Below are 112,113 nucleotides of genomic sequence, written 5' to 3'. Positions count from 1 at the left end.
GTGTGGTTGTCGAGATCGACGACATGCACCGACACCTGGGCCCCCGCGTCCGCGAGCTGCTCGAGCGCGCGCAGGGTCGAGGTGAACGACCGACGCCCCGTGGCGGCACGCCGCGGCAAGCGTCGGCTGGGCCGCTGAGAGCGGCGCAGCGAGGCCAGTGGCGGGCCGTCGGCAGGCTCAGAAGCACCCACGCGTGATCCTTAATAGGGGGGTTGGATTGGCGGGATGCTGCGGTGTCCATCCTCCGCAGCACGGATATCGTAACCCCGTGAAGTGAGGATGCCCTACATACTCCGGTATACGGTCATCAGATCGTCATGCAGGAGACAGCAGGGCACCCTCGGGGCCTGATCGGCTAGGCGGGACGACTCACCAGATCGTCACTCGCGAGTCCTGCGGCAGCCACAGCGCGTCGGATTCGGAGACGTCGAACGCCTCGTAGAAGGCGTCGATGTTGCGGACGATCTGGTTGCAGCGGAACTCGTTCGGCGAGTGCGGGTCGATCGTGAGCAGTCGCAGCGTCTCGGCGTCGCGGCTCTTCTGCTGCCAGACCTGCGCCCACGACAGCAGCAGGCGCTGCACGCCCGTGTAGCCGTCGATCACCGGGGCCTCTGCGCCGTCGAGCGAGATCTCGTAGGCCTTGAGCGCGATGCCGAGGCCGCCCAGGTCTCCGATGTTCTCGCCGATCGTCAGCGCGCCGTTGACGTGGTGCTCTGCGTCAAGACCCTCCGGCACGAGTTCGTCGTACTGCGCGATCAGGGCCTTGGTGCGCTGCTCGAACGCGGTGCGATCCGCGTCCGTCCACCAGTCCTCGAGCTTGCCGTCGCCGTCGTAGCGGCTGCCCTGGTCGTCGAAGCCGTGACCGATCTCATGGCCGATGACCGCGCCGATCCCGCCGTAGTTGGCGGCCGAGTCACGCGATGCATCGAAGAACGGGTACTGCAGGATCGCCGCCGGGAACACGATCTCGTTCATCGAGGGGTTGTAGTAGGCGTTGACCATCTGCGGCGGCATGTGCCACTCGTCCCGGTCGATCGGCTTGCCGACCTTCGCGACGTTGCGGTCGTGCTCGAAGATCGCGGCGCGCCGCACGTTGCCGAACAGGTCGGAGCGGTCGATCTCGAGGCTCGAGTAGTCGCGCCAGACGGTGGGGTGACCGATCTTCGGAGTGAACGAGTCGAGCTTCGCGAGCGCGCGCTCACGGGTCTCGGCGGTCATCCACTCGAGGTCGGTGATGCTCTGCCGGTAGGCCTCGATGAGGTTCGCGACGAGCTCGTCCATCGCCGCCTTCGCCGTCGGCGGGTAGTGCCGCTCGACGTACACCTTGCCGATCGCCTCGCTCAGCGCACCCTCGGTCACAGATACGCCGCGCTTCCAGCGCTCGCGGATCGAGGGCACGCCGGTGAGCTCGGTGCCGTAGAACGAGAAGTTCTCCTGCACGAAGTCGTCGGTCAGGTACGGAGCCGCCGCGTGCGCGACCTGCGCACGCAGCCACGCCTTCCAGTCGTCGAGGCGCTCGGCGGTGAGCAGCGAGCCGAGCCCTTCGAGGAAGCTCGGCTGCGAGACGACGACCTCGGCGAAGGCTTCGGGGCGGGCCGGCGCGACGGCATCGCGCCACGGCTCGAGATCGACACCCGCGAGCTCCTGGATCTCGGCCCACGACTTGAGGTTGTAGGTGGCGACGGCGTCGCGGCTGCGCACGTTGTCCCAGTGGTGGCCGGCGAGCTCGGTCTCGAGGGCGATGGAGCGGTCGGCGGTGCCCGCGGCATCCGCGATCCCGGCGAGCGCGAGCAGCCGCTCGAGGTGCGCGCGGTAGGCCGCCCGCGTCTCGGTGAAGGTGTCGAGTCTGAAGTAGCTCTCGTCGGGCAGCGACAGACCGGACTGCACGATCACGGGCAGGTACCGCTCGGGATTTCCGGGGTCGCCGTCGACGTAGAACCCGATCAGGTGCGCCCGACCGTCGCGGTCGTAGGTGCCGACCGTGCGCAGGAACGCGGGGATGTCGTCGATCGCCTCGATCTCGGCGAGCGTCTCGGCGAGCGGCGTGACGCCGGCCGCGGCGATGCGCTCGGTGTCCATGAAGCTCGCGAACAGGTCGCCGATCTTGCGGGCGAGAGTGCCCGGCTCGGCATCCTGCGACTCCTCGATGATCGCCCTGACGTCTTTTTCCGCCTGCTCCGCGAGCAGATGGAACGAGCCCCAGCGCGCCTTGTCGCCGGGGATCTCGGTGCGGGCGAGCCACGCACCGTTGACATGGCGGTACAGGTCGTCCTGCGGGCGGATGTCGGAGCTGAACTCGGAGGTCTCAAGGCCAGAAGAAAGCACGTCGGTCATGCCGACCAGCCTAGGCGTCGCTCCGACATTCGGGCGGGAGTGCGAGAGACGGCGTCCGGACGCTCAGTCCCTGCGGCGGATGCCGAAGCGGCGTCGTCGCGGCTGCTCGGGGGACTCCGGCGCCCGTGCCGCGAACCGGGCTGCACGGCGTTGCGCCCACGCGGCGACCTCGGCGTCGATGTCGCGAGGACTCGTCACGACGGGAGGGCCGCCCTGCAGCTGACGTCGGGCCTCGAGCACACGCCGGTTGAAGTCCTCGAGCACCGAGCGCACGTCGGCCTCTCGTCCGAGCAGGTCGAGCTGGTCGTCGAGCTCTCGGTCCTCGGTCCGCAGCAGGATCGCGGGTGGGCCGAGACCCGTCAGGTTCTCCTGCTCGATCTTGCGGCGGATCCACCAGTCGGGATCATGATGCGTGCCGAGGCCCTCGAGGGGCTTGCCCGCACCGGGAAGATCGTCGAAGTCGCCGCGGCGGATCGCGACCTGGATCGCCGTCTCGATGAAGGCCGCTCGATCTGTGGCCGCCGCGATGCCGGGCGCCGTGCCGGATTCGGCGTCATCCTCGCCCTCGCCGCCGTTCCGCTGCCGCGCGCGGTACCTCGCCGCAGCTTCTCGTGGATCCGTCATGGGCGCCTCCGTCGCATCCGATGCTTCCAGGGTACGACCGGAGGGGCGTCGGAGGCCCTGTCGGCCCCAGCCCATAGGCTCGGAGGATGACCGAGCGCACTCTCAACCGCGAGATCCTGCGCCTCGCCGTTCCCGCTCTCGGCGCCCTGATCGCAGAGCCGGCGTTCCTCATCGTCGATGCAGCTCTGGTCGGCCACCTCGGCACGACGCCGCTCGCGGGCCTCGGCATCGCGGGTGCGGTGCTGCAGACGATCGTCGGGCTCATGGTCTTCCTCGCCTACTCGACCACTCCGGCCGTCGCCAGACTGTTCGGCGCCGGCAGGCCCGGAGAGGCCATCTCGGTCGGCATCAACGGCATGTGGCTGGCGCTGGCGATCGGGGCCGTGCTCGCCGCGGCCGGGGCCGTGGCGTCTCCGTGGCTCGTGTCGCTGTTCGGCGCGAGCGACGCCGTGTCCGCCGACGCCAACGCCTATCTGGTCGTCTCGATGTGGGGGCTCCCGGCGATGCTCATCGTGTTCGCCGCGACCGGACTGCTGCGCGGGATGCAGGACACCATGACGCCCCTGTGGATCGCCGGAATCGGCTTCGCCTCCAACGCGCTGCTCAATGTGGTGTTCATCTACGGCCTGGGCTGGGGCATCGCCGGATCCGCAGCCGGCACGGTCGTCGCCCAGTGGGGCATGGTCGGCGCCTACGTGCTGGTGATCCGGCGCCTCGCGGCGAAGCACGACGCGTCGCTGACGGTGCAGCGAGCCGGCATGGGCAGCACTGCCCGTTCGAGTGGCTGGCTGTTCCTGCGCACCGTGAGCCTGCGAGCCGCGCTGCTGGCGACCGTCGCCGTCGCCACGGGCATCGGCACCGAGGAGCTCGCCGGGTGGCAGATCGTGTTCACCATCTTCTCGGCGGCCGCATTCGCTCTCGATGCCCTCGCGATCGCAGCCCAGGCGCTGATCGGCAAGGAGCTCGGCGCGGGCGACGAACGGCAGGTGCATCGCGTGCTCAGACGCACGGTCGCCTGGGGAGTGTGGTTCGGCGTCCTGGTCGGCGCTCTCATCGCGGCGCTCTCGGGTGTGCTCGGCATCGTGTTCACGGGCGATCCGTCGATCGCCGCACTCGTGCAGCCGGCGCTCCTCATCCTCGCTGTCGCGCAGCCGATCGCGGGTGTCGTCTTCGTGCTCGACGGGGTGCTGATGGGGGCGAACGACGCGCGCTATCTCGCGATCGCGGGTGGGCTGAACCTCGTGCCGTTCCTGCCGGCGCTCTGGATCATCGCCGCGACGGGCGTCGACGCGTCGGCCGGTCTCATCTGGCTCTCCGTCGCGTTCTTCGGGGTCTACCTGCTCGCACGGCTCGGCACCCTCGGGTGGCGAGTGCGCTCCGGGCGCTGGGTCACGGCGGGCGCCTGACGCCACGAGCCCTCCTGCACCGATACCGGGCAGCAGGAGTTGTCAACGCATGCCGGAATCTCGCGAATCGAGGCATCCCAGCCATGGCATTCTCATCCGAGTCGGTCGAGAATCGGAGGATGCTGACCATGAAAGAGCCTCAGGTGTGGGTGCTGATCGGCGTCTTCGCCGCCTCGATGTTCGGCATGATCACGGTCGTGTCGACGCTTTTCGTCCACGTCGTCAAGGCGGAGATCGGCGGTCTCGGCAACGAGGTGCTCGGCGAGATCCGCGCTCTCGACCGCGACGTCACCGCCCTCTACCGGAACACGTTCGGTATCGACAGGGACTGACCTCGGCCCGGAGGACCGGAGTCGTCAGTCGGCGTATCTCCGGCACCACTCGTACATGATCACGGCGGCGGCCGCACTGGCGTTGATCGATCGCGTCGAGCCGTACTGCGTGATCTCGATGTGGGCGGATGCTGCGGCGAGCGCGGCGTCCGACAGGCCCGGCCCCTCCTGACCGAACAGCAGCACGCAACTCTGCGGCAGGTCGGCGCGGTCGACGGGCACCGCACCCTCGACGTTGTCGACCGCGATGATCGGCAGCCCCTCTGCCGCGGCCCAGGCGGCGAAGGTCTCGACGTCTTCGTGGTGCACGACGTGCTGGTAGCGGTCGGTGACCATCGCACCCCGCTTGTTCCAGCGGCGACGCCCGATGATGTGCACGGTGTCGGCGAGGAACGCGTTCGCGCTGCGCACGATCGAGCCGATGTTCATGTCGTGCTGCCAGTTCTCGATGGCCACGTGGAACGGATGCCGCTGGGTGTCGAGGTCGGCGACGATCGCATCCATCCGCCAGTAGCGGTAGCGATCGATCACGTTGCGCGTGTCGCCGACGGCCAACAGCTCCGAGTCGTACTGCTCACCCTGCGGCCATTCCGCTTCGCCGCCGGGCCAAGGCCCTACCCCGTAGCCGGGCTGCGTCGACGATCCGCCTGTCTCCGCCGCATCCGCGGGCGCCTGCTCTTCCATTCCGCCAGGCTATCCGCCGCACACCTCACCACATATTTCGGCATGCCTAAAAATCCGCTACGATTTCGGCATGCCTAAAAATTCCGCGCTCGAGGCGTCGGCGCCGACCGCTCGCGCAACTGCGCCCCGCAGCCTGTGGCTTCTCGGACCCGCGCTCGTCGCCGGAGTCGCCTACCTCGATCCGGGCAACGTCGCGAGCAACATGACCGCGGGCGCCCAGTACGGATACCTGCTGGTATGGGTCGTGGTCGCCGGCAACATCATGGCCTGGCTGATCCAATACCTGTCGGCCAAGCTCGGAGTCGTCACCGGGCAGAGCCTCCCCGAAGTGCTGGGAACACGACTGAAGAACCCGTGGGCCCGACGCGCGTACTGGCTGCAGGCCGAGCTCGTCGCGATGGCGACCGATCTGGCCGAGGTCATCGGCGGTGCAGTGGCGCTCTACCTGCTGTTCGACATCCCGCTGCTGCTCGGCGGGGTCATCACGGGGGCAGTGTCGATGATCCTGCTGGCGGTGCAGAGCCGCCGAGGGCCCCGCCCCTTCGAGTTCGTGATCATCGCGCTCATGGTGATCATCACCGTGGGTTTCATCGCGGGCCTCTTCGTCGCCCCGCCCGACGCCTCGAGCATCGTCGGCGGCCTCATGCCCCGCTTCGAGGACACCGGATCGGTGCTCCTCGCCGCATCCATCCTCGGGGCCACGATCATGCCCCATGCGATCTACGCGCACTCGTCGCTCACTCGGGACCGCTTCGGCTCGACGACGACCGATGCGTCGACGGAGGCCGTCCGCACCGACACCTCGCGCATCCGGCGTCTGCTCACGGCGACCCGCTGGGACGTATCGATCGCCATGGTGATCGCGGGAACGGTCAACCTCGGCATCCTGCTGCTCGCCGCCGCGAACCTCGCCGGCGTCGAGGGCACCGACTCCCTCGAAGGCGCGCACGCTGCGCTGGCCGCCGGGCTCGGCCCTGTCGTCGCAACGTTCTTCGCGGTCGGGCTCCTGGCCTCCGGGCTCGCCTCGACGTCGGTGGGCGCCTACGCGGGAGCCGAGATCATGCACGGACTGCTGCACGTGCGCATCCCGCTGCTCGCGCGTCGGCTCGTGACTCTGATCCCCGCTCTCGTGATCCTCGGCATCGGCTTCGATCCGACGCTCGCCCTCGTGCTCAGCCAGGTCGTGCTCTCGTTCGGCATCCCCTTCGCCCTGATCCCGCTCATCGCGCTCACGGCTCAGCGCCGCACGCTCGGCGTCTGGGCGAACCGCGCGTGGACGACGGCGGCCGGCATCATCGCATCCGTCCTGCTCATCGCCCTCAACGGCGCCCTGCTCTGGCTGGTGCTGACCGGAGCCTGAGACCGCAGGCCCTCGGGCAGACAGAAACCAGAAGACACAGAACCGCCCCGAGTCGGCACGGGAAGAGTCGACTCGGGGCGGCGTCCTGTCACCGCGGTCTTCACCGCAGTATTCGCCGCGGCGTTCAGCGCGAGCGGAGGTCCTCCGTCCACTGCGACGTCGCACCGTCGGCGATGCGGTAGCCGGGTTCCGGCACCGCCACCACGGTCACCTCACCGGTGACCCGCACTTTGCCGTTCCGAGACTCGACCTTCTCGCCGTTCACGAAGTAGCTGACGCCCTTCACGTTCGTCGGCACCTTGACCTCATCGCGAGAGGTGCCCGGCTTGTCGGTGAACTTCGGTGCCTTCGGCTCCGTCGGGGCGGTCAGCACCGGAACCTGCGACCAGTCGAGGTCACTCGCGAGGTAGAACGAGGTGTACGCCGGCTGATTGTAGGTCGTCTGCTGACGCGCGGTCTCGGCCCGGTACTGCACGTCGTGCATGAGGGTCGTGAGCTTGTGCGTCGTCGGCTCCGTGGTCGTGAAGAACCGCAGCGCGCTCGAGTCCGTCGTGCGCACCAGCAGCTCCTCGCGCCAGTCGCCCAGCACATCGGCGACGAGCGAGGGATTGCCCTTCGTGCCGTTGTTGTTGAGCGTGCCCGTCGCGGTGAGCACCGTGCCACGGGTCCAGTCGTCGATCGTCGGCGTCTGGTCGCCGCTGCCGTTGACGAGCTGGGTCGTGAGGTCGCCCGCCCAGCGGATCGACATGTTCGTACCGGGCGTCTGCGCCTGCAGCACCTCGCCCGCAGCGCTCAGCAGACCGCTGCCCTCGGTGCCGCCCGGCATGCTCGACCACACCTCGATGCCCGGCACATCCGGACGCACGTCGCCGATCATCGCCCGACCCGTATCGCGGCCCGAGTAGGCGCCGAACAACGATTCCCCTGTGGCGGCATCACGCATCACGGACCCGTAGGGCGCATAGGTGCCACCCTCGTGGGCTGTCCAGATCTCGAGCCCGGGGCGGCTGGGGTCGATGTCGGTCACGTGCATCGCGTCTCCGTGTCCGAGGCGCACCGATGCACCGGGGTCCGCGCTGCCCTCGGGCAGCACGTCGAACGAGCTGTACAACAGGCTGCCGTCGTCGTCGATCGTCGCAGCGCCGTAGACCAGCTCCTGCCTGCCGTCGGCATCCACGTCGGCGAAGCTCAGCGAATGATCGCCCTGGGTCGTGATCGTGCCGAACTCGGGGTCGGTGCCGTCCCTGCCGTGCGGGGAGTCGTTGAACGGGTTCGTCATCGGGGCGTGACCGCTGTCGACATCCCACCGCTGCGTCAGCCGCTTGCCGTCCCAGTCGAAGGCGGCGACGGTCGTGCGGGTGTAGTACCCGCGGGCGAAGACGGCAGAGGGATGCTGCCCGTCGAGGTAGCCGACGCCCGCGAGGAAGCGATCGACGCGGTTGCCCGGTTCGATGCGCGACATCGCGTAGTCGCCCCAGAGCAGGCCGTCGTCGCCGCGCTCGGTCGGGTACGGGATTGTCTGCAGCTCCTCGCCCGTGGCGCTGTCGAACACCGTCAGGTACTCGGGTCCGTCGATGATGAAGCCCTCGAACTCGCGCAGCAGGTTGCGCGCGCTGCGACTGGGTGCGTACACGTCGATGAAGGTCGTGGCGAGCTCCTGCGCCGACTCCTGCGAGAGCGGGTACTCGTGCGTGACGGGCATGCCCCACGCCTCTTCGAGCGTGGCCGGCCACTGACCCGACACGACCTCCTCCCGTTCACTCCATCCGAGGAACATCTCGACGAGGTGCTGCTCGTAGTCCGCGGCACTGAGCCGGTAGTCGTCGTCGTTCGAGTACCCCGCCTTGCGGTCGGCCTTGGGAAGCGTGATGTATGACTCGCTCGCGACGGTGCCGTCGGCGGCGTACTGCACGGACTTGGTGCCCGGGGCCGTCTTCAGCATCGTCTCGGAGCGTCCGTCGCCGTCGAAGTCGTAGACGAGGAACTGCGTGTAGTGCGCTCCGGCACGGATGTTCACCCCGAGATCGAGCCGATTCAGCAGTGTGCCGTCGAGCTCGTAGGTGTCGAGGTAGACGGGGCCCGTGTAGCCGCGCTGAGAGACGTCCTTCGAGTTCGAGGGATCCCACTTCACGACGTACTCGTACTGCCCGTCACCGTCGACATCGCCGACCGACACGTCGTTCGCCGAGTACGTGTACGCCTCGCCCTTCGGCGTCACACCGTCAGCCGGCTTCTGCAGCGGAAGGTCGTAGTGCCCCTCCGCCCATGCGGTGACGGATGCCGAGGCGGATGCCGTCAGCTCGACGCCGTTCACCACCGGCACGACGGAGTACTGCGACGTGGCCGCGCCGTCGGCATCCGCGTAGTTCGTGCTGTCGGTGACCGTGGCGATCTTCGTGCCGTCGCGGTAGACGGCGAAGTCGGGGCCGGCGAGGCCGGTGTCGGTGGCTCCGCTCGCCTCGGTGGCGAGCAGTCGCCAGCTGAGGAAGATGCTGTCGGACGTCGACACGGCGACGAGACCGCGGTCGAGTTCCTCGAGCTGGGGCGTCTTCGGCCCGGAGTCATGGCGACCGGCCGTCGGCGCCGCAGGCGAGGCTGCGGTCGCACTCTGCGCACCTCCCACGAGGAGGCAGCCGGCTGCGGCCACCGCCACGACGGCGCGGAACGATTGGTGTCGGATATTCATCGTCGAAATCCTTCTCTGGGCGCGAAGCCCGCTCGGATAGCGTTTTCCCGTGCCCGGTCGAAGCTACCCGCAGAGCTCGTCCCCCGTCAAGGAATCCGGCCCGATTGACACGATTCACAGTGTGCGTCGCGGTGGCCGCAGACGATTAGGCTCGAAGGATGTCTGCCGAAACCTCGCGCCGCAACGTCCGCATCCTCACCTGGATCAGCATCGCGACCGGCGTGATCGGCGGGCTCCTCGTCGCCTTCCCCACCGTGCTCCCCTTCGGCGGCCCCTGGGTGCAGCTCGCTCTGGGCATCGCGACCCTCGTGCTGGCCTTCCGCGCGCGCAAGATCGGCATCGCCGAGATCGAAGGGTTCGACGGTCGCCTCTCGCTCTTCGCCGCACTGCTCGGATTCCTCATCGTGTTCTTCGCGGGGCAGGTCGCGTTCGGCATCCTCGTCGACGTGGCGACCCCCTGAGCACAGCAGAACTCTGAGCACCGCAGAACTCTGAGCACCGCAAGCCCCCTGATCTAGGCTGGACCCGTGGCATCCCCCGCAGCAGACGACTACCTGAAGACCGTCTACGCCCACACCGAGTGGCAGGACGCGCCGATCACCCCCTCGGTGCTCGCGGCGAAGCTCGGCATCGCCCCGTCGTCAGTGACCGAGATGGTCAAGAAGCTCGCCGCCGCCGGGCTCGTCTCGCACGTCCCCTACGGCGCGGTGCGTCTGACGGATGCCGGCACGCAGCGTGCCCTGGCGATGGTGCGTCGCCACCGTCTGATCGAGACCTGGCTGGTGCAGGAGTTCGACTACGGGTGGCACGAGGTGCACGACGAGGCCGAGGTGCTCGAGCACACGATCAGCGACCGTCTGCTCGAGGGCATCGACGCACGCCTCGGCCGGCCGCGGTTCGACCCGCACGGCGATGCGATCCCTGACGCCTCGGGTGTCGTCGAACGCGAGCCCTTCGTGCTTCTCGCCGATGCACCGGTGGGGCACACAGGACGCGTGCTGCGCGTCGACGACCGAGACCCCGAGCTGCTGCGCGCCCTCGAGGCGGCGGGCGTCACCGTCGCGGCGAACATCACGACGACCCCCTCGGGCATCGAGCTCGACGGCACCGAGACCGAGCTCCCTGACGGCGCCCCGCAGGTGGTCTGGCTCAGCGCCTGAGAACCTCGTCAGAACCTGACACCTGCCCGTAACCGCCGCCCCATAGGCTGGGCACATGGCACACCGCGACAACATCGAATGCTGGTTGACCGACATGGACGGCGTGCTCGTTCATGAGAACGACGCCATCCCCGGGGCATCCGAGCTGCTCGCAGGGTGGGAGCAGAACGAGATCCCCTACCTGGTGCTGACGAACAACTCGATCTTCACTGCTCGTGACCTGTCGGCCCGCCTTCGCGCGAGCGGTCTCATTGTGCCCGAGGAGCGGATCTGGACCTCGGCACTCGCGACGGCCGACTTCCTCGCGCAGCAGCTGCCCGGCGGCTCGGCCTTCGTGATCGGCGAGGCGGGCATCCTCACGGCGTTGCACGAGGCCGGCTTCATCATGACCGAGACGAATCCCGATTTCGTGGTCGTCGGCGAGACCCGCAACTACTCGTTCGAGGCGATCACCAAGGCGATCCGGCTCATCATCAAGGGCGCGCGCTTCATCGTCACGAACCCCGATGCCACCGGGCCCTCGGCCGACGGCGTCATGCCCGCGACGGGCGCGATCGCCGCCCTGATCACCAAGGCCACGGGCAAGGAGCCGTATGTCGTCGGCAAGCCGAACCCGATGATGTTCCGCTCGGCCCTCAACAAGATCGGCGCGCACTCGAAGAAGACCGGCATGATCGGCGACCGCATGGACACCGACATCATCGCCGGCATCGAGGCGGGGCTGCACACCGTGCTCGTCATGACGGGCATCAGCGACGAGGCCGAGGTCGAGAAGTACCCGTTCCGCCCCGACGAGATCGTCGACTCGGTCGCCGATCTGCTGCCGACGGTCACCGAGTCGATCCCGACGCTCGACGAGGACTGACGTGGGCGCGCTCGACGAAGGAGAGCGGGTCGTCGCGGCGGATGCGGCCGCCTGGCGCGCCTGGCTTGAGGAGCATCACGAGCGCACTTCGGGCGTCTGGCTGTTGAGCGTGCGCGGCCAGAACGTCGGCAGGGTCGGATACGACGACGCCGTGCGTCAGGCCCTCTGCTTCGGTTGGATCGACGGCCCCGTGCGCACGTTCGACGACGAGACGGTGGGCCAGTGGTTCTCGCCGCGACGTCGCGGCAGCGGGTGGGCGGCGACCAACAAGGCGCGGCTGGTCGACCTCGAGGCCGCCGGGCTGCTCGCGCCCGCCGGCATCCGCGTGCTCGAGGCCGCCAAGGCCGACGGGTCGTGGACGCTGCTCGACGGCCCCGAGGCGGGCATCGAACCGCCGGAGCTGACCGAGGCGCTGGATGCCGTGCCCGCCGCACGAGCCAACTGGGACGCCTTCCCGAAGTCGGTCAAGAAGTTCGGCCTGACCCAGATCGCGATGGCCAAGCGAGCAGAGACGCGATCCGCCCGGATCGCGAAGATCGTGGCGGATGCCGCCGAAGGGAAGCGCCCATGAACCAGTCCGACCTGCTGTTCCTGGTGATCTTCGTGATCCTCCTCAGCTCGCTCACCGTGTTCATCGTGCAGTTCGTCCGCTCACGTCGCCGCGGCGGGAGCGAGGGAGACGGCCGCGCCGGCTGGTGGGAAGGCCCCTGGGACGACGACGACCGCAAGCGCTGAGCCCCGTCGATCTCCGGATCAGTCCAGGGTCAGGCTGCGTACGCGTGCGACCGGTTCCGGCATCCGCAGCGGCCCGGCCCCCGGCGTGATCGTGCCGAGGATGCGCGACTCGCGAGCTCCCGTGCCGCCGGGCGTCACGGCCGCGACTCCGTGCATGGTGCACCACCCGATCAGGGCGAACAGGATCGCCTCCTTGCTGTCGACGGGAGCACCGAGCTCGTCGGCGAGCACCACCTCGACGCCGGGGAGCGCATCGCGCAGCCCCTGCATGATCAGCGGGTTGTGGCATCCGCCGCCCGAGACGGCCAGGAACCGGATGCCGGCGGCGCGCACGTCCTGCGCCACCGTGCGAACGGTGAGCTCGGTGAGGGTGCGGATCAGGTCTGCCGGCGCGATACTGGACCGCACCCCGTCGACGTGCGCCCGCACGTAGTCGAGGTGGAAGTGCTCCTTGCCGGTGCTCTTGGGCGCCGAGAGCGAGTAGTACGGGTCGGCGAGGAGCGCGGTCAGCAGCGCATCGTCGACCGTTCCGGTGCGCGCGATGGCCGCATCCGCGTCGTAACCGCGCTCGTTCAACCCCTCCGCCACGACGACGGCATCGACCAGCGCATTCGCCGGACCGATGTCGTAGGCCGACAGGCCGTCAGGGCCGACCACGGTCATGTTCGCGATGCCGCCGAGGTTCACGGCCGCCGAGACTCCCGCGCGCCCGCGCAGCAGCAGTTCGTCGAGGAACGAGACCAGCGGAGCCCCGTGGCCGCCGACTGTGATGTCGCGGATGCGCACATCCGACACGACGGGCACGCCCACCCGCTCGGCGATCCAGGCAGGCTGACCGACCTGCAGGGTGCCGAGAGCGTGGCCGTCGGCGACCCAGTGGAAGACGGTCTGCCCGTGCGTGCACACAGCATCCACTCCCCCGACCGCGTCGGATGCGGTGGCGGCGACCTCGGCGAAGGCCTGCCCGATCAGAGTGTCGAGTTCGCAGACCTCGGCGAGCGTCGTGGGCGCCGGGGGCAGCGCCGCGACGAGACGCGCTCTGAGCTCTGGCCCGTAGGGGATGCTGTCCTCGTGCAGCAGGGTGCCGTGCAGCGCGCCCTCGCTCTCCTCGAAATCCACGACCGTGACGTCGATGCCGTCGTGTGAGGTGCCCGAGAGCAGTCCGAGTACGCGCATGCGTGTTCCTTCCGTCGCCTGCTACGAGCGTAGAGCGGTTTTGTTAGGGAGGCGAACGGAAAGCTGATGCTCTTCTGCACGATCACCTTCTCGACCGAGTTCTTCACACCGTTCGATGAGTGACCCGTCCTTCCGGCAGTCTCCGCTCGACGAGTGCGTAGCATTCTGCGAGACCCCGCCCACCACCCCCAGAATGGGAGCATGTTCGTGTCCGCAGAGATCCTCGCGATCGTCCTCAGCGCAGTCGGCCTGCTGCTGGCTATGGGCGGCACCATGTTCGCGGGCTTCGCCTGGTGCATCCGCAGATCCGACGCTCTCCGCACCGACCTCGTCGGCGTCGAGACGTCGCTCGGTGCGCGTGTCGACGGGTTGGAGCAAAGGCTCACCGCACGCATCGACGGAGTAGAAGAGAAACTCACCGCACGCATCGACGGAGTGGAAGAGAAACTCACCGCACGCATCGACGCGGTCGCCGCCGACGTCACCGAACTCAAGGTCGCGGTGGCCCGACTCGAAGGTCCGCAGCGTCACCTGATCGTCGCGGGCCGCTGACTCTGCGTCGAATCGCGGGTCAGCGCAGCACGAGTGCGGCGGCGCCGATGAGCGGCCCCTCGTCGCCGAGGCCCGAGCGCACGACGCGCGTGCGGCGGGAGTACTCGTGCGCGGCGCTCGCGGTGAGGGCCTGCTGCACGAGGTCGATGTAGTCGGCCGAGACCCGCGAGAACCCGCCGCCGATCGCGACCATATCGAGGTCGACGAGGGTCGCGGCATCCGCCAGCGCTTCGCCGACCGCCTTCGCCGATCGCTCGATGGCCGCACGGGCGATGGAGTCTCCGGCGGCGGCATCCCGTGCCAGGTCTTCGCCGGTGGCTCCCGTCCAGCCCTGCTGCTGTGCCCAGGCGGCGCTCGCCGGGCCCGAGGCGATCTCCTCGAGAGTGAGTCCGCCCTCGCGGCGCACCTGGCCCAGGTGACCGGCGTTGCCAGTGGCGCCGGGGATGTACGCGCCGTTCACGACGAATCCGCCGCCCACGCCCGTCGAGACGACGATCGACAGCGAGGCACCGGCATCCTGCGTGGCACCGAGCCACGACTCGGCCAGTGCCAGCGCACCGCCGTCGTGGCCGAGAATGGTCGGCACTTCGCGGCCGAGCGCAGCGGATGCCGCTGAGCGCACCGACTCCGCGAGTCCGAAGCCGCGAGCGAGCGGCATGTTCACCGGGACGATGGATCCTGTGCCGCGGTCGATGGGGCCAGCACTTCCGGCTCCCGCGCCGACGAGCTCGGCATCCGCCGGCAACGCGGCCAGGGCGTGCGACACGATCGCGATGACGGCGAGGTTCAGCGACTCGAGCGTCGCTTCGCGGCCTGTCGCCTGGCGCGAACGGCTGCCGTCGACCAGCACGCCGTGCTCGTCCACGAGCGCGGCCTCCATCTTCGTGCCGCCCACGTCGACGGCGAGTGCATAGCGGGTCACTGGGGGTCGAGTCCGAGGTCGTCGAGGTCGAAGGCGGCGCGCCATTCGAGGCCCTCGGCTTCAATCGCGGCCTGAGCGCCGGTCTTGCGGTCGACGATCACGGCGACGGCGACGATCTCGGCGCCCTCCTTGCGCAGCGCCTCGACGGCCTTGAGCGCGGACTGGCCGGTGGTCGAGGTGTCTTCGAGCACCACGACGCGCTTGCCCTTGACGTCGGCGCCCTCGATCTGGCGGCCGCGGCCGTGGTCCTTCGGCTCCTTGCGCACCACGAACGCGTCGAGCGGCTTGTCGGTCGCGACTGACGCGTGCAGCACCGAGTTGGCGATCGGGTCGGCGCCGAGCGTCAGGCCACCGACCGCCACGACGTCGAGGTCGCCGATCAGGTCGAGCATGATGCGGCCGATCGCGGGGGCCGCACGGTGGTCGAGGGTGAGCTTGCGCATGTCGACGTAGTACGTCGCCTTCTTGCCGCTCGAAAGGGTGAAGTCTCCGTGGAACACGGCCTCGTCCTTGATCAGGTCGAGGAGGGTCTGGCGGTCTGCGTCGAGTGCGGTCACGGCATCCAGTGTAGGAGGTGGGCCCTAGGCTTGACGCATGCGCTTGGCCACCTGGAACGTCAACTCCATCCGCACCCGTGTCACCCGCACCGTCGAGTTCGCCGTTCGAGAAGACATCGACGTGCTGGCGATGCAGGAGATCAAGTGCAAGCCCGAGCAGTTCCCGTACGGACCGTTCGAAGACGCCGGCTATCACGTCGAGGTGCACGGCCTGAATCAGTGGAACGGGGTCGCGATCGCGAGCCGCCTGCCGATCACCGACGTCCGCACGTCATTCGACGGCATGCCGGGCTTCGCCAAGGGGCATGAGGGGCCGGATGCTCCGCTCGAGGCACGCGCGCTGGGCGTGCTCGTCGACGGCGTGCGCGTGTGGAGCCTGTACGTGCCGAACGGCCGCTCGCTCGAGGACCCGCACTACGCCTACAAGCTTCACTGGCTCGAGGCTCTCAAGCAGTCCACGGCAGCCGAGCTCGCGGCGAACCCGGATCTGCCGCTCGCCCTGGTGGGCGATTTCAACATCATCCCGTTCGACGCCGACAACGGCGACCCCGACATCGTCGAGGGCGTCTCGACGCATGTCTCGCCAGAAGAACGCCAGGCCTTCTTCGCGTTCGGCGATGCGGGCGTCACCGACGTCGTGCGCCCACTGCTGCCGGAGGGCTACACGTACTGGGACTACCAGCGTCTGAAGTTCCCGCGCAACGAGGGCATCCGCATCGACTTCATCCTCGGCTCGAAGACGCTCGCGGATGCGGTGACGGGCGCGTCCATCCACCGCGATGAGCGCAAGGGCGAGCAGCCCAGCGACCACGTCCCGGTGGTCGTCGAGTTCGACCTCGGCGGCGCCGATGAAGACGACGACGACCTGCCGATGATCTTCTCCTGACCCTTCGACAAGCGCAGGGACCCGACGACGTGACGCTCCGCCTGATCGCGACCGATCTCGACGGGACCCTGCTCGACTCCTCGTCGTCGGTCACCCGGCGCACCCGCGCGGCGCTCGACGCGGCGCGGGCCCGCGGCATCCACGTCGTCCCTGTGACGGCCCGTCAACCGATCGGGCTGCGCGCGCTCGCGGGTGATGCGGGGTTCGACGGCTGGGCGCTGTGCAGCAACGGCGCGTACGCGACGCACCTCGTCGACGGACGGATGCTGTTCGCCGAGGAGCTTCCGGCAGAGACGATCCGCACCCTGGCCGAGGCGCTGCGCGCCAGCATCCCCGGGCTGCTGTTCGCGAGCGTGCGCGAGGGCGGAGAGACGTTCGTCGCCCAGCACGGCTACGCCGAGATCGCCGACCTCGCCGACCACAAGCGCGATCCGCGCACGATGGGCGGCGTCGCCCTCGACCACGTGCTCGCCGCCCCCAGCCTCAAGCTGGTGATCCGGCATCCCGAGCTCTCCCCGACGGCACTGTTCGACGCGCTATGCGCGCTCGGACTGACCGGTTTCGAGGCGACGCTCTCGGGTGCCCCGTTCCTCGAGGTCATGGCCGAGGGCGTCACCAAGGCCACGGGACTGGCTCGCCTCTGCGAGCACCTCGAGATCGAACGCAACGACGTCATCGCCTTCGGCGACGCCCTCAACGACGTCGAGATGCTGCGCTGGGCCGGCCACGGCGTCGCGATGGCCGGTGCAGACGATGTCGTGCAGGATGCCGCAGACGAGACCGCCGCATCGAACGACGACGACGGGGTGGCGAGGGTGATCGAGCGGATGCTCGGCTGACCCCGACCGCGACCGCGACTGCGACCGCGACCGACCAGGTAGTCAGTCGCGGGGCATGTCACAGGGGCGGTCGCTGACCGCCCCCGAGTGATCGACGAATCGCCCGTCCTGACGACGTGCCGCAATGTACACGAACACGGAAAATATCCGCCTTACCACCGCACCAGGTGATCACTGGTTGGCCATCCCGGATCGTCAGAGAGATCGGCCAATCGGGCGCTACCGCTGCAGAAACAGCGCAGGAGGAAAGAAAGCACGTGGCTCCGGCGACGGCCGGCACGCTGAAAGATAGACGCCGCAGTTCTCTCAACATTCAACTCCTCCCCTCCGCCCCGAGTAGGTCGGACAGCGCGATGTAGCGCTGGGGATCGGCCCCGTGTCCGCTTACGTCAACGCGAAAGCTCCACGAGGCGACTCGCAGAATCATCTTCTGGATCCGTGCCCAGCCAATCCTGGATTACCAGGTCATCTGCGACCAGCCAAACCTCGAACGAGAGCGACCCGGGGCATTCACCACCGTCCGAGAACAAGCTCAGACTGTACTCGTAACCGTCCGGGCCGAGTTGCCACTCGCCGCTGAAGTCTCGACCGTCACCCCAAGCGACATCCTCAACATATTCAGCCTTCGGCGCAGCACATCCTAGATTCGAAGGCCAGTTATACATATCGAACGTCTGGTCGCCATGCATCTCGAGTGTCACCTCTTCTGCTCGGCCCGGAATACGCCACTCGCCTCCCAACTCTTCAGCAGTTACGTCGCTTGCGGGAACGCTCTCACTCGAAGCACACCCGGCAAGCATTGCTGTCATGGACAATAGAACGGCCAGCCCCCCGCGCCGGCAGCGCTTCATGGGATCGACTCCGTCCATTGATATGTCTGCGAAGCGTTCGACATAGGGCCTGATTCTCCAGGAATACTATTTAACAGCTCTCGCCATTGTTCACTCGGACCTATGGCGGACCCTAGATTCATCTCGTTTGTGATTGTGAATTGAACGACGACGGATCCGTCGTTGTTGCTAGTTATGGCCTTGGCTTGCATGTAAAACGACCCTACGGTCGCAAGAGATCGATCCACATTGGAGGCATTGGACCAGTCGGCAATTGCCGCCATGTCGCGAATGAAGTTCGAATTTCCCGGGCCCGGCCTCCCTGCCCGGTACTGACCACCTTCAATATCTCCACCGGCGCGAAGCGCAGCGAGGACGCCATTGCGATATACGCCAACCTGAGGGCTATGCTTCAGCCCTTGCGTAATCATTGATCGCGGACCAAATGTGATGCGGTTCGGAGACGTTCCGTTCATCCACGCCCAAATAAAGGCGCCCTGTTGGCTCTTGAGGATCTCCCCCAGATTTTTCTGAGCGTACCCCCTCCCCCAGGTCTCGAGGTCGGATTGCACCTGGCGCGGAGTTACCGTGAACGGATTCCGCATCGGTACGCTATTCATCGTCCTCTGACCCTTATCAATCAGGGCGGTTCCAAGCTTACTAGTGTTGGCATAGGACGGAGGCGCCGCATATGTCTTGGTGCAGTTGACGCCCCACCCACACCCCTGGTCGAGTCGCAGCCCTGTCGGGTCCATATACGTGGTCGGGTTGTTGCCCGAGTACGTGTAGCCCGTGTTCTGCTGCCACAGGCTCATTCATGTACCCCGTCCCGCTCGACCACACGCCCCCCGACCCGATCGGCCCTTGGCTCATGTGGAGATGATCATCAAAGCGCCGAATACAACGAAGCCGACACCAACTATCAGCACGTGAATCGAGGAAGAGCCTGGCCTCACCGCGTCGTCAGCCACCGGCTCACCGAGGAAGATTCGTAAACCAGAATGAATCATTCTTGGGACTAGTCGATGGAGGCAGATCAGTGCGAGGCCGATCAGGATAACAATAATTCCTACAACATCTTGAACCGAAATGGTGGGCTCCTTCCTAAAGGCTTCCTGCTAACGTGATCCCGCAACCGCCTCCGAAGCCGTACTTGATTCCCGCGCCGGAGGTTCCGGCAATCCGCAAACCTCCCGGCGAGTCCTGCTTATCCGCGATGCCAAGTCCAAGATGTGCGGTCGCTCCGACAAGGGCTGTCGCGGAACATTCTCCGACGACGTATAGCGGTGCACTCTCCTGTATGGACACTCCTGTACTGACAGTGAACTCTGCTTTGAGGCCCACACCAGCTGACCAACTCCACCCGCTGCGCGCGCCATAAGTCACTCCGCCACAAACGCCAAAGCATGCACTCACCCCAATGTCGTTTTCGGGGACTGGCATCTGATAATTCGGGGTGAGTCCGATCAGCGGCCCCCAGGCGGGTTGCGTCTTCGGGACCCAGCTCTTGGCCGGCGGCTTCGGGGTGAGCGTGCTTATCAAGCTCGGCGGGTTGCCTGATCCCTGCGGCTTGAGCGTTGCCTGCGGCTTGTTGGTTGAGTTTGTCTTCTTGTCAGTGAAGGGCCCAACGCCCGTCCACGGGTTCGGTTTGTTCACATTCTTCTTTCCCCCGCGAGTGCAGTTGACGCCCCATCCGCACCCTTGGTCGAGTCGCAGCCCTGTCGGGTCCATATACGTCGTCGGGTTGTTGCCGGAGTACGTGTAGCCCGTGTTCTGCTGCGGCAGGTTCGTGTCGATCACCGGATCCACCGACAAGAACTTCCCGATGACAGGGTCATACGTGCGTGCGCCGAACGTCGTCAGCCCGGTCGAGGCAGTGACCGGCTTGTTCATATACCCGGTACCACTCGACCACACACCACTCGACCCGATCGGGGCACCATACGGATCACGCAACGTTCGGGTCGTCGTCCCCACGGCGTTCGCGACAGTCTGCACGTCCACCGTCCCCTCCAAGTTCGAGAACAACCACGTCAACGTCGTCCCCGTGGTCCCGGTCTTCGCCGACTTCTCCGCAATCGGCTTACCCTCCGCACCAGAATACGTCCGCACACCGGACACCACCGAAGAACCCGGCGCCTGCGACAACACCGTGTCACCGACGAACAACGACGCCCCCTCCACGGTGCTCTTGGACTTGCCATAGGGTTTCATGAACCTGGCCAAATGTGATTCCTGCCCCGACCGTGGACGGCGACGCCGCCACCTACGCTGACGTGCTTGTTATTCTGCCAAGACGCCGAGGGCGGCCCCGACCACCTCCAGCTGAGCCTTTGATGACTCACTCAGCTCGACTTCCGCAACCAGAAGATCTGATCGTTGGAGGCGCTGTCCGGGTCGTTGACGGACGTCAGGAACACCTTGATCTCCAGGGTGTCGCCCGAGGACCACACGTACGACGACCAGCCGGTCTGATCGCACGGGCCCTGCTGGATCGAGAAAACCAGCGCGTACGACAAGTCCGAACTGACGCTGTGCCACGTCCCGGAGAAGTCGCTTCTGCCTTCCCAGTCGAGGTCGTCCACGGTCGAAGCCCCAGGAGACGTACAGACGAGATTCTCGGGCCACGCAGCTGCGTTGAACGTTCCATCATCGTTCAGGGTCAATCGGGCTGCGCCGCCGTCGTGCATCGCTCGCCACTCCCCCGGGAGTTCACCCGGGTCGAGACCATAGGCGATATCGGTCGGAGAGCATCCTGCGATCATGAACGACAGTGCTACCAATGCGGGCAGGAATCGACTTCGACTTCGACTTGTCGTCACCAGGTAATCTCCTCTTCCCATGTGAAGGTTGTTGCGATCGGAGACACCGGCCCCGTGGATCCGGGCAAGGTGTTGGCCAACTCGCGGATCGGGCCGAGAGCCGATCCGAGAGTCATTTCATTCCACGCAGTTATCTGCACGACTGCCGAATTGGTGCCCGTGTACTCAAGCACTTTCGCGAAATAGTCGTGGGAACCGAGCGTAACCAGGGAGCGGCTCGCATTCGACGCAGTATCCCACCCTGTGACGGTGTCCGCATCATTCACCCATTTTGGGTTCTTATGAGTGAAGAGGCCCGCGTCATAGTGATATTTGTCGAGCGGCGCGGAGGGTGCGGTCGCGGTCCTTGAGCTTGTTGTCCGCGGTCCTGAGCAGCCAGATCAACCCCAGAGGCCTCAGTACGTCGAGCTTCACCCAAGCGAGCGAGAACACCTCCGACACAAGGTCCGAGACCTCGTCATCGTCATCCAGCACGCACTCCACATGGTGTCGAACCGCCCCCCAGTGTGCGACGAAGATCTCATTGAACACGCCCACGCGCTCGGCGTGAGCGACTTCCCCCCCGGCTGCGCACATGGAGGATCGTACTGCGACCGCGCCGGCTCGGACAGTAGCCAAAAGTCGCTATCTCAGATCATCCCGGGGAATGGTCTCTCCCGGATTGCGCGCCTCAGCCTTCGAACGTCCCGACCTCCGGCACCCGATCCGTTCGTCCGTAGCGCAGCAGCATCAGGCCGCTGTCGTCGACAACCGGCGGCTCGTGCAGGCGCAGCACCGACGGCATGGCACCGTCGTCGAACACCTTCTTGCCCATGCCGAGCAGGATCGGATACACCCACAGGTTGAGCTCGTCGAACAGCCCTCCGGCGAGCAGCGAGTGCACGAAGTCGATGCTGCCGATCACGTGCACCTCGTCGTGCTGCGCTCTCAGTTCGGCGATCTCGGCGGCGAGATCGTCCCCGACGCGGTGACTGTTCTGCCACGCGAGTGCGATGTCGTGGTTCCGCGACGCGACATACTTCGGCACCCGGTCGAAGAGCCTGCCGATCTCCCCCGACGGGCCTTCCGTGTGATGCGGCCAGTACGACGCGAAGATGTCGTAGGTGCGGCGGCCGAGCAGCAGGGCGTCGAGCCGCTGCATCCCCTGCGAGACGGTCTCTCCCATGCCCGACGACGGATACCCCGCCTGCCAGCCGCTGAACTCGAACCCTCCGGACGGATCCTCGTCGGTGCCGCCCGGGCCCTGAGCGACGCCGTCGAGGGTCATGAAGAGGTCGATCAGGATGCGTCCGGTCATCAGAGTGCTCCTTTGCACAAGAGGGCGGCGATGTTTCCAGTATGCGCTCGTGTGATGCCGTCGCGCCGTCTACCCTTCCGCGCCCCAGCGCCCGAGCTGCTCGATGGCCTCGCGCAGCGCGAGACCACGATCAGTGAGCGCGTAGGCACGCGTGTTATGCCGCAGCGGCAGTCGACTCAAGACCCCGGCCGCTTCGAGCTCGCGCAGACGGGTCGCGAGGATGTTGGTCGGCACCCCGAGCTCACGCTGCAGGTCGCCGTATCTCTGCGGCCCAGCGAGCAGCTGCTCGACGATGAGCAGCGCCCACCGGGCGCCGACGATGTCGAGGGCGGCAGCGAGGTCGCTCACGCGTTCTGATCGGAATCCGACTTCATCCAGAACGGCGAGTAGTGATACCCGTCGGGGTCGTCGAACTGGCGCTGATACATGAACGAGTAGTCGTCGGTGTCGCCGATCCTGCCACCGGCGGCAGCGGCACGCTCGACGAGCTCATCGACGGCCTCGCGGCTGCCGAGATCGAACGAGACCGTCACCTTCGACGGCGTATCGGGTCCACCGATCACGTCCTCGGTGCCGCCGACGCTCGCATACATCTCGCGGCTGCCGAGCATGACGTACTGCTCGGGCGCGATCGCGAAGCACGACACGTTGTGATCTGACATCTCGGCATTGAGGGTCCAGCCGAGAGCGGTGTAGAAGGCGGTGGCCCGGTCGACGCTCTCGACGGGGCAGGTGATGAAGATGCTCATGCGCCCACACTTGCAAAATACAAGTAACACGTCAAGAGGTCTTCGCGGCGAGCACACGATCCCCCGTGCGGGGGATGCCACCGCGTCCGCCCCGGCTCTACGGTGGGGGGATGCCTGCAGCGCCGTTCACTCGCATCCCCAGCGTCCGCGAGCAGCGCGGCGATATCGTGCTCGCTGCGGTCATGTTCGTCGGCGCCGTTCTGAGCGCCGCACTCTCGACGGTGGCCGAGATCTACGGCGACACCAGGGCAGAACCGTGGACCGCATTGGTCTACGCGGTGGCCGTCACGGCACCCCTCGCGGTGCGTCGGCGCTGGCCCGCCCCGGTCGCCATCGCCATCTCCGTGGCGTACTTCCTCGCGATCTCTTTCCAGGTGCCCGAGATCTACGTCGGCAACATCGCCATGTTCGTGTCGCTGTACACGGTCGGCGCGTGGATGAATAACCGCAGGGCAGCGATGATCGTGCGCGTCTCGATCATCGTCGGCATGTTCGTGTGGCTGATCATCACGATGTACCGGCAGGCGATCGAAGAGGCCGACAAGGCTGAGGTCGCGGCGGGCCTCCTCTCGCCCTACCTTGCCTTCATGCTCATCCAGCTGCTGCTGAACGTGCTGTACTTCGGCGGCGCCTACTACTTCGGCGAGCGCTCGTGGCACGCCGCACAGGAGCGAGCGGTGCTGGAGCAGCGCACGGCCGAGCTCGAGAAGGAGCGCGAGGTCACCGCTGCCCAGGCCGTCGCGCTCGACCGCGTGCGCATCGCCCGAGAGCTGCACGACGTCGTCGCCCACCATGTGTCGGTGATGGGCGTGCAGGCGGGAGCCGCCCGGCTCGTGATCGATCAGGATCCGGAGAAGTCGAAGAGCATCCTCACGGGGATCGAGGCATCGGCGCGTGATGCGATCCACGAGCTGCGGCAGCTGCTCGAGACGCTCCGCACCCCTGGTGGCGAGACGACGGATGTCGCATTGACGGTGACGCTCGACGACATCCGCTCGTTGGTCGAGGCGTCGACGGAAGCGGGCCTGCCCACGCACTACGTCGTGATCGGCGAGCCGGTGCCCGTGCCCTCGATCGTCGCCGTGAATCTGTATCGCATCGCCCAGGAGTCGCTCACGAACGCCCGCCGCCACGCAGGCGTCGGCGCCACCGCCGATGTGCGCGTGCGCTACGACGACGACGGCGTCGAGGTCGAGATCGTCAACACCGGCCGCGCAGTGGCGGTGCTGCGCCCCGGGCTCGGCCAACTCGGCATGCGCGAGCGCGCCGCCGCATCCGGGGGCACGCTCGACATCGCGCCGCGTCCGGCCGGAGGGCTGCGCGTACGGGCTCGCGTTCCGCTGACCGGCAAGGGCGTCGACCAGACCGAGCCAGCCGAGCCAGCCGAGCCGCTGATCGAGACGAGCACCACCTCATGAGCCAGACCGACGCGCCGATCCGAGTCCTGCTCGTCGACGATCACGCGATGCTGCGTGCCGGATTCCGGACGATCCTCGACACCCAGCCCGACATCACGGTGGTCGGCGAGGCCGCGACCGGTGCCGAGGCGGTGGCGCAGGCATCGGCTCTTCGCCCGGACGTCATCACGATGGACGTGCAGATGCCCGACATGGACGGCATCGAAGCCACCCGGCGGATCGTCGCAGACCCGCAGATCGGCGCGGCCATCGCGATAGTGACGACGTTCGATCGCGACGACTACCTCTATCAGGCGCTGGACGCCGGAGCGAGCGGGTTCCTGCTCAAGAACGCCGGCGCGGAGGACCTCATCGCGGCGGTCCGCGCTCTCGCAGCGGGCGACGGGATGCTGGCGCCCGAGGTCACGCGTCGGGTGCTGGCTCGATTCACGACAGCATCCTCTCGGGCACCCGGCCCGGCATCCGCCGGGGAATCGACACCAACCGCCGCGCCGTCACAGGTCGCCCCGACCGTGCTCCTCGACCCGCTCACCGAGCGCGAGGCCGAGGTGCTGGTGCTGCTGGCCGACGCCCGCAGCAACGCCGAGATCGCCGGCGCCCTGTTCATCGGAGAGGCCACCGTGAAGACCCACGTCTCGCGGATACTGCAGAAGCTCGGTGCGCGTGATCGCGTGCAGGCCGTGGTGCTCGCGCACCGGATGGGACTCACGTAACGCCGACCCCGATACCCTCGGATCCATGACCACCGCCGCACCTCTGTCTCGACCGATCCTGGCCGGGGTGGTCACCGCACTGGTCGGATTCACGAGTTCGTTCGCCGTCGTGCTCACGGGCCTCGGTGCCGTGGGGGCCACGCCTGCGCAGGCGGCCAGCGGGCTGCTCGCCGTCAGCCTCACGATGGGGCTCGCCTGCATCGTGCTCGCCTGGCGGTATCGGATGCCGATCACCGTCGCCTGGTCGACCCCCGGCGCCGCGCTCCTCGCCGCGACCGGCGTGGTCGACGGCGGATGGTCAGCCGCCGTCGGCGCTTTCCTGGTCGCGGCCGCGCTGATCCTGCTCACCGCACTCTGGCCGGCGCTCGGTGCGCTGATCGCCCGCATCCCCCCGTCGATCGCACAGGCGATGCTCGCCGGAGTGCTTCTGCCTCTGTGTCTCGCGCCGATCACCGGACTCGTGGCGAACCCGTGGGGCGTGGTTCCCGTCGTGCTGACGTGGCTGGTCTTCGCACGCCTCGCGCCGCGGTGGGCCGTGCCGCTCGCCTTCGTCGCGGCAGCGGTCGTGGTGGCGGTCTCGCTGCTGCAGGAGCGCTCTGCCGTCGACGCCGGTCTCCTCGTGCCCCGGATCGAGCTCACCGCCCCGACCTTCACGGTCGGAGCTCTCGTCGGTCTCGCGCTGCCCCTGTTCATCGTCACTATGGCCTCGCAGAACGTGCCGGGCATCGCCATCATGCGCAGCTTCGGCTACGAGGTGCCATGGCGCCCTGCGATGCTCGTGACGGGTGTCGGAACAGCGCTCGGCGCGACGGCCGGCGGTCATGCCATCAACCTGGCGGCGATCAGCGCAGCCCTCGCCGCCTCACCCGACGCCGACCCTGATCCGAAGCGACGCTGGGTCGCCGGCGTCTCGACCGGCTTCTCGTACCTGGTGCTCGGCGGCTTCTCGGCGGCCTTCGCCACGCTGGTGCTGCTGGCTCCCGAGGCGGTGATCCCGGCGGTGGCAGGGCTCGCGCTGTTCGCCGCCTTCGGGTCTTCCGTGCAGCAGGCGATCGACGACCCGGGCGAGCGCATCCCCGCGGTCGTGACCTTCCTGGTCGCGGCATCCGGCATCGCGGTGCTGGGAGTCAGCGCCGCCTTCTGGGCTCTCGTCGCTGGACTCGTCGTGCGCACGGTGCTGCATGCCGGCCGTCGCTGACACCGGTCACGCGTCGTCATCGACGGCGCTGGCACCGCACGGAGCACCCTCGGCTACCGTGGACGCGTGACAGTTCCCTCACCCGCCCCTGCGCCGTCCGCCGGCGCGCCAGCCGGATACTTCGACGCACGCGCGCTGCTCGACCCGGTGAACCCCGCCGAGGTCGATGCCTTCGCTCGAGCGCAGCGCGCGGCCAACCCCACTACGGCCGGCCGGATCGTCGCGTGGGTGGTCGCGGGGTTCGCCCTGCTGTGCGTCGTGCCGGTGATCGGGATCATGATCCTGGGTCTGGGCTACGCGATCGGGCGCGAGACGGGGGTCGCAGTCGCCGCTCTGCTCGGACTGATGCTGCTCGCCGGCGTCGTCATCGGCATCGTGATGCTCGTGCGCCGCAGCATCCGCCTGCGCAATCTCACCCGGTTCCGCCTCGCGCGCTTCGCCGGGGCGAACGCGATGAACTACATCGAGCGGATCGACGACCCGCCGCTGCCCGGCATGATCTTCTCATCGGGGTCGAGCCGCATGTCGACCGACGTGCTGCGCGGCTCCGAACCGCGCTTCGTCGAGTTCGGCAACTACCAGTACACGACCAGCAACGGCAAGCAGTCGACGACCCACCGCTGGGGATATGTCGCCGTCAAGCTCGACGTGCCGCTGCCGAACATCGTGCTCGACGCGCTCGGCAACAACACCCTCGGCAGCACGCTCGCAGCCGCGTTCAGAAGCGACCAGCGGCTCTCGCTCGAGGGCGACTTCGACAGGTACTTCTCGCTGTACTGCCCGACCGGATACGAGGTCGACGCACTGTATCTGTTCACCCCCGACGTCATGGCGCGCTTCATCGACCACGCGGCGCAGCTCGACGTCGAGATCGTCGACGACTGGCTCTTCCTCTACGCACGCCGCAACCTGTCGACGCTCGACCCCGCGACCTGGGCATGGCTCTTCGGCGCGGTCGGGGCGCTGCTGACCAAGCTCGACCAGTGGGCGCGCTGGCGCGACGATCGGCTGCGTCTCGCCGCCCAGCATCCGCCCCTCCCGGCCTACGGCGGCCCGGCTCCGGCTCCGATGCCGGCCCCGGCCGGAGCACCCGCACTGCCGTTCGCGGCTCCGACGGGGATGCTGACTCCTCCGCCCATCGGCGTCGCCCCGCCCGGCCAACGCCTCAAGCGCCGCAGCCCTTGGCTGATCGTCGGGATCATCCTCGGAGTCACTTTCGTCGTGACCATGGCTCCGTTCGCGCTCGGGATCTTCTCGGTGCTGTTCCTGCGCTGAGCGCCTCGCTCTCCCCCGCGCGCTTCCCCGCTCTCCCCCGTTCGGCTGACGACCGGCCGCGCGGGGCACTCGCAGATCCCCCTCGCAGATCCGCCACAGGGGGGATGCCGAGCCCGAGCACCGCGCCATAGCGTGAGGTCATGACCACAGGAAAGCTCGTACTCACCGGCATCACCAAGAGCTACGGCTCTCGGCGCGTGCTCGACGACGTCTCGTTCGAGGTGTCCCCCGGGCGCCTCACCGGGTTCGTCGGCGGCAACGGCGCCGGCAAGACCACGACCATGCGCATCGTCCTCGGGCTGCTCGGCTCCGACGGCGGACGCGTCGAGCTCGACGGCGTCGCCCTGACCAGCGCAGACCGCCGCCTCTTCGGGTACATGCCCGAAGAGCGTGGCCTGTACCCGAAGATGAAGGTGCTCGAGCAGATCGTGTACCTCGCCCGGCTGCACGGGATGAGCAAGACGGATGCCGCGGCACGCGCGACCGCCCTGCTCACCGAACTCGGACTCGAGGAGCGTCTGAACGACACGATCGAGTCGTTGTCGCTCGGCAACCAGCAGCGCGCGCAGATCGCGGCAGCCCTCGTGCACGACCCCGAGGTGCTGATCCTCGACGAGCCGTTCTCGGGTCTCGACCCGCTCGCGGTCGATGTGGTCGCTTCGGTGCTGCAGTCATCGGCCGCCAAGGGCGCGTCGATCCTGTTCTCATCGCACCAGCTCGATGTGGTCGAGCGACTCTGCGACGACCTCGTGATCCTCGCCGGTGGCACGATCCGCGCATCCGGCTCGCGTGACGGTCTCCGGGCACAGCACGCCGGCAACAGATACGAGCTGATCTCCGCAGGGGATGCCGGGTGGCTGCGAGCCGAGCCCGGCGTCACCGTGGTCGACTTCGAGGGGGGCTACGCCCTGTTCGACGCCGAAGACGCCGACACCGCGCAGCGCGTGCTGCGCACCGCCGTCGAACGCGGCGATGTCGCCAGCTTCGCGCCCAAGCATCCGTCCCTCGCCCAGATCTTCAAGGAGGTCATCCAGTGAGCACCTCGAACACCACCGGCTCGCCGTCGCAGGCATCGCTGATCTGGCTCGTCGCCGAGCGCGAGATCGGATCGAAGCTCCGCAGCAAGGCCTTCCTGATCTCCACCGGCATCCTGCTGATCCTCGCCCTCGCCGCCATCGTGATCGGCGGCTTCGCGAGCAAGAACACCGATGCGCTGCCCGTGGCCGTGACCTCGGAGACGGCATCCGCAGTGTCTGCCCTGCCCGGTATCGAAATCACCGAGGTGGCGGATGAGGCCGCAGCCGAAGAGCTCGTGCGCTCGGAGAAGGTCGATGCCGCGGTCGTCCCCGGCGAGGGCCCGACCGGGGTCACGATCGTCGCTCTCAAGGACGCGCCGACCAGTCTCGTGTCTGCGCTCTCGCAGGCGCCGGACGTCGAGATCCTCGAACCGGCGACGACGAACCCGCTGCTGCGGTACTTCATCGCGATCGCGTTCGGCGCCGTCTTCATGGGCGCTGCTGCGACCTTCGGCGGCACGATCGCGCAGAGCGTGGTCGAAGAGAAGCAGACCCGCGTCGTCGAGATCCTGCTGTCGACCATCTCGGCGCGCACACTGCTCGCCGGCAAGGTGATCGGCAACACGATCCTCGCGATGGGGCAGATCCTGGCGCTGGCGGCGGTCGCGACGATAGGACTCATAGCGACCGGTCAACGCGAGGTGCTGTCGACTCTCGGCGCCCCCATCATCTGGTTCGCCGTGTTCTTCCTGTTCGGGTTCATCCTGCTCGCGGCGCTGTTCGCCGCCGCCGCTTCGATGGTCTCTCGCCAGGAGGACATCGGCTCGACCACGACCCCGATCACGATGCTGATCATGGCGCCGTACATCCTGGTCATCTTCTTCAACGACAACCCGCTGGTGCTGACGATCATGTCGTACGTGCCGTTCTCGGCTCCGGTCGGCATGCCGATGCGACTGTTCGTGGGCGAGGCGCAGTGGTGGGAGCCGCTGCTCAGCCTCGTGATCCTGCTCGCCAGCTGCGTCGCGGCGATCATGATCGGCGCGAAGATCTACGAGAACTCACTGCTGCGCATGGGCAGCCGGGTCAAGCTGGGCGAGGCGCTGCGGGGCTGATCACAACCCCGCGTCCCTGACGCCCACTCCGACGACGAGGCCCCACCCGGCAGACATCTGCAGGGTGGGGCCTCGTCGTTCAGATGATCACGCCCAGGGTCAGATCAGGCCCTCCGACAGGGTGGTGGGGTTGCCGAACCGGTGGTTGGTGATCGACACGGCCTGCTCGTGCAGGAACGGCAGCATCTCGACGCGACCGGCACCCGTGACGGCGTGCGACCAGACGGCGACGTCCGGAGTCCCGCCGAGCGCCTCGAACAGCGCAGACGCATCGCCGCCGACGAGGCGCACGCGCTGCCAGCTGTGCTCGGCCTTCGCCGCTGCCTTCGCGTAGCGCTCGACCCAGGCGGCGTCATTCTCGATCTTCGGAGTCACGCCCTGGGCGCGCAGCGCCTTCTCGACCCGCGAGGGCAGAGCGGATGCCGACACCGTGAACGGGCTGCCGCTGCGCACGGCCGCGGCGATCACGCGGATGCCGTCGGCGAGCGGTGCGTCCTCGGCGATGCGCACGTCGACGGCGACCGGGCGGTAGCGGAACACGTTGCGCTCGACGCCGAGACCCGACTTGTCGCTCACGGCGCCGAACTCGTCGACCCAGGCGCGCTCGTCGGAGGCGGCGGCGCGGTGCAGCCACTCGATCTCGACGGCGCCGAGGTCGGAGCCGGCCGCGTTGAGCACCGCCTCGACCGAGGGGTTCACCGCAGCCCCGGGCGCCGCGGCGGGGAGCTCGGCAGGAGTCCACTCGCCGAGACCGAACAGGTAGTTCGGGCCACCGGCCTTGGCACCGGCGCCGACTGCCGACCGCTTCCAGCCGCCGAACGGCTGGCGCTGCACGATCGCGCCGGTGATTCCGCGGTTGACGTAGAGGTTGCCGGCCTCGACGCGGTCGAGCCAGGTGGCGACCTCGTCGGAGTCGAGTGAGTGGATGCCGGCGGTGAGGCCGTAGTCCACCGCGTTCTGCAGACGGATCGCCTCGTCGAGGTCCTTGGCGTGCATGATGCCGAGCACCGGTCCGAAGAACTCGGTCAGGTGCGTCGTCGACCCGGGGGCGACGCCGATCTTGACACCCGGCGTCCACTGCCTGCCCTCGTCGTCGAGCTTCTTCGGCTCGACGAGCCAGCGCTCGCCCTTCTCGAGGGTCGTGAGTGCGGTGAGCAGCTTGCCGTTCGCCGGCTCGATGATCGGTCCCATCTGCGTCGACGGGTCTTCGGGCAGACCGACGCGCATCGAGGTGACCGCGTCGACGAGCTGACGCTCGAACCGCTGCGAGTCGGCGACCGAGCCGACGAGGATCGCGAGGGATGCCGCCGAGCACTTCTGCCCCGCGTGCCCGAAGGCGCTGCGGGCGACGTCAGCGGCCGCGAGGTCGAGGTCGGCCGACGGCGTGACGATGATCGCGTTCTTGCCGCTCGTCTCGGCGAGCAGCGGCAGGTCGGAGCGGAACGAGCGGAACAGCTGCGCCGTCTCATACGCACCGGTGAGGATCACGCGGTCGACCTCGGGGCTGGCGACGAGGCGGGTGCCGAGGTCGCGGTTCGCGAGATCGACGAGTGCGAGCAGGTCGCGCGGAACGCCCGCGGCCCACAGCGCCTCGACCATGACCGCACCGCAGCGCTGCGTCAGCTTGGCCGGCTTGATGATCACGCCGGAGCCCGAGGCGAGACCCGCGAGCACGCCACCGGCGGGGATCGCGACCGGGAAGTTCCACGGCGGGGTGACGACGGTCACCTTCGAGGGCACGAACTCGGCGCCCGAGATGCTCTCGAGGTCGAGGGCACGCTCGGCGTAGTAGTGCGCGAAGTCGATCGCCTCCGAGACCTCGGGGTCGGCCTCGGCGATGGTCTTGCCCGCCTCGTGCGCCATGATCTCGATGAGCTGTCCACGTCGGGCCGCGAGCTCGTCGCCTGCGCGGTGCAGCACGGCGGCGCGCTCAGCGGCCGGAAGCGCTGCCCATCGAGCGGCGGCGGCGGATGCGGCGGCGAAGATCCCGTCGAGCTCGTCGGTCGTCTCGACCTTGGCCAGAGCGATCGAGTCGAGACCCAGCGTCGAATCGACCGAGCGCTGCAGGATCTCACGACCCCAGGTGCGGTTCACGGCGATCGCCGGGTCGCTGTCGGGCTGGTTCTCGAAGCCGGTGGTGACGGCCGCGCCCGCACCGACGGCTGCCTCGGCTGCACGGTCCTGCACGCGGTTCGACGAGGGCACCGCGCGGTCGGCTTCGAGGCCGGCAAGCGAACGCTCGAAGCGCTCGCGCTCACGGCTGAGCAGCGCGGGGTCGGAGGCCAGCTCGAACACGGCCGACATGAAGTTCTCGGGGCTCGCGTTCTCTTCGAGGCGACGCACGAGGTAGGCGATGGCCACGTCGAACTCGGCCGGGTTCACCACGGGCGTGTAGAGCAGCAGCTGGCCGACGTCCTTGCGGACGGCCTCCGCCTGGCCGGTCGCCATGCCGAGGAGCATCTCGTATTCGACGGCATCCGTCACTCCGCGCGCCTGCGCGAGCAGCCACGTGTAGGCGATGTCGAAGAGGTTGTGCCCGGCAACGCCGATGCGCACGGCATCCAGTCGCTCCGGCGTCATCGACCAGTCGAGCACGCGCTTGTAGTTCGTGTCGGAGTCCTGCTTGGTGCCGTAGGTGGCCAGCGGCCAGCCGTGCACCTTCGAGTCGACCTCTTCCATCGCCAGGTTCGCGCCCTTGACGACGCGGACCTTGATCGGCGCTCCGCCCTTCGCACGCCGAGCGGCGGCCCACTCCTGCAGCTGCTGCATCGCGCCGAGCGCGTCGGGCAGATAGGCCTGCAGCACGATGCCTGCCTCGAGGTTCTCCAGCCCCGGCTGGTCGAGGATGCTGGTGAACGCCGCGATCGTCAGGTCGAGGTCGCGGAACTCCTCCATGTCGAGGTTGATGAACTTGGTCTTGCCTGCGGCCTCCGACGTCGCGGCGAGCTCGTAGAGCGGGGTGAGCTTCTCGACCACGTCGGCGACGGCCTCGTCGAACGACCACATCGACAGCTGGCTGACGACGCTCGAGACCTTGATCGACACGTAGTCGACGTCCTTGCGGGCGAGGAAGTCGTAGGTGCCCTGCAGGCGGCGGCCGGCCTCGCGCTCGCCGAGCACGGCCTCGCCGAGCAGGTTGAGGTTGAGGCGGTTTCCGGTCTTGCGCAGCTTCGCGATCGCGGGGCCGAGCTTCGACGGGGTCGCGTCGAGCACGAGGTGTCCGACCATGGCACGCAGCACGCGGCGCGAGATCGGCACCACGACGCCGGGGAGCTTCGGCGCCCAGAACCCGCCGGTCTTGATCGCGGCCCGCAGGTATCCGGGCAGCAGCGAGGGGGTGATCGCCGAGAGGTCGGCGAGCGCACGGCCGGCGACGCTGAGGTCTTCCGGACGCATCACGCCGTCGACGAAACCGACCGTGAACGCGAGCCCGTTCGGGTCCTTGAGCACCTCCGACAGGCGCTGGGCGGCGGGCTCGACGGGGTGGGTCTCGCTCTCGGCGAGCCAGCGCTGCACGAGAGCTGCGACCTCTTCGGTGCGGGGTGCGGCGCCGAGGGGTGTGGCGTCGGGGGTGGTGGTGTCGGCGGCGACAGTCATCGGGGTACCTTCCAGGGGATCGCACACCCGGGTTCGTGTGCGGCTCGATCATTGTCAGGCGCGCGAGTAGGCTACGTCTATCAACCGATTCGTGCGCATTCTGTTCAGCCAGGGTGAACGATGGTGACCACCCGGAAAGGGAGCGGATGCTCGACGTCAACCGACTGCGGATGCTGGTCGAACTGTCACGTCGAGGAACCCTCTCGGCCGTGGCCGACGCCCTCTCGTACAGCAAGGCCTCGGTGTCTCAGCAGCTCAGCGCGCTCGAACGAGACGTCGGAGTCCCGCTGCTCCGCCGCGTCGGGCGCGGGGTGCAGTTCACCCCGCAGGGCAACGTGCTCGTGGCGGAGGCCATCGGCATCCTCGATCAGCTCGAGCACGCCGAGGTCGCTGTCGCCGAATCGCTGACCGAGGTGACCGGAACGGTGCACATCGCCGTCTTCCAGTCCACGGCGCACTCCCTGCTTCCCGGAGCGCTCAACGCACTGCGCGAGCAGCATCCGGCCCTCCGCGTCGAGGTCACCGAGAGCGACCCCGAGACCGGGCTCGTGGGCGTCTCGAGCCGCGACTTCGACCTGATCCTCGCCGAGCAGTATCCCGGGCGCACCCGCCCGATCCATGCCGACCTCGACCGGGTGGTGCTCGTGCACGACTCGATCGCGCTGGCCCGGCGCCCTGGAACACCCGAGACCGCGGATGCCGCAGCTGCCGATGCCACTGCCGCGCTGTGGTCGACCAGGGACGAGCCGTGGGTGCTCGAGCCCGCGGGCACGGCGTCGCGCGCCTGGGCCGAACAGCTGTGCCGCACCGCCGGCTTCGAACCCGATGTGCGCTTCGAGGTCGCCGACCTCACGGCGCACGTGCGTCTCATCCGCGCAGGACTCGCGGTCGGCCTGCTGCCCGAGCTCGTGTGGGCAGGCGAGACCCCCACCGTGGCGCTCACGCCGTTGCCCCATGAGCCCCGTCGGGAGATCTTCTCGTCGGCGCGGCGGGTGTCGGCCGCAGCCCCGTCGATCCGCGCGGTGCGCCGTGCACTGGCATCTGCCGCGTCCCGCAACCTGCTGGATTGAGCCGTCCGCCCCGTCTCCGGCGTTGTGCCTGTGTCACGAAACGTCATCGGGAATATGCATTCACATGCATCTGTTGAGATCCTCGTACCCGGACGAAGGAGTCCGATCGACTCCTTTCTGAAAGGCACTTCCGTGAGCACTCCCGTGATCGACCGCACCGCCCCCACCGAGCACCCCGTGCTCGACGTTCTCGCCGGACGCTGGAGCCCCCGCGCCTACGACGCGGAGAACGCGATCGACGACGCCAAGCTGAACGCCGCCCTCGAGGCCGCGCGCTGGTCGCCGTCGGCCTACAACCTGCAGCCGTGGCGGTTCATCGTCGCTCGGCGCGGCACCGCGCTGTTCGACCAGGTCGTCGACTCCCTGGTCGAGTTCAACCAGCTCTGGGCCTCCAGGGCCTCGGCTCTCGTCGTCGCGATCGCCGAGACCGAGTCCGAAGACGGCAAGGCCATCAGCCACGCGGTCTACGACCTCGGCCAGGCCGTGGCGCACTTCTCGGTGCAGGCCCACCACGAGGGTCTCCTCGTTCACCAGATGAGCGGCTTCGACCCCGAGGCCGTCCGCGAATTCGCCGACCTGTCGCCGCGGTTCTCCGCCATCACCGTGATCGCCGTCGGCGAGCTCGGCGACGCCTCCGGTCTTCCCGAGGGTCTCCAGCAGGGCGAGACCGCACCGCGCGTCCGCCGCCCGATCGGCGAGACCGTCATCCTCAGCGCCTGACACAGCGCCTGACGCTGCAGTCGCTCCCGTCAGGGAGCACACAAGAGGGGCGGATGCCATGGCATCCGCCCCTCTTGTCGTATCCGGCTCTAGTCGTCGAGCAGCTCGGCCTCGATCACCTCGTCGTCGTCACCGGACCCGAGGTCGGGCTCGGGCTCGGGCGACGTGGACGTGAGCACGAGCCCCGCGCCGTCGACCGCGACATCGACCCTGACCAGGTCACCGTCGTGCACGCCGCCCGAGAGCAGCGCGGTGGCGAGCTTGTTCTGCACCTCGGTCTGGATGAGACGTCGCAGCGGGCGAGCACCGAACATCGGGTCGTATCCGCGTTCCGCGAGCCACGATCGGGCATCCGGCGTGACCGCCAGGGTGAGCCGACGATCGCGCAGCCGGTCGTGCAGCTGATCGATCGACAGCTCGACGATCTGGGCCAGGTCGTCTTGACTGAGTGCCGAGAACATCACGATGTCGTCGAGACGGTTGAGGAACTCGGGCCGGAACGCCTGGTGCACGAGAGCCATCACCTGCTCGCGCTTCTCATCGGGCGACAGCGTCGGGTCGATGAGGATCGGCGAACCGAGGTTCGAGGTCAGGATCAGGATGACGTTCGTGAAGTCGACCGTTCGACCCTGGCCGTCAGTCAGACGACCGTCGTCGAGAACCTGCAGCAGCACGTCGAACACCTCGGGGTGCGCTTTCTCGACCTCGTCCAGCAGCACGACGCTGTACGGACGCCGCCGCACGGCCTCGGTGAGCTGACCCCCCTGCTCGTAGCCGACGTATCCGGGAGGGGCGCCGACGAGCCGCGAGACCGAGTGCTTCTCGCCGTACTCCGACATGTCGATGCGCACCATGGCGCGCTCGTCGTCGAAGAGGAAGTCGGCCAGGGCCTTCGCGAGCTCGGTCTTTCCGACACCGGTCGGGCCGAGGAACAGGAACGATCCGGTCGGACGACCGGGGTCGCTGATGCCCGCGCGCGAACGACGGACTGCGTCGGACACCGCCTTGACGGCATCCTTCTGCCCGATGAGGCGCTTGCCGAGCTCGGATTCGAGGTGCAGCAGACGCTCGCTCTCGCCCTGCAGCAGGCGCCCGACGGGGATGCCGGTCCACGCGGCGATCACAGCGGCGATGTCTTCATCCGTGACCTGCTCGTTGACCATGCGACCCTCGGTCGAGACCGTCGCCTCGGCCTGCTCGGCTTCGGCGATGTCGCGTTCGAGGCGCTTGATCGTCTCGTATTCGAGCTTCGAGGCACGGGTGTAGTCGGCCTCTCGCATCGCGAGGTCGCGCTGCGTGATCGCATCGTCGAGCTGCTTCTTCAGTTCGCCGACCCGATTCAGGCCCTGGCGCTCGCGCGCCCAGCGGGCCTCGAGCTCGGCGAGCTGCGCCTCCATGCCCACGAGCTGCTCACGGAGAGCCGCGAGTCGTTCCTTCGATGCGGCATCCTTCTCGCGCTTGAGAGCGAGCTCCTCGAGCTTCATGCGGTCGACCTGGCGCTTGAGCTGGTCGATCTCGACGGGAGACGAATCGATCTCCATCTTGAGCCGCGACATCGACTCGTCGATCAGGTCGATCGCCTTGTCGGGCAGCTGCCGCGCGGGCAGGTAGCGGTTCGACAGAGCGGCGGCGGCGACCAGCGCGCTGTCGGCGATCGTCACCCCGTGGTGCGCCTCGTAGCGACCCTTGAGTCCGCGCAGGATCGCGATCGTGTCTTCGACCGTGGGCTCGCCGACGTAGACCTGCTGGAAGCGACGTTCGAGAGCGGCATCCTTCTCGATGAACTCGCGGTACTCGTTGAGGGTAGTCGCGCCGATCAGACGCAGCTCACCCCTGGCGAGCATGGGCTTGAGCATGTTCGAGGCGGCCACCGAGCCTTCGCCGCCACCCGCGCCCATCAGCACGTGCAGCTCGTCGATGAAGGTGATGATCTGCCCGTCGGACTCGGTGATCTCCTTGAGCACGCTCTTCAGCCGCTCCTCGAACTGCCCGCGGTACATCGCACCCGCGACGAGGGCCGAGATGTCGAGCGACACCAGCTCTTTGTCCTTGAGGGACTCGGCGACGTCGCCGGCGACGATGCGCTGCGCCAGACCTTCGACGACCGCCGTCTTGCCGACGCCGGGCTCGCCGATCAGCACGGGGTTGTTCTTCGTGCGACGGGTGAGCACCTGGCTGACGCGCCGGATCTCGCTGTCGCGCCCGATCACCGGGTCGAGTTTTCCCTGGCGGGCGCGGTCGGTGAGGTTGATCCCGAACTGCTCGAGGGCGGACTGCTGGTCGTCGTTCTGCGCGCTCTGTGGGCTGGGCATGGGTTCCTCCTGGGGAGACTCCTTCTGATCACTGTCTTGTTGTCATGGTCCGCAAAGTTGAGTGGACTTGACTCAAGTTTAGCGCATACTGCGCACGGCATCCAGGATCGCTCGTGCGACCGCGTGCTTAGAGCCTGACGCGGATGACACGACCGCGCCACCCCCTCCTACGATCTCGACCGCGTTGTCTCGCTTCTCGAACCCGTGCTCGGCGTTCGCGAGGTTGACGGCGAGCAGGTCGACGCCCTTGCGCTCACGCTTGCGGCGAGCGCGTTCCCGACGCTCCGCAGGATCTTCCGACGTCTCGGCGGCGAAGGCGACGATCGTCTGGCCCTCCGGGGCGCGGCCATCGGCGCGGGATGCGGCGAGCGCAGCGACCACGTCTTCGTTCTCGACCAGATCGACATGCGTCAGCACGCCCTGCTCCTTCGTGAGCTTGTGCTCCGACACCGTCGCGGGGCGGTAGTCGGCGACGGCTGCGGCCATGATCACGATGTCGGCCGCCGGCGCTGCCTGCTTCATCGCGTCGGCGAGCTCTGCCGCGGTTCCGACCGGGACGACCCGGATGGACGGATGCCGCGCATCGGCGAGCACATCGGTCGAGATGTTCGCGGCGACCACCGTCACGTCCGCCCCGCGCGCGGCGGCATCCGCGGCGAGCGCGATGCCCTGCCGACCACTCGACCGGTTGCCGAGGAACCGCACCGGGTCGATGGGTTCGCGCGTGCCACCCGCCGAGACGACCACCTGAAGCCCCTCGAGATCGCGCGGCGCCGGCAAGGCGAGGGCGGCCTCGAAGATCTGCTCCGGTTCCGACATGCGGCCGGGACCACTGTCGCCACCGGCGAGCTCCCCGTCGGCCGGGCCGACGAGGTGCACCCCACGCGATCTCAGCGTCGCGATGTTCGCCTGCGTGGCGGCGTTGCGCCACATCTCGGCGTGCATGGCGGGCGCGAGCAGCACCGGCGCCTCGGTGGCGAGCAACGTTGTGCCGAGCAGATCGTCGGCGATGCCCGCCGTGATCTTCGCGATCGAGTTGGCCGTCGCGGGGGCGACCACCACGAGGTCGGCGTTCTGCCCGAGCGCGACGTGGCGCACGCGCGCGACGTCGTCGTGCACGCTGGTCGTGACCGGATGCCGGCTGAGCGCCTCCCAGGTCGGGGTGCCGACGAATCGCAGTGCGTCCTCGGTCGGGACGACGGTCACATCGTGTCCCGCCTTGGTCAGCAGACGCACCAGGTGCACTGTCTTGTATGCGGCGATGCCACCCGTAACCCCGACGACGATGTTCACGGTTCGATTCTGCCCCAGCATCCGTCGCCTCGGGCCCGAGACTGCTCGGCCGCTTCTAGACTGAAGCCCGTGTGCACCGTGGTGATCGATGTGGCCGGACCCGAGACCGCGCGGTTGCTCGCGGTGCGAGACGAAGACCCGCAGCGCGAGTGGGATGCCCTCGGCGAGTGGTGGCCTGAGGCGTATCCCGAAGTCTCCGGCATCCGCGACCGGCGAGCAGGCGGCGCCTGGCTCGCGGTGAACCCCGCCGAGCGACGACTCGCAGTGCTGCTCAACCGCGCCGACGTCGTCGACCTCGCAGCCGACGTGGCAGTGTCGCGCGGTTCGCTCGCCCTGGAATCGGTCATGGGACGCTCCCCGGTCGCCCCGCTGCCCATGCACGGGTTCAACCTGCTCGAGGTGCGCCCCGAGGGTGCGCGCGTGCTGAGTTGGGACGGCGCGGACCTGCGGGAGACGTCGCTCACAGACGGCATCCACATGATCGCGCACGATGACCTCGACGACCTCGGCACTCCGCGCATCGCTGCATGGCTGCCCGAGTTCCGCGCTCTGGGCGCGACCGGCGACAGCCTCGACTGGTCAGGCGAGTGGACGACGCTGCTCGCCTCTTCCGCTCGGCTCGACCCCGAGGACGATCGGGCGATCATCCGCGACAACCATCCGCACGGCTATCCGACCCAGTCACTGCTGTACTGCACCGCCTCGGTCACCCCCGACGGGGTCGACGTCGACTATCGCGCACTCCCGAGCCCCGGGCACTGGGACCACTGAGCGCATCGCGCCTCGCCGGGCTTCTCGCCGAGCCCCTCGCCGAGCGGCCGAGCCGTCGAGTCGCAGGGCGGCCGAGCCGATCAGCGCTAAGCGGTCAGGCCGCCGACGACTCCGCATCCTCCGCACACGAGAAGCGCGCGCGGTAGGCCGTCGGGGTGGTGCCGAGCACCCGCGAGAAGTTCTGCCGCAGCACGGCCGCCGATCCGAAGCCGCACTCGTCGGCGATCTGTTCGAGTGACAGATCGCTGCGCTCGAGCATCCGCTGGGCGTGCAGCACGCGCTGTCTCGCGAGCCAGGCCGCGGGAGTCGCGCCGTATTCGGCCTTGAATCGGCGTGCGAAGGTGCGGGGAGACATGAGAGCGCAGGCCGCGAGCTGATCGACGCCCAGATCGTCGCGCAGGTGCTCGACCGCCCAATCGGCGACGGCAGCGAGCGAGTCGTTCTGGGCGACCGGAATGGGGCGATCGATGAACTGCGCCTGGCCACCGTCGCGCTGCGGCGGAACGACCATGCGGCGGGCGATGCGATTGGTGAGTTCGGCACCGAGCTCGATGCGCAGCAGGTGCAGGCAGGCGTCGATGCCGGCTGCGGTGCCGGCGCTCGTGATGATCCGATCGTCCTGCACGAAGAGCACGTCGGGGTCGATGTCGATCTCGGGATACATCTCGGCCATCACCTCGGAGTACATCCAGTGAGTGGTCGCGCGACGCCCGTCGAGCACACCCGCGGCGCCGAGGATGAACGAGGCGCTGCAGATCGTGAGCACCCAGGCGCCTCTCGCCACCGCGTCTCGGGCGACATCGAGGAGCAGCGGATCAATCTGGCCCCAGTACTCACGAGGCACGGGGCAGAACACGACGAGGTCGGCCTCGTAGGCGAACGACAGGTCGTGCTCGACATTGATCGAGAAGCCCAGTTTCGACGTCACCACGCCAGGGTGCGGCGCGATGACCCGGAAGTCGAAGTTCGGCACACCGTCGTTCGACCGGTCGAGGCCGAAGGCCTCGCACGCGAGACCGAACTCGAACGGCGCGAATCCGTCTTGGACGATGCAGGCGACCGTCTTCATCATGGCTCTCTCCTGGTTTGGCAGTTTTCCTACGAGCAGAGTCTATTCTGCCACTCGTGGCAGATCAAGAGTGATCGTAGCGTTTCTGCCATGATCATCATCATCGCACTCATCGCCCTCGCCGTGTGGGCCGTCGTCGCCACCGTCATCGAGCTCCGCCGCGACGGACACCGACGCATTCCCACCGACTGGACACGCGTCGCCGAAAGAGACGCCCTCGACCGCGCGGAAGCCGGGCATGCCTACCGCTGACCCGGAGTGAGCGATCTCCCCCATCCGACGACGCACGCGGCTACGCTCGTGAGCATGAGCGAGCCTCAGCAGCCTCCCGCGCAACCGTCCGGAACTCCCCCGCACTACGCGGGCTCGCACTATCCGTCGCAGCCGGCCCAGCCGTCGCAGCCGTCGCAGCCGTCGCAGCCGTCGCAGCCCTACACCGGCCAGCCCTACGGCGGGCAGGCGTACGCGGGTCAGCCGTATGCGGCGCAGCCGTACCCCGAGCAACAGCGTCCGGCCTCCTCGGGCAGTTCAGGACTCGGTCGTATCGCCTTCCTCCTCGCCGTGATCTCGCTCGGGCTCGGACTCCTCGTCACGCTGTCGTATCCGCTGATGTACCGGATGATGGGCGACCCCTCGGCCATCGGTGTGTTCGGAGCGGTCAGCAACGGGCTCATGCTGATCATCGCCGTCGCGGGACTCGTCCTCGGCCTGATGTCGGTGCGGCGACCAGGGCCGCAGGTCCTCGCGGGCATCGCGATCGGCGTCACCGCGTCGCAGCTCGTCGGAATCGTCGTCTCGTGGGCGTCGAATCTCTTCTACGCGCTTTCCTTCTGATCGTCCGGAGAATCGATGAGCGAGCAGCAGCAGCATCCAGACCGGCCGCAGCACGACGGGCAGATCCCGTATCCGCCGCAGCAACCGGGCCAGCCCTACGCTCAGCCGGGCCAGCCGTACGCGCAGCCAGGCCAGCCCTACGCGCAACCCGGCCAGCCCTACGCGCAACCCGGCCAGCCCTATGGAGTCGCGGCACCCCCGCATGCACCGGGACAGGGCGCACCGCGCTCCGGAGGCCTCGGCCGCACGGCATTGATCGTCGCTGCGAGCGCAGTGGCGATCGGGCTGCTCTGGCAGCTCGTCACCCCGTTCCTGTACGCGAGCCTAGGCTTCGGCGTCGTCGAGCTGCTGTCGAACCTCATGAACCTGGTCGTGCTGGCAGGCGCAGGCGCTGGCCTGCTGCTCGGAATCATCGCGCTTCGACGCCCGGCACCTCATCTGCTCGCGGCGATCGCCATCGGCGTGGGCGGCAGCACGGTCATCGGCACCCTCGTCGCGTGGGTGTCGAACGTGTTCTACTACCTCGGGTTCTGAGCCAGAGGGTCAGCCCGCGAGCACGCGCTCGTAGACCTCGATCATCGCCGCGGTGCGCGACGACTGCCGGAACGACTCCGAGACTTCGCGCATCGGCTGTGGCGCGATTGAGGCGGAGATGTCGGATGCCGCGCGGCGCAGCGTCTCGACAAGGCCGGCCTTTCGCTGATCCTCGGTGCCGGCGGCTCCGGGCACGGCCCAGAGTCCGCCGCCGAGCTCTGCAGCGATGTCGGGATCGCTGATCACCGACGGCGTGCCGAGGGTGGCCGCCTCGAACGGCGTCATGCCCTGCGTCTCGAAGCCGATCGATGTCTGCACGAGTGCGTCGGCGGCGGCTATGCGGGCGAGGGTGTCGGCGTAGCTGAGCGTGCCGGCGAAGTGCACGTTCGACTGCCCCGAGACGATCTTCTCCGCGGCGGCGCGCTGGGCGCCGCCGCCGATGATCTCGAGGTCGGCCTCGACTCCCGACTCGACGAAGGCCTCGAGGAACGGCAGCAGACGCTTCTCAGGACTCATGCGTCCGAGCCAGACGAAGCGGGGGCGCCCGGGCTCGCGCTCAGTCGGTGCGGCGGCGAGTGTCGCCTCGCGTACGTCGTCGTCGATGCCGTTCCATACGACGTCGACCGGGCTGAAGACTCCGTGCTCTTCGAGGCGGCGTGCGAAATGCGTCGACGGGGCGGTCACCGCCGATGAACCACTCGCGATGCCACGGAGAAAGGCCCATCCGTCACTCCCCCGCACCTGGTCCGCCACGCCCCGCAGCGCGCGCCGGCGCCAGAGGTTCAGCGCTCGGAGCACCGCGCCGTGCAGCGGCGTGACCGCGGCTATTCCGACGTCGACGCGGTTGTGCATGGTGTGGACCACGGGGATGCCGTGGCGAGCCGCATACCGGTGACCGATGAAGGCGCCCCAGAAATCGGCCTGCACGTGCACCAGGTCGACTGGCGGGCGGTGCGTCATAGCGTGGTCGAGCGCACGGTCGGTGGCGCGTCCGGGCCAGCTCATCGAGTACTCGCGGTCGGTGGTGATCGGCACGGACGGCAGGTCGATGTTCGACGGGTCGGCGATGCGCGAGGCGCGCGCCCCGTGCATCTTCGGCGCGACGACGGTCACCGTGTGGCCGGCGCGCTCGAGGAACTCCCGCTGCAACCGCATCGACACCTGAGCGCCACCGAGCGAGTCCAGGTGCTGATCCCCGAAGAAGACGATGTGCATGACGCGCGTCGTCACTCGGGAAGCGGCTCGTCGCGGTACAGCGCCTCGAACGTGTCGAGCGTGCGGTTGATGTCGTGGATCGCGACGCCGTCGAGCGATGCCTGCTGCATCCGCGCGTACTCGCCCGGCGATGCAGTGAGCACGTCGGTCAGTCGCGCGGCGAGGGCATCCGCGTTGCCCGGCTCGAACAGGTGGCCGTTCTCGCCGTCGTGCACGAGGTGCGGCAGGGCGACGGCATCCGCTGCGACGATCGGCAGCGCCGAGGCCATGGCCTCCATGGTCGCGATCGACTGAAGCTCGGCGATCGACGCGATCGTGAACACCGAGGCGCGCGACAGCAGCGCACGCAGCTGCTCATCCGTCGTGCGGCCGTGGAAGGTGACGCGGTCTGCGAGGCCCAGCTGACCTGCCAGGTTCTCGAGCTGCTTGCGCTGGTCGCCGCCGCCGACGATGTCGAAGGTCGCGTCGAGCGCCGGATCGAGCTTCGTCATCGCCTCGAGGATCACCTCGACCTGCTTCTCGGCGGTCAGGCGTCCGACGAAGATGATGCGGTTCTTGTCGCGAGGAGCGATCACCGGGGTGTACTGCGTGCGGTCGATGCCGCAGCTGACCGGGATGACGCCCTGAACCTCGACCGTGCGCTCGAGGAAGTCGGCAGCGCGACGCGTCGGCGTGGTGATCGCGCGGGTCAGGGCAAAGGTGCGCTTCGCGTCTCCCCAGGCCCAGCGCAGCACGAGGTCATCGACGAACTTCGGCATGGTCGTGTGATCGAGGATGTTCTCGGCCATCACGTGGTTGGTGGCGATCACCGGGATGCCGCGCTCGTGCGCGATGCGCGAGAGACCACGACCGATCACGATGTGCGACTGGATGTGCACGACGTCGGGCTGCACGGTGTCGAAGATCTTGCGGGCGTAGTGCTTCACGCGCCACGGCCAGACGAAGCGCAGCCAGTCGTGGGGCGCCCAGCGCACCGACGGCAGCCGGTGCAGGGTCATCGGCTCGCCCTCGATCACCTCGGTGCGCGGTGCGGCCCGCCGGTAGGCCTGGTTCGGTGCGACGACGTGCACGTCATGACCGCGCTGCACGAGTCCCGCTGCGAGGCGCTCGGCGAAGCGGGCGGCGCCGTTGATGTCGGGCCAGAAGGTGTCGCATCCGATCAGAATGCGAAGCGGACGCTGCCCGGAGTCGGGGGCGACGTCGGGAGCACTCGTCGGATCGGAGGTAGAGGAGGACATTCTGCCTTACGGTACGGCGGTCAAAGAGCCCGATCGGGCGCTGGCCACTCTACCCGAGGGGCCTGATCCGGCCGCCGAGGCATACCGGCATCCCTCAGCCTCACCCCCTAGCGTGGAGCCATGCGACTGACTGCCGACGCCGACCCCCGACTGTGGATCCCCGTCACCGATTCGCTCGGCTGGAAGGGGCGCCGGCATCGCAAGGCAGCGATAAGGATGCTGCTGGGGCAGGTGAACACGGCGATCGGCGTCACCGAACGCCCGGGTTCGCGAATCGGAGCGTGGGCGATGAGCCAGGCGGCGCCGATGCTGATGCGCCGGGCGGACGGTCGCGTGCTCGTGTGGACCTGGAAGGCGGATCCGGAGCTTGTCGTCGCGATGGCCACCGTGCAGGATCTGACCCCTCAGGTGCGGGTCGCTCGGGCGTCGATGCCGATGGACTACGACGACACCCAGTCGTTCTCGAGCCGCTGGCTGGGCACGGGAGAGAAGCTCGTGGTGGCGATGCCGCCGTCACCGGCGTCGCCGCCTTTCGCCACCTACACCTGGGACACCGGCACGCATCTGGTGACACTGACCGCGATGTGCAGCGACCGCGAACGCTTCGGCACGCTCGACGGCGCGCTCGACGACCTGGCCCGCAGCATCCGCGTGGTCGACGAAGTCGCGGGAGGCGAGTCGCCTGAGGTGCTGAGGCTCGACCCGGCGTGACGATCCGAGCGTCGCAGCCGGACGGCTGAGCCGCCACGGGCGGGTATGATCGGCGCCATATCCACGACCGAGGGGGCAACGAGATGTGGAACAGCCAGCCGATAGCGCCGACCGGAGGCACGATCGTGCCGCCGGTGCTCTACCTTCCGGTGATCGATCTTCCCGAAGACCAGGGAAGGCAGTTTGCCGTCCGCCCGACGCGGGTATCGCCACGTCGATCATCGCTCTGATCGCGTCGGCTGGAGCCGAGGCGGCCGGCGTCGCGAACGACGCCACGAGGGGGCTGTCGGCGATCACGAACGACGTCCTCGACGACATGACGGTGAAGAACGAAGAGATAGCCGACCACATCCGCGACATCGAAGAGGAGCTGGACGGGCGATGAGCATCAGTCTCCGCATCCCCGGCGATCCGACAGCCGTCCGGGCGCTCGGTGATTGGATGTCCCGCATGAGCTCCTCGCTCGTCGAGGTCGACCTCGAGCTCGCCTACGTCGCGGGCCAGAGCGAGAACTACCTGCGAGGGGAGGCGGGCAGCGCGTTCCAGCGCACCGCCACCGCGGTGCGGAACCGCTGCAGTCCCGCCATGAAGTACCTGGGTGATGCCTCACCCGTGATCCACGCCTATGCGAATCGGCTCGACCGTGGCCGCGAGGACTTCGACTCCTACCTGACTCAGGCGGCCGACCGCGGGCTCACCGTCCACGGCAAGGTCGTGATGGAGCCGACAACCGATCTCTCCGCGTGCCCGGCGCCTGACGCCGACCCTCAGCTGACCGCCGAATGGGATGCCTTCATCTCGAAGGTGACCACGTACAACGACCTCGCCACGCGCGTCGGTACGTGGTGGGGTGAGCTCGAGACGTGGTGCTCGGAGAACTTCGCCCCGCTGATCGCGTGCCTCGGGGATCTGTCGCCGCTCGACGGACTCCTCGGCGAACTCAGCGCCACGGATCCGAACAAGACAGTCGTCGACGCCGCGCTCGAAACCGCCGACGCTCGCACCGAGCGCGACCTGGCGGAGTGGCGGACCCTGGCTCAGCAGATGCAGACCGACGCCGACACGTTCACGGACCAGCTCCGATCCGGCAATCCCGCTACGCATGCAGCGGCCGAGGCCGCCAATCCGCGAGCCATCCGCGAGGGCATGGAAGAGCTGCTCGACCACGTCGAACAGGTGAGTCGGATCGGCAAGATCATCCCCATCGTCGGACCGGCCATCGAGATCGTCACGATCGGCGCCGCGATCGCGTGGGTGCCGGTCGATGCCCGCGAGTCGATCGACGAGTGGCTCGAGGACGGCACGCGCTTCTGGCAGCCGCCTCAGCTGGCAGGCTGAACGGATGCTGATGAAGACGATCGCCCGATCACCTCGCATCGTCGACGGTTCCCGGTCCGTGCATCCGAAGGGGCACTTCCCCGTTGCAGCACTGATGCTCGTCGGCGTACTCCCGCTTCTGCCCCTGCTACTCGCCATGGTCGACGGGCGGTCGGGATTCCGACTCGTCATGCTGTCACTCGCCGTCTACGCCGGCACGCTGGCCGTCGCGCTCGTCATCCGCGCGAGGTCGCTGCGGGAACGCCTCGTCCGGATCTCGACAGTCGGTCCCCTGCGTTTCACGCCGTCCGGCGGCGCGCGCGCGGTGCTCTGGCTCGTCCCGACCGTCGGCGTGCTCCCCGCCGTGGTGAATCTCCTCGTCCAGACACTCGAGCTTCCGACGATGGGCGGACGGCTCCTCGAGTGGGGTCCGTACGTGCTCGGACTCGTCTCGCTCGTCGGACTCGGACGGGAGCTCCTGTCCCTCCGCACGCCGCTCGGTCTCGTCCTCGACCGCCGCGGATTGCACGGTGTGCGCGGAGCCTCGTCGTTCGACGTCCCTTGGGAGGAGATCGGCGCCGTCGACCTCGTCGGACCGCATGGCCCGAAGCTGACGGTCTCGATCGCCGGTCGCACGCCCGCGATCATCGACGCCTATCATCTGGGGTCGGACCCGGCGGCGGTCGCAGCCGTGATCACGCTCTTCCGCGACGCCCCCGACCGTCGCCAGGCGCTGACGGACGGCATCACGGCGATGCGGGCGGTCGAGCAGAGCCTCGCACCCGGCTCAGCGACAACCTAGTGAATATAGGTAACTATGTAGTACCATCACGATCATGGAACCGCTCTTCGTCGACCGCCTGCTGCTGATCGCAGACCTCTTCCAGAGGGACATGGCCCGTGCCTTCGACGGCACCGGCCTCACGACAGCCCGCGTGCACCTGCTCTGGGTGCTCCAGCACGCGGGGCCGTCGACGCAGCAGGCGCTGGCGCAGCTCTGCGAGGTCACCCCTCGCAACATCACCGGGCTCGTCGATGCGCTCGAGAAGTCGGGGCATGTCCGCCGCACCCCGCACCCGACCGATCGACGCGCGGTTCTGGTCGAGCTGACCGACACCGCCACCGAGACGATGGCGCGGATGCAGGAGGAGCACGCTCAGCTCAACGAGACCCTGCTGTCGGCGATCGCCCCTGCAGACCGCGCGGCCGTCGAGCGAGGCCTGTCGGCGGTCGCCGCACACCTCGAGCACCTCGTGACCACCGCTGCCACACCCGCGCCCGAAAGCACGGGCGAGCCCTCCACACCCAGAGGCACGCCATGACCGAGCAGCTGCAGACGACCGCTCCGAGCCCGACCCCGATCGCGCGCATCCTCAACTTCCTGCATCGCGCATGGAGCGCCGAGCTTCGCGTCTACTCGAGCATCGCCCGTGCGATCGCCCGTCGTCCCGCAGTGCCGAAAGGCGGCACGGGGATCGGCTACCACCGCCCCGTGCTCACGGTGCTGTTCATCTTCATCGGCCTCTCGGCTGTCGAGATCCCGATCCTCGACCTCATCGTGCACCAGTGGCCAGCCGTGCGCATCACACTGCTGGTGCTCGGCATCTGGGGTGTCACCTGGATGGTCGGCCTGCTGTGCGCGATGCTCATGCGGCCGCACGCGGTGGGGCCTGACGGCGTCCGCGTGCGCAGCGGACTCGAGCTCGACGTGCCGATCGGCTGGGACGACATCGCGTCGGTCGCGATCAGCCGCCGGGTCGACGAACCCAAGCAGCCGCGCATCGTCGGATCGGAGTATGCCGAGCGGATGCAGGATGAGACCAATGTCGAGATCGAGCTCGAGCGCCCAGTCGCGATCCGGCTCCCGGGTCTCGCGCCGAAGGACGGAGTGCACCATGTCGACCGCATCCGGCTGTGGGCCGATGATCCTCGCGCCTTTCTCGACGCCGCTCGGCCGTTCCTGACAGCGGCCTGATCAGTCCAACCCGCGATCGGCGAGCCACTGCTTCGCGACGAGCACCGGGGCCCGCACGAGCCATGCATCCGCGATGATCTCAGCCAGCCGCTCGCGGTCCATCGCGTCGAGCTGCACCAACACCCCGGGGTACCCGTCGAAGTGCGGAATCGAGAACAGACCCTCGGGCTCTGCCGCCAGCAGCGCCGCCTTCTCTTCGAGACTTGCGACTCGCACTCCCAGAACGGGGCCGTCAGGCCACACGAGTCCGAGATCTGCGAGCTGCCGCAGATCGACCTTGCTGGGCCCGCGCACCCAGGCGATCTGACCGCTCGGCAGCCGCCAGGAGGGCTCGCCGGTGTGACCGCCGACGCGCTCTGTCACACCGGGCAGCGCGAGAGCGATCTCTCGGACATCGTCGACGGTCGCCATCCGCCCATCGTCCTCCCCTGACGCGACCCGCCACAATGGCCTCGTCAGGTCACACGGATTCCGTGGCCTCAGCGCACGATGCGCAGCGTCCGCACCTCGAACGGCCGCAGACGCAGCTCTCCACCGTGGCGCCCGCCGTCCAGCGCGTCCTCGATCAGAGAGACCTCGCGGATCTCCTGGTGTTCGAAGTCGGCGGCGAGCGACCCGACCGCACGGCGCCCGAGAGCCTCGTAGAGTCGCACGATCACGTCGCCAGAACCGTCATCGGCGAGCTTCACACCCGAGACCACGATGCCCTCACCCTCGACGGTCACGAGTGGCGCGACCTCACGAGCGCCGCGCACCAGCGTCGGCAGCGAGTTGAGTCGGATGCCCTCGGCGGTCGCGATCGCGGCATCCGCGCCGACGACGAAGCCGATCTCGATCTGGTGGTGGCCGTGATCGGTGTCGGGGTCGGGGAACCGAGGCGCGCGCAGCAGCGAGAGTCGCACCGTGGTCGTGACGGCATCGTCCGACACCTCGCGCGAGGTGTCATAGCCGTAGATCGAGTCGTTCACGAGCGCGACGCCGAAGTCCTGCTCGCGCACCAGCACGAACCGGTGCATCGAGGTCTCGAACTTCGCCGCCTCCCAGCTGGTGTTCGTGTGCGTCACGCGCGACTGGTATCCGAACTGCGTCTCGGCCTCGGTGTGCGTGGCCTGCACGTCGAGCGGGAACGCGAGCTTGAGCAGCTTCTCGGTCTCATGCCAGTCGACGTCGTTGCGGAGCAGCACGGTGCGCTGACCGGGCGCGAGGGTGATGGTCTGCTCGATCGTCGACTCGGAGAACGACCGCGTCACGACGACGGATGCCGTGCCATCGACGACGGATGCCGAGATCGAGTCGACCGCGGTGAGGTCGTCGACGCTGTTGCGGTAATACTTGTCGATGTCCCACGCGTCCCACATGTTCGGGAAGTCCTGGTGCAGTTGGAACAGGTTCGCCGCGCGCCCTTCGGCCACCGCCTCGCGACCCGAGGACTTGTCGATCGCCGAGACGATGAGCCCGTCGGCGGAGATCACCACGGAGACGAGCTCGTTCTCGAGGCGCCACCCGCCGTCCTCTCCCGAGAGCATGACGGATGCCGGGGCAGGCGCCTCGACGAAGCCCGCTCCGAGCGAGCGGCCACCGCCGCCGACCGACGTCGGCACGAACCGCAGCTCGCGATCGCCCTCGCCCGCGAGCGAGCGCCGAGCGGCTACCGAGATGTCCTCCGCATCAGACAGCACGTTCGTGAGCACCTCGACGGCCTCGCGGTGCACCCAGGCGATCGACGTGCCCGGCAGGATGTCGTGGAACTCGTGCAGCAGCACGGTCTCCCACAGTCGGTCGAACTCTGCCTGCGGGTAAGCGGCGCCGGTGCGCACGGCATCCGTCGCCGCCCACAGCTCGGCCTCGACGAGCGCGTGCTCGGCCCAGCGGTGCAGCGCCTTCGTGGCGTGCTGGCTGGTGAGGGTTCCGCGGTGCAGCTCGAGATAGAGCTCGCCGACCCACACGGCAGGGTTGGGCAGCTCGGCGCGGGCGGCGTCGAAGAAGGTGTCCGGGTGCTCCCACACGACCCGCGCGCTGCCCTCGAGGTTCTCGAGGCGCTTCGCCTTGCCGGTCATCTCACGCGTGGTGCCGCCGCCGCCGTCGCCCCAGCCGACCGGGGCGATCGACCGAGAGGTCACGCGGTTCTCCTTGAACTGACGCGAGGCCTTGGCGACCTCCATGCCGCTCAGCTGCGAGTTGTAGGTGTCCATCGACGGGAAGTGCGTGAACACCTGCGACCCGTCGATGCCCTCCCAGAGGAAGGAGTGGTGCGGGAACACGTTCTGCTGGTTCCACGAGATCTTCTGCGTGAAGAACCACTCGAAGCCGGCCCGGCGCATCAGCTGCGGCAGCGCCGGCGAGTAGCCGAAGCTGTCGGGCAGCCAGACACCCTTCGAGCGGATGCCGAACTCGCGCTCGAAGAATCGCTGCCCATACGAGAACTGGCGAACGAGCGACTCGCCCGTAGGCATCACGGTGTCGGATTCGACCCACATGCCGCCGAGCGGCAGGAAGCGTCCCTCGGCGACAGCGGCCTTGACCCTGGCGTAGACCTCGGGTCGGTGCTCTTTGAGCCACGCGTACTGCTGTGCACTCGACATGCCGTAGAGGAAGTCGGGCTGCTCGTCGATCAGCGTCGCCATCGACGAGGTGGTGCGGGCCACCTTGCGGATCGTCTCGCGCACCGGCCACAGCCAGGCGGAGTCGATGTGCGCGTGGCCGATCGCTGAGATGCGGTGAGCGCTGGCCTCGGCGGGGGCTGCGAGCACGCCCGCCAGGCGAGCGCGGGCATCGGATGCCGTCTGCACGATGCGCTGCAGATCGAGCACGTCGAGGGCGTCGTCCATGGCCTGCAGGATCTGCATGCGGCGAGGCGAGGTCGCCGGCAGCTCGGCCTGCAGCTCGAACAGCACCTCGAGGTCGAGCGACAGCTCGAACACCTCCTGCTCGAAGACGGCGAGGTCGATGCGGCGGGTGCGATAGAGCGGCTCACGTGAAGACGTCTGGATGTCGCCCTCCTGCGTCGGCAGGAAGGGGTGGTAGTCGAGCAGCACCGGGTTGGCCGCCGCCTCGAGGTACAGCTCGACGGGCTCGTTGCCGTGCGCGTCCTCGGTGATGGGCAGCCACTGGTTGCGCGGGTTGATGCTCTTGACCGGGCTGCCGTCGGGCCGGTAGACGAGCGCCTCGCACTGGAATCCGGGCATGTTGATGTCGAATCCGAGATCGATGACGGCCTCGACCCGGCGGCCGGCCCATTCGGCGGGCACTCGTCCGGTGATCTTGAACCAGGTCGTCGACCAGGCAGGACCCCACATGCTCGGCACGGATGCCGGAGTGAATTCGAGAGCGAGGCCGTCTGCGGGGCTGATCGGCTCGCCCGGGAGCTGGTTCACCTCGATCGTGAGGGGCACGGATGCGGAGTGGACGGCCGGGCGGATGCGCTCGTCGAGCACCCGCTTGACGCGGCCGACGGTGAGCGAGGTGTCGTCATGCATGGTGTGATTCTCCGGGCTCGGCGGTGAGTGGGGCGTGACTCGCGCCCGGGAGTGGGGCGGTTGCCGACAATGCTATCGGATTTACTAAAGCGATCTAGTAGATCTGTCGCAACCGCGTTCGGCGGCTTTCTCGCGGCTAAACCGATCAAGTAGGGTGAGGCGCATGACTTCGGGCAAACGCGTCACCATCGCGGACATCGCGCGCATGGCCGGCGTCTCGCCCGGAGCCGTGTCGTTCGCACTCAACGGGCGCCCCGGCGTGAGCGACGAGACCCGCCAGCGGATCCTCTCGATCGTCGAAGAGAACCACTGGCAGCCGAGCTCCGCGGCGCGCGCCCTGGTCGGCGCCCGAGCCAACACGGTCGGCTTCGCGCTCGCGCGCCCCGCCCGCTCACTCGGATCCGAGGCCTTCTTCACCGACCTCATCGCCGGCATCGAGTCGCGGCTCTCCGAGAGCAAGGTCAGCCTGCAGCTGCGCCTGGTCACCGACATCGCCGAGGAGATGGAGGTGCATCGCCAGTGGCGGTCGTCCAACCAGGTCGACGGCATCATCCTCATCGACCCCCGCGACGACGACCCCCGCAGCGACCGGATCGCGGCGCTCGATGCTCGCGCGGTGCTGATCGGCTCGAAGCCCTCCCCCGAGGGAGCCGTGCCGAGCGTCTGGATCGCCGACGACGAGGTGGCCGAGACGCTCTTCTCCTACCTCGCTGCCCTGGGGCACACGCGCATCGCCTACGTCGCCGGCCCGGCCGAGCTCGAGCACACCCGACTGCGCGCCGAGGTGCTCGACCGCATGGCGTCCGACGGCGTCTCGGGCGACGTGATCACCACCGACTTCTCCCCCGCACGAGCATCCGCAGTCACCCGGTCACTGCTCTCGGGACGCCTTCGCCCGACGGCGATCGTCTACGACAACGACGTGATGGCCGTGGCGGGACTCCGCGTCGCGCAGGAGATGGGCCGCGCCGTTCCCCGTGACGTCTCGATCGCATCGTTCGACGACTCGGTGATCGCCGGCCTGATCAACCCGTCGATCACCGCGATGACCCGCGATACGTTCGAGCTCGGCGAGCAGGCCGCGACACTGCTGCTGCAGCAGATCGTCGCCGGGATCAACCTGCCCAGCACTCAGGGCCCGACGCCGACCCTCACCGCCCGCGAGAGCACGGCTCCGCCGGCGGCAGCATCCTGACGACAACCCGCCGGCGTCTCGCGACTCCGTCGTCAGGCGTCGACGACGGTGTTGACGGAGCCGTAGGGGTCGACGCCGTTCGTCGACAGATCAGGACGGATGAGGCGACGGATGCCGCGCGCGGCGAGTGCCGCGTCGTCGAGGGCCGTCTGCGAGGTCACGAACGCGGGGTCGACGCCGGCCGCGCAGGCATCCACCCAGGCCTGGAACACCGCGCCGCCGGGGCTGAGCGCCGCCCGGCTCACCGGCACCTCGCGCTCGTCGACATCGACCACGATCGCGGTCTCGCGCTCGGGCGCCGTGGTGCGTTCGCGCAGTTCGGGGATCAGCTCGGCGAATCGCCGGCCGAGGGGCTTGGCCGCGCCGCTCTGATCGATCAGGCCGAGCGAGTACTCCAGTTCGGGGAAGTCACCGAGATCGCGGCTCACGTCGTGCGAGCACCACCAGGTCACGCCCCAGAGGTTCTCGGTGCGCGCCGCCGACCGCAGGGTCGCCTCGAGGAAGCCGGGCATCTCGCTCTCGTCGAGGCAGTTCGACGGGGCCCCCACCTCCTGCAGCCAGACGGGGCGCTCGAGGTCGGTGGCGAAGGCGCGGGACAGCTCGATGAGGTACTCGGCGTGGCGGTCTGCGGCGACCGAGCGGCCTCCGTAGCGCTGCGCCGTGCCGTTGAAGATCCAGGAGTGGATCGTGGTCATCTCACCCAGACGCGATGCGTGCGCGGGGGTGAAGCCGTGCCCGTCCATGTACCAGACCGCGTCGTACTCACTGTGGACATGAGAGAGACCGGGTGCCGCCTGCTCGGCGGCGGTGAGCAGCGACTCGATCCAGTGCCCCGCCTCGTCGATCGTGACCGGCCAGGGCGACGGATGCGTGTGCGCCGAGAACTGGTTCGTCTCGTTGCCGAGGGTCAGCCCGAGGAAGTTCGGGGCGTCGCGCAGCGCGCCGGCGAGCGTCTGCACGAGGTCGACCTGCCCGCTGAGCGCGGTCGGGTCGGTGAACATGTTGCGGTCGTGCCAGGTGTACAGCCAGGACGGCACGAAGTCGAAGCTCGACAGGTGCCCCTGGATCACGTCGACGCTGGTGTCGAGCTCGAACTCGGCCGCGATGTCGACCATGGCGCGGACATCGTCGATCGCCTTCGTGCGGATGAGCGTGCGGTTCGGCTGCAGCACCGTCCACAGCGGAAAGACCCTCACGTGGTCGAGTCCGAGCTCGGCGAGAGCCGCGAAGTCGCGCCGCACGTCGTCTGGCGTGAAGTCGAGCCAGGAGTGCATCCAGTCCTTCGACGGCGTGTAGTTCGCCCCGAATCTCAGGCGAGCATCGAGAGCGCGGCGCTGCGTCATGTGTCCGGACCTTTCCGACAGAGCCCTCCGACGAGGACATGTCGCACCACTATAACGCTTGAGCACCGAGCCGCCACCCGGAATTCCAGTACTCGTCTACCGGCGGAGTGTCGAGACCTTGACAGACACCGCAGCGGGTGGTTTCATCTGCTAAAGCGTTGTAGTCCGGCTGACGGACACCGCCAATCGCCCGCCTCGAGGAAGAAGCACGATGAAAGTTCCCGCACGCATTGTCGCTCTGGCAACATTCACGATCGGCGCCATGGCGCTCGCCGGCTGCACCGGAGGCGGTGCGACATCGGGGGCCGCAGGTCCGATCGACACCTCCGGTGAGCTGAGCGGAACCATCCAGTTCCAGACCTGGTCACTGAAGAACGAGAAGTTCACCCCCTACTTCGAAGACCTGATCGACGCGTTCGAGAAGGAGCACCCCGATGTCACGGTCGAGTGGCTCGACCAGCCGGGTGACGGCTACCAGGAGAAGATCCTGAGCCAGGCGAACGCCGACACCCTCCCCGACGTGCTGAACCTGCCGCCGGACATCGCCTACCCCCTCGTCGCCGCAGGCAAGCTCGTCGACATCGAGACGGCGGATCCCGAGCTGAAGTCCGGGTACAACGCCGGCGCGTGGGACGCGTACAGCCAGTACCCCGACGCCGAGGGCACGTACGGTCTGCCCTGGTACCTGTCGAGCGACGCCTCGTGGTGGAACCTCGCCCAGCTCGCCCCCTACGGCGTCACCGAGGAGAACCTCCCCACGACGGTCGACGAGCTGCTCACCCTCGCGAAGGACGTGGCCACCGAGTCCGGCGGCAAGGTGCAGCTGCTGTCGTCGATCCCCGCTCTCGACACCTTCACCTCCGCCGGCATGGAGGTCATCAACGACGAGGGCGAGTTCGACTTCAACACCGAAGAGGCCGCAGCGATCATCGAGAAGTATGCCGACGCGTACGCGGCCGGAGCCATGCCCGCCGAGGCCCTGACCGGCGACTACGGCGGAAACGCCGAGGCGTACATCCAGGAGAAGGTCGCCTTCACGACCGGCGGCACCGGCTTCACGACCGACCTCGCCAAGGACGCACCCGCGCTGCTGGAGAACACCGTCGCCACGCAGCGACTGGGCATCCCGCCGCTCTACGTGCAGGGACTCAACATCTCGGCCGACTCCGACAACAAGGAGGTCGCTCTCGCCTTCGCCGAGTTCGCGACGAACGAGGAGAACCAGGTCGCCTTCTCGTCGCTCGCGGTCGGCACGGCGCCCGGCACGTCGTCGGGTGGTGACGCCGTCGTCGAGAACATCTCGTCGTCGATCACCGACGAGAAGCAGCTCACCGCGATCGACACCGTGTTCACCGCCATGGAAGACGCCAAGGCCATCCCGTTCCAGTGGACCTCGGACATGGCGACGTACATGACCCAGCAGATCGCGCTCGCCGTGAACGGCGAGGCCGACGCGCAGGAGCAGCTCGACAAGATCGTCGAGTACGCCAACGCGAACCGCGTGGACCAGTGAGCATGAGCGCGGACACCAGCAGCCGGAGCCGGAGCCGGAGGAAGACCATCACGTCCCACCGATGGTTCACCCCGTGGCTCCTCCTCGGCCCCGCCGTCATCTGGGTGCTGGTGTTCGCGCTCTGGCCGTTCCTCAACACCGTCTTCCTGAGCTTCACCGACGCGCGTCCCCTGCGGACCCCCGAGTTCGTCGGCTCGGCGAACTACGAGCGGATGTTCGGCGACGAGATGTTCTGGAACGCCCTCACCACGTGCATCATCTACGTGGTGGTCTGCGTGCCGCTGCTCACGATCCTGCCGCTGCTGCTGGCGCTGCTCGTGCAGAAGAAGCTGCCGGGCATCGCGTTCTTCCGCACCACCTTCTACTTCCCGGTCATCGCCTCGGTGGTCGTGGTCGCCCTCATCTGGACCTGGCTGTTCGACAGCCGCGGCATCATCAACCAGACCCTCGAGTTCCTCGGGCTGGTGGACAAGCCGATGGCGTTCCTCGTCGATCGCTGGCTGCTGCTCGGCTGCGCGATCCTGCTGACGGTGTGGAAGGGCCTCGGCTACTACATGGTCGTGTACCTCGCCGCCCTCGGCAACGTCGGCAAGGAGCTGCACGAGGCGGCGATGCTCGACGGCGCAGGCTCGTTCCGCCGCTTCCTGTCGGTGACGATCCCCTCGGTGCGCGGCGCCATGCTGCTCATCGCGGTGCTCATAGCCGTCTCGGCGATGAGAGTGTTCGCCGAGCTCGACGTGCTCTCCAAGAGCACGGGCGGGCCGGGCGGCTACGACATGTCGCTGGTCATGCTGATCCGTCAGGTCGGCTCGGGCCTCAACGGCAACATCGGCTACGCCTCCGCGATCAGCGTCGCCCTGTTCCTGCTCACCCTCATCCCGCTGGCTGCGATCGCGTTCATGAATCGCGAGAAGAAGGCGAAGGCCCCCGCATGAGCACCCTGACTCCGCCCCGCGTCGACGACGACCGCCGGCCCGACGAACAGCCCGCTGCGACCACGCGCGAACCCATCTTCCGCCGCCGCGGTTCAGGCGACTTCAGCAAGCCGACGCTTGGCGGTCTGATCGGTCGATACGCTCTCCTGCTGTTCGTGCTCGTGATCGTCATCGGCCCGTTCCTGTGGCAGCTCTCGACCTCGTTCAAGGGCCCGCAGGAGAACATCTACTCCTTCCCGCCGAACCTGATCCCTCGCGAGCCGACTCTGCAGAACTACGCCACGGTCGCCGAGATCGTGCCTGTCTACCTCTACGCCTGGCACTCGCTGCTCGTCTCGGTCGGCACGGTGCTGAGCAACGTGATCCTCGCGACGTTCGCAGGCTACGCTCTCGGATGCATGCGGTTCCGCGGCAAGTGGATCGTCATGGCGATCCTGCTCTCGACCCTGCTCTTCCCCGGTGAGGTCACCGTGACGAGCAACTTCCTTACGATCCGCGCGCTCGGACTCGCCGACACCCTGTGGGGTGTGTTCCTGCCCGGTGCCATCAGCGCCATGAACGTGCTCCTCGTCGCCACCGCCTGCCGCATGATCCCCCAGGACGTGCTCGATGCCGCGACCGTCGACGGCGCGACGACCTGGCAGCGCATCCGTCACATCGTGTGGCCGAATATTCGAGGCATGGTCTCGGTGGTCGCGGTCTTCGCCTTCATCGGCGCATGGGACGACTACCTGTGGCCGCTCATCGTGCTCTCCGATCCGTCGAAGTACACGCTGACCGTCGGCATGGCGTATCTGAACAGCAGCTTCTCGGTCGACCCTCGTCTGATCGCGGCGGGCACCATGATCGCTCTCGTGCCGATCGTCATCATGTTCTCGTTCACGCAGAGATTCTTCTTCAAGGGCGTGCAGGAGGGCGCGGTCAAGGGGTGAGCGCCGTGCAGCTCATCCCCGCCGACGGTCCGGCAGATCCTCCGTCGTCCCGCCCTCGAACGGGCGTGCTCCCCGGCCAGGTCTTCGCCTTCTCGTTCGACCCCGCGGCGGGTGAGCAGCGAGTCGACGTGCCTGGACTCACCGGTGCCCGCGTCACTCCCGACACCGTGCTGCACTGGGCGTTCTACGCCGACGGCATCGACGCGACCCTCGCCCCGCACGCGGCGCTCGCGGTGACGGTCGATGTGCGCGGCGCCGACGGCGCGAGGCTCGGCGAGATCGCCGCTGTGCGTGACCGCTACGACTTCCCTCTCACCGCACACGCACAGTTCGCGGCGCGCTGGAGCCTGCCCGAGCAGTGGAACGCCGACACCGTGTCGCTGGCGCCGATGCTCGCGGATTCAGAGCCGCACACCTCGGTCACCGTCGAGCTCGTCCTCGGCACCGCCTCGCTGGCTGCCGAGCCGAACCTGCCGTCGCGCGTCAGCGGCTTCGTGCAGTGCATCGTCGAGGAGATGCCGATGCCTGTCGTTGCGGACGAGCGTCCTCCGGTCGAACGCGTGGACACCCGTCGAGGCACTCACTCGGGGCCGCGCTTCTCGCGCGGCAACACGATCCCTGCGGTCGCCGTTCCGCACGGCTTCACGTTCGTCACTCCGGCCACCGATGCCTCAGACACCCGCTGGCCGTACCGACCCGGCATCCATGACGACCCGCCAGGGCGGCGCCTCGAAGCACTGCAGTTCGCTCATCAGCCGAGCCCGTGGATCGGCGACCGCTCGGTGCTCCAGCTCATGCCGTTCGACGGGCGCCCGATGTCCGGCCATGCCGAGCGTCGACGCTGGATCACCCCCGGGTCCGAGCGCGCCCGCCCGCACGAGTACTCGGTCGACCTCGGTGGACTGCGCGCAGAGATGACCGCGACCTCGCACGCCGCCGCCTTCCGGGTGCACGGCGCCGACGTCGATGCCACCGTCGGATTCGTGATCGATCAGCCGACCGACGAGGGCCGACTCATCTGGACGGATGCCGACGGCTTCGAGGGCTGGATGCCTGAGGGCCCCGAGGACTGGGGCAACGCTCCGCGCTGCTACTTCGCCGGCGTCGTGCAGCGGGGCGAGGATGACGGAGCGTCGGGCCCGCGCGGGGCTCTCGACGACGACGGACGGACGCGCGTCGCCGGCTACGTCGGCGGACGCGGCTCGCTCGAGGTGCGAGTGGCGGTCTCGTTCCTGTCCGTCGAGCAGGCAAGACGCAGCCTCGAGCTCGAAGCACCGACAGAGGTGACCTACGAAGAGCTGCGCGCGGCATCAGCAGCATCCTGGAACCGCGTGCTGGGGCGCGTGACCATCCCGCCCCTCCCCGCGGCGGAGGCGCCGTATCGCCGACTCGCGTTCGAGGAGCATCTGGATCGGATCGCCGCGGCCCTGCACCGGATGCATCTCTATCCGAACACCGCCGCCGAGAACGCGGGAACCGCCGATGCGCCGCTCCACCGGTTCGCCGACGTCTTCGCGGCGCGCGAGCCGTTCGGCGAACGCGCCACCAGCGCCCCGATCGTCGACGGCGAGCTCGTGGTGAACAACGGATACTGGGACACCTACCGCACCGAATGGCCGGCGCTCGCGCTGCTCGATCCGGCGCTCACGGGCAGGCTGCTCGACGGACAGCTCGAGCAGTATCGCCGCGGAGGCTGGATGGCCCGGTGGAGTGCTCCGGGCTACGTCGACAGCATGGTGGGAACGTCGAGCGACCAGATCTTCGCCGACGCCGCCCGGTGGGGCGTGGAGTTCGACCGCGCCGAGGCGTTCGAGAGCGGCTGGCGCAATGCCTGCGAACCGGGACCCGACGCGCTGCGCGGACGCAAGGGCGTCGCTCGCGGGCGATTCACCGGGTTCATCTCGTCCGACGTGCCCGAGGGCATGAGCTGGACCATCGAGAACGCGGTGAGCGATGCCGCACTGGGCCGGTTCGCCGCGCAGCTCGCCGCCGACGCTGACTCACGGCAGGATGCCGCGCGCTACCGCTCCTTCGCTCGCTACTTCGCCAACCGGGCGCTGTCGTACCGCACGCTGTTCGATGCGGACTCCGGCTTCCTCCGCGGCAAGGACGCCGGCGGAGACTTCGCCCCTGGCTTCGATCCGCGCATCTGGGGCGGAGACAACGTCGAGACGAACGCGTGGGGCATGTCGGTCGGTGCCGTGCACGACGGAGCAGGACTCGCGGCGCTTCATGGTGGCCGCGACGCCTTCGGTCAGCATCTCGACGCACTCTTCGCGGAGCCCGAGACCGCCGACGAGCGATTCGGCGGGGCGTACGGCACGGTGATCCACGAGCAGCGCGAGGGGCGGGCGCTGCGCTCGGGCATGTGCGCGATCTCGAATCAGCCCGCCCACCACATCCCATTCATGTATGCGTTCAGCGAGCGGCCATGGCGCTCGGCGGCGATCGTCAACGAGCTGGCCGGCCGTCTCTTCGCGGGTGGGCACATCGGTCAGGGCTTCCCCGGCGACGAGGACAACGGCGAGATGAGCGCCTGGTGGCTGTGGGCAGCCCTCGGGCTCTACCCGCTCGAGCTCGCATCGGGAGTGCTGCGGATCGGGTCTCCCCTCTTCGACGACATCCGCGTGGATCGCGCGGACGGCTCCTCGCTGCGCATCCGCTCTCACCGCAGCGGGCGTGCGGCCCACGTGCTGCAGAGCGCTCGCCTCGACGGGGTCGATCTCGCGCGGGCCGAGCTGCCGATCGATGGGATCGTCGGTCACTCTGAGCTGGAGCTGATCTTCGGCACCGACCCTTCGGATGCCCTGGAGCCGGGCGCACACGCACCGGCAGACGGCGCCGCCTGGCGCCGCGACCTGACGGCCGACGCGGCGGACGTGATCGCGTCAGCATCCGTCGTCGATGCCGGGCGCCTCTTCGATGACGGAGATCCGAGCGGTTCGACTGGCGTCGCCCTGGCTGCCGGCGAATGGGCAGGATGCCGCTTCGCTGAGCCGCGCGCCGTCAGCGACCTCACCGTGACGATGGTGGACGCGGCCCCGTCGTCGTTCCTGCAGTGGGAGGTCCTCGACGAGGACGGGAACTGGTCCGCGGCACCGACCACGCACGACGCAGGGCTTGCGGCCGACCGCACCACCCCGTTCGAGCTGGTGTCACGGGTCGTGACCCCGGCGATCCGCGTGCGAGCGGAGGCCGGGGTCACGATCCGTCAGATCGAGGTCTTCGACCTCGGGTGATCACTTCGACAGGACGAACGACACCTCGGTGGTGTTCCCCGCGACGTCGAGCACCTGCAGGGTGTTCGCACCCTCGACCGCGCCGAAGGCGCCCGGCTTCACGAAGTTCAGGTCGCTCCACGCGTCGTCGGTGAGGTCCTTGAGCACGCCGTTGACGTAAAGCCTGTCGATCTTCCCGTCGTCGTAGAGCTTGAAGCTCACGCGCTGGTACGCGCCGTCAGCCCGGACCTTGGTGAACTTCGACCCTTCCTTGATCGTGACGGTCGGGGGCGTCGTGTCGCGGGGCGCCGCCCGGTACTCCGTCGCCGCCCCCTTGAGCGCCTCGGTGATGCCCGAGAGATACGCCGACTGGTCGGTCGCCGTGAGGTTGTACGCGACATAGACGCCGTAGCCGTCGGCGACCGTGCGGTTCGCGAAGTCGGCAGCCGTCGCGGCGCTCGTCTGCGAGAGGTCGATCGCCGCAGCTCCGAGCCGAGTGCGATCGCCGAGCCCCGGCACAGTAGGTGCGTCGTACGTCGGGTAGTAGGGGTTCCAGGCGTAGTCGAGCACACTCGCGGCGTCGAACAGCGTGAAATCGGTCGTCTCGTAGGTCGGCCCGATCGCGTACAGGCTGATGATCTTGTCGGGACCGAGACGATCGCGCAGCGCCGTGGCCAGCCAGCCGAACGACTCGGCGTTGGGCTGAGGTGTGCCGTTCGCGCCGTAGTTCGTCCACTCGTCGTCGAAGTCGATGCCATCGAGGCCGTAGGTGGTCACGGCGTCGGCGAGCTGTGCGGCGAACGCATCGGCTTGCGCATACGAGGTGAAGTTCGCGAAGCCGGCGCCCTGGTGGTTGCCGAGCACCGAGAGCAGCACCTTGGTGCCGTTCTCCTGCACCGGTCGGATCTGCGTCTCGGCATTGTCGAGCGTCTCGGTGACGCGCTCGTTGAAGTGCAGATACGCCTTCTCGCCGTCGTAGTTGATGTTGGCGGCGAAGATCATGGCCATGTCGATCGCGGCTTCGCCGGACTCGGCGAGCGTGTAGTCGGCGACATTGGCTAAATCGTTCGAGTTCACCTCGACATAGACGGCGAGCTTCGGGTCTGCGGGCTCTGCGGTCTCGGCAGCGGCCCCCAGTGAACCGGTGAGAATGCCTGCAGCAGCGGTCGCGAGCACTCCCAGCCCGGCGATGCCCTTTCGCAATCGGTGATTCCTGACGTTCTGACTCATGGCGGATCGTCTCCTTCGGCGTCGTTGTCGAATCCGGCCGCGGCGTCGCGACCTGCCGCCGACTATAGCGCTTAAGTGATTCGCCCGAAAGGTTCGTCGACCGGTCAGTCCGCGAGCATCCGATCCCGCACCTGTCGGCGCAGCACCTTGCCGATGAGCGAACGAGGAAGCTCGTCGACGGCGACGATCCGCTTGGGCACCTTGTAGGGCGTGAGTCGCGTGCGGCAGAAGTCCCTCAGGGCTCCTGCGTCAAGTGTCGCGCCGTCACGCAGCACGACGGCGGCGGCGACCTCTTCGCCACCGCTCGACCGGGGCAGGCCCACGACTGCAGCCGCGGCCACGTCTGGGTGCGCCTCGAGCGTATCCTCGACCTCGCTGGGCGAGACGTTGAACCCGCCGGTGATGATGAGCTCCTTGAGGCGGTCGACGATCGTCACGAAGCCGTCGGTCGAGACCTCGGCGATGTCGCCGGTGCGCAGCCAGCCGTCGGCGAGCAGCACGTCGGCGGTGTCGCCCGAGCGACCCCAGTACCCCTGGAACACCTGAGGGCCGCGGATCAGCAGCTCGCCCCGCTCGCCCACCGGCATGTCGACGTCGGTGTCGGCAGGATCGACGACGCGGATCTCGGTGCTCGGGAACGGCACGCCGACCGTGCCGGGGCGGCGGCTGCGGCCCATCGGGTTGCCGAGCGCGACGGGCGAACTCTCGGTCATGCCGTAGCCCTCGACGAGCAGACCTCCCGTGGCCTCTTCCCACCGCTGCACGGTCGCGACCGGAAGACTCATCGCACCCGAGATCGCGAAGCGGACCGTGGAGAGGTCGATGGTCCCGCGTGACGCGGCGCGCGCGAGCTGGTCGTAGATCGGCGGCACGGCGGGGAGGAAGGTCGGCGGACTCGTGCGCGCCGCCTTCGTGACGAGGCCGAGATCGAAGGTCGGGAACAGCACGAGCTTCGCGCCGATGCTCATCGCGAACGTCAGGCAGAGCGTCATCCCGTAGGCATGGAACAGCGGCAGCACGCCGTAGAACGTCTCCTCGCCGTCGACGAGCCCGGGCACCCATGCCCGGCCCTGCATCGCGTTGGCGCGCAGATTCGCGTGGGTGAGGATCGCGCCCTTGGGGTCACCCGTCGTTCCGCTCGTGTACTGCAGCAGTGCGGTGTCGCCGAGCGAGGGGCCCTCGACGCGGCGCGAGAGCGGACGATGGTCGACCAGCTTCCTCCACGCCAGCGCGCGACGCGTCTTCGGGGTGGCCGTCAGCTTGGCCCTCGACGCCCGCGCCTTGGGCACCGGCAGCCGCAGGAGCAGACGCTGCGAGGCGGGCATCGCCTCGGTGAGATCGACGCTCACGATGTGCTCGACCCGCAGGTCGGAGGGGAAGTCCGCGATCGTGTCGACCGTCTTGTCCCAGACGATCGCGACCTTGGCGCCGTGATCCTCGAACTGGTGCCGCAGCTCCCTGGCCGTGTAGAGCGGGTTGTGCTCGACGACGATGGCACCGAGACGGAGTGCCGCATAGAAGGCCACGACGTGCTGCGGGCAGTTGGGCAGCACCAGCGCGACCCGGTCGCCCTTGTGCACCCCGAGACGCCGGAGCCCCTCTGCCGCACGCAGGATCTGGTCCCCCAGCTCACGGTAGGTCGTCACCGCGCCGAAGAACTCGAGCGCCGGTCGACGGCCGAACGTCGCGATGCTCGCGGACATCATCTCGGGCAGCGTCTGGGTCGGATCCTCGATCTCGGCGGGAACGCCGTCTGCATAGGAGGCGAGCCATGGCCGGGATTCGTGCGGGTTGACGGACATGGCTCCATCCTGCCCGGATCGGCTGTGAGCCGCCCCGGGACTCGCACCGAAGCTCTGCGTCTCGCTGTGCGCCGATACGACTCTCTGTCCGCGCCGGCCTTCAAGATGCCAATATGAGAGGAGCTACGAGGGAGGCGGAGCATGTTCGACGAGCTCAGAAGACAGCAGGCACTGGAGGAACTCGGGATCCTGGACACCCCACGGGATGAACGGGTCGATCGAGTGGCCCGGCTGGCGAAGCAGATGTTCGGCGTGCCGATGGTGAGCGTCTCGCTCCTCGACGGCGATCGCCAGTGGCGCAAGTCCGAGATCGGCCTGGGTGGCGACGAGGCCCCGAGGCAGGATTCGTTCTGCGACTACACGGTCGGCCAGGACCGCACGGTCGTGATCGAAGATGCCAGCGCGACCGAGACGTTCGCCACGAACCCGTTCGTGGTCGGCGATCCGCACCTCCGGTTCTATGCCGGCCACCCGCTCCACGCACCCGGTGGAGAGCCTGTCGGCACGCTGTGCGTGCTCGACACGGAACCCCATTCATTCTCGGAGGCGGAGCGCGGCCTGCTCCGCGACCTCGCCTTCTGGGTGCAGAGCGAGATCGCCTCCGACGCCGAACTCGATCAGGCCACCCTGATCCAGAGCGCCCTGCGGCCGCAGTCGATCCCCACCATCTCCGGATACACGGTCGCTGGCGGCGGTGCCTCGCGTGGCCGCCTGGCGGGGGACTTCTACGATCTGCGTCTGCATGGCGGGGCTCTGCGGATCACCCTCGCCGATGCGATGGGCAAGGGCACGGGCCCCGCCATCGTCGCTGCCGGGGTGCGCGCATCGCTGCGCACGGCTCCCGACCGCAGCATCGCCGAAGCGATCGCCGATGCCGACCGCCTCCTCGAAGAGGACCTCTCGGAGACGACGATGTTCGTCACGGCCGTCCACGCCGAGCTGCAGCCCGAGACCGGCGACCTGGAGGTGATCGACGCCGGTCACAGCCTGGCGTTCATCCTGCGCAGCGACGGCTCGTGGGAGCACCTTCGCTCGACCGGCCTGCCTCTCGGAATGGGCGCCGCGCTGCCCGACCAGGGTGCTCGGGAGTCCCGGCGCACCCGCCTCGAGCCCGGCGACGCGTTCGTCTGCTGCAGCGACGGTCTGCTCGACGTGCTCGACGCCGACGATCCGTTCGCCCACGTCGCCAGGGTGCTCGACACGCTCGGCCCCGACGGAGCGATCGGCGAGGCGCTGCGGCTCATCTCGGACGACCGGGCGACCGACGACATCACCGTCGTCGTGGTGAGGCGCGACGCATGACAGCTCGCTTCGCCGCCATCCGGGTCATCGCCGTGCTCTCGGTGCTGCTGGGAGTGAACTACGTCGCCTGGCGGTGGTTGGAATCGGTCAACTGGTCGGCGTGGTGGATCGCCGTGCCCCTCGTGATCGCCGAGACCTACAGCCTGATCGACACCTTCTTCTTCTGCCTGACGATGTGGCGGGCCAAAGAGCGCCCGGCTCCCGTCTCCCCGCCTCAGGGCACGGTCGACGTGTTCATCGCGACCTACAACGAGCCGATCGAACTCGTGATGACCACGGCACGCGCCGCGCGAGGGATCGCGTATCCTCACACGACCTGGATCCTCGACGACGGAGCCCGCCCCGAGCTCGAGCAGGCTGCTCGCGAGGCCGACATCGGCTACCTCACCCGCTCGGACGACTGGGAGGGCAAGCCGCGCCATGCCAAGGCCGGCAACCTCAACAGCGCGCTGTTCGAGACCGACGGGGAGTTCCTCCTCATCCTCGACGCCGACCAGATCCCCGACCCGCTGATCCTGCACCGCACCCTGGGATACTTCGCCGACGACCCCGAGGTCGCCGTGGTGCAGACGCCGCAGTGGTTCATCAACGTCGACGAGGCCGACCCTCTCGGCAGCCAGGCACCGCTGTTCTATGGCCCCATCCAACAGGGCAAGGACGGATGGAACGCGGCGTTCTTCTGCGGATCCAACGCCGTGCTGCGTCGCGACGCCCTGATGCAGCTGGGCATCATCGGCTATGTGCGTGAGGTGACCGACACCGCAGCGCGCGCGCTGCGCACCTCCGAGACCCTGATCGAGAAGGAGATGCGCTCGGCATCCGACCCGGAGCTCCGCCGCGAGCTCTTCGCCCTGCACGTGGCGATCGGCCGGAGCCGTCGCGATCTCGCCGCCGGCGCCCCCGTCAGGGAGGTCGCAGACGCCGTGCTGGCTGCGGTGCACAACGCCTCGGTGATCCTCGTCGCCAAGGACCTCGCCGGCATCCGCTCCGATCTCGCAGAGCTGGGATCGCTTCCGATCGCTCACGACGCCCAGTTGGATGCGATCGTCGTCGACGAGGTGGGCCTCACCGCGCTCGCCGACTCCGATCTCTCCCCCATCACCGCGCTGGATGCCGTCAGGGCGCTGCTCGACGCGCTCCGGCTCGATCGAAGCGACGAGGCGCAGCCGATCCTGCCCCTCGCCACGATCTCGGTGACGGAGGACATGGCCACGGCGATGCAGCTGCACTCGCTGGGCTGGCGCAGCGTCTACCACCACGAGATCCTGGCCAAGGGGCTCGCCCCCGAGGATCTTCGTACGATGCTGACGCAGCGGCTGCGCTGGGCGCAGGGCACCCTGCAGGTCATGCTGCGCGACAACCCGCTCGCGAAGCGCGGGCTGTCGATCGGCCAGCGACTGATGTACTTCGCCACGATGTGGAGCTACCTTTCCGGGTTCGCCGCCGTGGTCTACCTCACGGCACCCGTCGTCTACCTCGTCTTCGGCGTGCTGCCCGTGACCGCCTGGTCGGTCGACTTCTTCGTGAGATTCCTGCCCTACTTCCTGGTCAACCAGGTGCTGTTCCTCGTGGTCGCCAAGGGGTTGAGAACCTGGCGCGGGCAGCAGTACTCGCTCGCGCTCTTCCCGGTCTGGATCCGCGCCTGCTGGACGGCGTTCGCCAACGTCGTGTTCCACCGCCCCCTCACGTTCGCCGTGACGCGCAAGGACGGGCGGGATCCCCGCGGAGTGCCGTGGCGCGAGATCTGGCCGCAGCTGACCGCGATGGTCGTGCTCGGCATCGCCCTCGTGATCGGCGTGACCAGGGTCATCATCGGCACCGGAGACGGCACAGGCACTCTCGTCAACACGGTCTGGGTGCTGTACGACCTCGTCGTGCTCAGCGTCATCATCCAAGCCGCCCGCTACCGCGGACCGGCCCGAACCCTCGAGGAGGAGAACCATGGACCTCAGAACTGACATCAGAGACGGCTTCGCCGTGATCGCCCTCTCCGGCCGCCTCACGGCGACGGGAGCACCACTGCTGCGCAAGGCGGTCAACGACCTCGTCGCCGGTGGCGATTCCCGGATCGTCATCGACATGACCGAACTGCAGTTCGTCGACTCGTCGGGGCTCGGCGCTCTCGTCGGCGGGCTGAAGAGCGCCAGGGTCGCGGGGGGCGATCTGCGTATCGCCGCGGTGCCGGAGGCCGTCCGGACGGTGCTGCACCTGACCAACCTCGACCGCGTCCTGCTCGACCACCCCACGCCCGAGACGGCGTTCGATGGGCGCTGATCGGCGCACTGCGCACGTCGCGGGCCTTGCCGGCCCCGCCTTCGTCGAGCACGTACTCGACGCCCTCGACGCACTGTGGGAGTCTGCCCCGCACGTGACCCCCGAAGATCGCACGCTGTTCGCACTCGCGGTCAGCGAGGTGTCGACGAACATCGCCGCGCACGGCGAGGCACAGGCCGAGCCGGATGCCGGCATCACCGTCGAGGTCGACATCGAGGTGGGCACCGACGAGCTCGTCGCGACCTTCGTCGACACGGCCGATCCGGCGAGGATCGACTGGGATGCGGTGGCGATGCCCGGCGTCGACAGCGAGAGCGGCCGCGGACTGGCCCTGACGACCGCTGTGCTCGACGACTTCGAGCACAGCGTCGACGCGACCGGCAACACGTGGGTGCTCCGACGCCGTCTCTCCCCTTCTGCCTAGCCCCGCACCGGGCGCCGGCGCGCGGCAGCCGCCGTCAGGCCGTTCTCGTCAGCTGAGCCAGGCGGGAACCCGGCCGCGCAGGAAGGCGCCGTCGATCGAGAACCTCCCGGCGCCGGTGAGCGCGAGAGCCAGCGCGGCCGCACCGAGCACGGCGACGAACTCGTATCCGCCCTCACCCACCCAGAGCCCCGCAGAGAGGTGCACGAGCACCAGCGCCACGACCATGTCGATCGCGAGCAGGACGCCGGCGAGGCGGGTGAAGAGGCCGAGCACCAGCAGGATGCCGCCGATCAGCTCGACGAAGGCGACGAAGGGAGCGGCGATCTCGGGCATCGGCACCCCCATGCCCGCGAAGCTGCCGATGGTGCCGGGGATCGTGTATTCGAAGATCTTCTGCGCTCCGTGAGCGGCGAAGACGGCGCCGACCACGACGCGCAGGACGAGCAGTCCCAGTGAGGCGGCGGCAGAGGGGGCGGTGGTGTTCGTCATGAGGAGGTGTTCCTTCGTGGCAGGACACCGCGCGCCAGGCGCGGAGCAGGGGCTATCCCTGCCTCCACGCTATTCAGGCCACTTTTCCGTCACCTGTGCGCACGTCGCCGTAGCCCCGACCACTGCGGCCTTCCGTAGACTCGCCGGATGGGAGATGCGCCGTCTGGACGACGATGCGCACAGCCGGAAAGGGGCACGGGGCGAGAGTGAGGGCACGATCGGCGTTCGGCGTGCTGCGCTTGGCCACGGCCGCAGTGTGCACCGTCGCGCTCGTGCACCGGCTGTTCTGGGGCCTCAGCTCCCGATCGATCGCGGGCGAGAACTTCTTCGCGTATCTGACGGTCCAGTCCAACTGCGCGCTCGTGGTGGTGCTGCTGATCGGCGCGGTGCTCGCCTTCATCCGGGCGACGGATCCTCGCTGGTTCACGGTGGCCCTGGCACTCGTGCTCACCTGGACCATCACGGCAGGACTCGCCTTCGCGCTGATCGTCTGGCAGGCGGGGCTGCGCGGCATCCGCGTCGACGTGCCCTGGTCTGATCAGGTGCTGCACTTCTGGCTGCCGGCGTGCACCGCCATCGCCTGGGTGCTCACGCCGGGCCACCGCGGCGTGCCGTGGTGGGTGGTGCCCACGGCGCTCACCTTCCCCCTCGCATGGGGCGGCGTCACGATGTGGCGCGGGCCGTCTGTGGGGTGGTATCCGTACTACTTCCTCGACCCCCGACAGGTCTCCGGCCCTCCCGAGTTCCTGCTCACCAGTGCGGTGGCGCTGGCGATCTTCGCGCTCGTGGCGACATTCATCGTGCTGGCCAGCCGGATGCGACGACGCGGCCAGGAGCGCCCGGAGGTCTGAACCCTGTTCGGGTCAGTTCGATCCGGCGCGCCGGTTCGTCGGTTCGTCGGATGCAGGTCAGGCAGGTAGGGGTCAGGCAGGTGCGGCGAGGAACGGCGCGAGCGAGGCGATCGCCGCCTCGAGCGCCTTCTGCTCGCTCAGCTCGGCGAACGTGCCTGCCGCTTCTCCGCCGACGATGCCCACCACGACGTTCTCGCCGGTGGCCGGTGCGAGGTTGATCCAGGTGCGGATCAGCGCATCGCCGCCGACGACGTGCCAGACCGTCGCAGCGGACTCGGCTTCAGCATCGGCCTCAGCATCGTCTTCGGGCTCGATCTCGGTCTCGGGCTCCGACACGATCAGGGGATCGTCGAAGCGCAGCCAGACCGTCTCGATGAGTCCCATGCCGAGCTCGGCGATGGCACCGCGATGGCCGAAGGGCAGCGCGGGAGCGAACTCCAGGCCCTCGCCCTTCAGCACGCCCAGCGGCACCGTGATCAGGACCCTGTCGAACGACAGCGACTCTCCCGAGGCGATGCCCAGGCTGACGCCCGCTTCGTCGTACGCCACGCGACTGACGGGCGACGAAAGGCTCAGCTTCGCGCCCTCGAGAAGCTCGTCGATGGCCGGAGTCAGGTCGCCGAGAGGTGCCACCATCTGGTCGGCAGGGAGCCGAGGGGGGAACCACGTCGACTCGTCGGAGGCATCGGCCCCCGATGCGGCCGCTATCGAGGCGAGCAGCGCCGCGAGTCCCGGCTCCTCAGGGTCAGCGCCCGCTGCCGTCAGCGCATCCTCGAGAGACGAGTCGGTGGGTCCCTGCTGGGCGGTGGCGATCGCCGCCTGCACCGGTTCGATCGGCACCGGCTCGACGTCTCCGTCGGTCGATCGCCACAGCGAACCCGTGATCGGAGTCGTCCGGATGTCGCGGGCGTTGAGAGTCTCGAGCAGGACGTCGTCGGAGGAGCCGAGCAGCCAACCGCCCAGCTGTGCGGGGAAGGGCCAGGCCGTATCGTCGACGACCGAGTGGACGCGGCCGCCGACCCGGTCGCGCGCCTCGAACACCGTGACCTGCAGACCCTCCGCGACGAGTCGGGCGGCGGCGGCGGCACCGGCGAGACCCGCGCCGACGATCGCCACACGCTCACCGCTGTCGGCTGCACGAAGAAGCTCGTCGGCTGCTCGGTCTCCGGATCGGAGCGCGGCGGCGATCGTGCCCGGCGCCTCGACATCGGTCGCTTCGCCCGAGAAGAACAGCCGGTCGTCGATCGGCTCGGCCAGCGCCTCGCGGGCCCTCGCCTGTGTGCCGACCGGAGTGAAGCTCGCAGCGCCGCGCGCGAACGGGTCGGTGGTCCACGAGCTGCGGGCGAACGCAGCGGGGGTGATCGTCCCGGCGGTGGGCTTCGGAGTGGGCGAGCGGTCGGGCGTGGGCGACGGCGCCGGCTCGGGTGTGCAGGAGGCCAGAAGGACTCCCAGGACACCGGCTCCGGCGCCCATCAGCAGTGTGCGACGCGTCATCCTCATCGTGTCGCAACGATACCGCGCGCGGATGGATGACGTGCGCGGCGAGCGGGTCTCAGCTGCGGCCGCTGCCCGGGTGCCAGAGCACCACTTCGGCCGAACGGCGGATGCGGCGACCACTGGGCACCGGAATGACGCCGGCGGATCCTGCGGCGAACACGCGCATACCCGGACGGTTGTCGCGCTCGGCGCGCAGCGCGGCGTCGAGCTCGGCCACGCGACTGCGCAGCATCCGGTTCTCGTCTTCGAGGTCGAGAACGCGCGCGATCGCCGGAAGGCTCATGCCTTCGGATGACAGCTGGGCGACCTCGCGGAGCTGTTCGATGTTGCGGGTCGAATAGCGACGAGAGCCGCCGGAGGTGCGACCGGGCACCACGAGCCCGATGCGGTCGTACTGCCGCAACGTCTGCGGGTGAAGACCCGAGAGCTGGGCGGCGACGGCGATCGCGAACACCGGGGTGTCGGCGTCCATGCGCTGATCAGCCATGTTCCCTCACCTCTTCCTCGGTGTTCGCGTTCGTCATGATCTTCTAGCGCCTGGCCTTCGCCATGAGGTCGGCACGCGGGTTCTCCGCCGGCTCGAGCGACTGGAACTTCTCCAGTGCCTCCCGAGCGGCCTCGTCGAGGTGCGACGGCACCGCGATCTGCAGCTCGGCGAGCAGGTCGCCCGTGCCCTTCGAGGTGGCGACGCCGCGACCCTTGACGCGCAGCACGCGCCCCGACGGCGTGCCGGGCGCGACACGGAGCTTGACCGTGTCGCCACTGAGCGTGGGAACCTCGATCGTGGCGCCGAGAGCCGCCTCAGTGAAGGTCACCGGAACCACCACGCGCAGGTTCAGCCCTTCACGGGTGAACACCGGATGCGGTCGCACCGCGATCTGCACCACGACGTCGCCGTTCTCCCCGCCATCCGGCGAGGGGCGACCGCGTCCGCGGAGCCTGATCTTCTGTCCGTCGGCGACACCGGCCGGGATCTTCACCTTGAACGGCTTGCCGTCGTCTCCCTGCAGGCTGATGGTCTCACCCTGCACGGCGGTGGCGAAGTCGAGCGTGGTGCGCGCCGTGACATCGGCGCCCTTCTGGGGTCCGCCGAAGCCACGGTATCCGCCGGAGGTCTGGCCGAATCGACCGGAGCCGAACGTGCCACCCTGACCCTGATTGAACATCGCGAAGATGTCCTCGAAGTCGGCGGACTGCTGCTGCCCGCGCCCCTGCTGCCCGAACCGGCTGAAGACGTCTTCGAAGCCGCCCGCTCCCGCACCGCCCGCTGTGAAGCGTGCGCCTGAGCCCATCGCGCGGATCTCGTCGTACTCCTTGCGCTGTTCAGCATCCGAGAGCACCGAGTACGCCTCGCTGATCTCTTTGAACTTCGCCTCCGCCTTCTCGTCACCCTGATTGGAGTCGGGGTGATACTTGCGAGCGAGCTTGCGGTACGTCTTCTTGAGATCGGCGTCGCTGACGTCCTTCGAGACCCCGAGGATCTTGTAGAAGTCCTTGTCGAACCAGTCCTGGCTAGCCATCGATCACCTACTCTGCGGGTACGGCGACGACGACCTTCGCGGGACGCAGCTCGACGTCACCGAGGCGGTAACCCACCTCGACGACCTCGAGCACCGTGGTCTTGTCGGCGCCCGGGGTGGGCTGCTGGAAGATCGCCTCGTGGCGCTGAGGGTCGAACTCCTCGCCCTTCTCGCCGTACGAGACGACACCGAGACGCTCGACGACCGTGCGCACCTTGCCGGCGATCACGGCGAAGGGCGTGCCCTCGACCAGATCACCGTGCTGGGCGGCGCGATCGAGATCGTCGAGCACGGGGATCAGGCCCTTGGCGGCCTCGCCCTTCGCGCGCTCGATCTCGACCTGGCGCTGCTCTTCGGTGCGGCGGCGGTAGTTGGCGTACTCGGCCTGGAGGCGCTTGAGGTCGTTCAGCAGCGCGTTCTCGGCGTCGGCGATCGCGGCATCCCCCGCAGCGGCCTCAGCCGTCTGGTCGGCGTTCAGGATGTCGTCGATCGTGAAGTCCGCGTCGTCAGAGCCTTCCGCAGCCCGGGCCTCGTCAGAGTCCGGGTTGTGCGGCGCGGGGCCGGATGCCTGAGCATCCGACCCCTCGCTGTGACCTTCGGCGGGCTCAGGAACCTGATTGTCGTCGAAGTTCTTGTCCGTCATGATTACTTCTTCTCGTCCTCGTCGTCGACGACCTCGGCGTCGATGACGTCCTCGTCGGAGGAGCTGTCATCGGCCGGAGCCTCGCCCGCGGCGTCGGCGCTCGGGGCGCCCTCCGCCTGGGACTGTGCGTAGATGGCCTCGCCGATCTTGCCCTGAGACTGGTTCAGCTTGTCGAACGCGGTCTTCACGGCCTCGTCGTCTTCGCCGGCCAGAGCCGTCTTGAGAGCATCGACGTCGGCCTTGACCTCGGTCTTCACGTCTTCAGGCAGCTTGTCGTCGTTCTCGGTGATCAGCTTGTCGATCGAGTACGCGAGCGTCTCGGCCTGGTTGCGGACCTCGGCGGCCTCGCGGCGCGCCTTGTCTTCAGCCGCGTGCTCCTCGGCCTCGCGCACCATGCGCTCGATGTCCTCCTTCGACAGCGACGAGCCGCCGGAGATGACGATCGACTTCTCGGTGCCGGTGCCCTTGTCCTTGGCGGACACGTGCACGATGCCGTTGGCGTCGATGTCGAACGTGACCTCGATCTGCGGGATGCCACGGGGAGCCGGGGCGATTCCGGTGAGCTCGAACGTGCCCAGCGGCTTGTTGTCGCGGGTGAAGTCGCGCTCGCCCTGGAAGACCTGGATCGCGACGGACGGCTGGTTGTCGTCTGCCGTGGTGAAGGTCTCGCTGCGCTTGGTCGGGATGGCCGTGTTGCGCTCGATGAGCTTGGTCATCATGCCGCCCTTGGTCTCGATGCCGAGGCTGAGGGGGGTGACGTCGATGAGCAGGACGTCCTTGCGCTCGCCCTTGAGGACACCGGCCTGAAGGGCGGCGCCCACGGCGACGACCTCATCGGGGTTGACGCCCTTGTTCGCCTCTTTGCCGGTCTCGCGCTTGACGAGCTCGGCGACGGCGGGCATGCGGGTCGATCCACCCACGAGCACGATGTGATCGATGTCGGCGACCTTGATGCCGGCTTCGCGGATGACGTCCTCGAACGGCTTCTTGGTGCGGTCGAGCAGGTCCTTGGTGAGGTCCTCGAACTTCGCGCGGGTGATGGTCTCGCTCAGCGACACCGGGCCCGACTCGGTCAGCGACAGGTACGGGAGGTTGATGCTCGTGCTGGTCGAGGAGGAGAGCTCCTTCTTGGCCTGCTCGGCAGCCTCCTTGAGACGCTGCAGGGCGATCTTGTCGCCCGAGACGTCGACGCCGGTGGTCTCCTTGAACTGCTTGATCAGGTGGTCGACGAGACGCTGGTCCCAGTCGTCACCGCCGAGGCGGTTGTCACCTGCGGTGGAGCGCACCTGGATGGTCGAGAAGTCGTCGTCCTTGCCCACCTCGAGCAGCGAGACGTCGAACGTTCCGCCACCGAGGTCGAAGACCAGGATGAGTTCGTCTTCCTTGCCCTTGTCGAGACCGTAGGCCAGAGCGGCGGCGGTGGGCTCGTTGATGATGCGCAGGACGTTGAGTCCCGCGATCTCGCCGGCCTCCTTGGTGGCCTGACGCTCGGCGTCGTTGAAGTACGCAGGGACCGTGATGACGGCATCCGTCACCGTGTCGCCCAGGTACGACTCGGCGTCGCGCTTGAGCTTCTGGAGGATGCGCGCGGAGATCTCCTGCGGCGTCCACTTCTTGCCGTCGACGTCGAACGTCCAGTCGGTGCCCATGTGGCGCTTGACGGATGCGATGGTGCGGTCGACGTTCGTGACGGCCTGGCGCTTCGCGGTCTCGCCGACGAGCACCTCGCCGTCCTTCGTGAATGCGACGACCGAAGGGGTGGTGCGGAAGCCCTCGGCATTGGCGATGACCTTCGGCTCGCCACCCTCGAGGACGCTGACGACGGAGTTCGTCGTACCGAGGTCGATTCCAACAGCACGTGCCATGTGATTCTCCTTAGTTGCTGAGGTTGATATGGGTCTGAAAATCCGGGGCGATCAGGGAAACCTGAGTCGCGATGACTCAACTGTACTCCGACCTCCGGAGGCTGTCAAATGAAGTTGATACGACCTGGCTCAACTTTATCCTCCGCCCCTCCGAGGTGGCAGACTGAGGCTGTGCGAACGCCTGACACGGACACCTACGACGTGCTCGTGATCGGCGGTGGCCCTGCGGGGCTGTCCGCCGCTCTCAACCTGGGGCGTTCGCTCATGCGCGTGCTCGTGGTCGACGCCGACCGCCCGCGCAACGCCGCCACCCTGAACTCGCACGGCTTCCTCACGCGTGACGGGGTGGCCCCGCACGAGCTGCGCCGCATGGCCCGCGACGAGCTCGCCGCCTACCCCAACATCGAGGTGCGCACGCGCGTCAAGGTGCTCGAGCTGAGCAGGTCGGCCGCTGCCGCGGAGGAGGGGACGGATGCAGGGGATGCCCTCTTCACGGCATCCATCGGCCGCAAGGATCCCACGGACGTGGTGACCGCCCGGAACGTACTGCTCGCGACGGGTCTGCACGAGACCCTTCCCGACGTCCCGAACCTCCGCGGCTTCTACGGCATCAGCCTGTTCAGCTGCGCGGCCTGCGACGCATGGGAGCTGCGAGGGCGGCGACTCGCCCTCATCGGTGAGACGCCCGATCTCGCCGACCGCGCCCGACTCATCTCGCGCTGGACCGAGAGCCTCACCCTCTTCACCCTCGGCGCCGACACGGTCGCGCCCGAGGAGGAGGCCGAGCTCGCCTCGTCGGGAGTCGCCGTGCTGCGGCATCCGATCGCCGAGCTCGTCGGAGACCGCGGGCGCATCGAGGCGATCAGGCTGACCGACGGCACCGTCGTCGCCGTCGAGGGCGGCTTCGTGCGGCCCGAGTGGCAGACCGATCTGTCGTTCCTGCACGGCTTCGCGCCCGCGATCGACCGCGACGGGCACCTCGTCACCGATCGGTCGGGCCGCACCGACATCCCGGGGCTCTATGCCGCCGGTGATGCGGCGATCCCCGGCCCCCAGCAGCTGATCGTCGCAGCAGGCGCGGGCGCGAGGGTCGCGTCGGTCATGGTGCACGATGCGGTCGGCATCGCCACGGCGCACTGAATCAGCCGGCACACCGGCGACTAGGCTGACCGGCATGACGCGCATCTCGCAGGTCTCTCCGCTGGTCCGCCTCGCCGCCGCGTCGGTGGTCGCCCTGGCGGTGCTGCCGCTGAGCGGGTGCCTGTACGCGCAGATCCCCGCGAACACTCCCGACGGCGACGGCCCCGATCCCTCCCCGACCGCGATCCCGTCGGAGCAGCCCTCCGAGGAGCCCTCCGGCGATCTGCCCTCGACCATGACCTTCGCAGACGGCGCCGACATCCCCGCAGCGGCATACATCCAGTGGGGCGACGGGCTGATCGCCGACGACGGCTGGAAGATCGTCAAGCCGGACGACGGCAACGGAGGCTGGACCTACGGCACGATCGACGACACCTGCACGGCCCAGTTCTGGCAGGGCCTGATCCCCGATGTGCCGACGGTTGCCGGCGACGACAGCGTCAGCTCGGATGCCATGCTCGCCGTCATCCTCGGCGAAGCGGACGCCGCCGCGATCACCCCGCTCTCGACCACCGGATCGTTCAGCTATCAGGTCGGCGGCAACACCGATGTCGAGAATCGCCAGGTCGTCGGCGAAGAGGCCGACCGCGAGTGGGCGATGGCCGCGCGGGCCTTCACCGCGACGGGGGTCGGGCTCTACGTGATCGTCGACTGCACCGGCGGCGACATGCAGGCCACGATGGCCGAGGTCATCGACAAGAACGCCGTCGTCATCCAGTGACGCCGGCCGGCCGGCATCCGCTCAGCTGAGGTCGGGCGGAACTCACTTGCCGCCGGGCGGACCCACGAGCAGCAGGATCACGTACAGCGCGACGATGCCGACGGCGAGCAGGATCGCCAGGACCCACGGGCGGCGCAGGAACCAGCGCATGAGCCTGTCGTACCAGCGCGCATCGCGAGGATCCTGCGTCTGCTCCAGTCGCCACTCGCCCGCCAGGCGGCCGGTGCGGTGCAGCCAGATCTCCATCGGGATCGTCGCGTAGGGAACGATGGCGCTGGCCACGGCGAGGAATGCGACGCCGAGGTGCCAGCGCTGATTGAGCGCGACGAGCACCGCCGTCGCGGCGTACGCGAGGAACACGAAACCGTGGATGCCACCGCCGATGGTGACGACGACACCGGGTGCGCCGACGGCACGGGCGATGATCGCCGAGATCAGGATGGTCCAGGTGATCGCCTCCGCGATCGCGAGAACTCGGAACAGGCGGTCGGGTGTGCGGAACACGGGACTCCTCGGGTGGGGGTCCGTCCAGCGTATCCGGAATAGCTATGCGCCCCCGGGCGTTGCCGAAGGCATGGTGACCGTCGACTCCGCAGCCCTCGGGCACGTGCTCGACTCCGTCGACCTCCGTGTCGGCATCGCCCGCCGCGTCGCCCTCACCACCGGCGGCCTGCTGCCGATCCCCTCGGGCTCGGCCACCCTCGTCTACATCGCCGCGGGCTCGGTGCACGGGCATCCCCCGCTGACCACCGGATGCCGACTCGACGTCGACCGTGCAGCGCAGATCGTGACCGTGGATGATCGCCCGCTGCACACGAACCTGGTCGCCGGAGACGCGTTCCTGACGCTCGGCCGCGCGTCGATCGCCCTCGAGGCCGACGGGGTGACCGACCTCGTCGTCGTCGACCTCGAGTTCTCCGACAGCGCCGCGATGATCGCCGCGCTCCTTCCCGATCCGATCACCGTCATGTCGTTCGCCGCGCTGGAACCCGCTGCAGCCGCACTCGCCGGGAGCATGGGACCCACCGATCCCGCCACGTGCCCCTCACGCCAGGGCGACCCGGTGATCTGCCGGATGATGGCGCAGACCGTGCTGCTCTCGGTGATCCGCGCGTGGGCGGCGAACGGCTGCGCGCCGGCCGGCTGGCCCTCGGTGTCGAACGACCCTTTCCTCGATCGCGTCGTCGAGGCGATCCACGAGCAACCAGGGCGCGACTGGACGGTCGAGCGCCTCGCGAGCGTCGGGGCGATGTCGCGGTCGGTGTTCGCCGAACGGTTCCGCAGCGCGATCGGTCGCTCGCCCGCCGACTACGTCACCGAGGTGCGCGTCGACGCGGCGAAGCGGATGCTGAGCGAGGGGCGCTCGGTCAGCGAGACGTCGCGCGAGCTGGGCTACGCCTCGGACGAGGGGTTCAGCCGCGCGTTCCGCCGCCGCACCGGGATGACTCCGTCGGCCTGGCGCGCATCACAGCTCACCGCGGTCCCGGCCTGAGCCCACCGTCCCCTCCCCCGCCGCCGCCCCCGCCCCCGCCCCCGCCCCCGCCCCCGCCCCCGCCCCCGGTCAGGCGAGCCTCGCCGCCGCGACGCTCCGGCGGTTCGACATTCCGAAGAGCACGGCGCCGACCAGCAGAGACACCGCCCCGAGCACGTAGACGAACTCCACGTCGAGGGTGTCGACCAGCAGCCCGCCGACACCGGCGGCGATCGTGATCGCTCCCTGGAATCCCACCACGACGAGGCTTCCGCCGGCTTCGAGGCGGTCGGGCGTGCGGTGCCCCACCCACGTGTTGATCACGAGCAGCCACGACGAGAAGAAGAAGCCCCAGACGAGCACGACGATCGCGATGCCGAGCACCGAGCCCGACAGGAAGATCATCGACAGCACCGACACGGCGATCACCAGCGGGGCGAACACCGCGAAGAAGCCGAAGGTGCGGTCGATGAAGAACCCGAGCCCGAGGTTGCCGGCGAGGCCTCCGAGTCCGAAGAGGGCGAGCAGGAGGATGATCGTCGACGGCTCGATCTCGGGGATGCGCTCGAGCGCGAGTCGCACGTACGTGTAGGCGAGGAAGTGGCCGAGCACGACGAGCACGTGCCCGACCATGCCGAGCCCGATGCCCGGACGACGCAGGGTGTCGACGAGGAGCCGGATGCTGGCCCCCTGCTCGGCCGGGACCGACGGGAGCATGAACCGCAACGCCACGGCCAGCAGCACCATGAGCACGCCCGCGATCGCGAACACCGTCTGCCAGTCGACGATCTCGCTGAGCATCACACCGAGCGGCACTCCGGCGACGGTCGCGAGCGAGACGCCTGCCGAGGTGAACATGACGCCCCGCCCGAGGTGCTCTGGGCCTGCCAGGCGTGCCGCGACCGTGATCGACATGGCCCAGAAGGCGCTGATCGCGGCACCGAGCAGGAATCGCGCGAGCAGCACGATGATCAGGTTGGGTGCGATCGCGACGATGAGATTCGACACCGCTGCGGCGAGCGCCATCCAGACGAGCAGCGAGCGGCGGTCGAGGCGGGGGAAGATCAGCCCCACCGTCGGCGCGACGATCAGGCCGACGAGCGCGGTGACCGTGACGGTCTGACCGGCCTGGCCGGGGGTCACCCCGAGAGCATCGGCCATCTCGGTGAGTACGCCGTTGGGCAGGAACTCGGCCGTCACGAGCAGGAAGCCCATCAGCATCAGCACGATGAGGCCGCCATAGCGGATGCTCTCGGTGCGGGCGGTCGTCACGGGTACGGGCGCGGTCGTCGTCATGGTTCCACGCTCGCAGGTGTCGGGGGCGCTCGCCCGACGCGGCGTCCACGGCATCCGACCATTCGTCCGGACCGCGCGGCCAGACGGGACACCCGGGTCTGGACAGCATCCGGCCGCACCCCCTAGGCTCGACGACGCACCGGGGTTCTCCCGGAAGGCCCAGCGAGAGGAGTGGATGACATGAACACCGTCTCTGTCGTGCCCCTCGCCGACATCCTTCCTCTCGAGGCCCCCCGCTCCTGATCCGCGCGTGGCCTCCCTCTCTCGGAGCCACATCGTGTCTGATCTCTTCGCTTCTTCCGAAGCATCCACCACCTCTTCTCGTCTTTCCATTGCGCCGACGTTCGACGCATCCCCCTTCGAATCCGTTCCCACGTTCGCCGACGTCGAACCCGGCGACCAGCAGCGCTGGACCACCTGGCCGGCGATCACGCCGTCGGAGCGCGGACCGCTCCCCCGGCCCGACTGGGTCGTGACGAGCGCCGGCGCGCTCGACACCGAACTCGGCATCCTCAAGACCGGCAAGGAGGCCGACGTGTTCCTGCTCGAACGCGCCGTGCCGGACGATCCGACCCAGCGCACTCTGCTCGCGGCCAAGCGCTATCGCGACTCCGACCACAGCAGCTTCCATCGCTCGGGCGTCTACACCGAGGGCCGCAGCACCAGGAACACCCGCGACACCCGAGCCCTCGCGAAGAAGTCCGAGCACGGTCGAGCCGTCGCCGCCGCGCAGTGGTCGTTCGCGGAGTTCGACGCCCTGTGCCGCATGTGGGCACTCGGAGCACCGGTGCCGTACCCCGTGCAGGTGAACGGCACGGAGCTGCTGATGGAGTTCATCGGCGATGCGAACGGCGTCGCGGCACCCCGGCTGGCGGCCGTGCGCAGCGACCGGGGCGAGCTCGCCGACCTGTACGACCAGATCGTCGACCTCATGCGCATCTTCGCCACGGCGGGCTTCGCCCATGGCGACCTCTCGGCCTACAACCTGCTCGTGCACGACGGGCGCGTGCGGGTGATCGACCTGCCGCAGATCGTCGACATCATCGCGAACCCGCAGGGACTCGACCTGCTGCACCGCGACTGCGTCAACATCTGCGACTGGTTCACCCGCCGCCGCGTCGACCGCGACGCCGAGGAGCTCTTCGCCGAGATGCTCGCGGCGTCGTATGCGTGAGAGGTGCCGTGCGTGAGAGGCGTGTCAGTCGCGGCCGATGCGGGCGGCGAGCAGCGACACCAGCTCGTACACGACGTGGCTCGCCGCGATTCCGGTGATCTGCGCGTGGTCGTAGGCGGGTGACACCTCGACGACGTCTGCGCCGACGATGTCACGATCGCCCAGCGCACGGAGGATCCGCAGCAGTTCACGGCTCGTGAGGCCGCCAGCCTCCGGCGTGCCGGTGCCGGGAGCGTGGGCGGGGTCGAGCACGTCGATATCGATCGACACGTACAGCGGCTTGTCGCCGACGCGCTGCAGGATGCGCTGGATGCCGGCCTCGACGCCGTGCTCCTCGATGTACTCGCTCGACACGATCGAGAAGCCCAGGCGCTCGTCGTCTTCGAGGTCCTGCTTCGAGTACAGCGGCCCGCGGGTGCCGACGTGGCAGCTCGCGGTGAGGTCGATCAGCCCCTCTTCGCTCGCCCGACGGAAGGGCGTGCCGTGGGTGATCGGTGCACCGAAGTAGGTGTCCCACGTGTCGAGGTGCGCGTCGAAGTGCAGCACGGCGACCGGGCCGTGCTTCGCCGCCACCGCCCGCAGCAGCGGCAGCGCGACCGTATGGTCGCCGCCGATCGTGACGATGCGCTGCACCTGCTCGCCGAGCGCGAGCGCGGCGCGTTCGACCTCGGTCACCGCCTCGGTGAGGTCGAACGGGTTGACCGGGATGTCACCGGCATCCACCACCTGCGCGACCGCGAAGGGCGAGACGTCCTGCGCGGGGTTGTAGGGACGCAGCAGGCGCGAGGACTCGCGCACGTGCGACGGGCCGAAGCGGGTGCCCGGCCGGTAGCTCACGCCGGAGTCGAAGGGGATGCCGACGACGGCGATGTCGGCGCGCGGCACGTCTTCGATCCTCGGCAGGCGCGCGAAGGTCGCGATCCCCGAATACCGGGGATTCACGGAGGCGTCGATGGGGCCCACGTTGTCGGTCATGTTCAGTCCTGTCTCTGCATGGGGATGTGCACGAGCTGCACTCCGCCGGCGGCGATGGCGTCGCGGATGCTCGGCACGATGTCTTCTCGGTCGTCGACCCGGCGCCCCGTGGCGCCGAACGCGGTCGCGAGGGCTGCCCAGTCGGGCTGCACGAGATCGACGCCGACGGGCGTCATGCCACGGTCGACCTCGTTCTGGCGGATCTCGGCGTAGCCGCCGTTGTCGACGCACACGACGGTCACGTCGAGCCGCTGCTCCACGGCCGTCACGAGCTCGTTCACGCAGAACATCAGCGCACCGTCTCCGATCACGGTGACCACGGGATGCTCGGTCTGCGCGACCCGCGCACCGATCGCGGCCGGCAGGCCGTAGCCGAGCGTGGCGTACGTGGGTGTGTAGAGCAGCGAATGCGGATGCCGCGAGCGCAGCACGCTGCCGAGCGCCATGTAGACGATCTGCGAGGAGTCGCCGGCGACGATCGCATTGTCGGGAAGTGCCTCGGCGATGAGCTCGGCCAGCGCGACCGTCTCGGGCGCGGTGTCACGCATCTCGGCGTCGATCGCGGCGCGCTCGACCGTGAGGTCGCGAGCGGGACGGCCGCCGTCGGGCAGGAACGCGAGCAGCGCGGCGCCGACCGCCGCGGCATCGCCGATGATTCCGACGGTCGCGGCGAGGTTCTTGCTCAGCTGCAGCGGCGAGATGTCGATGCGCACGACCGCGCCGCGCGCCTCCAGCCTCGGCGCCCAGAGCTCGGCCTCACCGAGCTTCGAGCCGATCACGAGCACGACGTCGGCACCCTCGGCCACTTCCCGGGCCGCGGCGAGACGCAGGTTCGAGCCGAGCGACAGCGGATGCCGCTCGTCGATGACGCCCTTGCCGTTGAGCGTGGTGAGCACGGGTGCGCCGAGCCGTTCGGCGATGGTCGTGACCTCGTGCGCGGCGGCGACTGATCCGCCGCCCGCGACGATCACCGGTCGCTGCGCACCCCGGAGCAGACGCGCGGCCTCGGCGAGCGCAGCGCGATCACCCGACACCCGCGGAGGCATCGCCCTGGGGTGGCGCGCCTCCGCGGGGACATCGGCCGGGGCCTCGAGCACGTCGAGGGGGATCTCGATGTGCACGGGGCGGGGGCGGCCGGTCTGGAAGAGCGTGAACGCGTCGTGCACGGCCTCGACCGCCTCGGCGGCGCTGGTCACGCGGCGCGACCACTCGGCGATCGCGCCGACCATGGCCGTGGCATCCTTCGTCTCGTGCAGCGTGCCGACATCGGCGAACTCCGATCCGAGCGGCACGCCCGGCGAGAGCACGATCATCGGCCGTGATTCGCAGAACGCCGTGCCGATCGCGCTCATCGCGTTCTGCAGGCCGGGTCCGGACGTCGTGATCACGACACCGGGCAGCCCTGTCTGCTGCGCCCAGCCGTCGGCCCCGTAGCCCGAGCCCTGCTCGTGCCGGTTGGTCACCGCGCGGATGCCGAGGTCGGCGAGCGGACGGTACAGCTCGAGGTTGTGCGTGCCGGGGATGCCGAACACGGCGTCCACTCCGTAGCCACGGATGGTCTCGAGCACCGCGCGGCCGGCGGTATCGGCATAACGGTCGTCGCTCATGCTCGCATCCTCGTCCATCGGGGCGCTCATGCCGACGCCATCGCCGCGGCGGCCACGTGGCGACGTGCGCCGTCGACCCACGTCTCACGCACGGCGATCGACGAGATGTCGTCGGCATCGACCGCCAACGGGTCGTCGGAGAGCACGACGAAATCGGCGTACTTTCCGACTTCGAGCGACCCGAGATCGTCTTCGCGGCCGATCGAGACGGCGCCTTCGATCGTGTGCGCGCGCAGAGCCGAGAGCGCGGAGACCCGCAGATCGTCGGGTCCGAGCGTGTGGCCGCGACGGGTCACGCGGGTGACAGCCGTCTGGATCGCCTCGAGCGGGATGGGCTCTGCCACGGGTGCGTCCGACGAGATCGTGAACGGCACCCCCGCACGCTCGAACTCGCCGAGCGGGTTGAAGCGCTCACCCGGGGTGCCGATCGCCTCTTCCACTCCCTCGCCCCAGTTGAAGTAGTGCTGGGTCTGATTGACGGGGCGGATGCCGGAGGCCGCCATCCTGTCGATCTGCTCGGGCGTCGGCAGGCCGCAGTGCTCGATGCGATGGCGCGCATCGGAGTCGGGACGTTCGGCGAGAGCCGCCTCGATCGCCGACACGACCATCTCGATCGCGGTCGGCGACTGCGCGTGCGTCGCTGTCTGCAGCCCGGCGACGTGCGCTCGGCTGATGAGCGCCGCGTACTCTGCGGGCTCGTGATACAGCTGGCCCGTGCGGCAGGGGTCGCCGACGTATCCGTCGGGGAAGTACGCGGTCCAGCCGCCGAGCGTGCCGTCGGCGTAGAGCTTGATGCCGGCGAAGCTGAGGTGGGCGTTGCCGAACTGGCCGACGAGGCCCATCTCGAGCGCGTCGTCGAGCAGGTGCGACAGCAGGTACATCGACACCCGCAGCTCGAGGCGGCCGGCCTCGGCGAGACGCAGGTACATGTCGAACTCACGGCGCGTGACCTGGCAGTCGCCGATCGAGGTGACTCCCCCGGCGAGGAACCGCTGCGTCGCGGCATCCAGCTGTCGCAGGTGCTCCTCCGGCTCGTCGGCGAGATGGAAGTTCGGCCCGTGGTGACCGATCTTGACCCCGTGCACGCCGGTGAGGATGTTGCACGCGGCATCCGAGAGCTCACCCGTCAGCTCGCCGTCGGCGTCGCGGAAGAACTCGCCGCCCTCGGGGTTGGGGGTGTCTCGGTCGACGCCGTTCTTCGTGAGCGTGTACGAGTTGACGACGCCGCCGTGACCCGAGGCGTTCATCAGATAGACCTCGCGGTCGGTCGCGACCTCGTCGAGCTCGAAGCGGGTGGGATGCCGCTTCTCGGCGAGGTTGCGCTGCTCGTAGCCGTAGCCGCGCACCGGGCGTCCGGCGGGAGCGTCGACCGCTGCGGCCTTCAGCAGCGCCACGATCTCGGGGATGCTGTCGGCCTTCTCGGGTCCGCAGTCGACCCACGTCATCAGCTGCCCGAACATCAGGGGGTGGGCGTGCGCATCCACGAACCCGGGCACGACGACCGCGTCGCCGAGGTCGACGCGCTCGGGCACGAGCCCCGCACGGTCGGCGGCCGCCTGGCACTCGTCCGCCGTGCCGATCGCGACGATGCGGCCGCGATCGGTGAGCATGGCGGTCGCGGTCGTGGCATCCGCATCCACCGTCTGGATCAGGCGAGCCGTGACCAGCTGCGGCGTCGTCTGGGCGGAACGGTCGAAGGGAGTGAGCTTTCTCATGGCAGCCTGTTCGCGGTCGTGTCGGTGCGGGCGGTGAACGATGCCGTGACCGGGGCCTCATCCGAGTGCTGCGGGGCCAGCTTGGTGCAGATGCCGGCGATCACGGCCATACCGGTGAACATCGCGATGACCGACCAGATGCTGCCGGTCCAGGCGATGAGCTGCGTCGCGAACCAGGGCGAGAAGCCGGCCCAGATCGCCGCACCGACGCCGTAGGACAGCGCGATCGACGTGTAGCGGGACTGCGGGCGGAACATCTGGGCCAGCAGGGCGGCGATCGGGGCGTAGGTGGCGCTCATCGCGATGCGCACCAGCGAGGCGAAGAGGAAGATCAGCGGTTCGACGCGTCCCGGGAGGATCAGCAGGAACGGGACGAAGGTGAGCACCGAGGTGATCAGACCGATGTACATCACGTTCTTGCGGCCCCATTTGTCGCCCAACCAGGCGACAGGCAGCGTCACCACGAACTCCACGAACGAGGCGATCGTCATCGCGTCGAGGATCACGCGCTCGTCGATCGCGATCGGGTCGCCCGTCGCGTAGGCCGTCGCGAAGGTCGTCGCGAGGTAGTAGCCGCCGGTCGAGATGGGCAGGATGCCGATGCCGAGGAGGATCGGGCGCCAGTTGGTGCGCAGGGCGTAGGCCAGGGGCATCGACTGCTTGCGACCCTCGATCTTCGCCTCGAAGACGGGGGTCTCCTCGACGCGGTAGCGCACCCAGAACCCGACGCCGACCAGCACGATCGACAGCAGGAACGGGATGCGCCAGCCGCCGTTGATGATGAAGTCGTCGCCGACACGCGACATGATCGCGAAGATGCCCGAGGCCAGCAGGGCGCCGGCCGGGTTGCCGAGCTGCGTGAAGCCGCCGTAGAAGGTCTTCGACTTCTCGGGTGCGTGCTCGACGCTCATCAGCACCGCGCCGCCCCATTCGCCGCCGACCGCGAGGCCCTGCACGGCGCGGAGCAGGATCAGGAGGATCGGGGCGAGGATGCCGATGTTCTCGTAGGTCGGCAGGCAGCCGACGAGCACGGTCGCCGCGCCCATCAGCAGCAGCGTGATGACGAGCGACGTGCGCCGGCCGAGCTTGTCGCCGATGTGGCCGAAGATGATGCCGCCGAGGGGGCGGACGAGGAAGGCGACGGCGAAGGTCGCGAAGGCCGCGGCGGTCTCGGCGAGACGGTCGCCGCTCGGGAAGAACAGCGGACCGAAGACGAGGGCGGCGGCGGTGGCGTAGACGTAGAAGTCGTACCACTCGATGGTGGTGCCGACGAAGGCGGCGAAGCCTGCGCGTCGCGCCTTGGTGTGGGTGGAAGTCATGTGTGACCCGCTCCTTTGCGGAAGATGTCGGATAGCGAAGGATGCTACGGACGCATCGACGAGAGAACAAGGGCAGAACTCCAGTGTGAGGGTCGATTCACTGACGTTGTGTTCGTAGAGTCGCACACTATTGGCCTACTCAGCCGTCGCGATGACTCGTACACTGCATTTATGCACCTGCGACAGTGCGTTCGCGGGAAACTGACGAATGTGGGCTGAACCATGGATTTCGACGCCGAACTCATCCGCGCTCTCCAGGAGGACGGTCGCGCCAGCATCCGTTCGCTGTCGCTGCGCCTCGGACAGTCGAGAGCCGCGGTCGCCGCCCGTCTGCGCGCGATGCTCGACGATCGCACCGTGCGCGTCGTCGCCGCGGTGGATCCGGTGTTCCTCGGCCAGCATGTCCTCGCGCACGTGTCGATCCGCACCGATGGAGCCGTCGAGATCGTCGCCGAGCACCTGCGCGACATGAGCGAGACCGTGCTCGTCTCGGCGGTCGGCGGCGCCCACGACCTCGTCACCGAGGTGCGCCTGGGCTCGATGGCCGATCTGCATGACCTGCTGGCGCAGATCCGAGCTATCGACGGCGTGCTCGACATCAACACGATCATCTACTCCACCGTCGTGAAGGGCTTCTTCGTCTCGGAGTACCACGGCGACGTCACGCTCGACACGGTCGACGAAGACCTCATCGAACGACTGCAGTCCGACGGAAGGATGAGCTTCCGCGCGCTGGGCGAGGCCGTGCGCCTCTCTCCCTCGGCCGTCGCGACGCGGGTGCAGCGGCTGATCGACGGCGGGGTCATCAAGATCAGCGCGGTCGAGGCCAGGGGTCTCGCGCACCGACAGCTGTCGATGGGTGTCGGGCTGAACCTCAACCACGACGACGAGGCGGTGATCGAGGAGCTGAAGACCGGGCGAGGGATCGACTTCGCCGCGCGCACCCTCGGGCGCTTCGATGCGGTGGCCACACTCGTCGAGCCCTCGGCAGGGGCGCTGTACGCGAGTCTCGAGCGGCTGAGGTCGCTCGCCGGCGTCACCCGCATCGAGGCGTGGCTGCACCTGGCCGTGCTCAAAGAGGACTATGCGCGGACGCTGCGCGAGCCGATGCCCCACCCCTGACGTGCGGCGCGCCGTCACCGTCCGTTCACCGCGCGCCGCCAGACTGCGAGCATGAGCGATTCCTCCCAGAGCAGCGAGGTGCCCGAGCCCGCCGCGACGGCGAACAGCGGCGCGGTCGGCGTGATCGGCCTCGACCTGCGTGGCGAGACCCCCGCACCGAAGAAGCAGGTCTACTCGTGGGCGCTGTGGGACTGGGCGACGCAGCCCTTCAACACGGTCATCCTCACCTTCATCTTCACGGCGCTGTACCTGACCACCGAGGCGTTCCTTCCGGCGGAGATCGCCGGGCTCGACGCGAAAGACCCGATCCGCGAGGCGGCCGAGGCTGACCTCGCGTCGGGCCTGGGGCTCGGGTCGACGATCGCCGGAATCGCGATCCTGCTGATCGCACCGGTGCTGGGCCAGCGGGCGGATGCCGCGGGGCGCCAGAAGCTCTGGCTCGGGATCGGCACCGGAGCGCTCGTCGCGTGCATGTTCGGCCTGTGGTTCGTCGAGCCGACACCGACGCTGTTCTGGCTCGGCGTCGCGCTGATCTCGGCCGGATCCGTGTTCGGCGAGATCGCCGCGGTCAACTCGAACGCCATGCTGATCGGCATCGCGAATCCGAAGACCGTCGGCCGCATCTCGGGTCTCGGCTGGGGGTTCGGCTACATCGGCGGCATCCTCGCGCTCGTCCTCGTCGTCATCTTCTACACGTTCGACTGGTTCGGCCTGCCGGATGACGCAGGTCTGCCGTTCCGCATCATCGCTGTCGCGTGCGCGATCTGGGCGATCGTCTTCTCGATCCCGATCTTCCTCAACGTTCCGGAGCCGTCGCTCGGGCGCCCCGAGCGCAAGGTGGGCTTCTTCGCCTCCTACGGTCTGCTCGTCAAGGACGTCATCGGCCTCTACCGCAACCCCGACACGCGCCAGACGTTCTGGTTCCTGCTCTCGAGCGCCGTGTTCCGCGATGGACTCGGCGGCGTCTTCGCATTCGGCGCGATCATCGCGGGTCAGGTCTTCGACTTCGCGTTCCTCGACCTCGTGATCTTCGGCATCGCCGCGAACCTCATCGCGGGCGTCTCGACGATCATCGCCGGGCGCTACGACGACCGGTTCGGCCCGAAGCGGATCATCCTCATCTCGCTCGCCGCCATGGTGATCGCCGGACTCGCGGTGTTCTTCCTGGTGGATGCGGGCACGATCGTGTTCTGGATCGGTGGCCTGGTGCTGTGCGCCTTCGTCGGTCCCGCCCAGGCGGCGTCGCGGTCGTTCCTCGCCCGCATCACGCCTGCTGGGCGCGAGGGCGAGATCTTCGGCCTCTACGCGACGACCGGGCGCGCGGCGAGCTGGATGGCATCCGGCGCCTGGACCCTGCTGATCGTGCTCTCGGGCTCGACGTCGTACGGCATCCTCGGCATCGTGCTGGTGCTGGTCGCCGGCTTCCTGCTGCTGCTTCCGGTCAAGGCGACGCCGCGCGCCTGAGCGGCGGCGCCGGAGTAGCCGGAGTAGCGGGAGTAGCCTGACCGCGTGACGGTCATCATCGCTTTTCTCGCCAACATCCTCGTCGCGATCGCCAAGACGATCGCGGCGGTGATCACATCGTCGGCGTCGATGGTCGCAGAGGCGGCGCATTCGTGGGCGGATGCCGGCAACGAGGTGTTCCTGCTCATCGCCGACCGGCGCGGCGCACGGGCGAAGGATGAGCGGCATCCGCTCGGATACGGCCGCGCGGCGTTCGTGTGGTCGTTGATCGCAGCGTTCGGGATCTTCACCGCCGGCTCGATCGTGTCGATCATGCACGGCGTGCAGGAGCTGTCGGAGACGGGCCCCGTGGAGAGCCCCGGAGTGGCGTACACGGTGCTCGGCATCGCCTTCGTGCTCGAGGGAGCGTCGTTCACGCAGGCGATGGTGAAGTCGCGGCGATTGGCGCGCGAGCGCGGATCGTCGACCTGGGACTACGTGCTCGATACGAGCGATACGACGCTGCGGGCGGTGTTCTTCGAGGACATGGCCGCGCTGATCGGGCTGGTGATCGCGGCCGGTGCGATCGCGATCCACCAGATCACCGGGGTCGCCACGTGGGATGCCGTGGGGTCGATCCTCGTCGGAGTGCTGCTGGGCGTGGTCGCGATCATCCTGATTCGCCGCAACATCGCCTTTCTCGTGGGGTCGAACGCGTCGCCCGCACTGCGCGATCGGGTCGGGCGCGCTCTGCTCTCGTCGCCGCAGATCCAGCGGCTCACCTATCTGCACATCGAGTACGTGGGCCCGAACCGGCTCTTCATCGTCGCCGAGATCGATCTGACCGGAGACGCCCGCGAACACGATGTGGCCCGAAGCCTCCGCGCGATCGAGCAGCAGATCGAGGCGCACGCGGCGGTCGAGACGGTGGTGCTGTCGCTCTCGGTCGACGATGAGGAGTCGCTGGATTTCGGCGCAGTTGTCTGACCTCATCCGGCACGCGCGAGGGCCGGCGCTTCAGGAAGACTGAGCCGCGGGGTGCGCCATCGCTGTGCCGGGTCCCACCATCCCGGCCCTCGCACTTGCGGAACGCCGTCGTTCATCCGGATCTCCCACCCAGACGTGCCCAGACTTCGGTGGTGCCACCAGCACAGCGGAACTCCGTTATTCGTATGCGTCGGCCCACCCCTGGCGTGTTCGGTGACGTGATGGATCTCACACCACGACGCCGGAACATGACACCCCGGGATGAGACACTCCTTGTCGCGGGCGATGATGGCCCGCCGTTGGTGCACGGTGAACACCCGATCCGTGCTCGTGATCCCGATGATCCGACCCTCGTCGAAAACGACCCGTTGGATCGTCCCCGAGCATCCGACGTGCGAGGCGACGCTCAGAGGCAACTGCCCCCATGCCCCGCTGACGCTCGCCCGGCCGGACCCGCTGACCAGATCCTTCGCGTCGACCGTCACAACCAGTGTCGGACCCGCGCCGCCGAGAGTGGGCATGTCTCTGTGGCGGGCGGCGATCCCCAATGCGGCGGCGAGTGCGTCATGCCGCTTCTGCGCTGCCGTGCGGTCATCGATCACGGCGCGGGGATCCGAATTGTACGGATCCCCGTCTCGGGATTCTGCCGCGTCATCGTCGGCTGCGCTGCCATCGGTGGGCGTGAACACCACCCCCGGCATCGGCGGCCCGTCACCCTTGGGGTTGTTCAGTGCATCGAGGATCAGCTCGAGCTGGGCCGCGACTTCGGGCGTCAGATATCCCTTGATCGACCGCAATCCGTCTCGCACCCGCCCGAGGGTTATGCCCCGGCGGCGGGCAGGCTCGTCGCCGGGCTCTTCTCCGTCGGGGTCGAGCAGCGCGACCAATGTCTCTGCAAGGAGCGTCAGCTCTTCCAGCGTCGGCGCTGGGCCCTGAACCTCCGCGCCGGGGCCGGCCTCTGGGTCGGGCCTGATGCCCCGCGCCGCACGGGCGAGACATTTGTCGGCGTTGAGCCGATCGTCGGCGCTGATGCGATACGACACCTTCTCGATCGGCTCCGTCGCGGCGAGCATCCCCGCTACTCCGATCGCACCGTCGAGCATCGCCTCTCGCAGCGCCGGCCACCGTGCAGGCAGCCGATCACCGGAAACGATGTTCACCCTCCGCCGCACCAGATCGACGACCTTGCCGACGCGCGTCGCCCCGCGCATGTCTGTCAGCAGCGCGCGCTGCAGCAGTTCGTTCTGCGTGCGGCATCCCGTGGAATGGGGAAACTCCACCGCATCCCCCGTCGCGATCGTCTCGACCACCACGGCCTCGACCCGCCGGAACGCTGCGCCCGCCGCCTGCAGCACCTCCACCCGTTCGGCGTCGGACAACGCGGCCAGCGCGTCGTCGGACAGCACCCGATCGAGGTCGGAGACGACCTGATCGATAAGGGAGCGAGTGCGGGATGACATGACTCCATCCAATACGGGGCCACCGACATTCGCGCCGCAGAATCAGGCGCTTTTCGCCCAGATCAGAAGCATATTCCGGAACACTGGAACCGCGTTCCGGAACACCGGTGAACGATCTTGGAACGCTGATCGCCTGACCGCCACTCACCGGCCGACACCGTAGGCCACCTGAGCGAGTCAGCTCTCCCAGTTGTCGGCGAGCTTGTTCAGCAGCGTCGCGAGCTGCTCGCGCTCATCCTCCGTGAATGAGGCGAGCGCCTTGCCGAGAGCCTCGCGTCGCTCACCCCGCATGCCGCGGGCGACCTTGCGCCCCTCATCGGTCAGCGCGATGCGGGTGCGTCGCGCATCGTCGGGGTCGGCCTCGCGGCGCACGAACCCGTGCGCGACTCCCTGCTGCACGAGCCGCGACGCCCTGGGCTGGTCGACGCCGATGGCCGCGCCGAGATCGCTGACACTGAGCGGGGCGGATGCCGCGGCGAGCGCCTCGAGCATCCGCAGGCGAGCCGGTCCGCCGAAACGTCCGGACGGGTCGTTCATCCAGGGCGGCATCCCCGGGCGCCCAGGGCGCCCATGCCCGGGATGCCCAGGGTCGGCGCGGTCGTCGTGGTCAGAGTGGTCATCGTGATCAGGGTGGTCGGAGTGCGGCCCGCCGTGCCAGCCGTGCGGTCCACCCATGCCTCTCGAGCCGCGTCCGCGCTCGCCGGGACGTCGTCCGCGCAGGCGCGACAGGGCGCGGGCAATGGCCTCGGCGGGGTCGTTCTCAGCGGCGCTCACAAGTCGACTTTACATGCGACTTGACATGGATCATCACTACATGTCACACTACATACACATGCATAGTGACAAGCACATGCTCCATGACATCTAAGGACTTCACCCATGAACACCTCTGACACTCAGAACACAGACACCACCTCCCGCCCCTTCGGATATTGGCTGAAGGCCGTCGACCGCCTGATGGCGGCCGAGTTCGCCTCCGCGTTCGAGGGTGAGCACGCAAGCCGCCGCGACTGGCGGATCCTCAACGTCGTCGATGGCACCGCACCTGCCCGCCGCCCCCTGAATGCCCACAAGCTGCACGGTCTGGTCGAACGCGGCTGGGTCGTGGCCGACGGCGACGGCTGGACGCTGACCGACGACGGCCGTGCGGCCAAAGAGCGCCTCGGCGGCATCGTCGACGGCATCCGCGCCAAGGTCACCGACGCCGTGAGCCCCGAAGACCTCGACACCACGCTGACCTCGCTCGAGCAGATCGCCCGCGCGTTCGGCTGGCATGAGGAGACTCCGCTCCCCCGCGGACGCGGTGGTCGCCACGGATTCGGACCCCGCGGCTTCGGTCGCGGATTCGGCGCCGACCACGGGTTCGGTCCGGGCTTCGGCCCGGGACGCGGCTTCGCTCGCCGCCACGGACGCCCGTTCGGACGCGGTCGCGGCTTCGCCCCCGGGTTCGGCTCCGAACACGAGCACGAGCACGGAGCGGATGCCGAGCGTCGCGGCCACGACTGCGGATACCGCGGGCACTCGGGGCACGACCGCTTCGCGGGCGCGCACGATCGTGGACACCACGGTCACGCAGACGGCGGTCGCCCAGACCACGGTCGCGCTGACCACGGCGACCAGCACGGCCGACACGCAGGGCCCCGCCACGGCGAGCACCGCGTGGCCCGCGCGGCGCAGCACGCTTACGAGCGCGGCTTCGACGCCGGTTTCACCCGGGGGCGCGACGCCTGACGGCATCCGACTCTCGAGAACGCCCCCTCCGACTGCGGTCAGGCGGAGCGTTCTGCCTGCTCAGCAAGGTTCGTTCTGCTGCGGGGCCAAATGCGCATCCGAGAACACGGAAGCCGATGCGTTTTTGACCCCGCTCGGCGTTTCCGCTGCTCTATTGACCCCGCCGGTCCTCCGCACGAAGCAACGCGGATGCTCCGAGGATCTCGACCCCGAGCAGGTGACCGTCACGATCGAAATCGAGGATCAGCTCGCCCGGCAGATCATCGGGCAACGGCACCGGCACCTGACGCACAGCCTCACCCGCTCGGATCGGTCGCCCGATCGTCACGTAGGCGGCATTCGCCTCGGGGTCGTATCTCAGCTCACGCATGCCACAGCGAACCCGCGATCGCGCCGGGCTCACCGGCCGACAGCGCGAAAGGCACGTTCGTCCCGAGGTAGATCGCCCCCGCGATCGCCGCTCCGAGCAGCAGGATGAGGATGGCGAAGATCGCCACCGAGAACGCACCGTATCCGCCGGATGTCGGCGCCTCGGGCGCGACCGACGGCTGCGCCCAGTCGTCTGCCACGGGCGCAGGCTGGTCGCCCGTGAGGATCGCCGGCTTCGGCCGCGATCGGCGCGTCGCCGGAAGCATCGCCTCCGGCGGAGGCGGCGGGATCGCCGCATCCGGAATCGCAGACTCAGCCGGAGGCGGCGGAATGACAGCATCCGGAACCGCGGACTCAGCCGGAGGCGGCGGGATGACGGCATCCTCCGACCGGATGTACGGATCTCTGCTGTCACCGCTCATGTCAGCCCCCTACGGCTCCGACATCGGTCGTGCCGACGTCCGTCTTGTGGAAGTTCTGGAACGAGCGGGATGCCGTGGGCCCGCGCTGTCCCTGGTAGCGGTTGCCGTACGGGCCGGAGCCATACGGGTTCTCCGCCGGAGAGGTCAGCCGGAAGAAGCACAGCTGCCCGATCTTCATGCCCGGCCACAGCTTGATCGGCAGCGTCGCGACATTCGCGAGCTCGAGCGTGACGTGCCCCGTGAACCCGGGGTCGATGAACCCGGCGGTCGAGTGCGTGATCAGCCCCAGACGACCGAGCGACGACTTGCCCTCGAGGCGGGCCGCGATGTCATCGGCCAGCGAGACCTGCTCGAACGTCGCGCCGAGCGCGAACTCTCCGGGGTGCAGAATGAAAGGCTCGTCGGGGTCGACCTCGATCAGTCGAGTCAGCTCCGGCTGATCGACCGACGGGTCGATGAACGGATACTTGTGGTTGTCGAACAGCCGGAAGTAGCGGTCGAGGCGCACGTCGATGCTCGACGGCTGAATCATCTCCGGCTCGTGCGGGTCGAGACCGATGTGGCCGGAGGCGAGTTCTGCTCTGATGTCGCGGTCGCTGAGAAGCACGACCCCAGCCTAGTCACCACACGCCGCCGGCACTTTGGCCATGACGGATCGTGCGGGTAGGCTTGCGTTCACCCGCTCCTCGGATGCGAGTACGGGGCTGTAGTTCAATGGCAGAACTTCTGCTTCCCAAGCAGATAGCGCGGGTTCGATTCCCGTCAGCCCCTCCATATACGCGACGCCCCGCTCGCTGGTCCCGCGACGCACTCCGGCACCTCCTCGTAGATCCATCACGGGTTCACCTGCGCGTGATCAAGGGTGATGACGAGCTTCCTTGCCGATACGCCGCGGCGAAGGGTGTCGACGGCTTCTTGGATGGCCGGAAGCCCGTGTCCTGCGATGTGGGCCTCCGGGTAGAGGTGGTGGCTGCCCGAGGCGAGCGCGGCAGGGAGATACCCGCCCCAGACGGCCGGCCCCACGGGAGAGGTGGCGATGGCGCTTCCCCAGATGAACGTCGCCTTGATGCCGCGAGTGCGACTGCGCACCTGCATGAGCGCCGTCCGCGTTCCGAGCGTCACGAAGAGGCGGATGCGGGCGAGGGAGAGACCGCCGCGGCGGGGTTGTTCGTAGAACGAGACGGGAGGGCTCGCCATCGCGATCCGTGTGGCGCCGGTGGCGCGCGCGATCCTCAGGCAGGGCTCGGCCGATCCCACCGCGACGGCGAGGATCCCCGCCACCGCGGAGCCGCCCACCGCTTCGATGATCCGATTCGCCGCTTCCGGGTCGCGATAGTCGAAGACGGCTTCTGCTCCCAGCCGCCTCATCCGGTCATGGTTCTTCGCAGAGGCTGTCGTGATGACGCGATAACCGGCCGCTCGGGCGAGCTGGATCGCATTGCCTCCGACGGCTGTCGCGCCGCCCCAGATCACGACGACCTCATCACGATGCGCCGCATCTCCGAGACGGGAGTAGTCCAGTCCCAGCTGCTCCTTCTCGAACAGTCCGGCCGCCGCTGTGGACAGCGCCAGCGGCAGGACGGCGGCATCCTCGAAAGCGGTGGTGGCCGGCAAAGCGGCGGCAAGGCTCGCGTCGACTGCGACATAGGTCTGGAAGCCGCTCTCGGAGACGGCATCCCGACCCTTCTCCAGCCCCACCGCATACGCCACGACTCGGTCTCCGACGACGAAGTCCTCCACGCCCGCTCCGGTCTCGACGACCACGCCCGCGACGTCCTCCCCGAGGATCACCGGGTAGCGCAGCCATCCGTACATGACAGTGCCGTTGGACTGGATGATCGCGTCGAGCGGATTCACCGCCACCGCATGCACCGCGAGCAGCAGCTGCCCCGCCCCCGGCTTCGGCATCGGGGCATCGCGAATCGTCAGGTCCGCATAGGCGGAGTCGATCCACGCCGCAGTGTTGTCGCTCATTTCCTCTGTTCTCCGAATCTGATGACATCTCGTGTCATCATGCTCGAGCTTACGACAGTTCGTGTCATCATGGCTCTATGCCTCGTTGGTCACCGGATGCTGCGTTGCGGTTGGAAGCTGCAGCGATGAACCTGTTCACCGACCAGGGGTACTCGGGAACCACGGTTCCCCAGATCGCCGAGGCGGCGGGACTCACCACACGGACGTTCTTCCGCCACTTCTCCGACAAACGCGATGTGCTGTTCCTCCGAGATCGTGAGTTCCCCCAAGCGGTGAGCGACTTCATGGAGTCCATCCCGCACGAACGCGGCGGGACCGCCACCGTGCGCGCAGGCCTCGCAGCCGCATGCCGAGGCCTCCAGGACTGGCGAGAGCAGATCGCACGTCGACGCAGCATCATCCGCAGCGAACCCGCGCTGCACGAACGCGATCTTCTACGCAGTCACTACCTCGCGCGCGCCATCGAACGGTCACTGAACCAGCGCGGCATCGCCCCTGAGCACGCACATACCTTGGCCGCCCTCGCCGTGACCTGTTTCGACCTCGCGATGGACCGATGGCTGGAAGGCCCCTCCGATCTCTCGCTCGAGGATGCCCTCGCTGCAGTGTGGACCGACATGCAGGGATGGATCAACGGGTGACATCGCCGGCTGGAGCGAGCGTTCTTCGGCGCGTCACGCATCGGTAGAGGTCAGAGGTCGTCCCAGGGGATGAACTCGACGGTCACGTCATCACCGTCGACCGTGTACGTGCCGATGAGATCAGTCGTGTAGTCGGTCGTGCCGGTCCCAGACGAGGTTCCCCCCTCAGGCCGGTACCAGAAGATGACGTCGACCATGAATCGGTGATCGGTCCGAAAGGTCACGTTGTGCGGCGCCTGGATGACCCCGGTCGTCGATGGATCCTGCTGCCTCAGGAGCAGAGGACAGACGGCATCCACCGAGGTTCCGGGTTCGACGCAGGCGTTGGCTTGCTCGTTCGCCGCATCCAGCAGGGCCGTCTGCAGCGCCTCAGTCACCGCCACCGAGAGTTCGGCCGTCGCTGTCGGCGGGATGGCTGCCAGCTCGTCGGGCGCGACCGTGAAGTAGATCCCCACGTCTGGGCCGGTCAGGTCATAGACGGCGGGATACACCTGCAGCGGCTCCGACCGGGAGTTCGCAGACACCCCGGCGACCTCTTTCACAGCGAGCTCGAGTTCGGTGCCGGCGAGATCGACCTGCTCCACACCCGTGAGGGAGATGCTGTCCCGCACGGCCACGGTCGCCTCGACCGTCAGCGGCGAGTCGGGGCGCCATCCCGGCTGCAGCAGCCAGTAGGCACCCGCATCTCGCGTCATCGTGAACGTATGGGTGAAAGTCTGCGAGGCGAGCTCCATCACAGTCCTCACCTCCGCGGTGTCGCCCTCATGCGTGGTCGTGGTGACGGACACCACCTCGATACGCTCGGTGGCAGCACCGAGAACGTCGTCGGTCAGGTACGTCGCATCGATACCGGATGCATCCGGGTCGACGATCTGCGCGGCGGTGGAGGCATCGCCGTCGGCGATCGCCGCGAGGTACGAGCTCACCACTTCCGAGGGATCACTGGAGCCGGACACCAGCGCTGCCGCGGTCAGATAACCACCGACCGCAAGCGCGGCTGCACCCGACGCGATCCACACGCCTCGCTTGCGCCGTGCCGCAGGCGTCGTCGGTGAACTGCCCGTCGTCGAAGTCGTCGTCACTGATCTGATCCCTGTCCCCCGAGGTCCTCATCGAGCTTTCCCCGTCAGACTACGGCGTCACCCGGATGCCGACGGGAGGTCGCCGAGACGTCGGGTGACCGGGACAGTAGTGCCGTTCCCATCCGATTCCTCGCCTGCTCCGAACAGCAGCAGATGGGCCCGTTCTCGCGCGCCCGAGAGGAGTTCCGATGATCGAGTCGTCGACCCCGCCGCTTGCCGACCTCGACGGGTATCGCAACGTCACCGACCTGCTGGTCGCGCGCGCAGCCGCCGCTCCGGATCACGTCGCCTTCGAGGTCACGGGAGCGAATGCCGGTGACGCGTGGCGCCCGATCACGACGCGCGAGTTCCTCGACCAGGTGCGTGCTCTGGCCAAGGGCTTCATCGCCCAGGGCGTGCGGGCCGGTGACCCCATCGCGATCATGGCGCCGACGCGCTACGAATGGGCCGTCGCCGACCTCGCCTCCTGGTTCGCCGGCGCCGTCGTCGTGCCGATCTACGAGACGTCGTCACCCTCGCAGGTGAACGCCATCGTCGCCGATGCCGGCGTGCGTCTGGCGATCGGCGGCACCACAGAGCACGCGGTGCTTCTGCAGGCGGCGCTCGCGCAGACCGAGCGGATCACGCTCGGCGCCTGGACGATGGATGCTGCGGCATCCGGCACTCTCCCCGACCTGGTCGCGCGCGGCGTCGACGTCACCGACGACGAGCTCGAGGCGCGCAGGACCTCCGCCACGCAGGACGACCCCGCGACGATCGTCTACACCTCGGGCACCACGGGCGAGCCCAAGGGCGTCGTGCTCACGCACCGGAACTTCCTGGGTCAGGTGCTCAACATCGCCGCCGCGTATCGCGAGATCGTGAACGAAGACGGCAACACCGTCATCTTCCTGCCCCTCGCCCACGTGCTCGCGCGCGGGCTCCAGCTGATCTGCCTCGCGAGCGGCATGCGCATCGCGCACCTCTCCGACCCTTCGACGGTCGTCGCCACCCTCGACACGCTGCGCCCGACGTTCCTCGTCGTCGTGCCGCGCGTGCTGCAGAAGATCCAGGCGGCGGCCGCCGCCAAGGCTGCCGACAAGGGCCTGTCGGAAATCTGGGCCAAGGCCTGCTCGACCGCCATCGCCTGGGGCCACCGCGCCGAGCGGATCGACGCCGGCCGGCGAATCCCGAAGAACCGTGGGCTCAGCCTGCGGCACCGCTTCTTCGACGCCCTCTTCTTCCGCCGCCTCCGCTCCGTGATGGGCGGGCGCGTCGGATACATCCTCTCGGGCGGAGCAGCGCTCGATGCCGACCTCTCGCTCTTCTTCCGCGGCATCGGCGTTCCCGTCATCGAGGGCTACGGGCTCACCGAGACGACAGCGCCCCTCACCGGCAACCTGCCGGGTCGCATCGCCTCGGGCAGCGTCGGCTCCCCGTTGCCCGGGCTCACCGTGCGCATCAGCGACGAGGGAGAGGTGCTCGCCCGCGGTATCGGCGTCTTCAGCGGCTACCGGAATCCGGATCACGACGAGGATGCCTTCGTCGACGGCTTCTTCCGCACCGGTGACCTCGGGCGTCTCGACGACCAGGGCCGGCTCATCCTCGACGGCCGCCTCAAAGACGTGATCGTCACCTCGAACGGCAAGACAATCGTGCCGACACGGTGGGAGAATGCCGTCGAAGCCGACCCGCTCATCTCACACGCGGTCATGGCGGGTGAAGGCAAGCCGTATCTCTCGGCGCTGCTCGTCCTCGACCCCGAGCAGACCCTGGCGTGGGCGGATGCCGAAGGCGTCAGCATCCCTCCGATCGCCGACGCCGACCTTCGCGCCGTGACCGACCCGACGCTGCGCACTCGTCTGCAGCGTGCCGTCGACGCCGCCAACGCGCTCGTGGCCCGCAGCGAGCAGGTGCGTCGTTTCAGCGTGGTCTTCGCCGACCTCGACGACCGCGCGCTGGTCACACCGACCATGAAGCTCAAGCGGAGCGTCGTGCTGGATCGCGCCGCCCTCACCGTCGAAGACCTGTACCTCTGAGAAGCAGAAAGAACACGATGTCCTCCCCCACCTCCTCCACCCCCAAGTCCTCGCGAACGTCTCTGATCGCGATCATCGTCGCGCTCATGATCGGAGCCCTCGTCGCTCTCGCGGGCAGCCAGGGCGGTGCGGCACTCGGCGGCATCCCTCTGTTCGCCCTCGCCGTGGCTGCGGCGTTCGCGATCCAGGTCATCGCGTTCATCCCGGCGGTGATCCTGCGCACCGAGCGGTTCTTCGACCTCACGGGCAGCCTCACGTTCCTGGCGATCTCCGTCGCCCTCGTGCTGCTGACCCCCATGCCCGACGCGCGCAGTTGGATCCTCGCGGCGATGGTGATCCTGTGGGCCGCCCGCCTCGGATCGTTCCTCGCGATGCGCGTGCACAAGGCCGGATCCGACGGCCGCTTCGACGAGATCAAGGGCTCGCCCGTGCGCTTCCTGCAAGTGTGGGTGATCCAGGGTGCGTGGGTGTCGATCACCGCGGCGGCGGCGTGGATCGCGATCAGCACGGATGCCGCGGCACGCGCGCCCATCGGATGGCTGACCGTCGTCGGCATCGTCGTGTGGCTGCTCGGCATGACCATCGAGATCGTCGCCGACGCGCAGAAGTCGGCGTTCCGCGCCGACCCGCGCAACAAGGACGAGTTCATCCGCACCGGGCTGTGGTCGAGGTCTCGTCACCCCAACTACTTCGGCGAGATCGTCATCTGGGTGGGAGTGTTCCTGACCGCTGCACCCGTGCTCGCCGGGTGGCAGTGGGTCGCGATCCTGTCGCCGCTGTTCGTGATCCTGCTGCTCACCCGCGTCAGCGGCATCCCACTGCTCGAGGCACGCGCCGAGAAGAAGTGGGGCGACCGTGCCGACTACATCGAGTACCGCGAGAACACGCCGTCGTTGATCCCGCGGCTCACCCGACCGGCCGTGCGGGAGACAGCTGCGTAGACCCGCGCACTGCGCGGCGCGCCTGCTCAGGCGAAGTCGAGCTCTCCCCGCACGATCGAATCCCCCGAGTGCGCCGGATCGCCGTCCACCGGCTCGAACGAGATGTCGACCAGGCGGTACTCGTCGAGGTCGACGCCGTCGGGCACACGGAAGGTGCCGGACGCGTCGTCGAGCACGCCAAGGCTGATCAGCGCCTGCCCGTCTTCGCGGATCAGCCACACCTCGCGGTAGTCGCCGTCTGCGAGCTCATCGCCTTCGAGCGTCACCGTGAGCGTGCGCCGGCCGTCGCCGTCGTCGTCGATCTCGGCCTGCCCGACCGCGTCGGGGTGATCGGGGAACGCCGCGAGCTCGGCCGAGGCGATCACGGCAGACGAGGGCGTCAGCGAGCGGGCGATCCACACACCGGCTCCGATCGCGACGACGAGCGCCATCGACGCGGCGAGGATCCAGACGGATGCCGAGGAGCGCCGACGCGAGCGAGTGCGAGTGCGAGTGCGATGCCGCAGGGGCTCGGCATCCACCGCATCCGGTTCGGAAACCGACTCGGGCTCGGGAATCGACTCGGACTCTGGCTCGGCCTCCACGGACGCGGGATCGACCGCGGGATCCGCCGCGACCGCATCGGTCAACCTGAGCTCGCCGTGGATCCGCGACCACACGTCCGCCGGCGGAGCCTCGAGGTCGCCCTCGACCACGCTGGAACGCGCCACCAGCGCGACCCGGGACATGTCGGCCAACTCAGCGGCACACGCCTCGCACTCGACGAGGTGCTGCATGTCAGCGTCGGAACCGGCCGGTTCACCCATCGCGATCAGGGCGATCTTCTCGTCATCGAGATGTGACATGGTTCACCTCCAATCGGTCGCGCATTCGGGCAAGGCTTCGGCGGATATGGCTCTTCACGGTGCCGAGCGGCATCCCCATTCTGCGTGAGATCTCTTCATGGGTCAGGTCATCGTAGAAGGCCAGTCGCATGACCGCCTGCGCATCGGGCGCGAGCTGCTGCAGCTCGCTCGAGAGCAGCAGCGTCTCGGACAGATCGACCGACTCGGAGACGAGTGCGTCGGGCGGGGTGAGGCGCTCCATCTCGGCCTGCAGCTGCTGCACCTTGGCGCGCGCCTCGAACGTGTCGGCGATCCGGCGCCGGGCGATCGCGATCAGCCAGGTCGACAGGCGCGCCTTCGACGAGTCGTATCCGGCACGCGAGTTCCAGGCCGACACGAAGGTGCGCTGCGTGACGTCCTCGGCATCCCCTCGGTCGCCCAGAGAGCGAAGCGCCAGGGTGAAGACGACAGGCGACCAGCGTCGGTACAGCTCCGCGAGCGCCTGCTCGTCGCCCGCGACGAAACGGCGATCGAGCGCCGCCTCGGCTTCGGTGGTCTCATCCACCCGGAGTCTCCTCTCCATGGTGATCACCCCGCCTCATCGCGGGACCGCCACAGCCACCACGTTATCGCGGTAGTGGCCTGTCTGGCTGTCGAAGGGGCCGCCGCAGGTGATGATCACCAGGGCCGAGGGGCCGCCGCGCTCGAAGAGCTCGGCCGTCGGGAGCGCCGCCTTCTCGTAGTAGGTCAGCGACTCGATCACGAACTCGCGGCTCGCGCCGTCGGCCGCGGCGATGCGGACGGTCTCGCCCGCGGGCACATCCCGCAGGCGAGCGAGCGGTCCGATCGGATAGTCGACCGCGTCGACGTGCGCTGCGATCAGAATCCGGCCACTCGTGCTCGTGGCATCCGCCCCGTATCGGTACCACCCGGCGACGGCCGGGTCGATAGGCAGCTCCATCTGTCCGGTGTCGGCCACCCCGACGTCCGTCACCGGCATATCGATGGCGAGCGACGGGATGGCCAGACTCACGGGAGCGACGGATGCCGCCGGGGTGGGGAGAGCACCCGGCCGCACCTCGACGTCTCTCGTGGGAGTGGGAGGGACAGGCGCTGGAGTCGTGGGGGGCGACTCCGTGGAAGGAGGGAGTTCCGCGCCCGCCCCTCCCGGTGTGCATGCCACGAGGCACGCCGCGGTGACCAGGGCGCCGAGCGTCAGGATGACGCGGCGCAGACCGGACTCTCGCGACGTGCCTCGCAGCATCAGCGCACCGTCTGGCGACGACGGACGATCAGGCCCGCACCGACGGCGGCCGAGATGGCGAGGGCGACGAGACCCGCCGAGAGAAGCGTCGTCACCGATGCGTCCTGCTGGGCGAGGTAGCCCGCGGTGCCCGAGGGCACTCCGTCGGGGTTGGAGTGGAGTCCCGAGATCGTCTGTGCGGCGATCGCGAGGTTGCCGTCTTCGGCACTGCCCCAGGCGTAGACGATCGTGTTGACGCCCTCTTCGATCGCGACGTCAGCCGGGCCGATGACCGGGTCGGTCGTGCCCGTGAGCGCCACGGCGGCCGATACGGTGCCCGCCGGCAGGTCGAGCTTCGCCTCGTTGGGGTTCGTGAGGTTCTCGATCACGGGCGAGCCGCCGGCGAGGATGTCGACCGCGGGTGCCGCAGCCGTGTGACGCACCGTCAGCCTGCCCTGGCCGGGTGCCGTCTGCGAGATGTCGTTCGTGAAGAGGTTGAGGCCGGGTTCGCCCGCTTCGGTCAGGTGGGCCACGGCGGTGTAGTTCGCACCTGCTTCGAGAGCGATCGTCGCGGGTCCGAGGACGGGAGCGCTCGCGTCGGCGGCGTCGGGAGCCGTGAGGGCGACCTCGTACGAGCCGGCCGGCAGCTCGAGCGGACCGGCCAGGTCACCGGGGGCGAAGTCGTCGAGGGTCAGCTCGCCGTTGACGTACACGTCGACCGGGGTGTCGGGGATCGCGTGCAGCACCGAGAGCTGGGCTGACTGGGTGGTGGCGGCGCTGGCCGGCAATGCCAGGCCGAGAGCGGTGATCATTCCGACGGCGAGGCCGGCGGCGACTGTCTTGCGCATCTGTTCCTCCTGTACCCGGACCGCCCTGTGCGGCCCTTCATAGGAGTTGTTCTCCGGGAACCGGGGTTTTGGATGCAGGTGGATGGAGATTTTTCTCAGATGGCTCCCAGACCCGTCACTCCGCCCGTGCGGCGCGCTTCGCCTCTTGGAAGACCCGGATCGCCTCGTACCTCTCGGCCGAGCGCGCCTGTCTCTTCTCGCGCTGCTCGTCGCGGTTCTTCGGAGGCGCCGACGTCACGAGACCGTCGAGCAGGTGGCGCACCGACAGCTCGATCTCGGCGACGGCCCGGTCGAAGACCTCCGTGTTCGCCCGCGAGGGAGAGTTGGTGCCCGAGATCTTGCGCACGAACTGCACGGCGGCCTCGTGGCACTCGTCGTCGGTCGCGGGCGGTGCGAGGTTGTTGAGCGGAATGATGTTGCGGCACATGCCTGCCAGGCTAGATCGCTGAGCGCGGGAGTCAAGAGGATGCGACGGAGTCAGTCCGAGCTGTTGTCGAGCACCACCGCGACGAGGTCGCCGTCGAGGATGAACTGCAGCGCCGCGCCATCGGGGTAGCGCTCTGCGAGCTCGTCCGAGATCCCCCCGTCGAACGGCAGCGCGACGCTCGCACGAAACGCACCCACGCCGCACGCCGAGTACATCTGTCCGTCGAAACTCCAGGACGTCTCGGTGAAGTCCGCGTCCTCCGGCACCTGGTCGCTTCGCACGACGTTGAGGCAGCGGTCCTCCGACGATCGCTGCCCCGAATCCGAGTACCAGCCGGCGGTCGTGAAGACGGTCATCCCCGCGAACTCCGCCGCCGCCGTATCCTTCTCGGCGCCGAACCACCCCGAAGGGATCGCCGGCGTGCGCGTCAGCTCGAGGGTCGCGATCTGCGATGCGTCAGCAGATGCGGGGAACGTCGGGATCGACACCAGTGTGTAGGTGATCACCGCCGCGACCGCGGCCGTCACCACGACGGATGTTGCCCAGAGCAGCGCCTGCCGCCGCGCGGCCCAGGCAGACCAGCCGGAGGCCGGCGGCGGCGGCGGCGGCGGAACACCCTCATCGCCCGAGAGGAAATCCTCGTCCCGCCCCTCTCCTCGGTCGGGCCGGGCCGCGTCGCCGTCGGCGGATGATGCGAGGCTCGGTTCAGAAGCCGGGCGGGTGCGTTCCCGCCTGTCCGGCGCCGTCACGCGCGATGACTCGAGCTCCTGCAGTCGGCGCATCGCGGCAGGATCCGACGCGATGTCGGCACGCGGCCCGTAGGCGCGAGCACGCAGTTTTCGCAGCTCGCGCAGTTCATCGTCGGCAGTGGCGTCCATCCCTCGCATCGTCTCACGCCACGGGGCCACAGGCCTCAGACCCACGCCTGCGCGTCAGGCTCCGTTCGAGAGCACTCGCGCATTGACCCTCCGTTGCCAGTCGCGCAGCTGCCACATCGGATGGTGGGGCGCCGCGTTCGAGCACAGCACCACTCCCCAGACACCGGCGCGCAGCGCGGCATCCACTCCGCATTCGGCGAAGTCGAGCCCGTGCGCACTCTCTTCGTACCAGGCGTTCAGGGGCGTGTAGCCGAGCCAGCCCTCGCCGATCACGGCGGGCACCCTCTTCCAGTGCGCCCAGGCCGCGACCGCCGCGACCCGCGACTCGATCTCTCGGCGCATCATCCGCCGATAGGGGGCGGCGTGCTCGTCGAGCCACGCATCCCACAGTCCCGGATCCACCCAGTCGTAGCCGTAGATCATCTGGTCGGTGACGACCGTGGCCCGCAGCTTCCACTCGGCGGGCCGGCCGTACTCGGCAAAAGTGGGCGCACCCTCGACCAGGAGCGACCGCAGCATCGCATTCGGGAATCCCTCCGACTGCTCGGAGCGGATGTCGATGAGCTGCTGCAGCGCGTCGAGCACGCCGTAGCTGTAGACGTGGAACTGCGCGGCGCCGAGGGCATCCGACACCTGGTGCATCGCCAGATGCGGCGGCTTGCCGTAGCTCGCGGTGATCAGGAGATCAGGATGCCGGTTGCGCAGCGCCCGCAGCGCGCGCTCGCCCGACCCGGCGAGCGCCGGGAGGATCGAGAAGTCGACCTCGTTGTGCAGCTCGACCATCGCGATCTGCGAGCGGAGCCCGAGCTCCGTCACCCAGTCGATGAGCCGGTCCCACGTGGCGGCCAGGTGGTCGTACCGCTCGGCGAGAGGCACGGCGTCGATCGCCTCGAACCATCTCGGCGACCGCGCGAAGCTCGTCGACTGCTGATACTCCCAGCTGGCGAGGATGACGACGAGTCCGTGGCGCTTCGCCGCCTCGAGCAGCTGATGAAGCCGCTCGAACACGTCGATCCGATACCCGCCGGGCACGTCGTACCAGCGCGTGCCACGGCCGTAGTACCCGCCATCGGGCGCTGCGCCGAGCCCCTCGATCTCGAGGTCCCGCGCGAGTCCCGACAGTTCGGGATGGCCGAAGAGCAGCATCGGGGCGGCGCAGATCCGGATGCAGTTGTAACCCAGATCCGCGGCATCGGCGCAGGCGCGATCGAGGTCGTCGTAGGGCTCGCCCTCCCCGGCCCTCGTGTACCAGGAGAAGTCCCAGAGCGTGATCGCCAGCCGCGCGGGCAGATGCGCGGGCACGCCGAGCGGCACCGGCCGACCGGCATCCCCGTCGTGTCCGGTGCCCAGATAGCGTTCGGTCATCGCCCGGCTCCCTCGTCAGTCGTCATCGATCCCCCGGGTGAACAGCAGCAGCTCGGGCAGGCTCGTCGCGAAGTAGTCCGTCTCACCAGACTCGTGGCGTGCCGCGGGCGGCGTGTACGGGCTGCGGGCCTCGCCGAGGTTCGACGGTGGGTCGGCGTTCGGCAGGTCGAGCGCCGCGAGAGTCGCATCCCACGCGGCGAGCGCCTCGCCCTCACCCCCCTCCCACGGCCGGAACTCACGCTCTGTGAGGATTCCATACGCCCGCGTGGCCTCGCCGACGGTCAGCAGCAGCCGTACGTAGGCGATGGTGAAGTCGTCGCGGGTCAGGACGAGGGTCTCGACCGGCCGCAGCCGCTCGTATCTCGACGCGTCGTCGTGCCCCAGACGCACGGCCAGCTGATCCTGCTCGTATCGCAGACGGGCGTCGCCCGGCGCTGCCTCGACCGCCTGCCCGTACAGGGTCCAGGCGCGGTCGTCGTCGTGCGTCACGGAGTAGGCGGCGAGCGCCGCATCGCGCAGGAGAACGGGATGCCGCAGGCCCGACTCGATCGCCGCGTTCCACTCGGACGCGGCCTCGACGCGTCTGCCCGAGGCGTAGAGCAGGGTTCCGCGCAGCATCCGGGCGGTGGCGTCGTCGGGTTCGGCGGCGACCGCAAGGGTGAGGGCGTCGAGCGCGTCGAGTCCTGAGGGGAAGGCCCCGGTGAGATCGGCCTCGCGTGCGCTGCGTCTGTGTGCGGCGGCCTCGGCCGGCCGACCCTCCGCGTCGTGGATCCCCGCCGCGAGGTAGTGGGCGATCGGTCGAAGACTGCCACTCGGCGTCACCGCTGCCGACTGCACCCGGTCGAGCAGCAGCAGGGCGGATGCCGTGTCACCGGCGTCCCTCAGCTCCAGAGCCACATCGAGCAGGATGCCTGTGTCGTGGATCTCGTGTCCGGCGAGGAATCGGATGGTGGCTGCGAGGGGGTCGGCGACGAGAGCATGGTCGAGTACCCGCTGCGCCTCGCCATCTCGTCCGTGGCGACGGAGGAGGATCACCCGCAGCGCGATACGGCGCGGGTCGTGCGCGGCGACGGCGTCGAGCTCGTCGAGCACGCGCGTCGCGGAGCGATCCTGGCCCTGGTGCGCGAGGGATTGGGCGAGCGCGAACCCGGCGGCCGCGGCCCAGGCGCCGTCCCATCCGGCCTTGCCGAACGCCTGCTGCGCCTCGACCACCTGGCCGAGGCGGGAGTGCACGAGGCCCAGCAGATAGAACGCCTCGGCGTCGGCCGGGTTCGCGTTGCGTCGGGTCAGGCGGGCGACGGCGGTGCGCACGTGCGCGAGCGCCTCCTCGTAGCGCCCCTGCCGGTAGAGCCGATCGGCTACGGCGGTGTTGGTGCGGGCATCGCCGGGATCCCGTTCGAGCGCGGTGCGCCAGTAGGGCATCGGCGATCGCGTCGGATGCCGGTACTGACTGAGGTGCAGACCGTTGAGGTACAGCTCTTCGACCGACTCGGTGGCGTCCGGCGTCGGCGGCTCCTCGGCGACCCAGGGCTCTGCACCCGCCACGACCGCCGGAGCCCACTGCACCAGCACGCGCCCGTCGGCGTCGAGCACCCGCACCTCGAGGCCGTCGTCGTGAAAGCGTCCCCGCGTGCGCACGACCGTGGGCACACCCGGATCGAGGTCGACCGGGTGAGACCCGACCGTCTCGCCGGCCGACACCACCAGCACCCGCGCGCCTCGGCGGCGGGCGGTCGCCGCCACCGACACGACCAGGTCATCGCCCTCGCGGTCGATGTGCACCGCGGCATCCGGGGTCGCCTGGTGCACCACTCCGATGGCGGGGACCGGATACCAGTACTGCGTGAAGCTCTTCGTCTCGCCGGGCAGAAGCCACGAGAAGTCCGGCTGGTTGTCGGTGTAGACACCGGCCATCAGTTCGACGTACGGGCCGTCGGCGTCGGTCAGCTGCGCATCCCACGCGTGCCCGAAGGGCGCATCGCCCCAGGTCCACATCTTCTTGCCGGGAGAGACGCGACGCTCGGCCCAGTGCACGAATCCCGCTCCCGCGGCATGGTCGTACCCTCCGAAGAAGTCCTGGTGCGAGTCGACGATCATGTACGACGTCGGCACGGGGATGTTGCGATACCAGTCGATCCGATCGGCGCCGGGGGCCTCGGCGGCGCGCGCGGGGTAGTCGACGCCGTAGTACGGGCGGTCCGCCGCCGGGAAGGAGGTGAGAGCGCGTCGGGCGTGGTCGGCGACGAAGCGGACGTCCTCGGGAAAGAACGCCTGGTAGTCGTCGTGCACCCGCGCGGCGACGTTCGCCCACCACAGGAAGCTCTGCCGCTCCTTCGTGCGGTTGTGCAGCCGCACCGCGAGCTCGACCACCGAGCTGCCCGGTCGCAGGCGCACGCCGTGCTGCGCCGACATGCGGGCGAACGGGTCGTGGTCGTGGCACCAGACCGTGACGGTGCCGTCTGCGTCGGTCTCGATGCTGGTCTCGACAGGCAGGTGGGTCGCGGGGCGGTGGTGCTGCGGCCAGTTGAACTCGACGCCGCCGCTGATCCAGGGCCCGGCGAGCCCGACGAGCGCCGGCTTGATGACGTTGTTGCGGTAGAAGAAGTCGTATCCGGTGACCTTGTCGTACCCGACGTGGATGCGCCCGCCGAGCTCGGGCAGCACGACGAGGCGCACGTACTCGTTCTCGAGGTGGATCGCGTCCCACTCACGCGGACTCGCCTCCTTGTCGACGCTCTCGATGAACGGAATCGGATACACCGCTCCGCTCGACCCCTGATAGACCCGGTGATCGAGGAACATCGGGTACGGGCTCGGCGCCCCGGCCTCGTAGGTCGCGATCGTGAGCGGTTCGCGCCAGGCGACGGGGCGACCGTCGTCGAGCGTGGCGCGCAGCCTCCGCGGCACCGCGGGAAGATCGACCGTCATGATTCTCCTCGGACTCGGCGGCCCACGTCGGCCGCTCTTCGAGGCTAGGAGCGCCCCGAGACTCTCGGTATGGTGAGACCGAGGGATGACATGGACGAAACAACGGGTCGCGACATCGCCGCGCACTCACCGGGCCTCGCGCGCCGCGCGGAGGGCTTCGCCGATCAGCGACTCTGCGTGGTGCCGCGCCCCCAGGTCGAGCTCGCGCTCGCCGCGCCCGTCACCCGGCGCCTCACCGTCACCGATGCGGGACTGTTCCCCCACGCCGCGGGCCACCTGCGCCGGCGTCCGCACGGAGCATCCGAGACGATCGTGCTGGTCTGCGTCGGTGGCGCAGGAGTGGTGGCCTTCAGCGGCGACGAGTACGCGCTCAGCCCCGGTGCGAGCATCGCGATCCCCGCCGGCACCCCGCACGAGTACCGCAGCTCCGACCGCGATCCATGGACGATCTGGTGGCTGCATGTGAGAGGCACGGATGCGGCAGAGCTGACGACACCGGCCGGCGCCTCCCGTCTGGTGCGGCTGCGCGCGGCAGATCGGGTGGTGGCGCTGTTCGACGAGCTCGTCACGCTGCTCGAGCGTCGCATCTCGCCCGCGCACCTGCTGGCGGCATCGGGCATCGCCTGGAATCTGCTCACGCGCATCACGGTCGACAGCACGCTGCCCGCCGAGGGCTCGCCCCTGGAGCGGGCGATGCGCTACCTCGAGACGCGCATCGACGGCAGCATCCAGGTGGCCGATCTCGCCGCCCTCGTCGGCCTCTCGCCCTCGCACCTGAGTGCGCTGTTCCGTCAGGCGACCGGCGGCGGGCCGGCAGCGTTCCACACCTCGCTCAAGATGGGCAGGGCGCGAGCGCTGCTCGACGCCACGAACCTGTCGATCGCCGAGATCGCCGCGTCGGTGGGGTACGCCGATCCGCTGTACTTCTCGCGTCAGTTCCGTCGGGTGCACGACGTGAGCCCCACGGCCTACCGCGCCCAGCACAAGGGCTGAGCACGCCCGTCACGACACCCGGGCGTATCGGCGCACCAGCAGGGTCGCCGCATCCACTCGCAGCACGGGATCATCGGCGCTCGGTCTGACTCGAGGGTCGACGTGCACGCGAGTCGCGGGATCCCAAGCGAATGCCGTGAGACGGATCGGATGCTCGGTCAGCAGGTCACGATGGCCGCTGAGGTCGACCTCGAGCGGGCGCCCCGACCAGAACTGATCCGCGATCAGATCCTCGCCGATGTGCAGGCGGATCACGTCGCCGACCCAATCGAGACGCAGCACGACCTGGTCGGCGCCGTCGCCGATCCCGCCCGGGATGCGGATCTCAGCTATCGCGGCGTCGACGAAGTCGTCCTCCGTCGGGGCGGCGAAGCGCGATGCCGGCCCACCGACCCTCGGCGCGAACACCGGCGCAGCCGGGAACATCGGCGGCTCCAGGTCGTGACGAGCACCTGTCCCCTCGACGACCCGGCGTCGGAACTCAACCCCGGATCCATCGCCGCGGTCGGTCAGGACGAGCAGTTCCTCGTCGGCGTCCTGCCTCTCGGCCACGAAGCCCCGGTCGTCGAACCAGCCGCCGTGCGGCCAGATCACCACGCTGTCGATCCCGTTCACGGGGCCGCGCCAGACGGCATCCGCAGTGCCGCTGTCGAGGATCACGAAGGTCGTACGACCGACCTGCACGCGGCAGTCGATTCCCGGCGCCGAGTCGGGGCGGATCACGTGTCGCCCTTCGTCGGTCACGGCCGTGCTCGCTCCTCGGACGACCGGCAGTCGCACTCCGTCGATCTGGATCTCTGCAGCGATCCCCTCACTCGCGGCCAGGAACACCACGTCGTGGTCGCCGATGCGGATCTCGGTGATCGGCTGCGCGGTCGCGCTCACGGCGGGCAGGCCTCCGAGGGGCTGTCGGATCGGCCAGAAGAAGGAGGATCCGACGGGCACGGTGATCGGGTCGCTCGGGAAGCGTACGGCGGCATCCGGCCCCACGATCTCGAAACGCACAGCCTCGACCGCATCGAGGGGTGCCAGCGCCGGCTGATGGTTGTTCACGAACAGGAACCCGCGGTCGCCGGCGCCTCTCGCCGACCAGCGCAGCTCGCCGGGCTCCTGCGATCCGATTCGCGCGGGGTAGGTAGCGAGCCGGGCGCCGAACGCCGAGAGGAACAGATGCTGGCGACGCAGCTGGTGGAAGTGCCGTCGTTGCGTGCCTGCGGCTCCGATCGGCGCGAAGAAGTCGTAGTCGCGCACCGGGACGTCGTTCGGATATCCGGTCGCCTGAGACTCCTGCGTCGTCGAGAGCTCCCCTTCGAAGTGGAGTCCACCGTGGAACATATAATAGCCCTGCCAGGCCGATCCGCTGCCGAGCTTGGTCAGCGCGAGCGCCGCGACATCCTCCGCATCGACGAGCGGTCGCCGGTGATAGGCGGTCGCCATGCCGCTGCCCAGCTCGCAGGTCGCGTAGGGCCAGCCATCATTGGTGCCGCGGTCGCCGACCGCGGACGCGTCGGCCGGGGAGGCGCGCAGGTCGGCTCCGACCGAGAGGTCGTCTCGCACATCGCTGAACGTGAAGTGCTGGCGCCCGAACTCCGGCCACCCCGTGTCGGACTCCTCCCAGAATCCGTCGGCGTATCCCGCGTAGACGGGTAGGAAGCGCCCCGGTGGCAGCTGCGCGCCGCCCCACCCCGTGGCCGTGAACAGACTCGCTGCGAGTCCGACCGACTCGGCGATCGCGCGCAGCGTCGACAGGTGCTGGGGCTGGTCGTACAGCTCGTTCTCTATCTGGATGCCGATGATCGGCGCCTCCGGAGCCTCGGTCCGATGCACGAGGTCGGCCACCTGCCCTGCTACCGCCGAGTACCAGCGCCGCACCACCTCGAGATAGGCCGGGTCGTCGGTGCGGTGGGCGATGTCGCGAGCCTGCAGCCAGTCGGGAAAGCCGCCGTTCCGCGTCTCGCCGTGCGCCCACGGACCGATCCGGATGACGACGTCGAGCCCGACGCGGACGGCCGTCTGCACGAATTCCCGCAGATCGCGATCGCCGTCCCAGCGGAATTCGCCCTCGACCTCTTCGTGCGCCAGCCAGAAGACGTATGTCGCGAGCACGTCGATGCCGCCCGCGCGCATCTTGCGCAGTTCGCGCTCCCACACCTCGCGGCGATCGCGCGCGAAGTGGTACTCCCCCATCACCGGAATCCAGGGTCTGCCGTCGCGGCTCAGGTACCGGTCGGTCACCTCGATGCGTCGAGCGGTGTCCGCCCCGTCGCCCAGGTCGAGAGCCGC

At 68.6% G+C, this 112,113-nt stretch carries 105 protein-coding genes and 1 tRNA gene (2 of these 106 cut by a window edge); 51 read left to right on the top strand and 55 right to left on the bottom strand.

The genetic code is table 11. The features are described from left to right. The 3 genes from ACLKOY_RS12890 to ACLKOY_RS12880 form a co-directional block, all read right to left on the bottom strand. On the bottom strand, positions 1-191 hold the beginning of the coding sequence (locus ACLKOY_RS12890) for a serine hydrolase (RefSeq protein ID WP_436453959.1). 733 nt of this gene lie to the left of the window's left edge; only the first 191 of its 924 coding nucleotides appear in the window; the start codon lies at positions 189-191; the stop codon falls past the left edge of the window. A 178-nt stretch (positions 192-369) separates the two neighbouring features. Beyond that, positions 370-2,334, bottom strand: a complete 1,965-nt coding sequence (locus ACLKOY_RS12885; protein WP_436453958.1) for a M13 family metallopeptidase — start codon at positions 2,332-2,334, stop codon at positions 370-372. Positions 2,335-2,397: 63 nt separating this feature from the next. Continuing rightward, positions 2,398-2,958: a DUF1992 domain-containing protein gene (locus ACLKOY_RS12880; protein ID WP_436453957.1), complete on the bottom strand. Its 561-nt coding sequence runs from the start codon at positions 2,956-2,958 to the stop codon at positions 2,398-2,400. A gap of 86 nt (positions 2,959-3,044) precedes the next feature. On the opposite strand from ACLKOY_RS12880, the gene ACLKOY_RS12875 reads away from it, so the two are divergent. Beyond that, positions 3,045-4,364 carry an MATE family efflux transporter gene (locus ACLKOY_RS12875; protein WP_436453956.1) on the top strand — a complete coding sequence of 440 codons (1,320 nt, stop codon included), beginning with the start codon at positions 3,045-3,047 and terminating at the stop codon, positions 4,362-4,364. A gap of 128 nt (positions 4,365-4,492) precedes the next feature. Next, positions 4,493-4,696, top strand: coding sequence for a hypothetical protein (locus tag ACLKOY_RS12870; RefSeq protein WP_436453955.1), 204 nt, complete (start codon positions 4,493-4,495; stop codon positions 4,694-4,696). A 24-nt stretch (positions 4,697-4,720) separates the two neighbouring features. Here ACLKOY_RS12870 and ACLKOY_RS12865 read toward each other — a convergent pair whose 3' ends face one another. After that, positions 4,721-5,380 (bottom strand): TrmH family RNA methyltransferase, encoded by a 660-nt coding sequence (locus tag ACLKOY_RS12865; protein WP_436453954.1) that lies wholly within the window; start codon positions 5,378-5,380, stop codon positions 4,721-4,723. Between the two features lie 70 nt (positions 5,381-5,450). On the opposite strand from ACLKOY_RS12865, the gene ACLKOY_RS12860 reads away from it, so the two are divergent. Next, complete coding sequence (locus ACLKOY_RS12860) at positions 5,451-6,740, top strand: Nramp family divalent metal transporter (RefSeq protein WP_436453953.1); 1,290 nt, start codon at positions 5,451-5,453, stop codon at positions 6,738-6,740. 124 nt (positions 6,741-6,864) lie between these two features. On the opposite strand, the gene ACLKOY_RS12855 is transcribed toward ACLKOY_RS12860, so the two are convergent. Next, positions 6,865-9,426, bottom strand: coding sequence for a rhamnogalacturonan lyase (locus ACLKOY_RS12855; protein ID WP_436453952.1), 2,562 nt, complete (start codon positions 9,424-9,426; stop codon positions 6,865-6,867). Positions 9,427-9,584: 158 nt separating this feature from the next. Between ACLKOY_RS12855 and ACLKOY_RS12850 the strand changes: the two genes are divergently transcribed. From ACLKOY_RS12850 to ACLKOY_RS12830, 5 genes are all read left to right on the top strand, one after another. Further along, a complete protein-coding gene (locus tag ACLKOY_RS12850; RefSeq protein ID WP_436453950.1) occupies positions 9,585-9,887 on the top strand; it encodes a hypothetical protein in 303 nt (100 codons plus the stop codon). 66 nt (positions 9,888-9,953) lie between these two features. After that, positions 9,954-10,586 (top strand): metal-dependent transcriptional regulator, encoded by a 633-nt coding sequence (locus ACLKOY_RS12845; RefSeq protein ID WP_436453949.1) that lies wholly within the window; start codon positions 9,954-9,956, stop codon positions 10,584-10,586. Between the two features lie 55 nt (positions 10,587-10,641). Beyond that, positions 10,642-11,451, top strand: coding sequence for an HAD-IIA family hydrolase (locus ACLKOY_RS12840; protein ID WP_042541273.1), 810 nt, complete (start codon positions 10,642-10,644; stop codon positions 11,449-11,451). Between the two features lies 1 nt (position 11,452). Continuing rightward, positions 11,453-12,022, top strand: coding sequence for a YdeI/OmpD-associated family protein (locus tag ACLKOY_RS12835; RefSeq protein WP_436453948.1), 570 nt, complete (start codon positions 11,453-11,455; stop codon positions 12,020-12,022). Continuing rightward, positions 12,019-12,186 (top strand): hypothetical protein, encoded by a 168-nt coding sequence (locus ACLKOY_RS12830; RefSeq protein WP_181164251.1) that lies wholly within the window; start codon positions 12,019-12,021, stop codon positions 12,184-12,186. The genes ACLKOY_RS12835 and ACLKOY_RS12830 overlap by 4 nt, the downstream gene beginning before the upstream one ends. 18 nt (positions 12,187-12,204) lie before the next feature. Here the strand turns inward: ACLKOY_RS12830 and ACLKOY_RS12825 are convergent, their stop codons facing one another. Then, entirely contained in the window at positions 12,205-13,362 is a 1,158-nt protein-coding gene (locus ACLKOY_RS12825) for an anhydro-N-acetylmuramic acid kinase (RefSeq protein ID WP_436453947.1), read from the bottom strand. A 201-nt stretch (positions 13,363-13,563) separates the two neighbouring features. Between ACLKOY_RS12825 and ACLKOY_RS12820 the strand changes: the two genes are divergently transcribed. Continuing rightward, positions 13,564-13,914 (top strand): hypothetical protein, encoded by a 351-nt coding sequence (locus tag ACLKOY_RS12820; protein WP_436453946.1) that lies wholly within the window; start codon positions 13,564-13,566, stop codon positions 13,912-13,914. Positions 13,915-13,933: 19 nt separating this feature from the next. On the opposite strand, the gene ACLKOY_RS12815 is transcribed toward ACLKOY_RS12820, so the two are convergent. Next, positions 13,934-14,836: an ROK family protein gene (locus ACLKOY_RS12815; RefSeq protein WP_436453945.1), complete on the bottom strand. Its 903-nt coding sequence runs from the start codon at positions 14,834-14,836 to the stop codon at positions 13,934-13,936. Beyond that, positions 14,833-15,393 carry an orotate phosphoribosyltransferase gene (pyrE, locus tag ACLKOY_RS12810; protein ID WP_210096110.1) on the bottom strand — a complete coding sequence of 187 codons (561 nt, stop codon included), beginning with the start codon at positions 15,391-15,393 and terminating at the stop codon, positions 14,833-14,835. Before pyrE ends, ACLKOY_RS12815 begins: the two co-directional genes overlap by 4 nt. Before the next feature lie 37 nt (positions 15,394-15,430). Here pyrE and ACLKOY_RS12805 point away from each other — a divergent pair, with 37 nt between their 5' ends. Both ACLKOY_RS12805 and ACLKOY_RS12800 read left to right on the top strand, forming a co-directional pair. Then, complete coding sequence (locus ACLKOY_RS12805) at positions 15,431-16,279, top strand: exodeoxyribonuclease III (RefSeq protein ID WP_436453944.1); 849 nt, start codon at positions 15,431-15,433, stop codon at positions 16,277-16,279. A gap of 29 nt (positions 16,280-16,308) precedes the next feature. Beyond that, entirely contained in the window at positions 16,309-17,118 is an 810-nt protein-coding gene (locus ACLKOY_RS12800; RefSeq protein ID WP_436453942.1) for a Cof-type HAD-IIB family hydrolase, read from the top strand. A gap of 389 nt (positions 17,119-17,507) precedes the next feature. Here the strand turns inward: ACLKOY_RS12800 and ACLKOY_RS12795 are convergent, their stop codons facing one another. The 7 genes from ACLKOY_RS12795 to ACLKOY_RS12765 form a co-directional block, all read right to left on the bottom strand. Then, positions 17,508-17,819 carry a hypothetical protein gene (locus ACLKOY_RS12795; RefSeq protein ID WP_436453941.1) on the bottom strand — a complete coding sequence of 104 codons (312 nt, stop codon included), beginning with the start codon at positions 17,817-17,819 and terminating at the stop codon, positions 17,508-17,510. 1,233 nt (positions 17,820-19,052) lie between these two features. Beyond that, positions 19,053-20,174, bottom strand: a complete 1,122-nt coding sequence (locus tag ACLKOY_RS12790; RefSeq protein WP_436453940.1) for an RHS repeat-associated core domain-containing protein — start codon at positions 20,172-20,174, stop codon at positions 19,053-19,055. A gap of 119 nt (positions 20,175-20,293) precedes the next feature. After that, the gene (locus ACLKOY_RS12785; RefSeq protein WP_436453939.1) at positions 20,294-20,533 is read right to left on the bottom strand and encodes a hypothetical protein; all 240 of its coding nucleotides are present in this window, start codon (positions 20,531-20,533) and stop codon (positions 20,294-20,296) included. A 537-nt stretch (positions 20,534-21,070) separates the two neighbouring features. Further along, positions 21,071-21,346, bottom strand: coding sequence for a hypothetical protein (locus ACLKOY_RS12780; protein ID WP_436453938.1), 276 nt, complete (start codon positions 21,344-21,346; stop codon positions 21,071-21,073). 94 nt (positions 21,347-21,440) lie between these two features. After that, on the bottom strand, positions 21,441-22,067 hold the full coding sequence (locus ACLKOY_RS12775) for a dihydrofolate reductase family protein (RefSeq protein WP_436453937.1): 627 nt from the start codon (positions 22,065-22,067) through the stop codon (positions 21,441-21,443). 69 nt (positions 22,068-22,136) lie between these two features. Beyond that, positions 22,137-22,415 carry a winged helix-turn-helix transcriptional regulator gene (locus ACLKOY_RS12770; RefSeq protein WP_042541257.1) on the bottom strand — a complete coding sequence of 93 codons (279 nt, stop codon included), beginning with the start codon at positions 22,413-22,415 and terminating at the stop codon, positions 22,137-22,139. After that, positions 22,412-22,816 carry a VOC family protein gene (locus ACLKOY_RS12765; protein ID WP_042541255.1) on the bottom strand — a complete coding sequence of 135 codons (405 nt, stop codon included), beginning with the start codon at positions 22,814-22,816 and terminating at the stop codon, positions 22,412-22,414. Before ACLKOY_RS12765 ends, ACLKOY_RS12770 begins: the two co-directional genes overlap by 4 nt. Positions 22,817-22,926: 110 nt before the next feature. Between ACLKOY_RS12765 and ACLKOY_RS12760 the strand changes: the two genes are divergently transcribed. The 6 genes from ACLKOY_RS12760 to ACLKOY_RS12735 all read left to right on the top strand — a co-directional run bounded on the left by ACLKOY_RS12760 (position 22,927) and on the right by ACLKOY_RS12735 (position 29,551). Further along, complete coding sequence (locus ACLKOY_RS12760) at positions 22,927-24,234, top strand: sensor histidine kinase (RefSeq protein ID WP_436453936.1); 1,308 nt, start codon at positions 22,927-22,929, stop codon at positions 24,232-24,234. Then, on the top strand, positions 24,231-24,947 hold the full coding sequence (locus ACLKOY_RS12755; RefSeq protein WP_436453935.1) for a response regulator: 717 nt from the start codon (positions 24,231-24,233) through the stop codon (positions 24,945-24,947). Before ACLKOY_RS12760 ends, ACLKOY_RS12755 begins: the two co-directional genes overlap by 4 nt. A 25-nt stretch (positions 24,948-24,972) precedes the next feature. Further along, entirely contained in the window at positions 24,973-26,145 is a 1,173-nt protein-coding gene (locus ACLKOY_RS12750; protein WP_436453934.1) for a benzoate/H(+) symporter BenE family transporter, read from the top strand. A 66-nt stretch (positions 26,146-26,211) separates the two neighbouring features. Beyond that, positions 26,212-27,420: a hypothetical protein gene (locus ACLKOY_RS12745; RefSeq protein WP_436453933.1), complete on the top strand. Its 1,209-nt coding sequence runs from the start codon at positions 26,212-26,214 to the stop codon at positions 27,418-27,420. A 140-nt stretch (positions 27,421-27,560) separates the two neighbouring features. Then, complete coding sequence (locus ACLKOY_RS12740; RefSeq protein ID WP_436453932.1) at positions 27,561-28,457, top strand: ABC transporter ATP-binding protein; 897 nt, start codon at positions 27,561-27,563, stop codon at positions 28,455-28,457. Then, the gene (locus ACLKOY_RS12735; RefSeq protein WP_436453930.1) at positions 28,454-29,551 is read left to right on the top strand and encodes an ABC transporter permease; all 1,098 of its coding nucleotides are present in this window, start codon (positions 28,454-28,456) and stop codon (positions 29,549-29,551) included. Before ACLKOY_RS12740 ends, ACLKOY_RS12735 begins: the two co-directional genes overlap by 4 nt. Before the next feature lie 99 nt (positions 29,552-29,650). Here ACLKOY_RS12735 and ACLKOY_RS12730 read toward each other — a convergent pair whose 3' ends face one another. Next, the gene (locus ACLKOY_RS12730; protein WP_436453928.1) at positions 29,651-33,148 is read right to left on the bottom strand and encodes a proline dehydrogenase family protein; all 3,498 of its coding nucleotides are present in this window, start codon (positions 33,146-33,148) and stop codon (positions 29,651-29,653) included. 146 nt (positions 33,149-33,294) lie between these two features. Between ACLKOY_RS12730 and ACLKOY_RS12725 the strand changes: the two genes are divergently transcribed. Both ACLKOY_RS12725 and ACLKOY_RS12720 read left to right on the top strand, forming a co-directional pair. Beyond that, a complete protein-coding gene (locus tag ACLKOY_RS12725; RefSeq protein WP_436453927.1) occupies positions 33,295-34,218 on the top strand; it encodes a LysR substrate-binding domain-containing protein in 924 nt (307 codons plus the stop codon). A gap of 132 nt (positions 34,219-34,350) precedes the next feature. Beyond that, positions 34,351-34,938, top strand: a complete 588-nt coding sequence (locus tag ACLKOY_RS12720; protein WP_436453925.1) for a nitroreductase family protein — start codon at positions 34,351-34,353, stop codon at positions 34,936-34,938. A gap of 89 nt (positions 34,939-35,027) precedes the next feature. Here the strand turns inward: ACLKOY_RS12720 and ACLKOY_RS12715 are convergent, their stop codons facing one another. Next, the gene (locus tag ACLKOY_RS12715) at positions 35,028-37,250 is read right to left on the bottom strand and encodes an ATP-dependent Clp protease ATP-binding subunit (RefSeq protein WP_436453924.1); all 2,223 of its coding nucleotides are present in this window, start codon (positions 37,248-37,250) and stop codon (positions 35,028-35,030) included. Positions 37,251-37,328: 78 nt separating this feature from the next. After that, positions 37,329-38,543: a bifunctional phosphopantothenoylcysteine decarboxylase/phosphopantothenate--cysteine ligase CoaBC gene (gene coaBC / locus ACLKOY_RS12710; protein WP_436453923.1), complete on the bottom strand. Its 1,215-nt coding sequence runs from the start codon at positions 38,541-38,543 to the stop codon at positions 37,329-37,331. A gap of 69 nt (positions 38,544-38,612) precedes the next feature. On the opposite strand from coaBC, the gene ACLKOY_RS12705 reads away from it, so the two are divergent. Then, positions 38,613-39,314 (top strand): NRDE family protein, encoded by a 702-nt coding sequence (locus ACLKOY_RS12705; protein ID WP_436453922.1) that lies wholly within the window; start codon positions 38,613-38,615, stop codon positions 39,312-39,314. 94 nt (positions 39,315-39,408) lie between these two features. Here ACLKOY_RS12705 and ACLKOY_RS12700 read toward each other — a convergent pair whose 3' ends face one another. Next, positions 39,409-40,383, bottom strand: coding sequence for a GlxA family transcriptional regulator (locus ACLKOY_RS12700; protein ID WP_436454128.1), 975 nt, complete (start codon positions 40,381-40,383; stop codon positions 39,409-39,411). 90 nt (positions 40,384-40,473) lie between these two features. On the opposite strand from ACLKOY_RS12700, the gene ACLKOY_RS12695 reads away from it, so the two are divergent. The 3 genes from ACLKOY_RS12695 to ACLKOY_RS12685 are packed head-to-tail and all read left to right on the top strand — an operon-like array spanning position 40,474 to position 41,751. Next, positions 40,474-40,635 (top strand): hypothetical protein, encoded by a 162-nt coding sequence (locus ACLKOY_RS12695; protein WP_363573776.1) that lies wholly within the window; start codon positions 40,474-40,476, stop codon positions 40,633-40,635. A gap of 54 nt (positions 40,636-40,689) precedes the next feature. Further along, the gene (locus ACLKOY_RS12690) at positions 40,690-41,217 is read left to right on the top strand and encodes a hypothetical protein (RefSeq protein WP_436453921.1); all 528 of its coding nucleotides are present in this window, start codon (positions 40,690-40,692) and stop codon (positions 41,215-41,217) included. 15 nt (positions 41,218-41,232) lie between these two features. Further along, complete coding sequence (locus ACLKOY_RS12685; protein WP_436453920.1) at positions 41,233-41,751, top strand: hypothetical protein; 519 nt, start codon at positions 41,233-41,235, stop codon at positions 41,749-41,751. Positions 41,752-41,760: 9 nt separating this feature from the next. Here ACLKOY_RS12685 and ACLKOY_RS12680 read toward each other — a convergent pair whose 3' ends face one another. Together ACLKOY_RS12680 and ACLKOY_RS12675 are read right to left on the bottom strand one after the other, a co-directional pair. After that, positions 41,761-42,981: a glycosyltransferase gene (locus tag ACLKOY_RS12680; protein ID WP_436453919.1), complete on the bottom strand. Its 1,221-nt coding sequence runs from the start codon at positions 42,979-42,981 to the stop codon at positions 41,761-41,763. Continuing rightward, the gene (locus ACLKOY_RS12675) at positions 42,978-44,204 is read right to left on the bottom strand and encodes a glycosyltransferase (RefSeq protein ID WP_363573768.1); all 1,227 of its coding nucleotides are present in this window, start codon (positions 44,202-44,204) and stop codon (positions 42,978-42,980) included. Before ACLKOY_RS12675 ends, ACLKOY_RS12680 begins: the two co-directional genes overlap by 4 nt. 120 nt (positions 44,205-44,324) lie before the next feature. On the opposite strand from ACLKOY_RS12675, the gene ACLKOY_RS12670 reads away from it, so the two are divergent. From ACLKOY_RS12670 to ACLKOY_RS12650, 5 genes are all read left to right on the top strand, one after another. Continuing rightward, positions 44,325-44,915 carry a hypothetical protein gene (locus tag ACLKOY_RS12670; protein WP_436453917.1) on the top strand — a complete coding sequence of 197 codons (591 nt, stop codon included), beginning with the start codon at positions 44,325-44,327 and terminating at the stop codon, positions 44,913-44,915. Between the two features lie 381 nt (positions 44,916-45,296). Beyond that, complete coding sequence (locus ACLKOY_RS12665; RefSeq protein WP_436453916.1) at positions 45,297-46,253, top strand: hypothetical protein; 957 nt, start codon at positions 45,297-45,299, stop codon at positions 46,251-46,253. A gap of 4 nt (positions 46,254-46,257) precedes the next feature. Next, positions 46,258-47,034 carry a hypothetical protein gene (locus ACLKOY_RS12660; protein WP_436453915.1) on the top strand — a complete coding sequence of 259 codons (777 nt, stop codon included), beginning with the start codon at positions 46,258-46,260 and terminating at the stop codon, positions 47,032-47,034. Positions 47,035-47,068: 34 nt separating this feature from the next. Continuing rightward, positions 47,069-47,554 carry a MarR family winged helix-turn-helix transcriptional regulator gene (locus ACLKOY_RS12655; RefSeq protein ID WP_436453914.1) on the top strand — a complete coding sequence of 162 codons (486 nt, stop codon included), beginning with the start codon at positions 47,069-47,071 and terminating at the stop codon, positions 47,552-47,554. Further along, on the top strand, positions 47,551-48,207 hold the full coding sequence (locus ACLKOY_RS12650) for a hypothetical protein (RefSeq protein WP_436453913.1): 657 nt from the start codon (positions 47,551-47,553) through the stop codon (positions 48,205-48,207). The genes ACLKOY_RS12655 and ACLKOY_RS12650 overlap by 4 nt, the downstream gene beginning before the upstream one ends. Here the strand turns inward: ACLKOY_RS12650 and ACLKOY_RS12645 are convergent, their stop codons facing one another. Both ACLKOY_RS12645 and ACLKOY_RS12640 read right to left on the bottom strand, forming a co-directional pair. Beyond that, positions 48,208-48,618: an MmcQ/YjbR family DNA-binding protein gene (locus ACLKOY_RS12645; RefSeq protein WP_436453911.1), complete on the bottom strand. Its 411-nt coding sequence runs from the start codon at positions 48,616-48,618 to the stop codon at positions 48,208-48,210. Between the two features lie 68 nt (positions 48,619-48,686). Further along, positions 48,687-51,683 carry an alpha-mannosidase gene (locus ACLKOY_RS12640; RefSeq protein ID WP_436453909.1) on the bottom strand — a complete coding sequence of 999 codons (2,997 nt, stop codon included), beginning with the start codon at positions 51,681-51,683 and terminating at the stop codon, positions 48,687-48,689. A 163-nt stretch (positions 51,684-51,846) separates the two neighbouring features. On the opposite strand from ACLKOY_RS12640, the gene ACLKOY_RS12635 reads away from it, so the two are divergent. Further along, on the top strand, positions 51,847-52,878 hold the full coding sequence (locus ACLKOY_RS12635) for a LacI family DNA-binding transcriptional regulator (RefSeq protein ID WP_436453908.1): 1,032 nt from the start codon (positions 51,847-51,849) through the stop codon (positions 52,876-52,878). A gap of 32 nt (positions 52,879-52,910) precedes the next feature. On the opposite strand, the gene ACLKOY_RS12630 is transcribed toward ACLKOY_RS12635, so the two are convergent. Continuing rightward, the gene (locus tag ACLKOY_RS12630; RefSeq protein ID WP_436453906.1) at positions 52,911-54,221 is read right to left on the bottom strand and encodes a glycoside hydrolase 5 family protein; all 1,311 of its coding nucleotides are present in this window, start codon (positions 54,219-54,221) and stop codon (positions 52,911-52,913) included. A 211-nt stretch (positions 54,222-54,432) separates the two neighbouring features. On the opposite strand from ACLKOY_RS12630, the gene ACLKOY_RS12625 reads away from it, so the two are divergent. Genes ACLKOY_RS12625 through ACLKOY_RS12610 form a run of 4 tightly spaced genes read left to right on the top strand, consistent with a single transcriptional unit; the run spans position 54,433 to position 60,840 of the window. Further along, complete coding sequence (locus tag ACLKOY_RS12625; RefSeq protein WP_436453904.1) at positions 54,433-55,734, top strand: ABC transporter substrate-binding protein; 1,302 nt, start codon at positions 54,433-54,435, stop codon at positions 55,732-55,734. 2 nt (positions 55,735-55,736) lie between these two features. Then, complete coding sequence (locus ACLKOY_RS12620; protein WP_436453903.1) at positions 55,737-56,669, top strand: carbohydrate ABC transporter permease; 933 nt, start codon at positions 55,737-55,739, stop codon at positions 56,667-56,669. Then, complete coding sequence (locus ACLKOY_RS12615) at positions 56,666-57,601, top strand: carbohydrate ABC transporter permease (protein ID WP_436453902.1); 936 nt, start codon at positions 56,666-56,668, stop codon at positions 57,599-57,601. The genes ACLKOY_RS12620 and ACLKOY_RS12615 overlap by 4 nt, the downstream gene beginning before the upstream one ends. Continuing rightward, a complete protein-coding gene (locus ACLKOY_RS12610) occupies positions 57,598-60,840 on the top strand; it encodes a glycoside hydrolase domain-containing protein (protein WP_436453901.1) in 3,243 nt (1,080 codons plus the stop codon). Before ACLKOY_RS12615 ends, ACLKOY_RS12610 begins: the two co-directional genes overlap by 4 nt. Here ACLKOY_RS12610 and ACLKOY_RS12605 read toward each other — a convergent pair whose 3' ends face one another. Then, a complete protein-coding gene (locus ACLKOY_RS12605) occupies positions 60,841-62,049 on the bottom strand; it encodes an endo-beta-N-acetylglucosaminidase H (protein ID WP_436453900.1) in 1,209 nt (402 codons plus the stop codon). Positions 62,050-62,153: 104 nt separating this feature from the next. Beyond that, positions 62,154-63,851, bottom strand: coding sequence for a long-chain-fatty-acid--CoA ligase (locus tag ACLKOY_RS12600; protein WP_436453899.1), 1,698 nt, complete (start codon positions 63,849-63,851; stop codon positions 62,154-62,156). Positions 63,852-63,992: 141 nt separating this feature from the next. On the opposite strand from ACLKOY_RS12600, the gene ACLKOY_RS12595 reads away from it, so the two are divergent. From ACLKOY_RS12595 to ACLKOY_RS12580, 4 genes are read left to right on the top strand one after another with little or no spacing between them, the layout of a single operon-like run. After that, positions 63,993-65,153: a PP2C family protein-serine/threonine phosphatase gene (locus tag ACLKOY_RS12595; protein WP_436453898.1), complete on the top strand. Its 1,161-nt coding sequence runs from the start codon at positions 63,993-63,995 to the stop codon at positions 65,151-65,153. Beyond that, on the top strand, positions 65,150-67,111 hold the full coding sequence (locus tag ACLKOY_RS12590; RefSeq protein ID WP_436453897.1) for a glycosyltransferase family 2 protein: 1,962 nt from the start codon (positions 65,150-65,152) through the stop codon (positions 67,109-67,111). The genes ACLKOY_RS12595 and ACLKOY_RS12590 overlap by 4 nt, the downstream gene beginning before the upstream one ends. Beyond that, positions 67,095-67,427, top strand: a complete 333-nt coding sequence (locus tag ACLKOY_RS12585; protein WP_140038346.1) for an STAS domain-containing protein — start codon at positions 67,095-67,097, stop codon at positions 67,425-67,427. The genes ACLKOY_RS12590 and ACLKOY_RS12585 overlap by 17 nt, the downstream gene beginning before the upstream one ends. Next, positions 67,417-67,851, top strand: coding sequence for an ATP-binding protein (locus ACLKOY_RS12580; protein WP_436453896.1), 435 nt, complete (start codon positions 67,417-67,419; stop codon positions 67,849-67,851). Before ACLKOY_RS12585 ends, ACLKOY_RS12580 begins: the two co-directional genes overlap by 11 nt. Positions 67,852-67,899: 48 nt before the next feature. Here the strand turns inward: ACLKOY_RS12580 and ACLKOY_RS12575 are convergent, their stop codons facing one another. Continuing rightward, positions 67,900-68,340 carry a DoxX family protein gene (locus ACLKOY_RS12575; RefSeq protein WP_436453894.1) on the bottom strand — a complete coding sequence of 147 codons (441 nt, stop codon included), beginning with the start codon at positions 68,338-68,340 and terminating at the stop codon, positions 67,900-67,902. 206 nt (positions 68,341-68,546) lie between these two features. On the opposite strand from ACLKOY_RS12575, the gene ACLKOY_RS12570 reads away from it, so the two are divergent. Continuing rightward, complete coding sequence (locus ACLKOY_RS12570) at positions 68,547-69,191, top strand: Pr6Pr family membrane protein (protein WP_140038349.1); 645 nt, start codon at positions 68,547-68,549, stop codon at positions 69,189-69,191. 72 nt (positions 69,192-69,263) lie between these two features. Here ACLKOY_RS12570 and ACLKOY_RS12565 read toward each other — a convergent pair whose 3' ends face one another. Genes ACLKOY_RS12565 through dnaK form a run of 5 tightly spaced genes read right to left on the bottom strand, consistent with a single transcriptional unit; the run spans position 69,264 to position 74,716 of the window. Further along, complete coding sequence (locus ACLKOY_RS12565; protein ID WP_436453893.1) at positions 69,264-70,685, bottom strand: FAD-dependent oxidoreductase; 1,422 nt, start codon at positions 70,683-70,685, stop codon at positions 69,264-69,266. A 58-nt stretch (positions 70,686-70,743) separates the two neighbouring features. Continuing rightward, positions 70,744-71,175 carry a heat shock protein transcriptional repressor HspR gene (locus ACLKOY_RS12560; RefSeq protein ID WP_436453892.1) on the bottom strand — a complete coding sequence of 144 codons (432 nt, stop codon included), beginning with the start codon at positions 71,173-71,175 and terminating at the stop codon, positions 70,744-70,746. Between the two features lie 43 nt (positions 71,176-71,218). Further along, positions 71,219-72,208 (bottom strand): DnaJ C-terminal domain-containing protein, encoded by a 990-nt coding sequence (locus tag ACLKOY_RS12555; protein WP_436453891.1) that lies wholly within the window; start codon positions 72,206-72,208, stop codon positions 71,219-71,221. A 7-nt stretch (positions 72,209-72,215) separates the two neighbouring features. Continuing rightward, positions 72,216-72,851, bottom strand: coding sequence for a nucleotide exchange factor GrpE (locus ACLKOY_RS12550; protein ID WP_042536839.1), 636 nt, complete (start codon positions 72,849-72,851; stop codon positions 72,216-72,218). Between the two features lie 2 nt (positions 72,852-72,853). Continuing rightward, entirely contained in the window at positions 72,854-74,716 is a 1,863-nt protein-coding gene (dnaK, locus tag ACLKOY_RS12545) for a molecular chaperone DnaK (RefSeq protein ID WP_140038354.1), read from the bottom strand. A gap of 171 nt (positions 74,717-74,887) precedes the next feature. On the opposite strand from dnaK, the gene ACLKOY_RS12540 reads away from it, so the two are divergent. Next, positions 74,888-75,856, top strand: a complete 969-nt coding sequence (locus ACLKOY_RS12540; protein ID WP_436453890.1) for an NAD(P)/FAD-dependent oxidoreductase — start codon at positions 74,888-74,890, stop codon at positions 75,854-75,856. Between the two features lie 34 nt (positions 75,857-75,890). Then, positions 75,891-76,577: a hypothetical protein gene (locus ACLKOY_RS12535; protein ID WP_436453889.1), complete on the top strand. Its 687-nt coding sequence runs from the start codon at positions 75,891-75,893 to the stop codon at positions 76,575-76,577. Positions 76,578-76,619: 42 nt separating this feature from the next. Here ACLKOY_RS12535 and ACLKOY_RS12530 read toward each other — a convergent pair whose 3' ends face one another. Further along, positions 76,620-77,081, bottom strand: a complete 462-nt coding sequence (locus tag ACLKOY_RS12530; RefSeq protein WP_436453888.1) for a DUF3817 domain-containing protein — start codon at positions 77,079-77,081, stop codon at positions 76,620-76,622. Positions 77,082-77,151: 70 nt separating this feature from the next. Between ACLKOY_RS12530 and ACLKOY_RS12525 the strand changes: the two genes are divergently transcribed. Beyond that, positions 77,152-78,069 (top strand): AraC family transcriptional regulator, encoded by a 918-nt coding sequence (locus tag ACLKOY_RS12525; protein WP_363573713.1) that lies wholly within the window; start codon positions 77,152-77,154, stop codon positions 78,067-78,069. 69 nt (positions 78,070-78,138) lie between these two features. Here the strand turns inward: ACLKOY_RS12525 and ACLKOY_RS12520 are convergent, their stop codons facing one another. Continuing rightward, a complete protein-coding gene (locus tag ACLKOY_RS12520) occupies positions 78,139-79,344 on the bottom strand; it encodes an MFS transporter (RefSeq protein ID WP_436453887.1) in 1,206 nt (401 codons plus the stop codon). Positions 79,345-79,621: 277 nt separating this feature from the next. On the opposite strand from ACLKOY_RS12520, the gene ACLKOY_RS12515 reads away from it, so the two are divergent. Further along, complete coding sequence (locus ACLKOY_RS12515) at positions 79,622-80,518, top strand: serine protein kinase RIO (protein WP_436453886.1); 897 nt, start codon at positions 79,622-79,624, stop codon at positions 80,516-80,518. A gap of 24 nt (positions 80,519-80,542) precedes the next feature. Here ACLKOY_RS12515 and speB read toward each other — a convergent pair whose 3' ends face one another. The 4 genes from speB to ACLKOY_RS12495 are packed head-to-tail and all read right to left on the bottom strand — an operon-like array spanning position 80,543 to position 86,134. After that, positions 80,543-81,493: an agmatinase gene (speB, locus tag ACLKOY_RS12510; RefSeq protein WP_436453885.1), complete on the bottom strand. Its 951-nt coding sequence runs from the start codon at positions 81,491-81,493 to the stop codon at positions 80,543-80,545. Between the two features lie 2 nt (positions 81,494-81,495). Beyond that, on the bottom strand, positions 81,496-83,100 hold the full coding sequence (locus ACLKOY_RS12505) for a thiamine pyrophosphate-binding protein (RefSeq protein ID WP_436453884.1): 1,605 nt from the start codon (positions 83,098-83,100) through the stop codon (positions 81,496-81,498). 26 nt (positions 83,101-83,126) lie between these two features. Beyond that, entirely contained in the window at positions 83,127-84,815 is a 1,689-nt protein-coding gene (locus tag ACLKOY_RS12500; protein WP_436453883.1) for an amidohydrolase, read from the bottom strand. Beyond that, entirely contained in the window at positions 84,812-86,134 is a 1,323-nt protein-coding gene (locus ACLKOY_RS12495; protein WP_436453882.1) for an MFS transporter, read from the bottom strand. Before ACLKOY_RS12495 ends, ACLKOY_RS12500 begins: the two co-directional genes overlap by 4 nt. 222 nt (positions 86,135-86,356) lie before the next feature. Between ACLKOY_RS12495 and ACLKOY_RS12490 the strand changes: the two genes are divergently transcribed. The 3 genes from ACLKOY_RS12490 to ACLKOY_RS12480 are packed head-to-tail and all read left to right on the top strand — an operon-like array spanning position 86,357 to position 89,686. Further along, complete coding sequence (locus ACLKOY_RS12490; protein ID WP_363573701.1) at positions 86,357-87,256, top strand: Lrp/AsnC family transcriptional regulator; 900 nt, start codon at positions 86,357-86,359, stop codon at positions 87,254-87,256. A 51-nt stretch (positions 87,257-87,307) separates the two neighbouring features. Continuing rightward, positions 87,308-88,720 (top strand): MFS transporter, encoded by a 1,413-nt coding sequence (locus tag ACLKOY_RS12485; RefSeq protein WP_436453881.1) that lies wholly within the window; start codon positions 87,308-87,310, stop codon positions 88,718-88,720. Between the two features lie 45 nt (positions 88,721-88,765). Then, complete coding sequence (locus tag ACLKOY_RS12480) at positions 88,766-89,686, top strand: cation diffusion facilitator family transporter (RefSeq protein ID WP_436453880.1); 921 nt, start codon at positions 88,766-88,768, stop codon at positions 89,684-89,686. Between the two features lie 2 nt (positions 89,687-89,688). Here the strand turns inward: ACLKOY_RS12480 and ACLKOY_RS12475 are convergent, their stop codons facing one another. From ACLKOY_RS12475 to ACLKOY_RS12465, 3 genes are all read right to left on the bottom strand, one after another. Then, on the bottom strand, positions 89,689-91,146 hold the full coding sequence (locus ACLKOY_RS12475; RefSeq protein WP_436453879.1) for a DUF222 domain-containing protein: 1,458 nt from the start codon (positions 91,144-91,146) through the stop codon (positions 89,689-89,691). A gap of 177 nt (positions 91,147-91,323) precedes the next feature. Next, complete coding sequence (locus tag ACLKOY_RS12470; RefSeq protein WP_258184317.1) at positions 91,324-91,683, bottom strand: MarR family winged helix-turn-helix transcriptional regulator; 360 nt, start codon at positions 91,681-91,683, stop codon at positions 91,324-91,326. Further along, positions 91,680-91,817, bottom strand: coding sequence for a hypothetical protein (locus ACLKOY_RS12465; protein ID WP_436453878.1), 138 nt, complete (start codon positions 91,815-91,817; stop codon positions 91,680-91,682). The genes ACLKOY_RS12470 and ACLKOY_RS12465 overlap by 4 nt, the downstream gene beginning before the upstream one ends. 208 nt (positions 91,818-92,025) lie before the next feature. On the opposite strand from ACLKOY_RS12465, the gene ACLKOY_RS12460 reads away from it, so the two are divergent. Continuing rightward, a complete protein-coding gene (locus tag ACLKOY_RS12460) occupies positions 92,026-92,877 on the top strand; it encodes a hypothetical protein (RefSeq protein WP_436453877.1) in 852 nt (283 codons plus the stop codon). A 151-nt stretch (positions 92,878-93,028) separates the two neighbouring features. Here the strand turns inward: ACLKOY_RS12460 and ACLKOY_RS12455 are convergent, their stop codons facing one another. The 3 genes from ACLKOY_RS12455 to dcd are packed head-to-tail and all read right to left on the bottom strand — an operon-like array spanning position 93,029 to position 94,275. Continuing rightward, positions 93,029-93,247: a DUF2283 domain-containing protein gene (locus tag ACLKOY_RS12455; RefSeq protein WP_436453876.1), complete on the bottom strand. Its 219-nt coding sequence runs from the start codon at positions 93,245-93,247 to the stop codon at positions 93,029-93,031. Then, positions 93,240-93,668 carry a hypothetical protein gene (locus ACLKOY_RS12450; protein ID WP_436453875.1) on the bottom strand — a complete coding sequence of 143 codons (429 nt, stop codon included), beginning with the start codon at positions 93,666-93,668 and terminating at the stop codon, positions 93,240-93,242. The genes ACLKOY_RS12455 and ACLKOY_RS12450 overlap by 8 nt, the downstream gene beginning before the upstream one ends. A 1-nt stretch (position 93,669) precedes the next feature. Further along, positions 93,670-94,275 (bottom strand): dCTP deaminase, encoded by a 606-nt coding sequence (gene dcd / locus ACLKOY_RS12445; protein ID WP_042536862.1) that lies wholly within the window; start codon positions 94,273-94,275, stop codon positions 93,670-93,672. A 93-nt stretch (positions 94,276-94,368) separates the two neighbouring features. Here dcd and ACLKOY_RS12440 point away from each other — a divergent pair. Further along, positions 94,369-94,442: transfer RNA gene (locus ACLKOY_RS12440), tRNA-Gly, on the top strand. Positions 94,443-94,502: 60 nt separating this feature from the next. Here the strand turns inward: ACLKOY_RS12440 and ACLKOY_RS12435 are convergent. After that, positions 94,503-95,642: a zinc-binding alcohol dehydrogenase family protein gene (locus tag ACLKOY_RS12435; RefSeq protein WP_436453874.1), complete on the bottom strand. Its 1,140-nt coding sequence runs from the start codon at positions 95,640-95,642 to the stop codon at positions 94,503-94,505. Between the two features lie 125 nt (positions 95,643-95,767). On the opposite strand from ACLKOY_RS12435, the gene ACLKOY_RS12430 reads away from it, so the two are divergent. After that, positions 95,768-96,283: a TetR/AcrR family transcriptional regulator gene (locus tag ACLKOY_RS12430; protein WP_436453873.1), complete on the top strand. Its 516-nt coding sequence runs from the start codon at positions 95,768-95,770 to the stop codon at positions 96,281-96,283. A gap of 50 nt (positions 96,284-96,333) precedes the next feature. Here ACLKOY_RS12430 and ACLKOY_RS12425 read toward each other — a convergent pair whose 3' ends face one another. After that, on the bottom strand, positions 96,334-97,365 hold the full coding sequence (locus ACLKOY_RS12425) for a hypothetical protein (RefSeq protein ID WP_436453872.1): 1,032 nt from the start codon (positions 97,363-97,365) through the stop codon (positions 96,334-96,336). 188 nt (positions 97,366-97,553) lie between these two features. Between ACLKOY_RS12425 and ACLKOY_RS12420 the strand changes: the two genes are divergently transcribed. Next, on the top strand, positions 97,554-99,383 hold the full coding sequence (locus ACLKOY_RS12420) for an AMP-dependent synthetase/ligase (RefSeq protein WP_436453871.1): 1,830 nt from the start codon (positions 97,554-97,556) through the stop codon (positions 99,381-99,383). Between the two features lie 17 nt (positions 99,384-99,400). After that, on the top strand, positions 99,401-100,324 hold the full coding sequence (locus ACLKOY_RS12415; protein WP_436453870.1) for a DUF1295 domain-containing protein: 924 nt from the start codon (positions 99,401-99,403) through the stop codon (positions 100,322-100,324). A gap of 26 nt (positions 100,325-100,350) precedes the next feature. On the opposite strand, the gene ACLKOY_RS12410 is transcribed toward ACLKOY_RS12415, so the two are convergent. From ACLKOY_RS12410 to ACLKOY_RS12375, 8 genes are all read right to left on the bottom strand, one after another. Continuing rightward, a complete protein-coding gene (locus ACLKOY_RS12410; RefSeq protein WP_436453869.1) occupies positions 100,351-101,169 on the bottom strand; it encodes an anti-sigma factor in 819 nt (272 codons plus the stop codon). Beyond that, positions 101,153-101,713, bottom strand: a complete 561-nt coding sequence (locus ACLKOY_RS12405; protein WP_436453868.1) for an RNA polymerase sigma factor — start codon at positions 101,711-101,713, stop codon at positions 101,153-101,155. The genes ACLKOY_RS12410 and ACLKOY_RS12405 overlap by 17 nt, the downstream gene beginning before the upstream one ends. Positions 101,714-101,746: 33 nt before the next feature. Further along, positions 101,747-102,412 (bottom strand): class F sortase, encoded by a 666-nt coding sequence (locus ACLKOY_RS12400; RefSeq protein ID WP_436453867.1) that lies wholly within the window; start codon positions 102,410-102,412, stop codon positions 101,747-101,749. After that, a complete protein-coding gene (locus tag ACLKOY_RS12395) occupies positions 102,412-103,239 on the bottom strand; it encodes a DUF4397 domain-containing protein (protein ID WP_436453866.1) in 828 nt (275 codons plus the stop codon). Before ACLKOY_RS12395 ends, ACLKOY_RS12400 begins: the two co-directional genes overlap by 1 nt. Before the next feature lie 115 nt (positions 103,240-103,354). Then, positions 103,355-103,666, bottom strand: a complete 312-nt coding sequence (locus tag ACLKOY_RS12390; protein ID WP_140038381.1) for a DUF2277 domain-containing protein — start codon at positions 103,664-103,666, stop codon at positions 103,355-103,357. Between the two features lie 50 nt (positions 103,667-103,716). Next, a complete protein-coding gene (locus ACLKOY_RS12385) occupies positions 103,717-104,544 on the bottom strand; it encodes a hypothetical protein (RefSeq protein WP_436453865.1) in 828 nt (275 codons plus the stop codon). 54 nt (positions 104,545-104,598) lie between these two features. Continuing rightward, positions 104,599-105,909, bottom strand: a complete 1,311-nt coding sequence (locus tag ACLKOY_RS12380; RefSeq protein WP_436453864.1) for a cellulase-like family protein — start codon at positions 105,907-105,909, stop codon at positions 104,599-104,601. A gap of 15 nt (positions 105,910-105,924) precedes the next feature. Further along, positions 105,925-108,837, bottom strand: coding sequence for a DUF5107 domain-containing protein (locus ACLKOY_RS12375; RefSeq protein ID WP_436453863.1), 2,913 nt, complete (start codon positions 108,835-108,837; stop codon positions 105,925-105,927). Positions 108,838-108,927: 90 nt separating this feature from the next. On the opposite strand from ACLKOY_RS12375, the gene ACLKOY_RS12370 reads away from it, so the two are divergent. Next, positions 108,928-109,830 carry a helix-turn-helix domain-containing protein gene (locus tag ACLKOY_RS12370; RefSeq protein ID WP_436453862.1) on the top strand — a complete coding sequence of 301 codons (903 nt, stop codon included), beginning with the start codon at positions 108,928-108,930 and terminating at the stop codon, positions 109,828-109,830. Positions 109,831-109,839: 9 nt separating this feature from the next. Here ACLKOY_RS12370 and ACLKOY_RS12365 read toward each other — a convergent pair whose 3' ends face one another. Beyond that, positions 109,840-112,113: the 3' portion of a beta-galactosidase gene (locus ACLKOY_RS12365; protein ID WP_436453861.1), read on the bottom strand. It continues 75 nt past the right edge of the window; 2,274 of the gene's 2,349 nt are visible here — the last part of the coding sequence; its start codon lies off the right edge, out of view; it ends in the stop codon at positions 109,840-109,842.

The organism is Microbacterium sp. K2 (genome assembly GCF_051365005.1).
In the GTDB taxonomy this organism is placed as follows: domain Bacteria; phylum Actinomycetota; class Actinomycetes; order Actinomycetales; family Microbacteriaceae; genus Microbacterium; species Microbacterium foliorum_B.
Note: the sequence above shows the minus strand (reverse complement) of the source record. Positions and strands in the feature narration are given on the sequence as shown.

Bases quoted from the DNA above. Each gene is read 5' to 3' on its own strand.
- ACLKOY_RS12885 (WP_436453958.1), bottom strand. From the start codon at position 2,334: ATGACCGACGTGCTTTCTTCTGGCCTTGAGACCTCCGAGTTCAGCTCC.
- ACLKOY_RS12880 (WP_436453957.1), bottom strand. From the start codon at position 2,958: ATGACGGATCCACGAGAAGCTGCGGCGAGGTACCGCGCGCGGCAGCGG.
- ACLKOY_RS12875 (WP_436453956.1), top strand. From the start codon at position 3,045: ATGACCGAGCGCACTCTCAACCGCGAGATCCTGCGCCTCGCCGTTCCC.
- ACLKOY_RS12870 (WP_436453955.1), top strand. From the start codon at position 4,493: ATGAAAGAGCCTCAGGTGTGGGTGCTGATCGGCGTCTTCGCCGCCTCG.
- ACLKOY_RS12865 (WP_436453954.1), bottom strand. From the start codon at position 5,380: ATGGAAGAGCAGGCGCCCGCGGATGCGGCGGAGACAGGCGGATCGTCG.
- ACLKOY_RS12860 (WP_436453953.1), top strand. From the start codon at position 5,451: ATGCCTAAAAATTCCGCGCTCGAGGCGTCGGCGCCGACCGCTCGCGCA.
- ACLKOY_RS12855 (WP_436453952.1), bottom strand. From the start codon at position 9,426: ATGAATATCCGACACCAATCGTTCCGCGCCGTCGTGGCGGTGGCCGCA.
- ACLKOY_RS12850 (WP_436453950.1), top strand. From the start codon at position 9,585: ATGTCTGCCGAAACCTCGCGCCGCAACGTCCGCATCCTCACCTGGATC.
- ACLKOY_RS12840 (WP_042541273.1), top strand. From the start codon at position 10,642: ATGGCACACCGCGACAACATCGAATGCTGGTTGACCGACATGGACGGC.
- ACLKOY_RS12830 (WP_181164251.1), top strand. From the start codon at position 12,019: ATGAACCAGTCCGACCTGCTGTTCCTGGTGATCTTCGTGATCCTCCTC.
- ACLKOY_RS12825 (WP_436453947.1), bottom strand. From the start codon at position 13,362: ATGCGCGTACTCGGACTGCTCTCGGGCACCTCACACGACGGCATCGAC.
- ACLKOY_RS12820 (WP_436453946.1), top strand. From the start codon at position 13,564: ATGTTCGTGTCCGCAGAGATCCTCGCGATCGTCCTCAGCGCAGTCGGC.
- ACLKOY_RS12805 (WP_436453944.1), top strand. From the start codon at position 15,431: ATGCGCTTGGCCACCTGGAACGTCAACTCCATCCGCACCCGTGTCACC.
- ACLKOY_RS12780 (WP_436453938.1), bottom strand. From the start codon at position 21,346: ATGTGCGCAGCCGGGGGGGAAGTCGCTCACGCCGAGCGCGTGGGCGTG.
- ACLKOY_RS12775 (WP_436453937.1), bottom strand. From the start codon at position 22,067: ATGACCGGACGCATCCTGATCGACCTCTTCATGACCCTCGACGGCGTC.
- ACLKOY_RS12765 (WP_042541255.1), bottom strand. From the start codon at position 22,816: ATGAGCATCTTCATCACCTGCCCCGTCGAGAGCGTCGACCGGGCCACC.
- ACLKOY_RS12760 (WP_436453936.1), top strand. From the start codon at position 22,927: ATGCCTGCAGCGCCGTTCACTCGCATCCCCAGCGTCCGCGAGCAGCGC.
- ACLKOY_RS12755 (WP_436453935.1), top strand. From the start codon at position 24,231: ATGAGCCAGACCGACGCGCCGATCCGAGTCCTGCTCGTCGACGATCAC.
- ACLKOY_RS12750 (WP_436453934.1), top strand. From the start codon at position 24,973: ATGACCACCGCCGCACCTCTGTCTCGACCGATCCTGGCCGGGGTGGTC.
- ACLKOY_RS12740 (WP_436453932.1), top strand. From the start codon at position 27,561: ATGACCACAGGAAAGCTCGTACTCACCGGCATCACCAAGAGCTACGGC.
- ACLKOY_RS12730 (WP_436453928.1), bottom strand. From the start codon at position 33,148: ATGACTGTCGCCGCCGACACCACCACCCCCGACGCCACACCCCTCGGC.
- ACLKOY_RS12725 (WP_436453927.1), top strand. From the start codon at position 33,295: ATGCTCGACGTCAACCGACTGCGGATGCTGGTCGAACTGTCACGTCGA.
- ACLKOY_RS12715 (WP_436453924.1), bottom strand. From the start codon at position 37,250: ATGCCCAGCCCACAGAGCGCGCAGAACGACGACCAGCAGTCCGCCCTC.
- ACLKOY_RS12700 (WP_436454128.1), bottom strand. From the start codon at position 40,383: ATGAAGACGGTCGCCTGCATCGTCCAAGACGGATTCGCGCCGTTCGAG.
- ACLKOY_RS12695 (WP_363573776.1), top strand. From the start codon at position 40,474: ATGATCATCATCATCGCACTCATCGCCCTCGCCGTGTGGGCCGTCGTC.
- ACLKOY_RS12690 (WP_436453921.1), top strand. From the start codon at position 40,690: ATGAGCGAGCCTCAGCAGCCTCCCGCGCAACCGTCCGGAACTCCCCCG.
- ACLKOY_RS12685 (WP_436453920.1), top strand. From the start codon at position 41,233: ATGAGCGAGCAGCAGCAGCATCCAGACCGGCCGCAGCACGACGGGCAG.
- ACLKOY_RS12675 (WP_363573768.1), bottom strand. From the start codon at position 44,204: ATGTCCTCCTCTACCTCCGATCCGACGAGTGCTCCCGACGTCGCCCCC.
- ACLKOY_RS12670 (WP_436453917.1), top strand. From the start codon at position 44,325: ATGCGACTGACTGCCGACGCCGACCCCCGACTGTGGATCCCCGTCACC.
- ACLKOY_RS12665 (WP_436453916.1), top strand. From the start codon at position 45,297: ATGAGCATCAGTCTCCGCATCCCCGGCGATCCGACAGCCGTCCGGGCG.
- ACLKOY_RS12660 (WP_436453915.1), top strand. From the start codon at position 46,258: ATGCTGATGAAGACGATCGCCCGATCACCTCGCATCGTCGACGGTTCC.
- ACLKOY_RS12655 (WP_436453914.1), top strand. From the start codon at position 47,069: ATGGAACCGCTCTTCGTCGACCGCCTGCTGCTGATCGCAGACCTCTTC.
- ACLKOY_RS12650 (WP_436453913.1), top strand. From the start codon at position 47,551: ATGACCGAGCAGCTGCAGACGACCGCTCCGAGCCCGACCCCGATCGCG.
- ACLKOY_RS12645 (WP_436453911.1), bottom strand. From the start codon at position 48,618: ATGGCGACCGTCGACGATGTCCGAGAGATCGCTCTCGCGCTGCCCGGT.
- ACLKOY_RS12640 (WP_436453909.1), bottom strand. From the start codon at position 51,683: ATGCATGACGACACCTCGCTCACCGTCGGCCGCGTCAAGCGGGTGCTC.
- ACLKOY_RS12635 (WP_436453908.1), top strand. From the start codon at position 51,847: ATGACTTCGGGCAAACGCGTCACCATCGCGGACATCGCGCGCATGGCC.
- ACLKOY_RS12630 (WP_436453906.1), bottom strand. From the start codon at position 54,221: ATGACGCAGCGCCGCGCTCTCGATGCTCGCCTGAGATTCGGGGCGAAC.
- ACLKOY_RS12625 (WP_436453904.1), top strand. From the start codon at position 54,433: ATGAAAGTTCCCGCACGCATTGTCGCTCTGGCAACATTCACGATCGGC.
- ACLKOY_RS12620 (WP_436453903.1), top strand. From the start codon at position 55,737: ATGAGCGCGGACACCAGCAGCCGGAGCCGGAGCCGGAGGAAGACCATC.
- ACLKOY_RS12615 (WP_436453902.1), top strand. From the start codon at position 56,666: ATGAGCACCCTGACTCCGCCCCGCGTCGACGACGACCGCCGGCCCGAC.
- ACLKOY_RS12605 (WP_436453900.1), bottom strand. From the start codon at position 62,049: ATGAGTCAGAACGTCAGGAATCACCGATTGCGAAAGGGCATCGCCGGG.
- ACLKOY_RS12600 (WP_436453899.1), bottom strand. From the start codon at position 63,851: ATGTCCGTCAACCCGCACGAATCCCGGCCATGGCTCGCCTCCTATGCA.
- ACLKOY_RS12595 (WP_436453898.1), top strand. From the start codon at position 63,993: ATGTTCGACGAGCTCAGAAGACAGCAGGCACTGGAGGAACTCGGGATC.
- ACLKOY_RS12590 (WP_436453897.1), top strand. From the start codon at position 65,150: ATGACAGCTCGCTTCGCCGCCATCCGGGTCATCGCCGTGCTCTCGGTG.
- ACLKOY_RS12585 (WP_140038346.1), top strand. From the start codon at position 67,095: ATGGACCTCAGAACTGACATCAGAGACGGCTTCGCCGTGATCGCCCTC.
- ACLKOY_RS12580 (WP_436453896.1), top strand. From the start codon at position 67,417: ATGGGCGCTGATCGGCGCACTGCGCACGTCGCGGGCCTTGCCGGCCCC.
- ACLKOY_RS12575 (WP_436453894.1), bottom strand. From the start codon at position 68,340: ATGACGAACACCACCGCCCCCTCTGCCGCCGCCTCACTGGGACTGCTC.
- ACLKOY_RS12565 (WP_436453893.1), bottom strand. From the start codon at position 70,685: ATGACGCGTCGCACACTGCTGATGGGCGCCGGAGCCGGTGTCCTGGGA.
- ACLKOY_RS12560 (WP_436453892.1), bottom strand. From the start codon at position 71,175: ATGGCTGATCAGCGCATGGACGCCGACACCCCGGTGTTCGCGATCGCC.
- ACLKOY_RS12555 (WP_436453891.1), bottom strand. From the start codon at position 72,208: ATGGCTAGCCAGGACTGGTTCGACAAGGACTTCTACAAGATCCTCGGG.
- ACLKOY_RS12550 (WP_042536839.1), bottom strand. From the start codon at position 72,851: ATGACGGACAAGAACTTCGACGACAATCAGGTTCCTGAGCCCGCCGAA.
- dnaK (WP_140038354.1), bottom strand. From the start codon at position 74,716: ATGGCACGTGCTGTTGGAATCGACCTCGGTACGACGAACTCCGTCGTC.
- ACLKOY_RS12535 (WP_436453889.1), top strand. From the start codon at position 75,891: ATGACGCGCATCTCGCAGGTCTCTCCGCTGGTCCGCCTCGCCGCCGCG.
- ACLKOY_RS12525 (WP_363573713.1), top strand. From the start codon at position 77,152: ATGGTGACCGTCGACTCCGCAGCCCTCGGGCACGTGCTCGACTCCGTC.
- ACLKOY_RS12520 (WP_436453887.1), bottom strand. From the start codon at position 79,344: ATGACGACGACCGCGCCCGTACCCGTGACGACCGCCCGCACCGAGAGC.
- speB (WP_436453885.1), bottom strand. From the start codon at position 81,493: ATGACCGACAACGTGGGCCCCATCGACGCCTCCGTGAATCCCCGGTAT.
- ACLKOY_RS12505 (WP_436453884.1), bottom strand. From the start codon at position 83,100: ATGAGCGACGACCGTTATGCCGATACCGCCGGCCGCGCGGTGCTCGAG.
- ACLKOY_RS12500 (WP_436453883.1), bottom strand. From the start codon at position 84,815: ATGAGAAAGCTCACTCCCTTCGACCGTTCCGCCCAGACGACGCCGCAG.
- ACLKOY_RS12495 (WP_436453882.1), bottom strand. From the start codon at position 86,134: ATGACTTCCACCCACACCAAGGCGCGACGCGCAGGCTTCGCCGCCTTC.
- ACLKOY_RS12490 (WP_363573701.1), top strand. From the start codon at position 86,357: ATGGATTTCGACGCCGAACTCATCCGCGCTCTCCAGGAGGACGGTCGC.
- ACLKOY_RS12485 (WP_436453881.1), top strand. From the start codon at position 87,308: ATGAGCGATTCCTCCCAGAGCAGCGAGGTGCCCGAGCCCGCCGCGACG.
- ACLKOY_RS12475 (WP_436453879.1), bottom strand. From the start codon at position 91,146: ATGTCATCCCGCACTCGCTCCCTTATCGATCAGGTCGTCTCCGACCTC.
- ACLKOY_RS12470 (WP_258184317.1), bottom strand. From the start codon at position 91,683: ATGAACGACCCGTCCGGACGTTTCGGCGGACCGGCTCGCCTGCGGATG.
- ACLKOY_RS12460 (WP_436453877.1), top strand. From the start codon at position 92,026: ATGAACACCTCTGACACTCAGAACACAGACACCACCTCCCGCCCCTTC.
- ACLKOY_RS12455 (WP_436453876.1), bottom strand. From the start codon at position 93,247: ATGCGTGAGCTGAGATACGACCCCGAGGCGAATGCCGCCTACGTGACG.
- ACLKOY_RS12450 (WP_436453875.1), bottom strand. From the start codon at position 93,668: ATGAGCGGTGACAGCAGAGATCCGTACATCCGGTCGGAGGATGCCGTC.
- ACLKOY_RS12435 (WP_436453874.1), bottom strand. From the start codon at position 95,642: ATGAGCGACAACACTGCGGCGTGGATCGACTCCGCCTATGCGGACCTG.
- ACLKOY_RS12430 (WP_436453873.1), top strand. From the start codon at position 95,768: ATGAACCTGTTCACCGACCAGGGGTACTCGGGAACCACGGTTCCCCAG.
- ACLKOY_RS12420 (WP_436453871.1), top strand. From the start codon at position 97,554: ATGATCGAGTCGTCGACCCCGCCGCTTGCCGACCTCGACGGGTATCGC.
- ACLKOY_RS12415 (WP_436453870.1), top strand. From the start codon at position 99,401: ATGTCCTCCCCCACCTCCTCCACCCCCAAGTCCTCGCGAACGTCTCTG.
- ACLKOY_RS12410 (WP_436453869.1), bottom strand. From the start codon at position 101,169: ATGTCACATCTCGATGACGAGAAGATCGCCCTGATCGCGATGGGTGAA.
- ACLKOY_RS12400 (WP_436453867.1), bottom strand. From the start codon at position 102,412: ATGCTGCGAGGCACGTCGCGAGAGTCCGGTCTGCGCCGCGTCATCCTG.
- ACLKOY_RS12395 (WP_436453866.1), bottom strand. From the start codon at position 103,239: ATGCGCAAGACAGTCGCCGCCGGCCTCGCCGTCGGAATGATCACCGCT.
- ACLKOY_RS12390 (WP_140038381.1), bottom strand. From the start codon at position 103,666: ATGTGCCGCAACATCATTCCGCTCAACAACCTCGCACCGCCCGCGACC.
- ACLKOY_RS12385 (WP_436453865.1), bottom strand. From the start codon at position 104,544: ATGGACGCCACTGCCGACGATGAACTGCGCGAGCTGCGAAAACTGCGT.
- ACLKOY_RS12380 (WP_436453864.1), bottom strand. From the start codon at position 105,909: ATGACCGAACGCTATCTGGGCACCGGACACGACGGGGATGCCGGTCGG.
- ACLKOY_RS12375 (WP_436453863.1), bottom strand. From the start codon at position 108,837: ATGACGGTCGATCTTCCCGCGGTGCCGCGGAGGCTGCGCGCCACGCTC.
- ACLKOY_RS12370 (WP_436453862.1), top strand. From the start codon at position 108,928: ATGGACGAAACAACGGGTCGCGACATCGCCGCGCACTCACCGGGCCTC.